113 protein-coding genes (1 of these 113 running past the window's edge) are annotated in these 111,338 nt (G+C 69.1%); 45 read left to right on the top strand and 68 right to left on the bottom strand.

The window, feature by feature from the left end:
* The 3 genes from KME78_RS36585 to iscB all read right to left on the bottom strand — a co-directional run.
* Positions 1 to 1,048 carry the 5' portion of an ABC-F family ATP-binding cassette domain-containing protein gene (locus KME78_RS36585; protein ID WP_219534023.1) on the bottom strand. 749 nt of this gene lie to the left of the window's left edge, so the window shows 1,048 of its 1,797 coding nt (coding positions 1-1,048); it begins with the start codon at positions 1,046 to 1,048; its stop codon lies off the left edge, out of view.
* A gap of 443 nt (positions 1,049 to 1,491) precedes the next feature.
* Positions 1,492 to 2,394, bottom strand: a complete 903-nt coding sequence (locus KME78_RS36580) for a 4-(cytidine 5'-diphospho)-2-C-methyl-D-erythritol kinase (protein WP_219534022.1) — start codon at positions 2,392 to 2,394, stop codon at positions 1,492 to 1,494.
* Between the two features lie 87 nt (positions 2,395 to 2,481).
* Positions 2,482 to 3,951, bottom strand: a complete 1,470-nt coding sequence (iscB, locus tag KME78_RS36575) for an RNA-guided endonuclease IscB (protein ID WP_219534021.1) — start codon at positions 3,949 to 3,951, stop codon at positions 2,482 to 2,484.
* A gap of 586 nt (positions 3,952 to 4,537) precedes the next feature.
* Here iscB and KME78_RS36570 point away from each other — a divergent pair.
* Positions 4,538 to 5,578, top strand: coding sequence for an arginase family protein (locus KME78_RS36570; RefSeq protein ID WP_219534020.1), 1,041 nt, complete (start codon positions 4,538 to 4,540; stop codon positions 5,576 to 5,578).
* Positions 5,579 to 5,657: 79 nt separating this feature from the next.
* Here KME78_RS36570 and KME78_RS36565 read toward each other — a convergent pair whose 3' ends face one another.
* A complete protein-coding gene (locus tag KME78_RS36565) occupies positions 5,658 to 6,584 on the bottom strand; it encodes a C40 family peptidase (RefSeq protein ID WP_219534019.1) in 927 nt (308 codons plus the stop codon).
* A 364-nt stretch (positions 6,585 to 6,948) separates the two neighbouring features.
* Positions 6,949 to 7,809 (bottom strand): 16S rRNA (adenine(1518)-N(6)/adenine(1519)-N(6))-dimethyltransferase RsmA, encoded by an 861-nt coding sequence (gene rsmA, locus KME78_RS36560; protein WP_372455016.1) that lies wholly within the window; start codon positions 7,807 to 7,809, stop codon positions 6,949 to 6,951.
* Between the two features lie 70 nt (positions 7,810 to 7,879).
* Between rsmA and KME78_RS36555 the strand changes: the two genes are divergently transcribed.
* Entirely contained in the window at positions 7,880 to 9,658 is a 1,779-nt protein-coding gene (locus KME78_RS36555) for a serine/threonine-protein kinase (RefSeq protein ID WP_219534018.1), read from the top strand.
* Positions 9,655 to 10,863 carry an FG-GAP repeat protein gene (locus tag KME78_RS66490; protein WP_219534017.1) on the top strand — a complete coding sequence of 403 codons (1,209 nt, stop codon included), beginning with the start codon at positions 9,655 to 9,657 and terminating at the stop codon, positions 10,861 to 10,863. Before KME78_RS36555 ends, KME78_RS66490 begins: the two co-directional genes overlap by 4 nt.
* Before the next feature lie 53 nt (positions 10,864 to 10,916).
* Here KME78_RS66490 and dnaE read toward each other — a convergent pair whose 3' ends face one another.
* The 3 genes from dnaE to KME78_RS36535 all read right to left on the bottom strand — a co-directional run bounded on the left by dnaE (position 10,917) and on the right by KME78_RS36535 (position 16,473).
* Positions 10,917 to 14,471, bottom strand: coding sequence for a DNA polymerase III subunit alpha (gene dnaE / locus KME78_RS36545; RefSeq protein ID WP_219534015.1), 3,555 nt, complete (start codon positions 14,469 to 14,471; stop codon positions 10,917 to 10,919).
* Positions 14,472 to 14,597: 126 nt separating this feature from the next.
* A complete protein-coding gene (locus KME78_RS36540) occupies positions 14,598 to 15,455 on the bottom strand; it encodes a resuscitation-promoting factor (RefSeq protein ID WP_219534013.1) in 858 nt (285 codons plus the stop codon).
* Positions 15,456 to 15,597: 142 nt separating this feature from the next.
* Positions 15,598 to 16,473 (bottom strand): TatD family hydrolase, encoded by an 876-nt coding sequence (locus KME78_RS36535; protein WP_219534012.1) that lies wholly within the window; start codon positions 16,471 to 16,473, stop codon positions 15,598 to 15,600.
* Between KME78_RS36535 and KME78_RS36530 the strand changes: the two genes are divergently transcribed.
* Together KME78_RS36530 and KME78_RS36525 are read left to right on the top strand one after the other, a co-directional pair.
* Complete coding sequence (locus tag KME78_RS36530; protein ID WP_219534011.1) at positions 16,472 to 19,786, top strand: AfsR/SARP family transcriptional regulator; 3,315 nt, start codon at positions 16,472 to 16,474, stop codon at positions 19,784 to 19,786. The two genes, KME78_RS36535 and KME78_RS36530, sit on opposite strands and share 2 nt — an antisense overlap.
* A gap of 24 nt (positions 19,787 to 19,810) precedes the next feature.
* Entirely contained in the window at positions 19,811 to 21,049 is a 1,239-nt protein-coding gene (locus tag KME78_RS36525; protein WP_219534010.1) for an FAD-dependent monooxygenase, read from the top strand.
* On the opposite strand, the gene metG is transcribed toward KME78_RS36525, so the two are convergent.
* The gene (metG, locus tag KME78_RS36520; protein WP_219534009.1) at positions 20,994 to 22,775 is read right to left on the bottom strand and encodes a methionine--tRNA ligase; all 1,782 of its coding nucleotides are present in this window, start codon (positions 22,773 to 22,775) and stop codon (positions 20,994 to 20,996) included. The two genes, KME78_RS36525 and metG, sit on opposite strands and share 56 nt — an antisense overlap.
* Before the next feature lie 61 nt (positions 22,776 to 22,836).
* Positions 22,837 to 24,060: a glycosyltransferase family 2 protein gene (locus KME78_RS36515; RefSeq protein ID WP_219534008.1), complete on the bottom strand. Its 1,224-nt coding sequence runs from the start codon at positions 24,058 to 24,060 to the stop codon at positions 22,837 to 22,839.
* A gap of 99 nt (positions 24,061 to 24,159) precedes the next feature.
* On the opposite strand from KME78_RS36515, the gene KME78_RS36510 reads away from it, so the two are divergent.
* Complete coding sequence (locus KME78_RS36510) at positions 24,160 to 25,704, top strand: hypothetical protein (RefSeq protein ID WP_246652696.1); 1,545 nt, start codon at positions 24,160 to 24,162, stop codon at positions 25,702 to 25,704.
* Here the strand turns inward: KME78_RS36510 and KME78_RS36505 are convergent.
* Both KME78_RS36505 and rsmI read right to left on the bottom strand, forming a co-directional pair.
* A complete protein-coding gene (locus tag KME78_RS36505; RefSeq protein WP_308127270.1) occupies positions 25,640 to 27,226 on the bottom strand; it encodes a dolichyl-phosphate-mannose--protein mannosyltransferase in 1,587 nt (528 codons plus the stop codon). The genes KME78_RS36510 and KME78_RS36505 overlap by 65 nt on opposite strands.
* Before the next feature lie 10 nt (positions 27,227 to 27,236).
* Positions 27,237 to 28,085, bottom strand: coding sequence for a 16S rRNA (cytidine(1402)-2'-O)-methyltransferase (gene rsmI / locus KME78_RS36500; protein ID WP_308127269.1), 849 nt, complete (start codon positions 28,083 to 28,085; stop codon positions 27,237 to 27,239).
* A 189-nt stretch (positions 28,086 to 28,274) separates the two neighbouring features.
* Here rsmI and KME78_RS36495 point away from each other — a divergent pair, with 189 nt between their 5' ends.
* Positions 28,275 to 29,807, top strand: coding sequence for a dolichyl-phosphate-mannose--protein mannosyltransferase (locus tag KME78_RS36495; protein ID WP_246652695.1), 1,533 nt, complete (start codon positions 28,275 to 28,277; stop codon positions 29,805 to 29,807).
* Between the two features lie 113 nt (positions 29,808 to 29,920).
* A complete protein-coding gene (locus KME78_RS36490; RefSeq protein WP_219534005.1) occupies positions 29,921 to 31,105 on the top strand; it encodes a hypothetical protein in 1,185 nt (394 codons plus the stop codon).
* Positions 31,106 to 31,155: 50 nt separating this feature from the next.
* On the opposite strand, the gene KME78_RS36485 is transcribed toward KME78_RS36490, so the two are convergent.
* The gene (locus KME78_RS36485) at positions 31,156 to 31,566 is read right to left on the bottom strand and encodes a MerR family transcriptional regulator (RefSeq protein ID WP_219534004.1); all 411 of its coding nucleotides are present in this window, start codon (positions 31,564 to 31,566) and stop codon (positions 31,156 to 31,158) included.
* 47 nt (positions 31,567 to 31,613) lie between these two features.
* On the opposite strand from KME78_RS36485, the gene KME78_RS36480 reads away from it, so the two are divergent.
* Positions 31,614 to 32,402 carry an MBL fold metallo-hydrolase gene (locus KME78_RS36480; protein ID WP_219534002.1) on the top strand — a complete coding sequence of 263 codons (789 nt, stop codon included), beginning with the start codon at positions 31,614 to 31,616 and terminating at the stop codon, positions 32,400 to 32,402.
* Between the two features lie 118 nt (positions 32,403 to 32,520).
* On the opposite strand, the gene KME78_RS36475 is transcribed toward KME78_RS36480, so the two are convergent.
* Complete coding sequence (locus tag KME78_RS36475) at positions 32,521 to 33,099, bottom strand: calcium-binding protein (RefSeq protein ID WP_219534141.1); 579 nt, start codon at positions 33,097 to 33,099, stop codon at positions 32,521 to 32,523.
* A gap of 319 nt (positions 33,100 to 33,418) precedes the next feature.
* Between KME78_RS36475 and KME78_RS36470 the strand changes: the two genes are divergently transcribed.
* A complete protein-coding gene (locus KME78_RS36470; RefSeq protein WP_219534001.1) occupies positions 33,419 to 34,300 on the top strand; it encodes a helix-turn-helix domain-containing protein in 882 nt (293 codons plus the stop codon).
* 39 nt (positions 34,301 to 34,339) lie between these two features.
* On the opposite strand, the gene KME78_RS36465 is transcribed toward KME78_RS36470, so the two are convergent.
* Positions 34,340 to 34,555, bottom strand: a complete 216-nt coding sequence (locus tag KME78_RS36465; protein ID WP_219534000.1) for a DUF397 domain-containing protein — start codon at positions 34,553 to 34,555, stop codon at positions 34,340 to 34,342.
* Positions 34,556 to 34,746: 191 nt separating this feature from the next.
* On the opposite strand from KME78_RS36465, the gene KME78_RS36460 reads away from it, so the two are divergent.
* The 4 genes from KME78_RS36460 (at position 34,747) to KME78_RS36445 (ending at position 37,868) form a co-directional block, all read left to right on the top strand.
* Positions 34,747 to 35,556 (top strand): AfsR/SARP family transcriptional regulator, encoded by an 810-nt coding sequence (locus tag KME78_RS36460; RefSeq protein WP_219533999.1) that lies wholly within the window; start codon positions 34,747 to 34,749, stop codon positions 35,554 to 35,556.
* A gap of 99 nt (positions 35,557 to 35,655) precedes the next feature.
* The gene (locus KME78_RS36455; RefSeq protein ID WP_219533998.1) at positions 35,656 to 36,141 is read left to right on the top strand and encodes a MarR family winged helix-turn-helix transcriptional regulator; all 486 of its coding nucleotides are present in this window, start codon (positions 35,656 to 35,658) and stop codon (positions 36,139 to 36,141) included.
* 68 nt (positions 36,142 to 36,209) lie between these two features.
* A complete protein-coding gene (locus KME78_RS36450; RefSeq protein ID WP_219533997.1) occupies positions 36,210 to 37,646 on the top strand; it encodes a DHA2 family efflux MFS transporter permease subunit in 1,437 nt (478 codons plus the stop codon).
* A gap of 48 nt (positions 37,647 to 37,694) precedes the next feature.
* Positions 37,695 to 37,868 (top strand): CsbD family protein, encoded by a 174-nt coding sequence (locus KME78_RS36445; protein WP_219533996.1) that lies wholly within the window; start codon positions 37,695 to 37,697, stop codon positions 37,866 to 37,868.
* Between the two features lie 35 nt (positions 37,869 to 37,903).
* On the opposite strand, the gene KME78_RS36440 is transcribed toward KME78_RS36445, so the two are convergent.
* The 10 genes from KME78_RS36440 to KME78_RS36395 all read right to left on the bottom strand — a co-directional run bounded on the left by KME78_RS36440 (position 37,904) and on the right by KME78_RS36395 (position 43,178).
* Positions 37,904 to 38,221 (bottom strand): gas vesicle protein K, encoded by a 318-nt coding sequence (locus KME78_RS36440; RefSeq protein ID WP_219533995.1) that lies wholly within the window; start codon positions 38,219 to 38,221, stop codon positions 37,904 to 37,906.
* Complete coding sequence (locus KME78_RS36435) at positions 38,211 to 38,420, bottom strand: gas vesicle protein (protein ID WP_219533994.1); 210 nt, start codon at positions 38,418 to 38,420, stop codon at positions 38,211 to 38,213. Before KME78_RS36435 ends, KME78_RS36440 begins: the two co-directional genes overlap by 11 nt.
* Positions 38,410 to 39,219: a GvpL/GvpF family gas vesicle protein gene (locus KME78_RS36430; protein ID WP_219533993.1), complete on the bottom strand. Its 810-nt coding sequence runs from the start codon at positions 39,217 to 39,219 to the stop codon at positions 38,410 to 38,412. The genes KME78_RS36435 and KME78_RS36430 overlap by 11 nt, the downstream gene beginning before the upstream one ends.
* On the bottom strand, positions 39,212 to 39,610 hold the full coding sequence (locus KME78_RS36425; RefSeq protein ID WP_219533992.1) for a gas vesicle protein: 399 nt from the start codon (positions 39,608 to 39,610) through the stop codon (positions 39,212 to 39,214). Before KME78_RS36425 ends, KME78_RS36430 begins: the two co-directional genes overlap by 8 nt.
* Positions 39,607 to 40,008: a gas vesicle protein GvpO gene (gene gvpO / locus KME78_RS36420; RefSeq protein ID WP_219533991.1), complete on the bottom strand. Its 402-nt coding sequence runs from the start codon at positions 40,006 to 40,008 to the stop codon at positions 39,607 to 39,609. Before gvpO ends, KME78_RS36425 begins: the two co-directional genes overlap by 4 nt.
* A gap of 47 nt (positions 40,009 to 40,055) precedes the next feature.
* Entirely contained in the window at positions 40,056 to 40,310 is a 255-nt protein-coding gene (locus tag KME78_RS36415) for a gas vesicle protein GvpG (RefSeq protein WP_219533990.1), read from the bottom strand.
* A gap of 6 nt (positions 40,311 to 40,316) precedes the next feature.
* Complete coding sequence (locus tag KME78_RS36410; protein WP_219533989.1) at positions 40,317 to 41,117, bottom strand: GvpL/GvpF family gas vesicle protein; 801 nt, start codon at positions 41,115 to 41,117, stop codon at positions 40,317 to 40,319.
* 1 nt (position 41,118) lies between these two features.
* Positions 41,119 to 41,475 carry a gas vesicle protein GvpJ gene (gene gvpJ, locus KME78_RS36405; RefSeq protein WP_443687875.1) on the bottom strand — a complete coding sequence of 119 codons (357 nt, stop codon included), beginning with the start codon at positions 41,473 to 41,475 and terminating at the stop codon, positions 41,119 to 41,121.
* A 90-nt stretch (positions 41,476 to 41,565) separates the two neighbouring features.
* The gene (locus tag KME78_RS36400; RefSeq protein WP_219533987.1) at positions 41,566 to 42,705 is read right to left on the bottom strand and encodes an SRPBCC family protein; all 1,140 of its coding nucleotides are present in this window, start codon (positions 42,703 to 42,705) and stop codon (positions 41,566 to 41,568) included.
* Between the two features lie 5 nt (positions 42,706 to 42,710).
* The gene (locus KME78_RS36395) at positions 42,711 to 43,178 is read right to left on the bottom strand and encodes a hypothetical protein (RefSeq protein ID WP_219533986.1); all 468 of its coding nucleotides are present in this window, start codon (positions 43,176 to 43,178) and stop codon (positions 42,711 to 42,713) included.
* Between the two features lie 203 nt (positions 43,179 to 43,381).
* Between KME78_RS36395 and KME78_RS36390 the strand changes: the two genes are divergently transcribed.
* Both KME78_RS36390 and KME78_RS36385 read left to right on the top strand, forming a co-directional pair.
* A complete protein-coding gene (locus tag KME78_RS36390) occupies positions 43,382 to 44,122 on the top strand; it encodes an ABC transporter ATP-binding protein (protein ID WP_219533985.1) in 741 nt (246 codons plus the stop codon).
* A 5-nt stretch (positions 44,123 to 44,127) separates the two neighbouring features.
* Complete coding sequence (locus KME78_RS36385; protein WP_219533984.1) at positions 44,128 to 45,888, top strand: ABC transporter permease; 1,761 nt, start codon at positions 44,128 to 44,130, stop codon at positions 45,886 to 45,888.
* 9 nt (positions 45,889 to 45,897) lie between these two features.
* Here KME78_RS36385 and KME78_RS36380 read toward each other — a convergent pair whose 3' ends face one another.
* The gene (locus KME78_RS36380) at positions 45,898 to 46,737 is read right to left on the bottom strand and encodes an NAD(P)H-binding protein (protein WP_308127268.1); all 840 of its coding nucleotides are present in this window, start codon (positions 46,735 to 46,737) and stop codon (positions 45,898 to 45,900) included.
* A 146-nt stretch (positions 46,738 to 46,883) separates the two neighbouring features.
* On the opposite strand from KME78_RS36380, the gene KME78_RS36375 reads away from it, so the two are divergent.
* The 3 genes from KME78_RS36375 to KME78_RS36365 are packed head-to-tail and all read left to right on the top strand — an operon-like array spanning position 46,884 to position 48,944.
* Positions 46,884 to 47,693 carry an NAD(P)H-binding protein gene (locus KME78_RS36375; protein WP_219533983.1) on the top strand — a complete coding sequence of 270 codons (810 nt, stop codon included), beginning with the start codon at positions 46,884 to 46,886 and terminating at the stop codon, positions 47,691 to 47,693.
* Positions 47,690 to 48,073 (top strand): pyridoxamine 5'-phosphate oxidase family protein, encoded by a 384-nt coding sequence (locus KME78_RS36370; RefSeq protein ID WP_219533982.1) that lies wholly within the window; start codon positions 47,690 to 47,692, stop codon positions 48,071 to 48,073. Before KME78_RS36375 ends, KME78_RS36370 begins: the two co-directional genes overlap by 4 nt.
* 10 nt (positions 48,074 to 48,083) lie before the next feature.
* On the top strand, positions 48,084 to 48,944 hold the full coding sequence (locus KME78_RS36365) for a haloalkane dehalogenase (RefSeq protein ID WP_219533981.1): 861 nt from the start codon (positions 48,084 to 48,086) through the stop codon (positions 48,942 to 48,944).
* A gap of 2 nt (positions 48,945 to 48,946) precedes the next feature.
* On the opposite strand, the gene KME78_RS36360 is transcribed toward KME78_RS36365, so the two are convergent.
* Entirely contained in the window at positions 48,947 to 49,174 is a 228-nt protein-coding gene (locus KME78_RS36360) for a hypothetical protein (RefSeq protein ID WP_219533980.1), read from the bottom strand.
* Positions 49,175 to 49,345: 171 nt separating this feature from the next.
* Between KME78_RS36360 and KME78_RS36355 the strand changes: the two genes are divergently transcribed.
* On the top strand, positions 49,346 to 49,876 hold the full coding sequence (locus KME78_RS36355; protein ID WP_219533979.1) for a PadR family transcriptional regulator: 531 nt from the start codon (positions 49,346 to 49,348) through the stop codon (positions 49,874 to 49,876).
* Positions 49,877 to 49,965: 89 nt separating this feature from the next.
* On the top strand, positions 49,966 to 50,397 hold the full coding sequence (locus KME78_RS36350; protein WP_219533978.1) for a nitroreductase family deazaflavin-dependent oxidoreductase: 432 nt from the start codon (positions 49,966 to 49,968) through the stop codon (positions 50,395 to 50,397).
* A 6-nt stretch (positions 50,398 to 50,403) separates the two neighbouring features.
* On the opposite strand, the gene KME78_RS36345 is transcribed toward KME78_RS36350, so the two are convergent.
* Together KME78_RS36345 and KME78_RS36340 are read right to left on the bottom strand one after the other, a co-directional pair.
* The gene (locus KME78_RS36345) at positions 50,404 to 51,552 is read right to left on the bottom strand and encodes a hypothetical protein (protein WP_219533977.1); all 1,149 of its coding nucleotides are present in this window, start codon (positions 51,550 to 51,552) and stop codon (positions 50,404 to 50,406) included.
* A 65-nt stretch (positions 51,553 to 51,617) separates the two neighbouring features.
* The gene (locus KME78_RS36340; protein ID WP_219533976.1) at positions 51,618 to 52,538 is read right to left on the bottom strand and encodes an RNA polymerase sigma-70 factor; all 921 of its coding nucleotides are present in this window, start codon (positions 52,536 to 52,538) and stop codon (positions 51,618 to 51,620) included.
* A gap of 83 nt (positions 52,539 to 52,621) precedes the next feature.
* Between KME78_RS36340 and KME78_RS36335 the strand changes: the two genes are divergently transcribed.
* On the top strand, positions 52,622 to 53,365 hold the full coding sequence (locus KME78_RS36335; protein ID WP_246652694.1) for an SDR family NAD(P)-dependent oxidoreductase: 744 nt from the start codon (positions 52,622 to 52,624) through the stop codon (positions 53,363 to 53,365).
* Positions 53,366 to 53,396: 31 nt separating this feature from the next.
* Here KME78_RS36335 and KME78_RS36330 read toward each other — a convergent pair whose 3' ends face one another.
* On the bottom strand, positions 53,397 to 54,383 hold the full coding sequence (locus KME78_RS36330) for an NAD-dependent epimerase/dehydratase family protein (protein WP_219533975.1): 987 nt from the start codon (positions 54,381 to 54,383) through the stop codon (positions 53,397 to 53,399).
* A gap of 136 nt (positions 54,384 to 54,519) precedes the next feature.
* On the opposite strand from KME78_RS36330, the gene KME78_RS36325 reads away from it, so the two are divergent.
* Positions 54,520 to 55,950 (top strand): serine/threonine-protein kinase, encoded by a 1,431-nt coding sequence (locus KME78_RS36325; RefSeq protein ID WP_219533974.1) that lies wholly within the window; start codon positions 54,520 to 54,522, stop codon positions 55,948 to 55,950.
* Between the two features lie 6 nt (positions 55,951 to 55,956).
* Here KME78_RS36325 and KME78_RS36320 read toward each other — a convergent pair whose 3' ends face one another.
* On the bottom strand, positions 55,957 to 56,442 hold the full coding sequence (locus tag KME78_RS36320; protein WP_219533973.1) for a MarR family winged helix-turn-helix transcriptional regulator: 486 nt from the start codon (positions 56,440 to 56,442) through the stop codon (positions 55,957 to 55,959).
* Between the two features lie 57 nt (positions 56,443 to 56,499).
* Complete coding sequence (locus KME78_RS36315; RefSeq protein ID WP_219533972.1) at positions 56,500 to 57,330, bottom strand: helix-turn-helix domain-containing protein; 831 nt, start codon at positions 57,328 to 57,330, stop codon at positions 56,500 to 56,502.
* Positions 57,331 to 57,493: 163 nt separating this feature from the next.
* Here KME78_RS36315 and KME78_RS36310 point away from each other — a divergent pair, with 163 nt between their 5' ends.
* Positions 57,494 to 58,240, top strand: coding sequence for an NADPH-dependent F420 reductase (locus KME78_RS36310; protein WP_219533971.1), 747 nt, complete (start codon positions 57,494 to 57,496; stop codon positions 58,238 to 58,240).
* Between the two features lie 6 nt (positions 58,241 to 58,246).
* Here the strand turns inward: KME78_RS36310 and KME78_RS36305 are convergent, their stop codons facing one another.
* A complete protein-coding gene (locus KME78_RS36305; protein WP_219533970.1) occupies positions 58,247 to 59,113 on the bottom strand; it encodes a hypothetical protein in 867 nt (288 codons plus the stop codon).
* On the bottom strand, positions 59,110 to 59,454 hold the full coding sequence (locus tag KME78_RS36300; RefSeq protein ID WP_219533969.1) for a PadR family transcriptional regulator: 345 nt from the start codon (positions 59,452 to 59,454) through the stop codon (positions 59,110 to 59,112). The genes KME78_RS36305 and KME78_RS36300 overlap by 4 nt, the downstream gene beginning before the upstream one ends.
* A 129-nt stretch (positions 59,455 to 59,583) precedes the next feature.
* Here KME78_RS36300 and KME78_RS36295 point away from each other — a divergent pair, with 129 nt between their 5' ends.
* Together KME78_RS36295 and KME78_RS36290 are read left to right on the top strand one after the other, a co-directional pair.
* On the top strand, positions 59,584 to 60,174 hold the full coding sequence (locus KME78_RS36295) for an RNA polymerase sigma factor (protein WP_219533968.1): 591 nt from the start codon (positions 59,584 to 59,586) through the stop codon (positions 60,172 to 60,174).
* Positions 60,171 to 61,262 carry a CU044_5270 family protein gene (locus KME78_RS36290; RefSeq protein ID WP_219533967.1) on the top strand — a complete coding sequence of 364 codons (1,092 nt, stop codon included), beginning with the start codon at positions 60,171 to 60,173 and terminating at the stop codon, positions 61,260 to 61,262. The genes KME78_RS36295 and KME78_RS36290 overlap by 4 nt, the downstream gene beginning before the upstream one ends.
* A 5-nt stretch (positions 61,263 to 61,267) precedes the next feature.
* Here the strand turns inward: KME78_RS36290 and KME78_RS36285 are convergent, their stop codons facing one another.
* Both KME78_RS36285 and KME78_RS36280 read right to left on the bottom strand, forming a co-directional pair.
* Entirely contained in the window at positions 61,268 to 62,398 is a 1,131-nt protein-coding gene (locus KME78_RS36285) for an NAD(P)/FAD-dependent oxidoreductase (RefSeq protein ID WP_219533966.1), read from the bottom strand.
* A gap of 106 nt (positions 62,399 to 62,504) precedes the next feature.
* On the bottom strand, positions 62,505 to 63,164 hold the full coding sequence (locus KME78_RS36280) for an SDR family NAD(P)-dependent oxidoreductase (RefSeq protein WP_219533965.1): 660 nt from the start codon (positions 63,162 to 63,164) through the stop codon (positions 62,505 to 62,507).
* An 83-nt stretch (positions 63,165 to 63,247) separates the two neighbouring features.
* On the opposite strand from KME78_RS36280, the gene KME78_RS36275 reads away from it, so the two are divergent.
* Positions 63,248 to 63,610 carry a MerR family transcriptional regulator gene (locus KME78_RS36275; protein WP_219533964.1) on the top strand — a complete coding sequence of 121 codons (363 nt, stop codon included), beginning with the start codon at positions 63,248 to 63,250 and terminating at the stop codon, positions 63,608 to 63,610.
* A gap of 7 nt (positions 63,611 to 63,617) precedes the next feature.
* Here the strand turns inward: KME78_RS36275 and KME78_RS36270 are convergent, their stop codons facing one another.
* Positions 63,618 to 64,802 carry an ROK family transcriptional regulator gene (locus KME78_RS36270; RefSeq protein WP_219533963.1) on the bottom strand — a complete coding sequence of 395 codons (1,185 nt, stop codon included), beginning with the start codon at positions 64,800 to 64,802 and terminating at the stop codon, positions 63,618 to 63,620.
* A 158-nt stretch (positions 64,803 to 64,960) separates the two neighbouring features.
* On the opposite strand from KME78_RS36270, the gene KME78_RS36265 reads away from it, so the two are divergent.
* Entirely contained in the window at positions 64,961 to 68,443 is a 3,483-nt protein-coding gene (locus tag KME78_RS36265; protein ID WP_219533962.1) for an alpha-N-acetylglucosaminidase TIM-barrel domain-containing protein, read from the top strand.
* 64 nt (positions 68,444 to 68,507) lie between these two features.
* Here the strand turns inward: KME78_RS36265 and KME78_RS36260 are convergent, their stop codons facing one another.
* Positions 68,508 to 69,392, bottom strand: a complete 885-nt coding sequence (locus KME78_RS36260) for an NAD(P)-dependent oxidoreductase (protein ID WP_219533961.1) — start codon at positions 69,390 to 69,392, stop codon at positions 68,508 to 68,510.
* Between the two features lie 49 nt (positions 69,393 to 69,441).
* Here KME78_RS36260 and KME78_RS36255 point away from each other — a divergent pair, with 49 nt between their 5' ends.
* Complete coding sequence (locus KME78_RS36255; RefSeq protein WP_219533960.1) at positions 69,442 to 69,843, top strand: MerR family transcriptional regulator; 402 nt, start codon at positions 69,442 to 69,444, stop codon at positions 69,841 to 69,843.
* Here the strand turns inward: KME78_RS36255 and KME78_RS36250 are convergent.
* Complete coding sequence (locus KME78_RS36250; protein WP_219533959.1) at positions 69,831 to 70,532, bottom strand: GntR family transcriptional regulator; 702 nt, start codon at positions 70,530 to 70,532, stop codon at positions 69,831 to 69,833. The genes KME78_RS36255 and KME78_RS36250 overlap by 13 nt on opposite strands.
* A 143-nt stretch (positions 70,533 to 70,675) precedes the next feature.
* Between KME78_RS36250 and KME78_RS36245 the strand changes: the two genes are divergently transcribed.
* The 3 genes from KME78_RS36245 to KME78_RS36235 are packed head-to-tail and all read left to right on the top strand — an operon-like array spanning position 70,676 to position 73,805.
* Positions 70,676 to 72,028 carry an ABC transporter substrate-binding protein gene (locus KME78_RS36245; RefSeq protein WP_219533958.1) on the top strand — a complete coding sequence of 451 codons (1,353 nt, stop codon included), beginning with the start codon at positions 70,676 to 70,678 and terminating at the stop codon, positions 72,026 to 72,028.
* A complete protein-coding gene (locus KME78_RS36240; RefSeq protein WP_219533957.1) occupies positions 72,028 to 72,936 on the top strand; it encodes a carbohydrate ABC transporter permease in 909 nt (302 codons plus the stop codon). Before KME78_RS36245 ends, KME78_RS36240 begins: the two co-directional genes overlap by 1 nt.
* Positions 72,933 to 73,805, top strand: a complete 873-nt coding sequence (locus KME78_RS36235; protein WP_219533956.1) for a carbohydrate ABC transporter permease — start codon at positions 72,933 to 72,935, stop codon at positions 73,803 to 73,805. Before KME78_RS36240 ends, KME78_RS36235 begins: the two co-directional genes overlap by 4 nt.
* Here KME78_RS36235 and KME78_RS36230 read toward each other — a convergent pair.
* Genes KME78_RS36230 through KME78_RS36210 form a run of 5 tightly spaced genes read right to left on the bottom strand, consistent with a single transcriptional unit; the run spans position 73,798 to position 79,100 of the window.
* The gene (locus KME78_RS36230) at positions 73,798 to 74,964 is read right to left on the bottom strand and encodes a hypothetical protein (RefSeq protein ID WP_219533955.1); all 1,167 of its coding nucleotides are present in this window, start codon (positions 74,962 to 74,964) and stop codon (positions 73,798 to 73,800) included. The two genes, KME78_RS36235 and KME78_RS36230, sit on opposite strands and share 8 nt — an antisense overlap.
* Before the next feature lie 27 nt (positions 74,965 to 74,991).
* The gene (locus KME78_RS36225) at positions 74,992 to 76,077 is read right to left on the bottom strand and encodes an enolase C-terminal domain-like protein (protein WP_219533954.1); all 1,086 of its coding nucleotides are present in this window, start codon (positions 76,075 to 76,077) and stop codon (positions 74,992 to 74,994) included.
* A gap of 17 nt (positions 76,078 to 76,094) precedes the next feature.
* Positions 76,095 to 76,979, bottom strand: a complete 885-nt coding sequence (locus KME78_RS36220) for a carbohydrate ABC transporter permease (RefSeq protein WP_219533953.1) — start codon at positions 76,977 to 76,979, stop codon at positions 76,095 to 76,097.
* Positions 76,976 to 77,821 carry a carbohydrate ABC transporter permease gene (locus KME78_RS36215; protein ID WP_219533952.1) on the bottom strand — a complete coding sequence of 282 codons (846 nt, stop codon included), beginning with the start codon at positions 77,819 to 77,821 and terminating at the stop codon, positions 76,976 to 76,978. Before KME78_RS36215 ends, KME78_RS36220 begins: the two co-directional genes overlap by 4 nt.
* Positions 77,808 to 79,100, bottom strand: coding sequence for an ABC transporter substrate-binding protein (locus KME78_RS36210; RefSeq protein WP_219533951.1), 1,293 nt, complete (start codon positions 79,098 to 79,100; stop codon positions 77,808 to 77,810). Before KME78_RS36210 ends, KME78_RS36215 begins: the two co-directional genes overlap by 14 nt.
* 108 nt (positions 79,101 to 79,208) lie before the next feature.
* On the opposite strand from KME78_RS36210, the gene KME78_RS36205 reads away from it, so the two are divergent.
* From KME78_RS36205 to KME78_RS36200, 3 genes are read left to right on the top strand one after another with little or no spacing between them, the layout of a single operon-like run.
* Complete coding sequence (locus KME78_RS36205) at positions 79,209 to 79,865, top strand: GntR family transcriptional regulator (RefSeq protein WP_219533950.1); 657 nt, start codon at positions 79,209 to 79,211, stop codon at positions 79,863 to 79,865.
* A 52-nt stretch (positions 79,866 to 79,917) separates the two neighbouring features.
* A complete protein-coding gene (locus KME78_RS66485) occupies positions 79,918 to 80,049 on the top strand; it encodes a hypothetical protein (protein WP_281428948.1) in 132 nt (43 codons plus the stop codon).
* Positions 80,046 to 81,020 (top strand): formylglycine-generating enzyme family protein, encoded by a 975-nt coding sequence (locus KME78_RS36200; protein WP_219533949.1) that lies wholly within the window; start codon positions 80,046 to 80,048, stop codon positions 81,018 to 81,020. The genes KME78_RS66485 and KME78_RS36200 overlap by 4 nt, the downstream gene beginning before the upstream one ends.
* Positions 81,021 to 81,041: 21 nt before the next feature.
* Here the strand turns inward: KME78_RS36200 and KME78_RS36195 are convergent, their stop codons facing one another.
* Entirely contained in the window at positions 81,042 to 82,256 is a 1,215-nt protein-coding gene (locus KME78_RS36195) for an MFS transporter (protein WP_308127267.1), read from the bottom strand.
* Between the two features lie 38 nt (positions 82,257 to 82,294).
* Between KME78_RS36195 and KME78_RS36190 the strand changes: the two genes are divergently transcribed.
* Positions 82,295 to 82,882: a CGNR zinc finger domain-containing protein gene (locus KME78_RS36190; RefSeq protein WP_219533948.1), complete on the top strand. Its 588-nt coding sequence runs from the start codon at positions 82,295 to 82,297 to the stop codon at positions 82,880 to 82,882.
* A 52-nt stretch (positions 82,883 to 82,934) separates the two neighbouring features.
* Here the strand turns inward: KME78_RS36190 and KME78_RS36185 are convergent, their stop codons facing one another.
* From KME78_RS36185 to KME78_RS36170, 4 genes are all read right to left on the bottom strand, one after another.
* Entirely contained in the window at positions 82,935 to 83,756 is an 822-nt protein-coding gene (locus KME78_RS36185) for a nitroreductase/quinone reductase family protein (protein ID WP_219533947.1), read from the bottom strand.
* A gap of 189 nt (positions 83,757 to 83,945) precedes the next feature.
* Positions 83,946 to 84,548: a dihydrofolate reductase family protein gene (locus tag KME78_RS36180; protein WP_219533946.1), complete on the bottom strand. Its 603-nt coding sequence runs from the start codon at positions 84,546 to 84,548 to the stop codon at positions 83,946 to 83,948.
* Positions 84,549 to 84,563: 15 nt separating this feature from the next.
* Complete coding sequence (locus KME78_RS36175) at positions 84,564 to 84,983, bottom strand: DoxX family protein (RefSeq protein ID WP_219533945.1); 420 nt, start codon at positions 84,981 to 84,983, stop codon at positions 84,564 to 84,566.
* A 29-nt stretch (positions 84,984 to 85,012) separates the two neighbouring features.
* A complete protein-coding gene (locus KME78_RS36170; protein ID WP_219533944.1) occupies positions 85,013 to 85,618 on the bottom strand; it encodes a dihydrofolate reductase family protein in 606 nt (201 codons plus the stop codon).
* 114 nt (positions 85,619 to 85,732) lie between these two features.
* Between KME78_RS36170 and KME78_RS66480 the strand changes: the two genes are divergently transcribed.
* Positions 85,733 to 88,597 carry an ATP-binding protein gene (locus tag KME78_RS66480; RefSeq protein WP_281428951.1) on the top strand — a complete coding sequence of 955 codons (2,865 nt, stop codon included), beginning with the start codon at positions 85,733 to 85,735 and terminating at the stop codon, positions 88,595 to 88,597.
* Positions 88,598 to 88,618: 21 nt separating this feature from the next.
* Here the strand turns inward: KME78_RS66480 and KME78_RS36160 are convergent, their stop codons facing one another.
* The 8 genes from KME78_RS36160 to KME78_RS36125 all read right to left on the bottom strand — a co-directional run bounded on the left by KME78_RS36160 (position 88,619) and on the right by KME78_RS36125 (position 95,559).
* The gene (locus tag KME78_RS36160) at positions 88,619 to 89,128 is read right to left on the bottom strand and encodes an NUDIX domain-containing protein (RefSeq protein WP_219533942.1); all 510 of its coding nucleotides are present in this window, start codon (positions 89,126 to 89,128) and stop codon (positions 88,619 to 88,621) included.
* 151 nt (positions 89,129 to 89,279) lie between these two features.
* Entirely contained in the window at positions 89,280 to 90,635 is a 1,356-nt protein-coding gene (locus KME78_RS36155) for a YcaO-like family protein (RefSeq protein WP_219533941.1), read from the bottom strand.
* Positions 90,628 to 91,659, bottom strand: a complete 1,032-nt coding sequence (locus KME78_RS67420) for a TOMM precursor leader peptide-binding protein (RefSeq protein WP_219533940.1) — start codon at positions 91,657 to 91,659, stop codon at positions 90,628 to 90,630. Before KME78_RS67420 ends, KME78_RS36155 begins: the two co-directional genes overlap by 8 nt.
* Positions 91,656 to 92,588, bottom strand: coding sequence for a SagB/ThcOx family dehydrogenase (locus KME78_RS36145; RefSeq protein WP_219533939.1), 933 nt, complete (start codon positions 92,586 to 92,588; stop codon positions 91,656 to 91,658). The genes KME78_RS67420 and KME78_RS36145 overlap by 4 nt, the downstream gene beginning before the upstream one ends.
* Positions 92,589 to 92,835: 247 nt before the next feature.
* Positions 92,836 to 93,705, bottom strand: coding sequence for an SAM-dependent methyltransferase (locus KME78_RS36140; protein WP_219533938.1), 870 nt, complete (start codon positions 93,703 to 93,705; stop codon positions 92,836 to 92,838).
* Between the two features lie 112 nt (positions 93,706 to 93,817).
* A complete protein-coding gene (locus KME78_RS36135) occupies positions 93,818 to 94,030 on the bottom strand; it encodes a hypothetical protein (protein ID WP_219533937.1) in 213 nt (70 codons plus the stop codon).
* A gap of 201 nt (positions 94,031 to 94,231) precedes the next feature.
* A complete protein-coding gene (locus KME78_RS36130) occupies positions 94,232 to 94,849 on the bottom strand; it encodes a response regulator (RefSeq protein WP_219533936.1) in 618 nt (205 codons plus the stop codon).
* Positions 94,846 to 95,559 (bottom strand): sensor histidine kinase, encoded by a 714-nt coding sequence (locus KME78_RS36125; protein WP_219533935.1) that lies wholly within the window; start codon positions 95,557 to 95,559, stop codon positions 94,846 to 94,848. Before KME78_RS36125 ends, KME78_RS36130 begins: the two co-directional genes overlap by 4 nt.
* Here KME78_RS36125 and KME78_RS36120 point away from each other — a divergent pair.
* Positions 95,549 to 95,947, top strand: a complete 399-nt coding sequence (locus KME78_RS36120) for a hypothetical protein (RefSeq protein ID WP_219533934.1) — start codon at positions 95,549 to 95,551, stop codon at positions 95,945 to 95,947. The genes KME78_RS36125 and KME78_RS36120 overlap by 11 nt on opposite strands.
* 29 nt (positions 95,948 to 95,976) lie before the next feature.
* Here KME78_RS36120 and KME78_RS36115 read toward each other — a convergent pair whose 3' ends face one another.
* The 4 genes from KME78_RS36115 to KME78_RS36100 all read right to left on the bottom strand — a co-directional run bounded on the left by KME78_RS36115 (position 95,977) and on the right by KME78_RS36100 (position 100,144).
* The gene (locus tag KME78_RS36115) at positions 95,977 to 96,816 is read right to left on the bottom strand and encodes an ABC transporter permease (RefSeq protein WP_219533933.1); all 840 of its coding nucleotides are present in this window, start codon (positions 96,814 to 96,816) and stop codon (positions 95,977 to 95,979) included.
* Positions 96,813 to 97,640 (bottom strand): ABC transporter ATP-binding protein, encoded by an 828-nt coding sequence (locus KME78_RS36110; RefSeq protein WP_219533932.1) that lies wholly within the window; start codon positions 97,638 to 97,640, stop codon positions 96,813 to 96,815. Before KME78_RS36110 ends, KME78_RS36115 begins: the two co-directional genes overlap by 4 nt.
* A 332-nt stretch (positions 97,641 to 97,972) precedes the next feature.
* On the bottom strand, positions 97,973 to 99,469 hold the full coding sequence (locus tag KME78_RS36105; protein ID WP_219533931.1) for an FAD-dependent monooxygenase: 1,497 nt from the start codon (positions 99,467 to 99,469) through the stop codon (positions 97,973 to 97,975).
* 72 nt (positions 99,470 to 99,541) lie between these two features.
* Positions 99,542 to 100,144: an acyl-CoA-like ligand-binding transcription factor gene (locus tag KME78_RS36100; protein WP_246652691.1), complete on the bottom strand. Its 603-nt coding sequence runs from the start codon at positions 100,142 to 100,144 to the stop codon at positions 99,542 to 99,544.
* Positions 100,145 to 100,201: 57 nt separating this feature from the next.
* Between KME78_RS36100 and KME78_RS36095 the strand changes: the two genes are divergently transcribed.
* A complete protein-coding gene (locus KME78_RS36095) occupies positions 100,202 to 100,339 on the top strand; it encodes a hypothetical protein (protein ID WP_219533930.1) in 138 nt (45 codons plus the stop codon).
* Positions 100,340 to 100,528: 189 nt separating this feature from the next.
* Positions 100,529 to 101,053 (top strand): NUDIX hydrolase, encoded by a 525-nt coding sequence (locus KME78_RS36090; RefSeq protein WP_219533929.1) that lies wholly within the window; start codon positions 100,529 to 100,531, stop codon positions 101,051 to 101,053.
* A 160-nt stretch (positions 101,054 to 101,213) separates the two neighbouring features.
* On the opposite strand, the gene KME78_RS36085 is transcribed toward KME78_RS36090, so the two are convergent.
* A complete protein-coding gene (locus KME78_RS36085; RefSeq protein WP_308127266.1) occupies positions 101,214 to 103,997 on the bottom strand; it encodes an ATP-binding protein in 2,784 nt (927 codons plus the stop codon).
* 179 nt (positions 103,998 to 104,176) lie between these two features.
* Here KME78_RS36085 and KME78_RS36080 point away from each other — a divergent pair, with 179 nt between their 5' ends.
* Positions 104,177 to 104,533: a VOC family protein gene (locus KME78_RS36080; RefSeq protein WP_219533927.1), complete on the top strand. Its 357-nt coding sequence runs from the start codon at positions 104,177 to 104,179 to the stop codon at positions 104,531 to 104,533.
* 80 nt (positions 104,534 to 104,613) lie between these two features.
* Entirely contained in the window at positions 104,614 to 105,273 is a 660-nt protein-coding gene (locus tag KME78_RS36075; RefSeq protein ID WP_219533926.1) for a VOC family protein, read from the top strand.
* 12 nt (positions 105,274 to 105,285) lie between these two features.
* Here KME78_RS36075 and KME78_RS36070 read toward each other — a convergent pair whose 3' ends face one another.
* Both KME78_RS36070 and KME78_RS36065 read right to left on the bottom strand, forming a co-directional pair.
* Positions 105,286 to 105,858 carry a DUF6506 family protein gene (locus KME78_RS36070; RefSeq protein ID WP_219533925.1) on the bottom strand — a complete coding sequence of 191 codons (573 nt, stop codon included), beginning with the start codon at positions 105,856 to 105,858 and terminating at the stop codon, positions 105,286 to 105,288.
* Positions 105,859 to 106,250: 392 nt separating this feature from the next.
* Positions 106,251 to 106,892, bottom strand: a complete 642-nt coding sequence (locus KME78_RS36065; RefSeq protein ID WP_219533924.1) for an FMN-dependent NADH-azoreductase — start codon at positions 106,890 to 106,892, stop codon at positions 106,251 to 106,253.
* 94 nt (positions 106,893 to 106,986) lie between these two features.
* Between KME78_RS36065 and KME78_RS36060 the strand changes: the two genes are divergently transcribed.
* Positions 106,987 to 107,514, top strand: a complete 528-nt coding sequence (locus KME78_RS36060; protein ID WP_219533923.1) for a MarR family winged helix-turn-helix transcriptional regulator — start codon at positions 106,987 to 106,989, stop codon at positions 107,512 to 107,514.
* Between the two features lie 60 nt (positions 107,515 to 107,574).
* On the top strand, positions 107,575 to 107,778 hold the full coding sequence (locus tag KME78_RS36055) for a hypothetical protein (protein WP_219533922.1): 204 nt from the start codon (positions 107,575 to 107,577) through the stop codon (positions 107,776 to 107,778).
* A 271-nt stretch (positions 107,779 to 108,049) separates the two neighbouring features.
* Here KME78_RS36055 and KME78_RS36050 read toward each other — a convergent pair whose 3' ends face one another.
* Positions 108,050 to 108,238: a hypothetical protein gene (locus KME78_RS36050; protein ID WP_219533921.1), complete on the bottom strand. Its 189-nt coding sequence runs from the start codon at positions 108,236 to 108,238 to the stop codon at positions 108,050 to 108,052.
* 176 nt (positions 108,239 to 108,414) lie between these two features.
* On the opposite strand from KME78_RS36050, the gene KME78_RS66475 reads away from it, so the two are divergent.
* Positions 108,415 to 108,537, top strand: coding sequence for a hypothetical protein (locus KME78_RS66475; protein WP_281428947.1), 123 nt, complete (start codon positions 108,415 to 108,417; stop codon positions 108,535 to 108,537).
* Between the two features lie 117 nt (positions 108,538 to 108,654).
* On the opposite strand, the gene KME78_RS36045 is transcribed toward KME78_RS66475, so the two are convergent.
* From KME78_RS36045 to KME78_RS36035, 3 genes are all read right to left on the bottom strand, one after another.
* Positions 108,655 to 109,515: an SDR family NAD(P)-dependent oxidoreductase gene (locus KME78_RS36045; RefSeq protein WP_246652690.1), complete on the bottom strand. Its 861-nt coding sequence runs from the start codon at positions 109,513 to 109,515 to the stop codon at positions 108,655 to 108,657.
* A 558-nt stretch (positions 109,516 to 110,073) separates the two neighbouring features.
* Positions 110,074 to 110,391, bottom strand: a complete 318-nt coding sequence (locus tag KME78_RS36040) for a winged helix-turn-helix domain-containing protein (RefSeq protein ID WP_219533920.1) — start codon at positions 110,389 to 110,391, stop codon at positions 110,074 to 110,076.
* Positions 110,391 to 110,969 (bottom strand): hypothetical protein, encoded by a 579-nt coding sequence (locus tag KME78_RS36035; protein WP_219533919.1) that lies wholly within the window; start codon positions 110,967 to 110,969, stop codon positions 110,391 to 110,393. Before KME78_RS36035 ends, KME78_RS36040 begins: the two co-directional genes overlap by 1 nt.
* Between the last annotated feature and the right edge of the window lie 369 nt (positions 110,970 to 111,338).

The raw sequence follows: 111,338 nt of genomic DNA, 5'->3' as shown, positions 1-111,338 counted from the left end.
GACGTACCGTCTTGCCCCTGGTCATCCGGCCCGAGTCGAGCTGGACCGTGTCGGCGAGCAACCGGAGCACGGACGACTTGCCGGAACCGTTGACGCCGATCAGCCCGACCCGGTCGCCCGGCCCGAACTGCCAGGTGCAGTCGTCGAGCACCAGCGGCCCACTGCCGGGGCCTCCGGCGTGCAGGGTGACGTCTTCGAGGTCGTACACCGTCTTGCCGAGCCGGACCGCCGCGAACCGCAGCAGCTCCACGCTCTCGCGAGCCGGCGGCTCGTCGGCGATCAGCGCCTGGGCGGCCTCCACCCGGAACTTGGGCTTCGACGTACGCGCGGGCGGGCCGCGCCGCAGCCAGGCGATCTCCTTGCGCATGAGGTTTTGACGGCGTTCTTCGGCGGCCTGGGCGATGCGTGCGCGCTCTGCCTTCGCGAGCACGTATGCGGCGTAACCGCCCTCATACCGCTCGACTCGCCCGTCCACGACCTCCCACGTCCTGGTGGAGACCGCGTCGAGGAACCACCGGTCGTGCGTCACGACCACCAGCGCGCTCTTACGTCCGGACAGATGACCGGCGAGCCAGGCGATGGCCTCGATGTCGAGATGGTTGGTCGGCTCGTCGAGCATGATCAGGTCGTGCTCTTCGATGAGCAACTGGGCCAGCGCGGTGCGCCGCCGCTCACCACCGGACAGGTCACCCGCCTTGGCCTCGAGATCGAGATCGCCGATGAGATTGCTGAGAATCTCGCGGACGCCCTGATCCCCCGCCCACTCGTGCTCGGCCTTCTCACCCAGCACGATCTCCCGGATGGGCATCGCCGGATCGAGCGCGTCATGCTGCGTCAGCATGCCCACCCGTAGCCCCCGGGTATGGGTAACCCGGCCGCTGTCCGGCCGGACATCCGCCGAGATCACCGACAGAAGTGTGGTCTTACCGCCGCCGTTACGTCCGACGACACCTATGCGCTCGCCGACCTCGACGCCGAGGGAGACGTCGCTGAGCAGCGGCTTGGGCCCGTAGGCATGGGAAACAGACTCGAGATTTACCAGATTCATGGCCTTACCAGGGTATCGGCCCGCGCGACGCTGTGGTGACGGCACCAAGCCGCCACCATCCCCCAAACCCAGTCGCAACGCATCACTGCACTCAAGCCCTCACGGCCCAGGACCCAAGCCCTCACGACTCAAGCCGGCGGACCGCCGCCATACGCCCCGCCACTCCAAATCGCCACCGCTTCCACCGCTTCCACCACGGCCACCACGCCGGGAGTGTCCCCCAATCAGCGAACGGGCGGCCAGACGAGCGGAGAAGCAACCGGGCGGACGGGCGAGCAGCCGGAGAGGCGCACGAACGGCCGGGAAGCAGGACGTGGCGAGCGGCCGGGCGGGCGGAAGGGCCATTCATGCGGCCCCGCGCTGCCCTCTACCCCCTCTGGCAGCGCTTCCATCCTTCCGAACAGTCCCATCGCACCCTAGAGGGGCGTAAAGCGCTGACGGTGTTAGACCACTACCGCACCAGGGACAGGGCCGTGGGCGGGGATGGCGGTGCGGGTGACGTTGGTGGTGGAGAGGGCGGTGGCCAGTTGGTCGGCGTGGGCGGCGTCGGTCGCGAGGAAGGCGCAGGTGGGACCTGAGCCGGAGACGATCGCGCCGAGTGCGCCGTGCTCGCGGCCGGCTTCGAGGGTGTGGGCCAGTTGCGGGCGGAGCTTCAGGGCGGCGGGCTGGAGGTCGTTCGTCAGGTAGGCGCCCAGTTTGCGGGCGTCGCCGGAGCCGAGCGCCTCCAGCAGGGGGTCGCTCAACTGTGGCCAGGGGATTTCGGCGCTGGTCGCGGCGCGGAGCCGATCGCATTCGGCGTAGACAGTGGCAGTGGACAGCCCACCCTCCGCCACCGCGAACACCCAGTGGAACTGACCACCGGTCGGCAACTCGCTGAGCTGTTCGCCCCGGCCGATCCCAACCGCCGTGCCCCCGAGCATCGAAAAGGGCACGTCACTACCCAGATCACCGGCGATCTCCATGAGATCTTCGAACGGCAGGCCAAGCCCCCACAACTCGTTGCAGGCCACCAGAGCCCCCGCCGCGTCGGCGCTCCCGCCGGCCATGCCACCGGCCACGGGAATGGCCTTTTTGATGACCAGCGCCACGCCATAAGTGCGGCCTGCGTGCTTGGCCAGGGCTCTCGCGGCCTGGATCGCGAGGTTCTCGTCATCGAGCGGGACCCGGTCCGCCCAGTTTCCCTCCACCGTGACGGTGATCGACTCGGACTCCTTGGCGACCACTTCGTCGAAGATCGATACCGCGTGGAACACGTTGACCAGGTCGTGATAGCCGTCTTCGCGGAGCGGTCCGACGGATAGCTGCACGTTGACCTTCGCGGGCACCCGTACGGTAACCGAACTCATCAGAACCTTCCGTGGATACCCCGGCGTTCACGCCGGGGAGGAATCGGGAGCGGGAAGGCCCCAAAGGGCCTTTGTGTGCCCTGAGGTTCACCGTTCAATGGTGGCCTCCTCGCTCGTGGTGTAGGCGTAGCCGTCGGCTCTTTGGAGCAGGCGGATGTGTTTGTGGTTGATGCCTTGGCGGGTGCCGGTCGCGGTGGTGATGTTGAAGGATCCTGTGGTGCGGACGGCGACGCGTCCGGTGTGGACTCCGGTGTTCTTGCCTTTGGCGAGGGTGGCGCGAACGAGGTCGCCGGTGGCGAACCCGTGGACGTGCTTGACTCGGGGAAGTCGCAGGCGGGGGAATCCGTACCGGTCAGTGCGGGTCCGGCAGTAGCTGCCGCGTCCGGTGGCCCTGACCACCAGGACGCGGCCCGGCCATCCGGTCACCTGCCAGAGCTCGCCGACGTGCAGCGCGTCCAGGGTGTGGGACTTCGACGCATCCGTACGGGAACGGTTCCATTTGGTACGCCCACCCGAACCGGTGGCCACGGGCAGAGTCGTCGCGGTGAGCGCCTGCCACAGCGCCCAGCGGGTGGCGTTGAGGGCCGCGGCGTCCCGTAGCGGGGCCTTGGCCTGCTTGAGGATGCGCGCCAGCAGTGCGGGCTTACTTCGCAGGAACTCTTCGACGGGCGTAGTGTTCTTGGCCTGGTTGCACGGCCGGCACGCCAGCGTCAGGTTGAAGATCCGGCCGGAGCCGCCGCGCGCCTTGGGGTGGATGTGCTCGACCTGCAACGGTGCACCGGCCGCGCCGCAGTACACACAGGTCCGGCCCCATTTCTCCAGCAGGTACTGGCGGACCTCATATCCGGCCAGCGTCCCCTGCTGGTACTCGACGCCTTCCAACGGCCTGCCCGCCGACATGGCGTGCGTGTCGAAGGAGACGCGCTCGACGTGGACGGCGCGCACGGGCGCCCACCGCCTCAACCGGGCCACCCACGACAGAGTGGTGTCCACCCGGTGCCGTAGAGACGGCGCGAGCCACCCCTTGGGTCTGGTGCGATTGAGGAATCGAGGAGCGCGGTAGCGCAGGTTCCGCGACCTCCTGGCGCGCCGGTAGTGCGAGCGGGCGGTCAGCTTGTCGCGGATCAACGCGCCCCGGTGGTCGAGTTGAACGCTGTACTTCCCGGCACGGCTCCCGCCGCGTACGGCGAAGACGGCGATGCCGGTGTGCCTGGAGCCGGGGTCGAGGCCGACCTCAACGCCGTGCACCGTGGAGACGGCCACCCGGCGGTCGGTCAGGCGGATGACGAACGGGGTGTGCCGGACCACCACCGCCCGCCCCGCTTTAAGGAAGTGCCGGGCCCGGCCCGGCCGGCAGGGCTGCAACGGTTTCCCATCGCGGCCGAGAACGAAAACGTGTGGGTCTGTAAGGACCCTTCCGCCCTTCCCGGACTGCTCCGGGTCGGGGTGACGCCCGCCGACCGGTGCGCTTCGGCGGATCTCCCCTCGCCCAGCTTCCACACCGGGTGCGCGGCCTGCCGCGCCTCCGTGAGCCGTTTCGTACCCACCCTCGGGCATGTCTGCTCCCACGGATTCCAGAGCAGCGAACTGAGGAAGCATTCGCTGGTGGGTCTGCGGTCCTGCGTGAAAGGTAGCCATCTGGATTGCACCTCCAATGGTGATGACTAGGGCTGGTCAACGCGGGGCTTCAAAGCACCTGAGGCACCTCAAGCCCCCTCCATCAGGAGGGGGTCGTTGACTTTCGTCGCTGGCGGGGGCGAGGACTCACGAGCTTGTCGAGGAGTCATGAGCTTATAGCGGCTCGCTTGCTGGTCACGTGATTCTCGGCAGATGTGGTGAAGCATGTGCGGGACCGATCCAACGCACGTACCCGTGGAGGTCAGCGACGCACGAGTGTGAAGACGCTGGCCGGACCAAACGACGGGACTGCCAGGACAACGAGACCGCCCGACCCGCTGGAACCGCGGACCCCTGACCCACTGGGCTGTGAGGAGTATCCGGCGATGGGCGGTAGGTCGGCAGCGGAGGGGCCGTTCCTGTTGGTAACCGCAGTGCTCGCCACCTGCGTTCGACCACCTGGACGGCGGGCCGATGCATAGGGGTAAATATAGGTCTTTGAGCGAAAGGGAGTGTTTTGTCGGAAGTGACGGTTGTTGAGGTGCCGCAGTGGCGGGGGTCTGGGTCCGGTACGGCGGAGCGGCTGCGGGAGGGGGCTCGGCTGGTGGCCGGGATGGTGCCTGCGGGGCGGCGGCTGCGGGTTGATGTGGAGGATGATGATCTGATCGTCACGGCTTCTCGGGTGCGGGCGGTGATGTCGCAGTTGGGCGATGGGCTCGTGGTCACTGCCGGGGGTGATTGCGGAGTTGAGTTGGAGCCGGTGGCGGCGGCTCGGCGGAAGTACGGGGATCGGCTGGTGGTCCTCTGGTTCGATGCTCATGGGGATCTCAATACGCCGGCCAGCTCACCATCTGGGGCGTTTCACGGCATGGTGCTGCGGGCCCTCACCGGGGAAGGGCCGGAGGGGTTGGTGCCGGAGGAGGCGGTGCGTCCGTGGCAGATCGTGCTTGCCGGGGTGCGGGATCTTGATCAGGCTGAGGTCGCGTTCGTTGAGGCGAGCGGGGTGTGCCATCTGGGAGTGACGGACTCCGTGGCGCTGGTCGACGCTGTTGCTTCGGCAGGCCTCGATCGGGGGCAGGGTGCTGTCTCGGAAAAACCCGACCGTGAGTCGAGCCTTGAGGCTGAAGAGTCCGGTCGTGGGTCGAGCCTTGGGGCTCATGAGTCCGGTCGTGAGTCGGGGCTTGGGGCTCAAGAGTCCGGTCGTGGGTTGAGGCTTGGGACTGAAGAGGTCGGTCGTGAGTCGGGGCTTGGGACTCAAGAGGTCGATCGTGGGTCGGCGGTCGGGGTTGAGGAGTCCTGTCGTAGGCAGGGGGGCGGGGTCGAGGAGAAGGCGGTCTACATTCATATCGATCTTGATGTGCTGGATCCGGAGGTGTTCGCGAGTGTCGGGACGCCGGCGCCGGGTGGGTTGCGTCCTGATCAACTGCTTGAGTTGGTCGGTGCGCTGGCGGAGCGGTTCGAGGTGGCAGGGCTGGGGATCGTGGAGTATGAGCCGACCAGGCAGGAGGATCAGGAGCTGCTTGCGCCGCTTGTCGACGGGTTGGTCAGAGTTTGCGCCCGTATGTGAGTAGCCGGACCGCACCCAGCGAAATGGGGGCATCGGCGGATGCGGTCCGAGTGTGTGGAGCCCTGCTACGGGCTGTGGGTCAGCCTGGGCGTACGGCGCCTCGGTAGAGGGGGCGATAGTAGGTGGAGGTCAGGAACGGGGTTCTTCTGACTACGTCGCCGGTTTTGGGGGCGTGGATCATTACGCCTCCGCCCAGGTTGAGGCCGACGTGGGTGGGGTCGCCGGTGCCGCCGCCGAAGAAGACCAGGTCGCCCTTGCGTAGGTCGCCGAGCGTGACTCTGCGGCCCTGGCGGAACTGGGTGCCTGTGTAGTGGCCGAGTCTTATGCCGGCTTTGGACCAGGCGTAGAGGGTGAGGCCGCTGCAGTCGAAGCCCTTGGTGTGGGCTCCTCTGCCTATGCCTGTGGTGGGGCCGGTTGGTGCGCCGCCGCCCCATGAGAACGGGGTGCCCAGCTGGTCGATGGCGGCTGCCGTTGCCACATCGCCCTTGGCCAGGGGCTTGGTGGGAGTGTCCCGAGGGGTCTGGGCTGGGGGGTTGGGGGTGGGGCAGGACTCTGGGGGGAGGGGGATGAGGACGTAGATGGGCTGGTTGTTGTGGGCTACCGCATCAGGAGGTAGAGCGAAGAACGGCTCTGGTGGGATGGGGATGTCCTGAGAGTGCTTCGTCTCGCGGTCGTTGGCTGCTGCGGGTGGGTTGGCGGGGAGAGTGATCAGGCGGAAACACGGGGTGGTCGGCGGTGTGGGTGAGGTGACGGTTGCGGCGGCCACCGCGCTGGGGGGTGCGATGAGGGCCGCGAGGGTGCCGCCGCCGATCGCGAGCCAGGTGAGAGCAGAGCAAGTGGCCAAGGTAGAGCGAGCGGCCGGGGCGGGGTGGGTGTCCAGGGCGGGGGTGGCGTCCAGGACGGGGCCGACGTCCAGGACAGGGCGGGCGTCCAGGACAGGGCGGGCGTCCAGGACAGGGCGGGCGTCCAAAGCGGGGCAGGGAGTCAGGGCGGAGCGGGGGGTCATGGTGGGCCTCCTGCGACGTGCGGAATGGAGGCCCCAGGATCTTGCGATTGGTCAAGGCGGCGGGGAGCCGAACGGGGTTCTGTGGATAGCGGGGGATACGGGGGCAGGCCCTGTGGATATCCAGGGGCGCCGGACAACGCAGGCCTCGGTGGACAGCGGGCGCGCCGGGCGAAACGGATCGGCTGCCCCGAGAGCCAGGCAAGGCAGGTTTCGGTGGACAGCGGGCGTGCCGGGCGAAACGGATCGGCTGCCCCGGGGGCCGGGCAAGGCAGGTTTCGGTGGACAGCGGGCGTGCCGGGCGAAACGGATCGGCTGCCCCGGGGGCCGGGCAAGGCAGGTTTCAGGGGATAGCGGGGCGATACATCTAGGGCTTGGCTTCGGCGATCCGGGCGAAGGCCGTCACGTCCAGCTGCTCTCCCCTCTCCGAAGGATCCACCCCAGCGGCCCGCAGCGCCGCCTCAGCCTGGGCGGGGCTGCCGGCCCACGAGGCCAGCGCGGCCCGCAACGTCTTACGCCGCTGCGCGAACGCGGCGTCGATCACCGCGAACACCTCCTCCCGCGACGCGGACGTCTCAGGCGGGTCCCGCCGGACCATGGAGACGAGGCCGGAGTCCACGTTAGGGGCGGGCCAGAACACCGTCCGACCCACCGGCCCGGCCCGTCGTACGTCCGCGTACCAGGCGGCCTTCACCGACGGCACCCCGTACACCTTGGAGCCGGGCCCCGCCGCGAGGCGGTCGGCCACCTCCGACTGGACCATCACGAGGCCCTTGTGCAGTGACGGCAGCGTCTGCAGCAGGTGGAGGACCACCGGGACCGCGACGTTGTAGGGGAGGTTCGCGACCAGGGCGGTGGGGGTGTGGCCTCGCAGGTCGGCGGAGGCGATGCGCATGGCGTCGGCCTCCACGACCGTGAGCTTGTCGCCGAGGCCGCGGTCCGCGACGGTTACCGGGAGCTGGGCGGCAAGTACGGGGTCGATCTCGACGGCCACCACGTGCTGGGCCGCGCCGAGCAGCGCGAGGGTGAGCGAGCCGAGGCCGGGCCCGACCTCTATGACCACGTCTTCTGGCGCGACTCCGGCGACTCTGACGATGCGCCGGACGGTTCCCGCGTCGATCACGAAGTTTTGGCCTAGCTTTTTGGTCGGACGAAGATTTAGCTTATCCGCCAAAATACGTATTTCTGTAGGGCCCAACAGGTCCATCATCCAACCAGTCTCCCGCATCGAAGAACCTGCGATGGCGGATGGGGGCACCACAGGGGAGGATGGCGTGGAACAGGAAGGGACGTCCTTGATGGAGCCAACGGGCGCCGCGCCGCTCCGCCCGACGGATCTGCGAGAGATCGGGCCATACCGACTGCTCGGGCGGCTCGGCGAGGGTGGAATGGGTACGGTGTTCCTGGCCAGGGCACCGACGGGGCGGTTCGTCGCGGTCAAGGTGGTGAAGGCGGAGTTCGCCAACCAGCAGGGGTTCGCGGACCGCTTTCACGCCGAGGTGGAGAACGCGCGGCGGGTGGCGTCGTTCTGTACGGCGCAGGTGCTCGACAACGGCAACACCGGCGACGGCCGGCCGTACATGGTGACCGAGTACATCGGCGGCACCCCGCTGTCGGACCAGATCGCCAAGTACGGCGCGCTGGACCCGGGGCCGCTGCACGGCGTCGCGCTGGGAGTCGCGGCGGCGCTGGCGGCGATCCACGTCGCCGGGCTGGTGCACCGGGATCTCAAGCCGGCCAATGTCATCTTGTCGCTGTCCGGGCCGCGGGTGATCGACTTCGGCATCGCCAGGGCGCTCGACAGGGAGACCGGGTTCACGATGTCCGGCGAGCTGCTGGGCAGTCCCGGCTGGTGGGCGCCCGAGCAGGTGCGGGGGGAGACGGTCACTCCCGCCGCCGACATCTTCGCCTGGGGTTGCCTGATCGCGTACGCCGGTAATGGGCGCCACCCGTTCGGGCGCGGCGACCCCATCACGCTCGCGACGCGCGTCCTGAACACGCCGCCCGACCTGGGCGCGCTGCCCGCGCCGCTCGACGAGCTGGTACGGCGGGCGACCGACATGGAGCCCGCCCAGCGGCCCACGGCCCAGGACCTGCTGATCGCCCTGGTCGGAGGCGCCGCGCCCCAGCCGGCGGCGACGGCGACGGTGGAGAATCCGCCGACCCTGGTGGCGCCCGGGCTGCTCAACGACTGGGAGCCGCCGCAGAACGTGGTGAACGAACCCGACATCACTGCCACGTTCGCCACGCCACCGCCCAGTGACACGACGGCCAAGGGGCCGGCCGTGGCGACCGACGTGCCCCAACAGGAGCAGGCCGATCTGCAGGAGCTGGCCCGCCGCGAGGAGCAGGCGGCCCGCGAGGAGCTGGCGCGCTGGGAGGTTCCGACCCCCCAGCAACCGACTCCGAAGAAGCCCAAGAAGCCCAAAAAGGAGCGCTTAGCCGAGCAGGCCCCTCAGCCCGCCAACGACGAGTTGAGCGTGCAGGCCCGCAACACGGACCCGGGGCGCCAGGCCGAGGAACTGTCCACGGACGACACCCAGGCCCCCCTCCCCGGCCGCTCCCTCAGCACCCGCTGGCTCATCGCGGCCGCCGCGGCCGTGGCGGCCATCGCCGTCACCGTCGGCGTCCTCATCGTCACCTCCAGCCGCAACATCACACCGCCCGCCCGGACGCAGACCCAGTCGGCGACCGCCTCGGCGCGGCCCAACGACGTCGGTCACCGGTTCGCCCTCGGCAAGTCCTTCGACGACCCGCAGCTCATCGTCGTCACGGCCCCGCAGTGCGGCCTGAAGGAGTTCGAGGGCAAGACGCAGACCCAGGGCCAGCTGTGCGTGGTCCGCTGGACGATGCTGAACCCCGGAGGCGAACGCCAGGAGATCGGCGACCCGATCGTCTCGCTGCTCGACGACAGAGGCGGGCGCCACGACCCGGTGGAGGCCACGTTCCCGGCGGTGATCACCGCGGGTAGCCGGATCGACAACGCGTTCGTGTTCGACATGCCGCTGTATCGCAAACCCCTGGAGCTGACCGCCACCAGACTCAAGAACGGCAACCAGATCGAGGTCCGGCTGTGAAGACGATCGGTGCGGCGCTCCTGGCGCTCGCGCTCGCCGTGGGCGGCACGCTCGCGACCGGCACCGCCGCGGCAGCCGCCAAGAAGGCCGCCTGCTCGGGTACGAGTGACTTCGACGGCGACGGCCTGGAGGACGTGGCGGTCGGCGACCCGTTCGCCGACGGCGGCAAGGGCGCCGTGCACATCCTCTCCGGGGACAAGGTGATCCCGATCGCGGTGCCCGGCCTTCAGCAGGGCGACGCGCTCGGCTGGTCGGTGACGCTGGCCAAGGTCGATCCCGGCAACCCCTGCGCCGACCTGGTGGTGGGGGCGCCGTACGCGGACGTCGACGGCGTCAAGGACGCTGGTGCGGTCTATGTCGTGTACGGCGGGGGCAGCCCGGCACCGCAACAACTGGTGGCGCCCGAGCCGCAGCGCGATGCCCACTTCGGCTGGTCCCTGGCGTCCCGGGGCAGCCTGGTGGCGATCGGCGCGCCGTACGAGGACCAAGCCCAGATCGCCGACGCGGGCTCCGTCTATGTGCGCGAGGGCACCGGTCGGCTGATCAGGATAAATCAGGACTCGGCGGAGGTGCCGGGCAACGGCGAGGTCGGCGACCAGTTCGGCTGGTCACTCGCCGTCGGGCCGGGCAACAGCCTGCTCGTCGGCGTCCCGTACGAGAACGACGACGGCGCCGGCCGCCAGGTCGACGCGGGCAAGTCCGACTCGGGGGCCGCGGTCCGCATCGACAATGTGCTGGCGCCGACGCTCCAGGGGGTCAAGCTCGACTCGCCCACCAAGGCCGCCGGAGACAGGTACGGCTACGCGGTGGCGTACGCCGAGGGGGCCGGGTTCGCGGTGACCGCGCCGGGCCACGGCTATGTCCAGCTCTACGACCCGTCTATGCGCCCGACGCGGCGGGTGGGGCAGGGGGCGGGGTTCGGGTTCTCGATGGCCGCCTCGGTCGACGGCAAGGTGGCCGTCGGCGCGCCCTATGAGGGAGAGGTACGGGTGCTGTCGTTCAAGAACGCGGCCGAGGACAAGAGGCTCCCGGCGTCGGACGGCCTGTTCGGCTGGTCGCTGGCGTACGGCGGCAACAAGCTCTACATCGGCCAGCCCGACGCCGTGCCGACCGGCAAGGTCCTGGTGCTGGCCCGCAACTCCGACGAGTTGCGGCCGCTCCAACCACCCGCCGGCGCCGACTTCGGCACCTCGATCGCCGGTTGACGTGGTGTGTGGCCGGTTGACTCAGCCGGCCACACACCGCCGGGGCCGCGGACTTACATCATGATCGCTTCCGGGCCGAACAACTGCTTGACGTCCGCGGCGAAGCTGGGTTCGGCATTGACGGAGAACTCCGGCACAGCACACACCATGATCTTCCCGGTCAGCCGCTGCACATTGATCCGCAGCGGCACGTTGCCCTGGTGCAGCTTCAGCACGTTACGGAGCTCTTCCACGGCTTGCTGCGTGAGACGTTCCTCGCGCACCTGGATGGTGATGGGATGCCCGGAATCGCTGGTGATGCCGGACACGTCGAGTGGAGTGAGGTCTTCCGCGAAGATGCTGATGGCGCCGTCACGGTTGTTGACCTTGCCGCCGACCGACACCACGGCATCTCCGCGCAGCTCCGGCGCGTACAGCTCATAGCTCCTGGGGAAGAACAGGCACTCGATGGCCGCGTCCATGTCCTCGACGGTGACGATCGCCCACACGTTGCCGGCCTTGTTGACCCGCTTGTCGACCTTGGTGATCAGGCCGCACACCCGGACGTCCCCGCGGTCGTCACGGCCGCTTTCGAGGAGTTCGGCGATGGTGGTGTCCCGGTGGCGGGCCAGGAGCCGCTCCGTGCCCGCCAAGGGGTGATCCGACACGTACAGGCCGAGCATCTCCCGCTCGAAGTCCAGTCGCGTCTTCTTGTCCCACTCCATGTCGGGAATCTGTACGGAGAACGCCGCCGTGCCCGCATCGTCGCTCGGCCCACCGAACAGCGAGTCCTGGCCGTGGGCCTCGTTCTTCTTGATGTCGATGACCGAATCGACCGCCGGCTCGTGCACCATGAGCAGCGCCTTGCGCTGGTGGTCGAGCGAGTCGAAGGCGCCCGCCTTGATCAGTGATTCGATGACCCGCTTGTTGCAGACCGTCAACGGCACCTTGCCGAGGAAGTCGTTGAAGTTGTCGTAGAGGCCCTTCTCGGTGCGGGCTTTCACGATGCCTTCGACGACGTTCTCACCGACGTTGCGGACCGCGCCCAGACCGAATCTGACCTTGTCGTCGCCGACCGCGACGAAGTCGAGCTGGGAGTCGTTCACGTCCGGGGCGAGCACCTGGATGCCCATCTTGCGGCACTCGGCCAGATAGACGGCGGCCTTGTCCTTGTCGTCGCCCACGGAGGTCAGCAGGGCGGCCATGTACTCGGCGGGGTAGTTGGCCTTGAGGTAGGCGGTCCAGTAGGCGACGAGGCCGTAGCCGGCGGTGTGGGACTTGTTGAAGGCGTATCCGGAGAACGGCAGCATGACGTCCCACAGCGCCTGGGTGGCCTCGGCGCTGTAGCCGTTGCCGTGCATGCCCTTCTGGAAGTTGGCGAACTCGGCGTCCAGGATCTCTTTCTTCTTCTTGCCCATGGCGCGGCGCAGCAGGTCGGCGCCGCCCAGGGTGTAGCCGGCCAGCTCGCGGGCGACGGCCATGATCTGCTCTTGGTAGACGAGCAGGTGGAAGGTCGGACCGAGGATCGGTTCGAGCGCTTCCTTCAGCTCGGGGTGGATGGGGTCGATGTCCTGGCGGGCGTTCTTGCGGTGGGCGTAGTTGGTGTGCGCGTTGGCCGCCATCGGGCCCGGCCGGTAGAGGGCGAGCACGGCGGCGATGTCCTCGAATCGGCTCGGCTCCATCAGCTTCAGTAGCTGCCGCATCGGGCCGCCGTCGAGCTGGAACACGCCCAGGGTGTCGCCGCGGGCCAGCAGCTTGTACGTCTGCACATCGTCGAGCGGAAGGGTCAGGGTGTCGAGTTTGACGCCCCGGTTCTGCTCGATGATCTTGATGGCGTGGTCGATGATGCCCAGGTTCCGCAGCCCCAGGAAGTCCATCTTGACCAGGCCCATGTCTTCACAGGACGGGTAGTCGAACCCGGTGATGATCACGCCGTCCTTGTCCCGCATGTGCATGGGGATCAGGTCCAGCAGGGGCTCCGAGGACAGGATGACCGCCGCGGCGTGCACACCGGTGCCGCGGATCAGGCCCTCGATGCCGCGGCCGGTGTCGATGACCTTGCGTACGTCCGCGTCGTTCTCGTACAGAGCGCGGAGCTCGCCGCCCTCGTTGTAGCGGGGGTGGTCCTCGTTGAAGATGTCGGCGAGCGGGACGCCCTTGCCCATGACGTCCGGCGGCATCGCCTTGGTGATCTTGTCGCCCATGGCGAACGGGTAGCCGAGAATCCGGCTCGCGTCCTTGACGGCGGCCTTGGCCTTGATCGTGCCGAACGTGTTGACCTGGGCGGTCGCTTCGCTGCCGTACTTCTGCGTCACATAGTGGACCATCCGGTCCCGCTGGCGGTCGTCGAAGTCGAGGTCGACGTCCGGCGGGTTGATGCGCTCGGGGTTGAGGAAGCGCTCGAACAGCAGGCCGTGCTCCAGCGGGTCGAGCTCGGTGATGCGGGTGGCGTAGGCGACGATCGAGCCGGTGGCGCTGCCTCGGCCCGGGCCCACGGCGATGCCGTTGTCCCTGGCGTACTTGCAGATGTCGGCGACCACGAGGAAGTAGGAGGAGAACCCCATGGGACCGATGACCTTCATCTCGGTCTCATACCGCTCCATCACCTCGGCGGGGATGGGTGTGCCGTAGCGCAGCTCCAGGCCGCGCTCGACTTCCTGGCGCAGCCAGGATTCCTGCGTCTCCCCCTCGGGCACGTCGGGGAACTGCGGCATCCGGTCGATGTGCTGGAACACGTCGCCGTAGTCGCCCACCATCTCGGCCACGAGCAGCGTGTTGTCACACGCTTCCGGCAGGTCGGTGAACAGCTTGCGCATCTCGTCAGCGGTCTTGAGGTAGTAGCCCGAGCCGTTGAACCGGAAACGGTTGGGGTCGTCCTTGTTCTTGCCCACGCCGACGCACAGGAGGCTGTCGTGCGCGTCGGCCTGGTCCTCCGTCACGTAGTGGGAGTCGTTGGTGACCAGGAGCGGGATGTTGAGCTGCTTGGCCAGCCGGAGCAGGTCGGCGCGGACTTCCCGCTCGATGCTGATGCCGTGGTCCATCAGCTCCAGGAAGTAGTTTTCCTTGCCGAAGATCTCTTGGTACTCGCCGGCGACTCTGACCGCCTCGTCGTACTGGCCGAGCCGGATCCGGGTCTGCACCGCGCCGGACGGGCAGCCGGTGGTGGCGATGATCCCGTTCGCGTGCTTGGAGATCAGGTCCTGGTCCATGCGGGGCTTGGAGTAGTAGCCCTCGAACGACGCCAAGGAGGACAGCCGGAACAGGTTGCGCAGCCCGTCCGCGTTCTTGGCCCACATGGTCATATGGGTGAACCGGCCGCCGCCGGAGACGTCCTTGCCGCCCTCACCGTCCGCCACGCCGGTCTCGGCGCGCTGTCCCCAGAAGACCGGCTTCTTCACGAACCGGTTCTCGGGGGCCACGTACGCCTCGATGCCGACGATCGGCTTGACCGGGCTGCCCTTCGCCACCTTCTGGAACTCGTACGCACCGAACATGTTGCCGTGGTCGGACATCGCGATGGCGGGCATCTGGAGCCGCTCGGCTTCCTTGAACAGCGGCTTCATCTTGGCCGCGCCGTCAAGCATGCTGTATTCGGTGTGCACGTGCAGATGCACGAAAGACTCGCTCACCCGTTCCCCTTACCTCGGCGCCGGCCCGACCTCTCGAACGAGCTTATTCCGTCTCATGAGGCTGTTGGGGCATCGGGCGCGAGGGGCCGACACCTTGTTGTGAGCCTGTTGCAGGCTGGCAGGCGGCTAGCCGAAAAGCCGTGATCCGCACTCCCGCCACTGGCCCTGCCACCGGCCGTCGACCAGCTGGTAGAGGAGCTGCGCCCGGTAGGTCTGCTCCTCCGCCGGCCAGGTGTGCGGCAGGCCGGTGCCGCCGACGGCCGCCCACATGGGCAGGCTGAATCCGTACATTCCGTAGTAGGGCCCGGCGGGATTGACCGCCAGCGGATTACCGTTCGACATGCACAGGGCCAGCGCCGTCCAGTTGAGCCCCGCCACGGCCGCCGGGACGACCACGGTGTGCGGCGGCGGGGGCGGGCTGACCCTGATGACGGCCCCCTGAGCCGGGAAGCTGTCGAGCGGCGGGCGTACCCGGTAGCCGCGGTGCAGCGGGACGCGGCGCTGCCTGAGCACCTCGCGGACGGTACGGGCGGTGGTCGTGGTCGCCGTCCGGACGCCGCCCGTCTCGACGTACACCTCACGCCGCGTGTACATCGACAGCGAGATGCCGGACAGCGGCACGTTCCGGCCCGGCGGGAGCGACAGTCTGCCGCCGGCGGGGCTGATGTCGAGCTCGGCCAGCGCGTCGCCGACGTTCGTGGCGGTCACCAGGTGCTGGGTGGTGCGCCCGTCGACGGTCAGGGTGATGGGACGGGCGTGGCGTACCTCGATCCACGTCCCGTCGACGAGCCGCTCCTGCCCGGCCGGTCGTACGGAGTCGCCGGACCCCACCGGCACCCCGGCCTCGCCGAGGACTTCCCGCACCGAGCCGGCGAAGCTGCGCAGCGCGATCTGCTTGCCGTCGACGACCAGCACCACGCTCTTGACCAGCCTCGCGACGGTCATGATCCCGCCCACGGCCACGACCGCGAGCAGGCAGAACACCGGTGTCCACGGCGAGCGCCAGGCAATCCGAGGGCGTGGGGCGCGCCTCTTTCCTCGCACGGTCGACCTCCGGTAGCGGCTTCGGGCGGCACGACGCTAGTGGCGCCCGCGCCGTGGCCTCCACCGGTTCACGGAAAGATGGTCACCACTCTCCGAAGACCGTGACTCCGTTGACGCTGATGGCCTCGCACAGCTCGTCCGGATGGACTCCCTTGACCTCCGCCAGGCAGCGCAGGGTGAGCGGGATGAGGTAGGGCGCGTTGGGCTTGCCCCGGTACGGCACGGGCGGCAGGTAGGGAGCGTCGGTCTCGACCAGCATGAGCTCCATCGGCGCGACCTGGGCCGCCTCCCGCAGGTAGGAGGCGTTCTTGTAGGTCACCGGCCCAGAAAAAGACATGAAATATCCGGCTTCGGCGCACTTTTTCGCCATTTCGGAGTCGCCTGAGTAGCTGTGGAACACCACCACCGGCGGCGCGCCCTCGGCGGCCAGCACCTTCAGCACGTCGTCGTGCGCGTCACGGTCGTGGATGACCAGTGCCTTGCCGGTACGCTTGGCGATCTCGATGTGCGCCCGGAAGCTCGCGTGCTGGTCGTCCTTGGTCGCCCAGTCGCGGTAGTAGTCCAGCCCGGTCTCCCCCACCGCCCGCACCTCCTCGCGCCCGGCCAGCGCCTCGATCTCGGCGAGCGTCTCGGGCGTGGCCGCGTGCGCCTCGTTGGGATGGATCGCGACGCCGGCGTAGATCCCCTCGTGCTCCGCCGCCGCCTCGGCGTTCCACCGGGAGGACGGCAGGTCGTAGCCGATCGTGACGAGCCGGGTCACACCGACGGCACGCGAGTCGTCGAGGATGCTCCGTACGCTCGCCGACGCCGCCTGTGCCGCCTGCGCCACCGGATCGCCTGAGGACGCCTGCCGGTTTCCGACCATGATGTCGAGATGGCAGTGGCTGTCGAACACCGGCGCGGACAGCGGCTCCGGCGGGCTGGGAATCTTGCTCACGCCCTCTAAAGTAACCTCCATGCGCTTCGGCATCCTCGGCAGCACCCGTGCCTGGCGCGCGGACGGCGGCGAGGTGCCACTCGGCGGCCGGGCCCGGCGAGCTCTGCTGGCGCTCCTGCTCATCCGGCCCGGCGAGGTCGTCACCTACGACCGGCTCATCGATGTCCTGTACGGCGAGCAGCCGCCCAAGAACGCCCAGCACGCCCTGCACTCCCAGGTGTCGAGGCTGCGCGGTGACGGCATCATGGTCGAGCGGGCGGCCACGGGCTACCGGCTGGCCGTCGATCCCGGTGATGTCGACGCGCACCGGTTCCTGCGGCTGGCCGAGGCCGGGCGGCAGGCTCTCGACGCCGACCCGGACCGGGCCGCCGCGTTGCTGGGCGAGGCTCTGTCCCTGTGGCGTGGCACCGCGCTCGCCGATCTCGACCCGGCTCATGCCGTACCCCTCGAAGAGCGGCATGTGGCCGCCCAGGAGGACCGGATCGAGGCCGACCTGCGGCGCGGCGCCCACCGGGTGACGATCCCGGAGCTCGGCGAGCTGATCGAACGCCACCCGCTGCGCGAGCGGCTGCGCGGCCAGCTCATGCGGGCCCTGAGCGCGGACGGCCGCCAGGCCGAGGCGCTGGTCGTCTACGAGCAGACCAGGCGGCTCCTGGCCGACGAGCTGGGCACCGACCCCTCACCTGACCTGTCCGACCTGCACCAGACCCTGCTACGCGGCGAACTGGCCCGCCTGACACCACGGCCCACCATCGCGCCCGGGCCCGCCCCTGTCGGACCCACCGCGCGGACCCCGCCCGCGGCGACCACCCCTGGACCTGCCGGACCGACCGCAACGGTCTTGGCCACCGCCGAACCAACCCCAGCCACCCCAGCCACCACCGGACAGATCGCAGTCGCGTCCGGTGGGTCGGGGATGCCGGTCCGGCTCACCACCCTGGTCGGCCGGGACTACGATCTGGCCGCGGTCGGCGCGCTGCTCGACTCGGCCCGGCTGGTGACGCTGCTGGGCCCGGGTGGCGCGGGTAAGACGCGGCTGGCGGTCGAGGTCGCAGGGCAGCGTCCCGACGCCTGTATGGCGGAGCTGGCCTCTCTGAACGAGGGCGCCGGGCTGCCGCAGGCGGTGCTCGGCGCGCTGGGCGTGCGTGAGGGCGGCCTGCTGGGCGGTCCGACCGAGCCCTTGGTCGGCCAGGACGCGGGCTCGGCCGACCCTGCGGCCCTCTCGCGGTTGATCGCCGCGCTGGCCGAGCGCTCGCTGCTGCTCGTGCTCGACAACTGCGAGCACCTGATCGAGGACGTCGCCGCCTTCGCGGAGCGGTTGCTCGCCGCCTGCCCTCAGCTGCGCATCCTGGCGACCAGCCGCGAGCCGCTCGGCATCACGGCCGAGCACCTCTGGCCGGTACGCCCGCTCGCCACCCCCGACGCCGTCCGTCTCTTCACCGACCGGGCAGCGGCGGTCCGCCCGGGTTTCACGCCGGACGAGACGGTCGAGCGGATCTGTTCCGCGCTGGACGGCCTGCCGCTGGCGATCGAGCTGGCCGCCGCCCGCATGCGTACGCACGAGGCCCCCGAGCTGGCCGAACGCCTCGCCGGCACCGACCGCTTCCGGCTGCTGTCCCGCGGCAGCCGTACCGCCGACGCACGGCACCAGACGCTCCGCGCGGTCGTCGCGTGGAGCTGGGAGTTGCTGACCGAGCCCGAACGCGCGATGGCCGCCCGCCTCACGGTGTTCTCCGGCGGCGCCACCGCGACGGCCGCCGCCGAGGTGTGCGGCCTGCCCGACGCCGAGGAGCTACTCGACTCGCTGGCCGACAAGTCGCTGCTGAACGTGGCCGCCGGCCGCTACCGCATGCTGGAGACCATCCGCGCCTTCTGCGCCGAGCAGCTCCCCGACGAGACCTCCGTACGGCGGGCGCATGCGACGTACTTCCTCGGCCTGGCGCAGAAGGCCGACCCACACCTGCGCGCGGCCGAGCAGCTCGACTGGCTGGAGTCGCTGTCCGCCGAGCACGACAACCTCCGTACGGCCCTGCGCTGGGCGGCCGAGGCGGGCGAGGTGCGGCTCGGCATGCGGCTGCTGGCGGCGCAGTCCGCCTACCTGTGGATGCGCGGGATGCGCGGCAGCACCAGGGCCTCGGCCGTCGCCCTGCTGGCGGCGGCCGGGCCGGCGCCGGATCCGGAGCTCGGCGACGCGTACGTGCTCTGCCTGCTGACCGTCGCCGGCGGCGAGGCGACCGGCGAGCTGTGGGCCCGCCACTCCGCCGTGGCCGACGCGATCGTGTCGGCCGGCGAGGGGACGCGGGAATACCCGGTTCTCACGTTCCTGTGGCCGATGATCACGGCGGCCATGCACGCCCCCGAGCCGACTCTCGCGGTACTGGCCAGGGCCACGACGAGTCCCGACCTGTGGGAACGCGCCATGGCCCGGATGATGTGGGCCTATTCGCTGATGGCTCGCGGTGAGTACGCCCAGGCACAGGCCGACCTGGTCTCGGCGCTCGACGCCCTGCGCGCGCTCGGCGACCGGTGGGGGTCGATGATCTCGCTCGACGCGCTGGCCTGGCTGGCCGGCATCCATGGCGACCGGGCCACCGCGCTGGCCCGCACCGACGAGGCGATCGTGCTGGCCGAGGAGCTGGACGCGACCGAGGACCTGGCCGATCTGCTGTGCAACCGGGGCGATCACCACCTGCGTGCCGACCCAGCCGCCGCCAGGGCCGACTACGAGCGGGCCGCCGAACTGGCCCGGCGTGTGGGCGTGCCGACGAACGTGGCGTCGGCGCTGCGCGGGCTCGGCGACGTGGCCCTGGAGGAGGGCGACCTGGTCAGGGCGCGGGAGCTGTACGAGGAGGCGCTGCGGCGGTCGGATCCCCGATGGCTCAGGACCACGGGCAGCAGGATCCGGCTCCTGGTCGGCCTGGGACGGCTCGCGGCGGCCGACGGCGATCTCCTCGCGGCCGCGGCCTGGCACCGGCGGGCGATCGAGGCCGCGCTGGCGACGGGCGCGATGCCGGAGTGCGCCCGGGCGTTCGAGTCACTCGCCCGGCTCGCGCTCCTCGAAGAGGGCGGTGCTCTGCTTTCCGCCAAGCTGCTGGGGGCCGCCACCGCGGTGCTCAGCGGGATCCGGCTCGATACGCCCGTAGCCGCGGACGTCTCCGCCCAGGTGCGGGCCGTCCTGGGCGATGAGGCGTACGAACGGGCCTGGAACGAAGGCTCGGCGCTCACCCACTTCCAGGCGGCCCACCTGGCCGGTGTGTCCGATGCGGCGATCGCCTCCTCACCGCTGCGCCTGATCGCCATCCTGCCCGGTGAGCTCGGGGTGAGACCGCGGTGAGCGCGCCCCGCGAAGCTCGGCCACATGGACATTCTGCTCTCCGGCGCCAGCGTCGCCGGTCCCGCCCTGGCCTACTGGCTCAACCGCTCCGGACACTCCACCACGATCGTCGAACGGGCGCCCGCCCTGCGTGACGGCGGCTACTCGGTCGACTTCCGCGGCGACGTCCACCTCAATGTGCTCCGCAAGATGGGCATATTCCAGGAAATTCAGCGACGGCAGACCCACATGGGCGCCATGTGGAACGTCAACGAGGCAGGCAAGAAGCTGAGCGCCCTGCCGGCCGACCTGTTCGCCGGTGACGTCGAGATCCTGCGCGGCGACCTCGCCGAGATCCTCTACGACCTCACCAGGGACCACACCGAGTACATCTTCGACGACTCCATCGCCGCGCTCGACGAGGACGCCGACGGGGTCACGGTCACGTTCGAGCGGGGGCCGAGCAGGCGCTTCGACCTGGTGGTCGGTGCCGACGGCCTGCACTCGAAGGTGCGTGAGCTGGCCTTCGGCCCGGAACGGCAGTTCCTGTCGTACCTGGGCCTGTACTGCGCGATCTTCACGACGGAGAACTACCTCGGCCTCGACTACAGCGGCCAGGCCTACGGCACACCGGGCAGGATGGTCGCCCTCTACAGCGCCAGGCAGAACACCGAGGCCAAGGCCATGTTCTGGTTCGGCTCGCCGGAGCTGACCTATGACCGCCGCGACACCCGCCGCCAGCAGGACCTGCTGGAGCAGGCGATGGCGGGCGTCGGCTGGGAGGCTCCCCGGCTGCTGCGCGACAGCCGGCGGGCCGGCGACTTCTACTTCGACGCCATCGCCCAGGTGCGGATGGACCGCTGGTCACACGGCCGGGTCGTGCTGCTCGGCGATGCCGCCTGGTGCCCCTCGCCGCTGTCGGGCATGGGCACCGGGCTGGCCATCGTGGGCGCGTACGTGCTGGCGGGCGAGCTGGCGGCAACCGGCGACCACCGGACCGCCTTCGCCGGGTACGAGGCGGCCATGCGTGACTACGTGCTCGCCTGCCAGAAGATGGGCGAGGGCGTCAGCAAGTTCATGGTGCCGGAGAACAAGTTCATGCTCTGGTTCATGAACCAGAACTACAAGCTGATGCCGTACCTGCCGTGGAAAGGCCTGATGGCGCGGTCCGCGCGGAAGACGGCCGCCGCCATCAGGCTCAAGGACTATGAGCCTCAACGAAATGAGCTCAGTCGGCCAGCCGGGCCAGCTCCTCGTCCACGACCTTCGGGTCGAGCTTCTTGAACAGCGGCACGGGCGGCGCGAGCGGGGTGCCGGGCTTGATCTGCCGGTGCTCCCACTGGGCCGCACCCTGGTAGTCGCCGGTGATCACCGGGTAGGGGGTGCCACCGTCCTCGTCGACGTCGTGCATCTCCGGCATGCCGGACCAGACGCCCTCGCCGCCGAGCATCGCGTGCACCTTGTTGGACGAGCCGGGCAGGAACGGCGTGAGCATCGTCTTGGCGTCGTCGACCACCTGGAGGGCGACGTGCAGGATCGACTTCTGCCGCTCCGTGTCGTCCTTGAGCTTCCACGGCTCCTGCTCGGCCAGGTAGCGGTTGGCGTCGCGGACCACGTCGAACGCCTCGGTGATGGCGTTCTTGAACCGTGACCGGTTGAGCTCGGCGCCCACCGGCCCGAAGGCGTTGCGCGAGCGCTCCAGCAGCGCCCGGTCGGCGTCGGTCAGCTCACCGGCCTCGGGAATCGCGCCGAAGTTCTTGGCCGCCATGGAGATCGACCGGTTGACCAGGTTGCCCCAGGCCGCGACGAGCTCGCCGTTGTTGCGGTTGACGAACTCCTGCCAGGTGAAGTCGGTGTCCTGGTTTTCCGGACCGGCCACGGAGATGTAGTAGCGCAGCGCGTCGGCGTCGTAGCGGGCCAGGAAGTCGCGGACGTAGATGACGACCTGCCGGGAGGAGGAGAACTTCTTGCCCTCCATGGTCAGGAACTCGCTGGAGACCACCTCGGACGGCACGTTGAGCGCGCCCAGCGACCCCGGGGAGCCGCCCCTGCCGCCCTGGCCGCTGTAGCCGAGCAGCATCGCGGGCCAGATCTCGGCGTGGAAGACGATGTTGTCCTTGCCCATGAAGTAGTAGCCACGGGCGTCGGGATTCTGCCACCACTGGCGCCACGCGTCGGGGTCGCCGGAGCGTCTGGCCCACTCGATGGAGGCGGAGAGGTAGCCGATGACGGCGTCGAACCAGACGTAGAGCCGCTTGTTGGGCTGGTCGCGCCAGCCGTCGAGCGGGATCGGCACGCCCCAGTCGAGGTCGCGGCTGATCGCCCTCGGCTGCAGGTCGCCGAGCAGGTTGAGGGCGAACTTGAGCACGTTGGGCCGCCACTCGCCCTGCTTGGACTGCAGGTAGGAGCCGAGCACCTCGGCGAAGGCCGGAAGGTCGAGCATGAAGTGCTCGGTCTCGACGAAGATCGGCGTCTCGCCGTTGATGCGGCTCTTGGGGTGGATCAGCTGGATCGGGTCGAGCTGGTTGCCGCAGTTGTCGCACTGGTCGCCGCGGGCACCGTCGTAGCCGCAGATGGGGCAGGTGCCCTCGATGTAGCGGTCGGGCAGGGTGCGCCCGGTGGACGGGGAGATCGCGCCCATCGTGGTCTTGGGGAAGATGTAGCCGTTGTCGTAGAGACCCTTGAAGATCTCCTGCGTGACGGCGTAGTGGTTCTTGGTCGTCGTGCGGGTGAACAGGTCGTAGGACAGCCCCAGGCCGGTCAGGTCCTCGGCGATCACCCGGTTGTAGCGGTCGGCGAGCTCGCGGGCGGTGACGCCCTCCTTGTCGGCCTGCACCTGAATGGGCGTGCCGTGCTCGTCGGTGCCGGACACCATCAGCACCTTGTTGCCCGCCATCCGCTGGTAGCGGCTGAAGACGTCGGACGGCACGCCGAATCCGGAAACGTGCCCGATATGGCGAGGGCCGTTAGCGTAAGGCCACGCTACGGCGGTCAAGATGTGCTGGGACATAGGCCAAGCCTACGGTGCGACCGCGGTCGCCTCGTACCGAATCCCGGCACGAGGCGAATGATCAACGCGTCGTGGACTCCTCGCGGGACACGGCCTCGGCCGCCTCCTCGGCCACCTTGGCGGCGACGTCTATCGAGCTCTCGCGGGTGCGGCGGATGCCCAGGATGCTGATGAACAGCGCCGCGAAGATGGTCTGGAAACTCATGATGAGTGCCGTGGCCGACGGCACGACGATGCGCAGCGACTCACGCGGGTCGAGCGAGCCGAAGCTGCGGACCTGCCAGTGCGACAGCGACATCACCAGGCCGACGAGACCGGCCACGGCCAGCAACCCGCCGACCACCAGGCCCTTCTCCAGCGTGACGATGTCGATGAGCTTGCGTACGCGGGTCGACTCGGGCAGGAAGCCCTCCTCGGCCGCGTAGACCTTGGTGAACAGCGCGAACAGCGCGGCCTGGAAGCCGATCACCACCGCCGCCGACGCCCCGACCAGGGTGTCGACGTCGAAGGCCAGCTCGCCGATCTCGACGGGGCCGAACGTCAGCGCCGTGCCCGCGACCAGGCCGATGATCATCAGCAGGATGCCGGGATAGAAGAACAGCCACTTGGGGCTGTACAGCATGAGGAAGCGCAGGTGGCGCCAGCCGTCACGCCAGGAGCGCAGGTGCGGCGGCCGGGAGCGGCCGTCGGGCGACAGCGTCGTGGGCACCTCGCGCACGTCGAGGCCCGACAGCGTGGAGCGGACCACCATCTCGGAGGCGAACTCCATGCCGCCGGTCTGCAGCTGGAGCCGCAGGATCGAGTCGCGCCTGAAGCCGCGCAGGCCGCAGTGGAAGTCGCCGATGGCCGACGGGAAGAACAGCCGGCCGATGAACGACAGCACCGGGTTGCCCAGGTAGCGGTGGAGCGGCGGCATGGCGCCAGGCGCGATGCCCCCCTTGAACCGGTTGCCCATCACGAGATCGGCACCGTCGCGCAGTTGCTCGACGAACGGGAGCAACGAGGTGAAGTCGTAGGAGTCGTCAGCGTCGCCCATGATGACGTATTTGCCACGTGCGGCACGGATGCCGCCCATGAGCGCGTTGCCGTAGCCCTTCTCATCGACGTGGACGACGCGAGCGCCGGCGTCGCGGGCGAGCTGCTGCGAGCCGTCCGTGCTGCCGTTGTCGGCGATCAGGACTTCGCCCTCGATGCCGTGCTCTTCCATGCACGCCAGTGCCTTGCGTACACAGACTTCCACGGTCTCCGCCTCGTTGAGGCAGGGCATGACCACCGTCAGTTCCACGTCTCAACCCTTCAGTTAAGGCTCTTCCAGCCCACCATCATGCCCTGTGCCCGAGGATGGTCGGGTCAAGTCCTAAAAACGACTGGCATTCTTTACAGCATGGTGAGCGCTGCGGAGAAGACCCCTGTGGACCCCTCCGCTCCTGGTCGGCTGACACGCGCGCTGGCGTTCCTCGACCGTCATCGGGTGTTCGCCGCCGCATTCGCCTTGGGCGGGGTGCTGCGGCTCGTGACCATGCTCGGGTACGGCCCGGCGATGTGGTTCAACGACTCCTACGAGTACGTCTCCGTCGCGCTGCACCCCAGGCCACACCCCATCAGGCCCGACGGTTACGGGTTCTGGCTACTGCTGCTCAAGCCGTTCCACAGTTTCTCTTTGGTAACCCTTTCTCAGCATTTGATGGGCTTGGCCACAGGCGCGCTCATCTACGCGTTGCTGCGCCGGAAATTCGGCCTGCCGAAATGGGGGGCGACGCTCGCGGCCGTCCCGGTGCTGTTCGACGCCTACCAGATCCAACTCGAACAGCTCGTCATGTCCGACACGCTGTTCACGCTGCTGGTCGTGGGCGTGGTCACGATGGTGCTGTGGAACAGGCGGATGTCGTGGAAGCTTGGTGTGGTCGTCGGGCTGCTGCTCGCGCTGACCGCCTTGACCCGTTCGATCGGCCTGCCGATCCTCGTCCTGGTCGTCGCCTACCTGCTGATCAAGCGGACCGGGTGGAAGGCGATCGTGTCCGTGATCATGGCCTGCGCGGTTCCGGTCCTGGCCTACATGGGTTGGTTCTCCACAAACTTCGGCAAATTCGCGATGACCAACAGCGACGGGCTCATCCTCTACATGCGCACGGCGATCTTCGCCGACTGCAACAAGATGCACATCGACAAATACCGGGAGCTCCAGATGCTCCTGCTGTGCATCAACGACCCGGTGAGCCAGCGCAAGGACTACGCGCAGTGGTACCTGTGGGGCCAGGGCAACGGCGACGGCCAGGGCACCGGCGAGGTGCTGCACCGCTGGGGCGCGGGCAAGAAGTTCACCGACATCACCAACGAGGCCGCCAGCGCGTTCGCCACGCGGGCGATCGTCTCGCAGCCCGGCGACTATCTGAAGGTGGTCGCGCGCGACTTCTTCCGCGCCTTCAACTGGGGCCGGCCGCGCTTCCCGGACGAGAAGACGTACAACATGTATCGCTTCATCCCGTTCTACGAGCTGGATGACAGCGGCAATCCCAAGCGCCTGCCCCAGTGGCCCTCCTTCCAGGGCCGGACCGACACCGACGCCTACACCTACGAGCAGGGCCCGCCCGAGACGAGGATCGTCGCGCCCTGGGCGCAGATCATGAGCGGCTATCAGCAGGTGGTCTACCTGCCCGGCATCGTGCTGGGCGGCGTGATGCTGATCGGCCTGTACGGCACGGTGGTCCGCTGGCGCAAGTTCGGCGGGCCGGTGATCCTGCCCTGGCTCGGCGCGTTCGGGCTGCTGCTCGCGCCCGCCGCGACGGCGGAGTTCGACTACCGCTACGTTCTGCCGGCCGTCCCTCTGGCCTGCATCGCGGCGGCGATCACCCTGCGCCGCGGCGTCACTTGGGTGCGCGCTCGACCCAAGCCCGCGTCAGCATCCGAGCCCACCACTGTGCCTGCGTGAGCGTCTCGGCCACCAGCACCGGATAGAGCCACCAGAAGTTGATCAGCACGATCAGCGTGAACGCCCCCACGGCCGCGGCCCCCACCGCCCGCCGTGCGGGTGCGGCGCTCTCCTTCCCGATCACCAGCCCCGCGACCAGGACGAGCGCCAGCACCATGAACGGCACCACGGGGATCATGTAGAAGAGGTACATCGTCCGCTTGTCGGCGATGGCGTAGTAGAACCACGGCAGCCAGCCGGCGGCGTAGGCCAGCAGCACCGCCCCGGCCCGCCAGTCGCGCGTGGCGACGTACCAGGCGACGAGGACCAGCAGGGCCAGCGCGGCGGCGTACCAGAGCACGGGCGTGCCCGCCCCCACCACGGCCTGCGAGCACTTGTCGGCCCCGCACGCCGAGCCCGGCAGGTCCGTCGGGTAGAAGAAGGAGACCGGCCGCAGCAGGATCGGCCAGGTCCACGGATCCGACATGTACGGGTGGTAGTCGTGCAGGCCTGTGTGGTAGCCGAGCACCTGCACCTGATACTTCAGCCACGACCGCACCGAGTCGACGACGAAGAACAACGGCCCCGACGACGTCGCCTGGTCCCAGTCGCGCCCGTAGCCGCCCGCGGTGACGAACCACCCCGTCCACGAGGCCACGAAGGTCAGCGCGGGCACCAGCCCGAGCGCGGCCAGCCACGACGGCGCGTCCAGCGAGAAGACCCCCTGGTACGGCCGGCGCAACCCGACGGCCCGCCTGGCCCCCATGTCCCACAGCAGGCTCATGACCGCGAACGCGACGAGGAAGAACAGCCCCGACCACTTCACCGCGCAGGCCGCCCCCAGGCAGAGCCCGGCGGCCAGCCGCCACGGCCGCAGGCCCAGCCGCGGCCCGGTCGGGGTGAGCGGCGAGCTTTCGTACCAGTCGGCCAGCCGCCGCCGTGACCAGTCGCGGTCGGCCACCAGGCAGGCGAACCCGGCCAGCACCCAGAACATCAGGAAGATGTCCAGCAGCGCCGTACGCGACAGCACCAGGTGCAGCCCGTCCAGCGAGAGCAGCAGCCCGCCCAGGCAGCCGAGCAGCGTCGAGCGGGTCATGCGGCGGGCCACCCGGGCCAGGATCAGGATCGACAGCGTCCCGACGAGCGCCGCGGCGAACCGCCAGCCGAACGGGTTCACCCCGAACAGCCACTCCCCCAGCCCGATCATCCACTTGCCCAGCGGCGGATGGGCGACGAACGAGGCGCAGTCCGTCGTGTTGGGGCAGTGCTTGAAGATGTCCAGGTTGCCGGTCATCAGCCGGCGGTCGGCTATCGGGTTGTTGTTGTCGCCGACCGTGACCCGCTCCACCCCGAACCTGAGCAGCGAGTAGGCGTCCTTGAGGTAGTACGTCTCGTCGAAGACGACGGCCCGCGGCTCGCTCAGCCTGACGAACCGGAGTATCCCGCCGAAGAGGGCGACCGCGATCGGGCCCAGCCATCCCCACAGGGCGGTGCCCTGCATCGGCGGGACCAGCCTGTGCGCGGAAGACCCCCAATTCTTCACGATGTGCACCCTATGGCGTGGATGATCTCCTGTGAACCGCGTCGTACAGCTCCCGCTTGGGCAGGCCGGCCTCCTTGGCCACGTCGGCGACGGCCGCCTTGCGCTGCTCCCCGCCGGCCACCCGGCGATCGACCTCCGCGACCAGCGACTCGATGTCGGGCTCGGTGTCGGCCATGACGTGTCCGGCGACGACCACGGTGATCTCGCCCTTGACGCCCGCCGCCGCCCAGGCGGCCAGCTCGCCCAGGCCGCCGCGCCGTACCTCCTCGTAGGTCTTGGTGAGCTCGCGGCAGACGGCGGCCCTGCGCTCCTGACCGAACGCCTCCGCCATCGCCTCCAGCGAGCTCTGGAGCCGGTGGGGCGCCTCGAAGAACACCATCGTGCGCTCCTCCGCGGCCAGCGCCGCCAGGCGGCGGCCACGCTCGCCCGGTTTGCGCGGTGGGAAGCCCTCGAAGCAGAACCGGTCGCTCGCCAGGCCGGAGACGGCCAGCGCGGTGGTGACGGCGCTCGGGCCGGGCAGCGCGGTGACCGTGATGCCCTCCTCGACCGCCAGGTGCGTGAGGCGGTATCCGGGGTCCGACACGCCCGGCATGCCGGCGTCGGTGATGACCACCACCGTCTGCCCCTGCTTGAGGATCTCGACGAGCTCCGCCGCGCGTCCGGCCTCGTTGGCGTCGTAGTAGGAGACCACCCGCCCGCCGATCTCCACGCCGAGCTCGTTGGCCAGCCTCCGCAGCCGTCTGGTGTCCTCCGCCGCCACCACGTCCGCCTTCTCGAGCACCTCGCGCAGCCGCGGCGAAACGTCACCCGCCTGTCCGATGGGGGCCCCTGCCAGCACCAACTTGCCCTCTACTGTCACCCGGCCATTGTGGCAGGGCATGCCGATAAGACCCTGTTTCCTGGGTAAGCACTGGCTTGAGGCCCGTACGATGTCCGAATGGCGGTGACCGATTTCCCGTACCAAACCTTTGGCCAGTCGGATGGCCAACCGGCAGCGGACGAGAGCAGTCCCGGGACGCGATCCATCCGAGATCGCCTGGTCCCGCCGATGCGCGGCAGCGTGTTGTGGGGCTGGCTGGGGCCGCTGCTCGTCACCCTCTTCGGCGGGGTGCTGCGCTTCATGGGGCTCGGCCACCCCAACGCCGTGGTCTTCGACGAGACCTATTACGCCAAGGACGGCTATTCGCTGATCACGTGGCTCGTGGAACGAGTCACGATCAAGGACGCCGACAAGGCGCTCATCGCCGGCAACACCGACATCTGGCAGAAGTGCACCGAGGCGACGCTCGACAAGTGCGCCTCCTACGTCGTCCACCCGCCGCTGGGCAAGTGGATGATCGGCGCGGGCGAGTGGCTGTTCGGCATGAACCCCTACGGCTGGCGGTTCGCCGCCGCGGTCATCGGGACGCTGTCGATCCTGGTCCTGGCCCGGGTGGCCCGCCGGATGACCCGCTCGACCCTGCTCGGCTGCTTCGCCGGGCTCCTGCTCGCCCTCGACGGGCTGCACTTCGTGCTGTCGCGTACGGCGCTGCTGGACATCTTCCTGATGTTCTGGGTGCTGGCCGGGTTCGCCTGCCTGGTGGTCGACCGCGACCGGGCGCGCGAGCGGCTGGTCGACTGGTACGAGACGTCGCCGCTGTCGCCGCAGGGGCCCTGGCTGGGGCTGCGGCCGTGGCGGATCGCCGCGGGCGTCTGCCTCGGGGCCGCCATGGCGGTCAAGTGGTCGGGCCTGTTCTTCGCGGTGGCCTTCGCCGTCATGTCGCTGCTGTGGGACTTCGGCGCGCGGCGGGCCGTCGGCCTGCGTCAGCCCTATGCCGGTGCCTTCGCCAAGGACGTGCCGACCGGTCTGGCCGCCTTCGCGCTGGTCCCGTTCGTGACGTACATGGCCACCTGGTTCGGCTGGTTCGCCACCGCGACCGGCTACGGCCGCAACTGGGACCAGGCCACCTCGTCGGGCCCGATCTACTTCGTCTTCGACTCGATGCGGTCGTGGGTCCAGTACCAGTGGCAGGTCTTCTCCTTCCACAGCGGGCTGGCGACCTCGCATCCGTACATGTCGGATCCGTGGCAGTGGCCGCTGCTGCTGCGCCCGGTCGCCTTCTTCTACGAGGGCAAACAGACCTCCTGTGGCGCCAAGGACTGCTCCGAGGCCGTGCTCGGCGTGGGCACCCCGGTGATCTGGTTCGGCGCGCTGGCCGCGCTGATCGGCCTGATCGCCTGGTACGTCGCCACGCGTGACTGGCGGGCCGGCGCGGTGCTGCTGGCCTACGCGATGGGCTGGCTGCCCTGGTTCTACTTCGCCATCACCGAGAACCGCACGATGTTCCTGTTCTACGCGGTGCCGATGGTGCCGTTCATGGTGCTGGCGATCACGCTGTGCGCGGGTTTGCTGATAGGCCCCTCAGCGAAGACTGCGGGCGGGGCTGTACCGTTGAGGCGAACGCTCGGGGCTGCGGCCGTCGGCGCGTTCGCACTTCTCGCACTGATCAACTTCTGGTGGCTGCATCCGGTTTTGACCGCCGAGCTGATCCCCTACACCGAGTGGAAGGCAAGGATGCTCTTCGACAAGCGGTGGATATGACCCGGTTACAGTTCCATATTTACTAATTTCATAGGGTAGTCGCAGTGCAAGACCCAATACGCACCGGTTTCGGTCATCGTCAGGCCCGGGGTCGATACGGCAAACTTCGAGGCATGAGTGCACCAGACGTCACCGCCCTGCTCGCCGAGTTGGAGCGCTCCGAGCCGGATCTGGCCGAAGAGGCCAGGACCGCTGTGGAGTGGTTGACCGGCGGGGAGCCGCTGGAGACGGTTACTCAGCTCGACGTCTGCGAGTTCCTCTGGTACACGTTGCCGCTCAAGGTCGGCGGTGACCACGTGCGGCTGGCCCATTCCCTCGGCCGGCTGCTGCAGCTCGGCGGGCTCGAACGCTATGCCGCGCTCTGTGAGTCGACGACCACGGCGCAGATCCTGCGCACCTACGCCCGCGAGGGTGAGGACGCGGGCACCAGCGCTTATCAGGTGGCGCTCGAAGCCACAGGCGTGCTCCCACCCGACGTGCCCGATCTGCAGTGGAGCATGATCATGGGCCCCGAGGAGCTGGGCGCGCACGTCGCCTGCTCCGCGGCGCTGGAGCTGGCGATCGTCTCGGGCGACAGCGTCGATCCCGGCGCGCTCACCAAGCGCTGGCTGACCGAGCCACGGGCCGAGCTCGGTGGCGACAGCTGGCTGCACCGCGTGCATGGCGAGCGGCTCAACCGCTGGGTGCTCGGCCGCGGTCCGGCCCGGCGTGAGCTGGCCCAGCCGTTCGAGGTGCGACTGCACGCTCCGGTGTCGGTCCAGCCGCTGCCCGGGCTCCACGGCCTGCTGTCGCTGGCCGCCTCCGAAGGCAGCCTGCCCATGCGGCTGGCCCCGTCGGCGGAGGCGCTCCGGCTGCGCGAGCTGGCCGAACACGAGCTGGGCGCGATCAGCCGCAACGGCGCCCGGCTGTCGATCACCGAACACGGCAGGCGGCTGCTCGACTCGCCCGAGGCCATGTGGGACGCGGTCACCCGGCTGCTGCTGGCCAGGGGCGAGCACGAGTTCGAGGTCTCGGCGCGTGAGGCCGCGCTCATGCTGCTCGCCGACGGCGCGCTCATGTCACCCACCGAGCTGCGCGAGCGCGTGGCGGAGGTGGTCGGCGGCGAGGGCTGGCATCCGGCGACGAACCTTGAGGACATCGCCACGCCGGTCATCGAGCTGGTCGGGCAGCTGACCGCGCTCGGCCTGGCGTTCGCCGACGATCTCGCCGTACGGGTGACGCGGCCCGGTCAGCTCGCGGCCCTGGCCGCGCTCCGCGCCCACGCGCTGCGGCCGAGGCAGTATGTGAGCGCGGCCTGACGCCCGGCCTTTCCCAGGGGCGCTGACGCCTTTCTAGGGGGCGCTGATTTCTAGGGGGCGCTGACGCGGCGGATGGCCTGCTTGAAGTCGGGGCATTCGACGAGCGGGTCGTGGTCGCAGACCGCCGCGTGGCGCAGGCTGTCACGCAGCCGGGTGAGCTGCGCGATCCGCTCGTCCACCGCGCGCTCCTTGGCGGCCATCCCCTCGCGCAGCACGGCGTCGGACGGCCCGGCGCGTAGGAAGGCGGCGATCTCGGCGAGCGTGAACCCGGCGTCGCGCGCGCAGGTGACCAGCGCCAGCCGTTCGAGCGTCGCGGGCAGGTATGTACGGCGCAGGCCGTTGCGTCCGACGGCCGTGATGAGCCCCTTGCGCTCGTAGAAGCGCAGGGCCGACGGCGCCAGGCCGGACCGCCGCGCCACCTCACCGATGTCGAGCAACGTCTCGTCCGGCGTCTCGTCCACACTCGCTCCTTGACTTGAACCGCGCTTCAAGTAGGAGTCTAGGTCACATGAAAATTCACCACCTCAACCTCGGCTCGATGCGCGAGATCGATTCGACCGAGTCCCTGCCCTCCGCGCCCGCCGTCTGCCACGCCCTGCTCGTCGAGACCCCCGACTCGGGGCTCGTCCTGGTGGAGGCGGGGCTGGGGCTGGACGACGTGACACGGCCCGGCGAGACGCTCGAAAGCGAGTGGGTCGAGCTGGTCGGCCCCGCGCTCCTGCCGGCGGAGACCGCGGTCCGGCAGATCGCCGCGCTCGGCCACGACCCGGCGGACGTACGCCACATCCTGCTGACCCACCTGGACGTCGACCACAGCGGCGGGCTGCCCGACTTCCCGCAGGCCGAGGTGCACGTCATGGCGGCCGAGCTGCAGGCGGCGCTCACGGAGGCGCCGAACCGCCGCTATCGCCCCAGTCACTGGGCGCACGGCCCGCGCTGGGTCACCTATCCCGGCACCGGCGACACCTGGAACGGGGTCGAGGGCGTACGGCCGTCGACGTTCTCCACGGACTTCCTGATGGTGCCGCTCGGCGGGCACACCCTGGGCCACGCGGGGGTGGCGGTCAGGGACGGCGACCGGTGGCTGCTGCACGCCGGTGACGCCTACTTCTACCACCGCGAGCTGTCGCCCGACGAGCCGCTCTCGCATCCGCTGATGGACATCGTGCAGCTCGGCTCGCAGGTGGACGAGGAGTCGCGGCTGACCAGCCAGGCCCGGCTGCGGGACCTGGCGAACGTGCACGGAGTGGCGGTGTTCTCCGCGCACGACCCGTGGGAGCTAAGCCGTATGGCTTGAGGTCTGGTCAGTTTCCGTTGGGCGCGTTCTACTGGGCATGAACCGGATATCGCCCGCGCACGTATCTCTGGCTGCCCGGCCACCGCGGCGCGCAGAACGCGGTGGCCGGGCCCGGAGCCTACAGCTCGCAGTTGATCTCGCTTTCACCGTTGCAGCTGTCGGTGTCGCCACCGCCGTCGATCCGGTCGATCCCGGCGCCACCGCTCAGCCGGTCGTTGCCGGCCAGACCACGGATCTGGTCGTCGCCCGCACCCCCGTTGATCACGTCGTCGCCGAAGCCCCCCGCGAGCAGGTCGGCCTTGGAGCCGCCGTTGACGGTGTCGGTGCCGGTGTCGCCGGACAGCGTGCTCGGCAGGGTGGTGTTGTTGCGGATCGCGTCGTTACCGGCCCCCGCGAACACGTCTACGCGGGTGATCCCGGTCACCGGGCAGCGCACGCCGGCCCCCAGCTGCTGGCAGCCGGGGCCGGCGGCGACCGATCCCAGCGTGTTGCCGACGGTGATGAAGCCGCCGAGCGAGCTGACGTCGATCCCGTCGGCCACGGCGCTCCCGTTGACGAGGATCCTGGTCCCGTCCACCTGCGCGTTGACCGTCGCCGCCGACGCCGGACCGGCGAGCGCTGTGGCGCCGGCGAACAGCACGGTGACGAACCCCAGGGCCATGCCCGTGTTGCGGAGCAGAGTGTTTCTGCTGAACATCTGTGTTTCCCCTCGATGTGTGTTCCGGGCCCCGCATCACTGTGAGCCACCCGCCCGTGGTGCTCCGCGCAGAACGACGCAGTGGCGTCGTGTACTCGTTCGTTGACTGCCCCTCCCGCCGCCCGGCCGTGAATCATTCTGAATCACCCGGCATGCGGCGGCGGCGCCTGGACCAGGGATCCCCGCTACGAACAGGGCAGCGAGTCGGTACGCCCTGGTTTGACGTATGCGACATTAGCTGATTTAGTGCATCATCAATTGGCATCAAACTGGTTCGTAGGGAATGGGTGCGCCGGATGCTGTCGAGGGTGCAGGGCGGATGAACACAGTCGCGAGTGACGGCGCCGAACACCGCACCAAGCGCGAACGGCTCGCGACGGAGCTGCGGCGCCTGCGCGACCAGGCCGGGATCTCCGGGCGAGACCTGGCGCACCGGGTCGGCATCAGCCAGTCCAAGGTGTCACGCATCGAGTCCGGGACCGTGATCCCGTCACTGCCGGAGGTGACGGCATGGGGTGCGGCGGTGGAGGCCTCGACGCAGACCCGGGAATGGCTGACCGACCTCACCGAAGCGGCGTTCACCGAGATGCACACCTGGCGGGCCGCGCTCCAGCGGCAGGCGCACCTGCAGGACGAGATCCGGGAGCAGGAAGACCAGGCGCAGCTGATCCGTGGGTTCCAGCCCACCCTCGTCCCGGGGCTGTTGCAGACCGCCGAGTACGCCCGGCGCGTCTTCTCGCTGTTCGACCCGCCGTACTCCGAGAGCGCCCTGTCCATGGCCGTCTCGGCTCGCTTGCAACGGCAGCTCGCGCTCTATGAGGAAAGCCGGAGTTTCGCATTCCTCATTACCGAGGCGGCCCTCAGGTGCCGCCCGGGACCGCCCAAACTCCTGCTGGCCCAATTGGACCGGATAGCCTCTCTCAGCACCCTGGAGAACGTCAGCATCGGGTTGATACCGCACAACACAGAAGCACTTGTCTGCCCACCGCATGGTTTCACCGTCTACGAGAGCGACGGCAGCACGGCGGATACTTTTGTGGAGATAGAGACGGCGCACGTGAGATTGACCGCCGGTCACGCCGACGACATCGCGGTCTATCAGCGCCAGTGGTCACTGCTGAGCGAGATGGCCATCTTCGACGACGAGGCGCGGGAGTTCCTCGCCACGGTCAGCGCCGACATCCGCACCACGGCCCGGTGACCCGTGCCTCGCCGCGTCCGCCGCGGAGAACGGCCCCGCTCACCTCAGGTCGAACTCGCCGGCGTGCACCCCGGCGAGAAACGCGCCCCACTCCGCGCCACTGAAGTAGAGAACGGGCCCATCGGGGTCCTTGGAATCGCGGACCGCGACCTCGTCCTCACCCAACGCGATCTCGACGCAGCCACCGCCGTTGTCACTGAAGGTCGCCTTGAACCATGCGGCGCGCGGCGACCGGCTTTCCTTGGCAGAACCCATTATTTCTCCCCTGTTCGTTTCGGGGTGCCTTGGGCCCCCCGTGGCTGCCAGAGGAATTCTATGAATGCTTTTAGTCATATCCAATACGCGCGGTACGAAGGAGTTGGGCGATGCAGTTTCGATTGTTGAACGGCGTGGAGGCGTACCGGGACGGTGTGCGGGTTTATGTCGGTGACCGAAAACAACGTTTGATGCTGGCTTTACTCCTGCTGGCGGGGACCCGGCCGGTCACCATGGAGGAGCTGATCGACAAGATCTGGGGCGCGGAGCCGATAAGCAGCGCGCGCAAGGTCATCCAGCACTATGCGAGTGACCTGCGCGCTCATCTGGGCCATTCCAGCGGGCCGGGGTTGGGTGACATGCTGCCCAAGTACCAGGGCGGCTATCGGTTGCTGACCGACCGGAACCAGGTCGACGTGTACCGGTTCCGCGATCTAGTGAACGACGCCCGGCCGCTGCTCTGCCGGGACGACGCGCAGGCCGTACTGATCCTGCGTGACGCCCTTCGGCAGTGGGGCACCCGCGGCCTGCGGCCCGGCGAACCGCTCAGCGGCCTGACCGGTCAGTCCGCGGCGAACGCCCGGGCCAAGCTGCAGGCGGAACACCGCGCCGCGGTGATCGACTGCCTGGAGGCCGAGCTACGGCTCGGGCACCACGCGCAGCTCGTCCCCGAGATCCTGGAACTCGCCAGCGCCGGGCCGCCCGACGAGCAGCTGACCGGCCTGTTCATGCTGGCCTGCCACCACGCCGGCCGGTCGGCCGAAGCCCTCGGCGCGTTCTCCGCCTTGCGGAAACGGCTGGCCGACGAGCTCGGGGCCGACCCGGGCGCGGACATCGAGCACCTCCACCAGCGCATCCTCCAGCAGGACCCGGACCTCAGCGATGCGCACCGATTCACCCCTTCCGGAGCGGAGGCGCGATCCCCTCGTGAGAGCGCGAAGAGCGCCGTCCTCCGGGTGGCCGAGGCCGCCAGGAAGGGCGAGGCGAAGCCGAGCGAGTAGCCGGACCGCCGCTCACCCGATCCCCCGGCGGCACGTGGGGCACGCCGGGCTCGGGGCTTGTAGATAATCCAAAACAAAACTAATTGGTAGACTAGGGGCATGACTGCCATGGCCCCTGCCCGCTCCGCGCCGGACCTGTCGTACCTGCTGGACCACACCAGCCACGTCCTGAGAACCCGGATGGCGGCGGCGCTGGCCGAGATCGGGCTGACGGCGCGGATGCACTGCGTGCTCGTGCACGCCCTGGAGGAAGAGCGCACGCAGATCCAGCTCGCGGAGCTCGGCGACATGGACAAGACCACGATGGTGGTCACCGTCGACGCCCTGGAGAAGGCGGGCCTCGCCGAGCGCCGCCCCTCCAGTACGGACCGGCGCGCCCGGATCATCGCGATCACCGAGAAGGGCGCCGAGGTCGCCAAGCAGAGCCAGGCGATCGTCGACGGCGTGCACCAGGCGGCTCTGGACGCACTGCCCAAGGACGAGGCCGAGGTGCTCCTGCGAGCCATGAACCGCCTGGTGACGGAGCATCTGGCCACCCCCGCCGAGGCCCCCCAAGGGGTCAGGCGGGCCCGACAGAAGTCCTGAAATAGATCGTCTCTAACAAAACTATCTGCTATGGTCTCTCTTGTTGTCCCTTTGAGCAGGAGATGGCCATGTCATTCACCACACCTTCCCGCTGGCTGGCGCTCGCGGTGCTGTCCGCCGCGATGCTGATGACGGTCCTGGACGGCAGCATCGTGACCGTCGCGATGCCGGCCATCCAGCGGGACCTGGGTTTCTCGCCCGCCGGGCTGAGCTGGATCGTCAACGCGTACGGGATCGCCTTCGGCGGGTTGCTCCTCCTGGCCGGCCGGTTGGGCGACCTCATCGGCCGCAAAACCATGTTCCTGGCCGGAAACGCGGTCTTCACCGCCGCGTCGCTGCTGGCCGGCGCGGCGACCGGACCCGGCATGCTGATCGGCGCCCGGTTCCTGCAGGGCGTCGGCAGCGCCATGGCCTCCGCGGTCGTGCTGGGCATCCTGGTGACGTTGTTCACGGTGCCCAGGGAGCGGGCCAAGGCGATCGGCGTCTTCAGCTTCACCGGCGCCGCCGGCGCCGCGATCGGCCAGGTCCTGGGCGGGGTCATCACCGACGCGCTCAGCTGGCACTGGATCTTCTTCATCAACCTGCCGATCGGCCTGGCCACGATCGGGCTGGCGATCTGGGCGCTGCCGGGCGAGCGTGGGGCCGGACTGGCCGCCGGGGCCGACGTCCTCGGCGCCGCGCTGGTCACCGGCGGCCTGATGCTGGGCATCTACACGGTGGTCAAGATCGAGGAGTACGGCTGGCTCGCGGCACACACCCTCGGCCTCGGCGCGGTGTCACTCGCCCTGCTGGCCGCGTTCGTCGTCCGTCAGGCCACCGCCGGAACCCCGCTGATGCCGCTGCGGATCTTCCACTCGCGCAACGTCTCCGGTGCCAACCTGGTCCAGATGCTGGCGCTGTCGGCCATGTTCTCCTTCCAGATCATCGTCGCGCTCTTCATGCAGAAGGTCCTCGGCTACACCGCGCTCGAGACCGGGCTAGCGATGCTGCCCGCGGCGGTGGCCATCGGCGGCATCTCCCTGTTCGTCTCCGCCCGGCTCAACACCCGCTTCGGCGAACGCCCCGTCCTGCTCGTCGGCCTGGCGCTCCTGCTCGGCGCGATGGGCTGGCTCACCCGCGTACCGGTGACCGCGGACTACGTCACCGACCTGCTCCCGGTCATGCTGCTCATCGCGGGTGGCGGCCTGGTGCTCCCGGCGCTGACCACGCTCGGCATGTCCGGTGCCAAGGCCGACGACGCGGGCCTGGCCTCCGGGCTGTTCAACACCACCCAGCAGGTCGGCATGGCCATCGGTGTCGCGGTGCTGTCCACGCTGGCCGCCTCGCGTACCGAGGAACTGCTGTCCGCCGGGCAGAGCCAGGCGGTCGCGCTGACCGGCGGCTACACCGTGGCCTTCACCATCTCCGCCGCGCTGCTCGTGGCCGCCTTCATCGTGGCGCTCACCGTACTGCGGCAGCCCAACCCCAAGAAGAAGGAGAACGAGGCGCTGCTCACCCCCGCTTAACTTCTGCGGCCTGGGTAGCTGCTGCTTAGAACCTCAAGGGGGTTGAACATGAGCAAGACAAACAAGATCAAGGCCAAGGCGCAGGAAGTGAAGGGCGCGGCCAAAGAGCGTGTAGGAGAGGCCGCCGTCGACGAATCGCTGCAGGCCAAGGGGAGGGCCGAGAAGACCAAGGGCAATCTCAAGCAAGCGGGCGAGAAGGTGAAGGACGCCTTCAAGAAGTGAGCTGAACAGCGGAAGCCGGCACGGCTTCCGCTGTCTCATTCTGGGGGAAGCAGCGTTCCCAACGGCCCGAGGTCGATATTGAGATCGGATGGCGAAAGGCCGAAACGGTCGCACAGTTCGGTCATCGCTTCTTCCAGCCGCATCAAGGTCAGGCCCAGTGCCTCGACCTGTTCGTCCGACAGATCTCCTTGCTCCATCCGTCGTACGCATTGACGCTCGACGAGCTGGCGTACCAGCTCGACCAGGGTCAGCACGAGGCGCGACAGGTCGCGCTCCACCGCCTCGGCATCGGTGTCGATGCGTAGCCGTCTCGAGGGCGCCTTTTCCGTCGATGAAGAGGGCTTATTCTTCATCAGGCCCCCGCACTGACATGATCAGTGCGCGTACCGAGATGCGCACCAGGTCGATGTCCGCGATGGACAGGACGAGGTCACCGCTCACGACGACCCCGCCCGCCAGCAGCCGGTCCAGGAGGTCCACCAGCGCCACCCGCTCGGGCGGCAGCCGGCCCTCCTCGGCCAGCACGGCACCGCGGGGCTGCTCAAGGGTCATCGCCTGTCTCCCCTCTGGTCGGCTCCCCTCTGGTCGGCTCGGCGAAGGCGGCGAAGGAGTACGGCGCCCATGGGCCGGTGAGCTGCACGTCGATGCCCTCGCCGCGCAGTCCGGCGACGAGCCGGGCGAATTCCGCGCCGCGGTCGAGATCGACGAGGTAGGCGCCGTTGAGCACCATCCACTCCGCACGACCCGAAAGCTGAGGGTCCTGGGGGCGATGGCGCTGGCTCGCGACCGCCACGGACTTGAGGACGTCATGGATGTGTTCGCCGCGCACGGTGGCCTGGCGCCAGTTCTCCTCGCGGCTACGCAGACTCGCCTGACGTTTCTTGAGGTATGCCAGTCCCGGACTGGTCGTTCCCTCGTCTTTCTCGCCTCCTTCGCCGGAAGGCGGCGCGGTCGGATCGACGTACGCCTTCACTCCCCATTCCTGCCGGCCGGTGATCCGCGCGAGTGTCGCGGTGAAATCGTCATGGCGCCGGTCCAGGAGTTCCCGGATCTGGTCTTCGCCGCTGTAGACCGTGACCAGCCGTACCGGGGCCGTCGGAGTCGTCCGCGCGACCGCCTCGACCACGGAATGGTGCGCGCGGGCGGTCTCACTCAGCCAGTCCAGGTCTTCCATGGACCGCCGCAGCGGCTCTTCGCCGAACCGGTCCAGCGGAACCGTACTGACGTAGGCGACGAGACCGGCATGCGTGATCGCGCGGACCGCCTCGCCGGCCACACCCTTCAGGTCTTCAGCGGGTGCGGAGCCCTCGGCGCGCGTGACGGCGTACAGATAGGTGCCCGCATCATTCATCGTGCTCTTCCACTTCAGCGTCAATTGTTCGCCTGCGCGCGGGCTCGACCTCGGCGGTCCGCCCGCGGGGCAGGGCGGTGCCCTCCTCCACCTCGGCCAGGCGGGCTCGGAGCCTGCGGTTCTCCTCGACCAGCTCCCGGTCCTTGCCTGAGAGCCAGGGATCGTGCTCCCACCAGTCGATGCCCATCTCCCTGGCGGTGTCGACCGAGGCGATGATCAGTCGGAGCTTGATGGTCAGCAGCTCGATGTCCAGGAGGTTCACGCGGATGTCGCCCGCGATGATGATGCCTCGGTCGAGCACCCGTTCCAGGATGTCGCCGAGGTTGGCCGGCTCGTGGCCGGAGGACAGGGACGAGGTGGGCTGGCGTACCACGCCACCCGGCTCGGTCATCGCTGACTGCCCTCCTCAGTGGGGCCGCTGCCCCGCCTGTAGCGCTGGAGCCTCCGGTAGGACAGCAGCTTTCCCTCCGGATCCAACTCCGCCTCGTACAGCGCGAGGATGTCGCCAGAGGATGGAATGCGGTGATCTTCCAACACCTCGACATTCACCAGCCAGCCACCCTCGAACGGCTCCACCAGCGTGATGCCTTCCGGGTCCCCCGCGGCCAGGTCCGCGATGTGGCGCAGCCCCGCTTCGCCGGCCGCCGGCACCGACAGCCCGCGTGAACGGCGTTTGGGACGCGGCCCCGTCCGCCTCTCGTCGTTGACGTCGTCGCTTTCTTCTCGCGAGCCCTTCTCCGCCCGGAGGTCGGCCGCCCGCTCTTCGCGGGCAGTGCGCCTGACAGGCACGCGATCACCCCCCTTGTTTCGTCACCCGGCGGCGTGGCGGCCTCGACCTAGTCGGGTCCGCCGGTCATCGGCTCATCGGGTCCGCCGGTCAACGGCTCAAGAGCCTCCTGCATCTCCTGAGCCTCTTCCTCTTCGGAGATCAGGCCGGCGGCTCTGGACTGCTCGACCTCCTCCAACCGGCGGCGGACAGCCGCCGGATCCCGCAGTTCGTGCTCCGCCTGCTCCTGGATCAGCTCGCCGAGCCGGATCACCCCCTTGACCGGCGCGAGCGGCCAGCCGAAAACAAGGCCGATCAGTCCCATCGCTGATCACTCCTCGGTCCGCGCGGTGATGAAGTCGTACGGTGCCAGCGGACCGAGCAGGCGCATCTCGACCCGGTCGGCCCATCGATCGGCGAACCCGTTCACGGCCTCCTCCAGCTCGCCCTGCCGGTCCGTCTCCATGAGCACGGCCACATGAACGGCGTCCTGCTCATGAGACGGCTCCCTGATGACGGTGAAGACGGCGAGGGGAGCCACGGCCTCGACCAGAGTCTGCGTGTCGGCTTCGCGTTTGGCCGCGACCGCCTGGTTCACCAGCTCCCCGAGCCGGATCCGCGCATCCCGCGTCAGGTCCTCGGGTTGCCCCTGGATCTCCTCACGCAGCTTGGCCACTTCCGGAAGCTCACTCAGCACCTCACGGAACAGCGTCTGTTCGACGTAGCGCCCTTTGACGATGTATTCGGCCCGCCCTTCCAGTTCGTCCAGCGCGCTGCGGAACTCATCGTGGTGGGGCGTCAACAGCTCGTCGACGACGGCTTCCGTGTTCGTCATCACCGCACCGAAGCGGATGGGAAGCACCGGCACCTCGGCGGCGGCGGCGTCGAGCAGGGCCTCGTGCCGGAACAGGTCGTCGGGCGTGCCCAGCGGGCGATCGAGCGAGATCTCGCTGACCAGAGCAGCGATCTCGCCATGCCGGACCAGCTGGATCTCTCCGGATTCGTCCCCTATGCCGCGCGCGTCGCTGGACACCTCGACGTCCTCGGGTACGAGACCGTAGATGTAGACGCCGGTCTTCTGGGTGCGCTGCTCAGGCCCAGCGGGATCCGCGGCTTTCGCAGATTGCGCCATTTCAGCGCTCCTCTCGGTCATGCCGCCGGCCGCGCGTCTCTTCGCTCTTCTCGCTACGGCCGCCGACGAAGTCGCCCAGCTTCTCCCCCGCCGCTTCCAGCACTCCTTGGGCGACGTCCTTGCTCTTGCCGCTGATCTGGCCCTGTGACATGTCCTTCATGAGCTCGGGCAGGCCTTCCCCGCCGGACTCCGAAAGATCCGTCCGATTCACGGCCTCAGCGAAGCGCAAGTAGGTGTCCACACTGGCTATGACGATCCGGGCATCGATCGTCAAGAGCTCGATGCCGACGAGTGACACCCGGACGTACGCGTCGATGACAAGCCCCTTGTCGAGGATCGTGTCGATGACGTCGGCCAAGCCCGACGGAGATGGACCCGCTGCTACTCCGCCTGACGCGGGTTGGACGGTCATTGCTTTTCCCCTCGGTTTTCGTTGCGCGGCCGCGCGTCATGCGCTCCGGCCACCGGCCCTGCGGCGAACCGGGCGTTCCTTGGCGGGAGGCGCCTGTGGTGCTCTTCTCGGACGCCTCCGGGAGGACGCGGCACGCGGCTTCACTTCGGGCTCTTCCTCTTCCTCCGGCTCTTCCTCTTCCTCTTCTTCCTCCTCCTCTGGTTCCTCTTCTTCTTCCAACTCGTCCTCTTCTTCCTCTGGCGCCTCTTCCTCCTCTTCCGGCTCCTCCTCTTCCAGCTCCTCCGCTTCCGCGCGCTCGCCCTCTTCCGGTTCCTCTTCCTTTGCGGCCCGTTCCTCCTCGAGAACCGTCTCGTGGTCCTTGACGACCTCGCCGTCGTGGATCACGCCACGCCACCCGGCGTCCTCGATCTCCTCGGGATGCAGCATGGTCTGCGTCATGACATGCCGCCTGAAGTGCTTGAACTCCAGCCGTACCCGCCGGCCCTGCGCGCGCCAGAGATTGCCGACGTGCTCCACCACTCCCTTCGGGTGATACTCGAGGACGAGCAGGACCCGGGTCAGGCTGGGTGTGAGGGCGTGGAAGCTGACGGCGCCGTCGACGTAGCCCTTGGACCCCTTGGATCGCCAGATGATCCGTTCGTCGGGCACCTGCTCGACGATCTGCGACTCCCAGTTCCGATGGGACCAGAAGATCTGTGCCTTCCAGTCGACCTTCTCCTCGGACTCGCTCCCTACGTGCTCCACCTTCTTCATGAAGGTGGGAAACTCCTGGAACTGCGTCCATTGGTTGTAGACGACCCGCACAGGAGCGCCGATGTCAAGCGCTTCGCTGATGTTGACGAACCGCAGCTTCTTGTTCCCCTTGGTCAGGCCGCCCATCAGGCCCGAGAAGGCGCCCTTGACAGCGCCCAGGCCGGCGGAGCCCAGGATCGACCCTTTGCCGGACGAGTCATCCGACTTCTTCGATCCGGTGATCGCGCTGATCAGCCCGCCTCCACCGTCGCCCGCCGCATAATCGGTGAGCCGGCCGGTCATCCCTTCGACTTTGTCGGCCAGGGATTGCAGGCCTCGCTCGGCCAAGGCTTGTCCGAGGTTCTTGAGCTCCTGGGTGAGCTCGTTCGTCGGCAGTGCCTCCGTGACCTTCTTGAGGGGCTGAGTCTTCGGTGCTTGAGCCATCGAGCTCACCCCCGTACCTTGCGGACGGGGCGCGTGGCACGTACGGGCTCGGCCTTCGGCCTTCTTCTTCGCGGTGCCGGCTTCGGGGGCTCTTCCTCTTCAGGCTCCTCTTCCTCGTACTCGTCCTCCTCGTAGTCCTCTTCTTCGTCCGTGTCCTTGGGCGTGGCCGGCAGGCGCAACCCCTCCGCCCGCTCGTGCAGTCTCGTGGTCAGCGATTCGATCTGCCTGCTCGTCATGGCCACCGCCGCGGCCTTGCCGACTTCCATCAGCTCGCCGCGCAGGCGGCCGGTGATCTTCTCCAGCTCAGGCGACGTACCGAGCGCCTTGATTCCCTGCTGTAGCAGGCCTCCCTGACCCCGCAGCCGACTGGCCAGTCCAGCGGCCGCCAGCGTGGTCGCCCAACGTAGCTTGTGGCGTCGGCCGAGGTAGTACCCCGCGGCGATGGCCAGCCCTATCTGGATTTTGTCTTTCATGACCAGCGCTCCTTGCGCTCGAACAACCGGTCTCCACCTGCCCGGAAAACGACAAACAAACACACGATCGGAAAAAACCGACAGATTCGATGTATAGGTCGGTCCGAAATTGGGCGACCAGGTGTTCGCCTGGAGAGATGTGGCGTTTGACACCTCTTGTGGCTAACCGCTATCTATTGGCTAACCGTTAGGGGGGAGGGTGCATGACCGAGTCGAGTGCTGTGGTGGAGGTCCGCGGCCTGACAAAGGAGCATGGTCAGGGGCAGAGCCGGGTCCGCGCGGTTGACGAGGTCGACCTGGACGTGCCCGACGGGGAGATGCTGGCGGTGATGGGGCCCAGCGGCTGCGGGAAGTCCACCCTGCTGCACCTGCTGGGTGGCCTGGAGCGACCCAACGGCGGGGAGATCTGGCTGGCCGGTCGGCGCATCGACACCCTGAGCGAGCGGGCTCTGGCTCAACTGCGGCGCCGGTCGGTGGGATTCGTCTTCCAGGCCTTCCATCTGATGGAGGAGCTGTCGGCGGCGGAGAACGTGGAGCTTCCCGCGCTGCTGGCCGGGAGTTCGCCGCGCGAGGCCAGGCGGCGCGGGCGGCTCCTGCTGGAACGGGTCGGGCTCGCCGGCCGCGCCCGGCATCTGCCTTCGGAGCTGTCCGGCGGGCAGCGTCAGCGGGTCGCCATCGCCCGTGCCCTGATCAACCAGCCGCTGCTCATGCTGGCCGACGAGCCGACCGGCAACCTCGACAGCGCGGCAACCCGCGACATGCTGAGCATCTTCGACGAACTGCGTTCCGCAGGGCAGACCCTCATGATCGTCACGCACGACGAGCGGGTCGCGGCCATCGCGGATCGGCTGATCTCGATGCGCGACGGGATGTTCGTCGATGACACCCGGATGGCCGGCGGCTCCACTGGATGGCTCGGCGGCATGATCGGGCTGGAGGGCTGACCGCCATGGGCCGCGCCGTACTCGTCGCCCGCCTCGTCATCGCCGACATCCGCCGGCACGGGGTCCAGGCCGCGATGCTCCTGCTCTCGATAACCGCCGCCACCGCGGCTCTGGCTCTGGGGCTGTCGCTGAGCGCGGTGACCGAGACGATGTACCTCCAGACCCGGCAGGCCACGGGCGGCCCGGACCTGGTGGCGGTGTCCGCGGGCGCCGACCTCTCGGCTCTGGCGTCGTTGACGGACAACCCTGCGGTCTCCGCCCACAACGGGCCGTACCGCATCGTGTACGCGACCCTCACCGCAGGCGACACCAAGGCGCATGCGGTGGTGCACAGCGCCGGCGCGAAACCTGGACCGCTGAACCGCCCGTTGGTGACCTCGGGCGGTTGGGTACGCGGCGGAGCCGTGGTGGTCGAACGCGGTTTCGCCGCCGCTCTCGGCGTCCATGTCGGCGACCGCGTCACCATCGCCGGCCGGACGTTTCCCATCGCCGGGATCGCCGTCACCGCGGCCGTCCCCGTCTATCCGTGGGCGCAGTTGACCGGCCCGGGCGGCGGAACGAACGATTACAGCGGTCTGGTCTGGCTGGCCGAACGGGACGCCCGGGCACTGGCATCACGAGACCTCCCGGTGACCACCGCCCTGGACCTGAAGCTCCGCGACCCCGAGGCGACCGGGACCTTCGTGGACTCCTACCGGGACCCGGCTTTCCCGGTGAACTTCTTCACCTGGCAGTTCATGATCGAGCAGGATTCGCACATGCTCAGGACCAGCCAGCCGATCCTGGTCGTCGGCAGTTGGCTGCTCGGCTTCCTGGCCGTCACCGGTGTGGCCGCGCTGGCGGCCGGACGTGCCGCCAAACAGACGCGGCGGGTCGGACTGCTCAAAGCCGTCGGCGCCACGCCGGGACTGGTCGCCGTCGTCCTGCTCGCCGAATATCTGACCCTGGCGCTCCTGGCCGACGCCTTGGGACTCGTGGTCGCCCGCCTGGCCGCACCCGCCGTCTCCAACCCCACCGCCAGCCTGATCTCCGCCGCCTCCGGGCCGACCCGTGGCACGATCATCGCGACGACCGTCTTCGCCCTGCTGGTGGCGGCGCTGTCCACGCTCGGTCCCACCGTACGGGCCCTGCACACCGCGACCGTCCCCGCGCTGGCCGACAGCGCCCATCGTCCGCGCCGCCGGGCCCTGTCGACTCCGCTGTCCGCGTGGCTGCCCACCCCGCTCATGCTCGGGCTGCGCCTGATCGCCCGCCGGCCGGGCCGCGCCGTGCTGCACGCGTGCGGCACGGCCACCACCGTCACCATGCTCACATCGGGGCTGACCCTCTATGTCCAGCCCTCCAAGGGGTACGGCGCCCTGGACAACCTGCGAGACGATCAAGCACGCGAGCTGCTGCTGACGGTCACCACCGTCCTGGTCGCGCTCGCCGCCGTGAACATCATCACGCTCACCTGGACCCTGGCGGTGGAAGCCAGGGTGAACATGGCGATCACCCGTGCGCTCGGCGCCACTCCCGGGCAGGTCTCAGCCGGGCTGGCCGTCGCCCAGTTGCTGCCCGCCCTGCCCGGCGCAATCGCCGGAGCGCCCATGGGCATCGTCCTGTACTGGGCCTTGAGCGTCGGAGAACTGGTCCTGCCGTCCATGGGGTGGGTCATCGCGGCCGTACTCGCGACCCTCCTGGCGACGGTGGCCCTCGCCTCCGTACCCGCCCGTTTCGCGGCTCGCCGTCCCGTGGCACAGACCCTCAGCGCCGACGCGGCCTGACCGGCCCGCTCAGCGGAAGTCGTCGGCGTGGTCGGTGGCCCATTCGCGGAACGTACGCGCCGGCGTCCCGGTGATCTCCTCCACCGTGGCGGTGATCAATCCGGAGTGAGGTCGCGTTTCGGCGCTGGCCAGCAGGGCTTCCACCAGGGCGGGAGGCCTGCCGTCCGCGAGCAGTTGCTTGCGCGCGGCTTCCAGGGGCACCTCCTCGAAGCGCAACGGGCGGCCTATCGCCTCCCCGATCGCGTGTACCTGCTGGGCCCTGCTCACCACCTGCGGACCGGTCAGCACGTACGTCGCACGCTCATGCCCCTCGTCGATCAGCACGCGTACCGCCACCGTCGCGATGTCCCGCGGGTCGATCACCGCGGTGGCGGCGATGTCGGGGCCCCGGACGACACCCGCGCCGCGGATCTGCTCGGCCCAGCCGCGCGTGTTGGAGGCGATCGTGTTCGACCGCAGGATGGTCCACCGCAGGCCGGGCCGCTCGATCAGGTGCTCCATGTCGGCGTGGAGCTGGTTGATCGGGTCGGTCTGCCGTTCGGCATCGTCCTGCACGCCCGACGATGAGAGGTAGACGACGCGGCGGGCACGGCCGGCGATCGCGTCGAGGACGGCCGGGGCGCCTTCGGTGGTGAGGAAGGGCCAGATCAGGAACACCGTCTCGATCCCAGCCAGTGCGCGTTCCAGTGTGCCCGGCCTGGCCAGGTCTCCTTCGGCTGCCTCGGCCCCTTCTGGGAGCCGGGATCGGTCTCTTACCAGTGCCCGCACAGGGGTGCCGGTGGACACAAGCTGGACGACAACCTGTCGGCCGACATTGCCGGTCGCGCCGGTCACAAGGATCCCGTTCACGACCAGGCCAGCCCGATCATGTGCGGAAATATTCCGACCTCATCTGAGTCAGTCATCCAACTAACTGTCGACAAGCCTCGCGTGGACCCGCTATGGTTCTTCTCAGTCAGCCAACTAACTGACTAACTTTCCAAGGAGCAATCATCATGATCGTTGTCACGGGCGCCACGGGTAACGTCGGGCGCGAGCTCGTCAACACGCTCGCCGCCGCAGGGGAACAGGTCACGGCAGTGTCCCGCCGGCCGGCCGAGTTCCCCGAGGGAGTACGGCACAGCCAGGCCGACCTGAACGACCCCGCGAGCCTCCGCCCCTCACTGGACGGCGCCGACGCGCTCTTCCTGCTCGTGGCCGGGGACGACCCGCACGGGATCCTGAAGGAGGCCGCGAACGTCAAGCGGATCGTGCTGCTGTCCTCGCAGGGCGCGGGCACCCGTCCCGAGGTCTACCGGCACCCGGCCCTGTTCGAGCAGGTCGTACGCGAGTCGGGGCCGGACTTCACGATCCTGCGGCCGGGCGGCTTCGCCTCCAACGCCTACGCCTGGGCCGAGTCTGTCCGCACCCGGCGTACCGCCGCCGCGCCCTTCGGGGACGTCGGACTGCCGATCATCGACCCGGCCGACATCGCCGAGGTCGCGGCCGCGGTCCTGCGCGAGTCCGGGCACTCCGGGCGTACCTATGAACTGACCGGGCCCGCGCTCGTCACCCCGCGCGAGCGGGCGGCGGCGATCGGCCGGGCACTCGGCGAGCCCGTACGGTTCGTGGAGCAGACCCGCGACGAGGCACGCGCGCAGATGCTCCAGGTGATGCCCGAGCCCGTCGTCGAGGGCACGCTGGCCATCCTCGGCGCGCCGACCGCGGGTGAGCGGACCGTCAGCCCCGATGTCGAGCGCATCCTCGGGCGTGTGCCGCGCACCTTCGACGAGTGGGCCGCGCGCAACCTCCCCGCCTTCCGGTGAACCCGATCCTTGAGCGCTTCCTCGCCGAACCTCAGGTGGCCACCCTGACCACCTTGCGCCCCGACGGCTCGCCGCATGTGGTCGCGGTCCGTTTCACCTGGGACGGCGAGACGGGGCTGGCCCGGGTGCTGACCATCGGCACCACCAGAAAGGCCAGAAACCTCATCGCCGGGCCGGGCGGGCGCGTGGCGCTCTGCCAGGCGGTGGGGTTCCGGTGGGTGACGCTCGAGGGCGTCGCCACGGTGCACGACGAAACCAAGCGGGTGGCCGAGGGCGTACGTCGTTACGTCGCGCGTTATGGGACGCCGCCCCCGAATCCGCCCGGTCGCGTGGTCATCGAGATCGCGGTCGACCGCATCACCCAGCTCAATCTTCACTAAGGACCAGAACATGCCTGTTCAGCGCATTCTTGACTCGACCATGCACTACCGGGAGTCCGGCGCCGGGGCGCCGATCGTCTTCCTGCACGGCAACCCGACCTCGTCCCACCTGTGGCGTGACGTCATGCCGGCCGTGGGATCCGGACGGCTCCTGGCCCCCGACCTCATCGGCATGGGCGACTCGGGCAAACCGGATATCGCCTACACCTTCGCCGACCAGGCCCGTTACCTGGACGCCTGGTTCGACGCGCTGGACCTCCACGACGTGGTGCTGGTGGGACATGACTGGGGTGGCGCCCTGGCCTTCGACTGGGCCACGCGCCATCCGGATCGGGTGCGCGGCATCGCGTTCACCGAGACCATCGTCAAGCCGATGACCTGGGAGGAGTTCCCGGAGGGCGGCCGTGAGCTGTTCCGGGCGATCAAGACCGAGGGGGTCGGCGAGGGCATGATCCTCGATGACAACGCCTTCATCGAGCAGGGCCTGCCGGGCACCACGGCCACCCCGATCTCCCAGGGGGACCTCGACGTCTACCGCAAGCCGTATCCCACGCGCGAAAGCAGGCTGCCGCTCCTGCAGTGGCCGCGCGCCATGCCGCTGGGCGGCGAGCCCGCCGACGTCGTGGCCAGGATCGAGGCGTACGACCGGTGGCTGGCGGCCAGCGAGGACGTGCCCAAGCTGCTGCTCACGTTCGCGCCCGGTCCGGGGGCGATGATGCACGAAGAGATGGTCGCGTGGTGCGCGGCCAACATGGCCGGCCTGGAGATCGAACGCTCCGAGGCCGTCGCCGGGCACCACACGCCGGAGGACCACCCTGTCGCGATCGCCACGGCCATCTCGGCCTGGGCGGACAGACACCGCCTTCGTTGACGTCAGTCAGGCAGGAGTGCGGCGGCCAGCAGGTAGAACGCGAGAAGCGAGGCGACGGTCAGGGCAAGCATCGGCCGGGCGATACGGGTCCCGACCTCCCACGCCTGCACCAGCAGGCCGAGACACCCGGTGTACTCTGCGCAATACGGGGAGTCAGGGAAGAGCGCGATCACCAGCGCGGTCGATGCGATGAGACCGACAGTGAGGATGATCCCCACCGCCCAGGCCAAGACCGTCTGCCTACCAGGTCTCTCCAACTCCGGTTGTAATTCGATCATCTGCGAATGGTGGCACGCAGGAGGCCATCGGGCCAGCGCAGGCCTTCCGCGTGGGGAGCCCCTCTAGCCTAGGTCGGGCGGGCGGTCACGCAGTGGGGGCCGGTTCGGCGAATGAGGGAGACGATGTCGGCGACGCGACTGCTGGTCCTGGGCGTGGTACGACGGCTCAGCCAGGCACACGGCTATCTCGTCGGCGCCGAACTGGAGTCGTGGGAGGCCGGGCAATGGGCGGGGCTCAGGTCGGGATCGATCTACCACGCCCTCCGCCAACTGGCCAAGGACGGGCTGCTGGACGCCACCGAGGTGCACGAATGGCCGGGCCGTGTCGACTACGCCATCAACGACAAGGGTGAGGCGGAGTTCCTGCGGCTGCTCAGGACCGCTTTGAGGGTGCCCGACCGGCGTCCGGAGATGTTCGACGCGGCCCTCGCGCTGCTGCCGGCACTGCCGAAAGAGGAAGCGGTCGCGCTGCTCAAGGAGCGGTTGCGGGCCATGGAAGACGAGCGGGCGCGGATCGAGGCCGTGATGAGCGAGAGTCCGCGACCGGGGCACCTGACGGAGCTGTTCGACCTGCGCGCGAAGCAGGTCGCGGGCGACGCGGCATGGACCAGGGGCCTGATCGGACGGCTCGAACGGGGTGCGGAGCCGGCCTGACCGGTTTGACGGTGGGAGGGAGAGTGGGCCATAGTTCGATACCCAAATTTGGTTAACCAAATTTGGTTACCTCTTCGCGAAGGAGCACGATGAGCCAGGAGCCGATCGACAGCCCGACCAAGTGGGTCGCCGGCCACGTCAAGAAATACGTCGAGTCCGGCGGCGCCCGTGGCCACCTCTTTCATGGCGCGCCGACCCTGCTGATCACCACGACCGGCCGCCGTTCGGGACTCCCCCGCCGTACCGCGCTCATCTACGGCCGCGACGACGAGCGCTATCTCGTGGTCGCCTCCAACGGCGGCGCCGCCGACCATCCGCTCTGGTTCCACAACCTGCTCGCGGAGCCGCGGGTCCGGGTGCAGGTCGGCGCCGAGGTGTTCGACGCGGTGGCCCGCCCGGCGACCGCCGACGAGCGACCCCGCCTGTGGGAGACCATGACCGGGGTATGGCCGCAGTACGCGGGCTATCAGCGCAAGGCGCCGAGGGAGATCCCGGTCGTGGTCATCGAGTCCAGGGCGTGACGACCTTCACCAAGCGGCGCGTGGCGGATCGCCCTCACCCGGGCGCTCCTTCACCGTGATGGGCATCGAGGTGGTCGAGCCGTCGTTGAGATCTACTCGAAAGGCTCGCCATTGGTGGACGTACATCAGGTATCGGCCGGTTCCGTCGAGGCTGAAATGGAGGCTCAGCGACGCGTCGGAGGGCAGCGTCAATCGCGCGAGGACCTGCGGTTCCCGCCCGCCGTCGACCGGCACTCGCTCGATGGTGTGCGCGGCCGAGTAGATCAACGCGCTGCCATCGGGTGTGTACGCCACGGACTCCAGCAACGCCAGCGGGCCGCCCTCTTTCCGCTTGAGGAAGCCGGTGGCGGCCATCAGGTCGGATCCCGGCCTGGCGAGGTCGAGGATGCCGATGATCCTCATACCGCCCACCCAGGCGAGCCGTCGGCCATCCGGCGCCCAGGCCAGGCCGCCCACCATGGACTGCCGAGTGCTCCAGTCGCGGCGCTGCCCGGTGGCGAGATCGAGGATGGAGATCTTGGAGCCACCGCCGATGAGCGAAGTGGCATAGGCCAGCCTGGTGGCGTCCGCGCTCAGGGCGGCAGCGTCGATCGCGACCGCGTCCTCGATCTCAAGCTTCGGAACGGGCACCGGATCGCCCGGTTGCCCATCGTCGGCAAGGCGGACCCGAAAGAACCGGAAGGGCTCGTCGTCCTGCCCGGTCCAGCCGGCCAGCACGAACGTCCGGTTGTCCGGTGCCGCGGCCAGGACGTGCCAGGAGGAACGCACTCCCGGCGGAAGCGGGATGGCCGCCACGAACGCTCCGGTTGTGGCGTCGTGCACGGCGGGCCGTACCGGAGTCATGATCGCCGTCTTGGACCTGTCCGGGAAGTGCGCGAGCGGGGTTCTCGCGGTGACGAAGAAGCGCGGTGGGCCAGTCGCGGTCAGGGGCGCGGCGGTCGCCATGGGGGCGGCCAGGGAGGTCACCATCGGACGGGGCGAAGGAACGCCCACGGTGACCGGTGGCGGCGCGATCGGACCTGAAGGCAGGGAAGGGGAGGGTGCGGGTATCGTCTCGCCCTTGAGCGAGACCCGGTCTGCGGCCGGATTTCCGCAGGCGCCGACCAGGGCGAGCACAAGTAGGGCCGCCATGGCGACGCGCGGGCGTAAGTGCATGAAGTGATCTTCCTACCAATGGTGGACGCACGCCACCAGTGCCCACCATCGCCGATGGTCGCGGGTCATGTCGGTCGCCGGCGAGCCTGGTTCTTCTCGTGGATGACCGCGTGGGCGTCCGCGACGGGGCCCAGGTGCCCGAGCTTGTCGGGGTTGATCACCGAGCGGATGGTCTGGATGCGTCCGTCGAGGATGTCGAGCGTCCAGGCGTTGACGACCCTGCCGTCGCGGTCACGGAGGATCGCGCCCGGCTGGCCGTTCACCTCGTGTGCCTCCATCACGGCGCCGATCTGGGTGAGCGGAGGCACGTTGGCGGCCAGTACGCGGGCGACCCTCTCGACGCCGTAGACGGGACTCGTACCGCCGACCTTGCCGCCGCCGTCACTGACCAGCTGAGCGTCGGTGGCGAGGAGCTCGCGCAGCCCGTCGACATCCCCCTTCTTGAGCGCGTCCAAGAACCGCCCCGCGAGTTCCTCGCGCTTGCTTCGGTCGGTCTCGAACCGGGGCCGGTCATCCCGCATGTGGCGGCGGGCCCGTGACGCGAGCTGGCGGCATGCCGCCTCCGAACGGCCCACCGCCGACGCGACCTCGGGAAAGCCGAAGTCGAACACCTCCCGGAGCACGAAGACGGCGCGTTCGAGCGGGCTGAGTCGCTCCAGCAGCAGCAGTGCCGCCATCGACAGCGACTCGGTCAGCTCCGCGGCGCGTTCCGGGTCCTGGTAGGGGTCGGCGAGCAGCGGTTCGGGGAACCATGGGCCGATGTACTCCTCCCGGCGGACCCGGGCGGAGCGCAGCACGTCGATCGAGATCCTGGTGACCGTCGTCGAGAGGAACGGCTTGGCGGATCGCGGCTGCGTCGAGGCCGTCGCGTAGCGCAGCCAGGTCTCCTGGACGGCGTCCTCGGCCTCGGTCACGCTGCCCAGGATCCGGTAGGAGATCGAGAACAGCAGCGGTCGAAGTGCCTCGAATTCCGTCTCTCGCGTCATCCCCACCTGTCCTTGAAGCCCTGGCGGCAAGAGGGTAGCGCAGCCGGTGTCACAACCGAACGAGGCACCTCGTCTTAGAGGGCATGACAAACGCGGAACAGACCTCGGTGCTGATCACCGGAGGCAACAAGGGACTCGGCTTCGAGGCGGCCCGGCGGCTCGGGGAGCAGGGTTGGACGATCTTTCTCGGCTCGCGCGACGAAGGTCGAGGCCGGGCGGCCGCCGACAAACTGGCTGACGGTGGCGCGAACGTGATCATGGTCCCGCTGGACGTGACCTCGGACGAGTCGGTGAGCGAGGCCGTACGGCTCGTTCGGAAGCACACCGACCGGCTGGACGTGCTGATCAACAACGCCGGCGCGCCGGGGACGATTGTCGCGCCGGCCGAGGCGACGGTCGCCGACGTTCATTCCGTCTACGACACCAACGTGTACGGACCGATCAGGGTCACGCACGCGTTCCTCCCCTTGCTGCAGGCGGCGGACCATCCGCGGGTGGTGATGGTGTCCAGCGGTGGTGGTTCCTTCGCGGTCGTGACCGACCCGGAGCAGCCCGTCTCGAAAATGCACGAGCTCGCCTACAGCTCGTCGAAGGCGGCGCTGAACATGATCACCGTCCGGTACGCCCAGGCGCTCCCGAAGATCAAATTCAACGTCGCCACGCCCGGAGAGGTCGCCAACCGCAAGTTCGCCGCCACCGACATGAACCATCACACCGGCCAGCTGACCGTCACCGAGGGCACCGACTCGATCGTCGAACTCGCGACGCTCGACGCCGACGGCCCGACCGGGATCTTCATCGATCGCCTGGGCCCGGTCGCGTGGTGAGCGGCTGAGCACGGGCAGGAGACCAAGGCCGTCAGTCGATGGCGTCGAGCAACTCGCGCTCGCGCTCGGCGCTGAGGCCGGCCCGTCTTGGCCGGTCCAGACCCTGCTCTCGTTCCCAGAGCAGGGTGTCGGCCAGCAGCTCCGCCCGCGGCCGATGACGGAGCCCCGCCGCGCGCGCAGCGGCCCCGCTCCGGGCCGACCACCCTTCCCAACCCGGCTCGACCAACCACATCGGCAGCGACTCGGCACCCATGTACTCGGCCACACCGTTCGCGAGCAGCCAGGCCGAGTCTGCGGTGACCATCGAACCGGTGTGCCCGCCGACGGTCCGGGACAGCTCGATCCACTCCCCGAACGACACGACCGGGCCGACGGCGTCGTACGTGCCGATGGTCCCCGCCGCCGCGGCGTCGAGCAGCCAGGCGGCGAGATCCCGAACGTCGACCGCCTGCGTCGGCCTGGCCGGCGCGTCGGGAACCAGCATCGGCCCGTGCTGATCGCGTGCGGCACGGGCCACCCAGTAGCCGGAGCGTCCGCTGTGATCGCCCGGGCCGCCGATGAGACCCGCGCGTGCGATGAGGAGACGGTCGCCCACGACGGCCGCCGACGCCTGCTCGCAGGCGACCTTCGCCTCGCCGTACGCCTCCCGGTCGACCTCGCTCCGGTCGGTCGGAGCAAGGAGGGCCGTGGACTCATCCGCGTCCAGCACGGCATGGGAGGCGTAGGCGCTGACGGAGGAGACATAAGCCCAGTGCCTGGCCCTGCCGCCCAGTGCGTCAAGCGCCTCCCGGACGAAGCCCGGCTGCCACGACACCTCTATGACCGCGTCCCATTCGCGGTCGAGCAGCGGTCCGTACGCCGAAGGGTCGCGCCGGTCGGCGGCCACCAGCGTCGCTCCGTCCGCGACCTCCCCGCTTTCGCCGCGAGCCAGGCACGTCACCCGATGGCCACGCTCGATCGCCTGCCGCGACAACTCCCGGCCCAGCCAAGCCGTTCCACCCAGAATCAATATCTCCATCCCGACACCCAAGCACCACGAACCCCGATCACCCAGGCGGGTTCACCGACAGCGGACCCGGTTCACTGACAGCGGACCGGAGCACTCGTCAATAAGATCGTTGCTGTTTGTGATGATCTGGCGATCGGGAGCCTCGATGACCGACCCCGGCGGCTTCGGCCCCCTGACGATGGACGAGCGCGAGGCGATCGGTCCCTACCGGATCGTGGGCCGGATGGGCGCCGGGGGCATGGGGGTGGTCTACGCGGGGATCGCGGCCGACGGCGCCCGGGTCGCGGTCAAGGTCATCCATCCGGGGTTGGCCGCTGATCCGCACTTCCACGACCGCTTCGTCCGCGAGGTCGATCTCCTGTCCCGGGTACGCGGGCGCTGCACGGTCTCGGTACTGGCCGCCGACACCTCCGCGATGCCTCCCTGGTTGGCCACCGAGTTCGTCCCCGGCCCGACGCTCAGCACGTACGTGCGGGACAACGCCCCGCTGGGGCAGGACGAGCTGCTCTCGTTCGGCGTGGACATCGCCGAGGCGCTCACCGACATCCACCGGGCCGGCATCGTCCACCGCGACCTCAAGCCCGGGAACGTGATCTTCTCCGCCTCCGGCGCGAAGGTCCTGGACTTCGGCATCGCCCGAGCCCTCGACGAGAGCGGTCTCACCGGCACCGGCGCGCTGATCGGGACGCCCGGCTGGATCAGTCCCGAGCAGTACCGGGGCGACCAGGCGGACGCCGCCGCCGACGTCTTCGCCTGGGGCGCGCTGATGGTGTACGCCTCGACGGGCCGCCCGCCGTTCGGCACCGGAGCCCCCGACGTCCTCGCCTACCGCGTCATGAGCGTCGACCCCGACCTGTCCGGGGTGCCCGCGAAGATCCGCGACCTCGTACGGAGCACGCTCGCCAAGGATCGGGCGGCCCGGCCCACCACGAACGAGTTACTCGCCCACGTCACCGCGCTCAGGGCGGGCGGGACCATCCGGATGCCGCCGCCCGACAAGCGCCTGATGGCGCCGCTGTGGTCGGCCGCGGCCGTCATAGCGGCGGTCGTCACCGTCGGCGCGATCTTCGCGGCGAACTCGGCCGGAACGCCAGAGGCACTCCGGACCCCGAGCGACTCTCCCTCGTCCACGCAGACGGAAACCCAGACCTCGGACACGAGCGAGGACCCGGACGAGACGACGACGGCGAGCGATCCCCCCGAGGAAACCCCCACCCCAAGGGAGACCCCCAAGGAGACGCCCACCAAAAAGAAGAAGGCGAGCCCGCGCCCCTCTTCCACCGGCCTGCCATGCGCGTCCGATGCCTCGATCCTCCGGCAGGCCGCGACGCTGAACCAGGGCGGCCTGCCGGAGGACGCGATGGTCACGCGCAAACGGTGCGTGGGCTTCTGGGTCGCGGCCAAGCTCAACTCCCCGAGTGTCGGCGGCGTCGATCTGATCGCGAAGCGGAACGCGAGCCGATTCGTCAACGCCGAGATCGGCAGCAACTTCTGCTCACTGGAGAACGGCTCGGCCCTCCTCGCGAACGCGCCGGCCAGTATCAGGACCTTCCTCTGCCCCAACGGCTTCAGCTAGGCAGGATCATCGTCCTCGCCGCTGGATCAGGCGGTCACACTCCTCAGTGGCGTCTTCGTAGCTGCTCTGCAGGAACGTGTGGATCGTCGCCAGCTGATCATCGGAGAAGGTGGCCATCAATCGGCGGCTGCGGGCATCGAGCCCTTCGTAGAACGAGGCGATGCGTTCGAGCCCCGGAGCCGAAGCCTCGACGAGCACGCGGCGGCGGTCCCGTGGGTCAGGTTGACGCCGGACATATCCTGCCTTCTCCAGGCGGTCGATCATGTGCGTGACCGCGCCAGTGGTCCGCCCGAGCTGCGAACTGAGCGCGCCGGCCGTGGTGGTTCCCGCGCGGTTGAGTGCGTGCAGGCAGAGCAGGTCGGTCTGGGCGATGCCGAGCTGCTGGGCGATCAGGTCCTTCAGACGTCCGAGTGCGCCGGCGAGGTCCGTCATGGAGGCGACGATCCGGTCCGCGAGGTCGTCCGCGTGGTCGTCATGCGGTTTGACGGGCATGCGAGGCTCCATTTAACTTCGCGGATCAGATACTTAGCGATGCAGCTAGCGTAGCGGTTACGGGCTCCCGAGCTTCCGCAGCGCCTGTTCAGAGGCCGAGCCCGGCTCGGCGGCGAACAGGTCCAGCCCGCAGCACGCCGGCTCGTCGGGCAGCGCGATGAGCTCGCCGTGCAGGGTCAGCTCGCCCACGACCGGGTGGTGCAGCACGTACACCCGCGACCGGACCCGCGCGACCGGGTGCTCCGCCCATATCCGGGCGAAGTCCGCACTCAGCTCGCGCAGTTGGTCGATGTGCGCCGCGAGTCCGGAGTCCCCGCGATAGCGCCCGAGCAGTACGCGTAGATGCGCCACGTGCTCGCGTGCCGCCCGCTCCCAGCCGGTACGGAGCAGCTCACGCAGACCGGGCTCGGTGAACAGCAGGTGCGAGAACGTACGGCGGTCCGCCGGCAGCCGGGGGAAGTCACCGAACACCGCCACGGCGAGCTGGTTCCAGCCGACGATCTGGGTGTGCCGTCCGACCACCAGCGCCGGCGTCATCACGAACGACTCCAGCAGGTGGCGCAGGCCCGCGGGCACATCCGACGAGGTCGCGGCCCCCGCGCACGCCTGGGGACGTCGTGCGATCCGGTGCAGGTAGGCCAGTTCATCCGGGTCCAGGCGCAGCGCCACGCCGATGGCGTCCAAGACCTCGTCGGAGACGCTGTCGCCGTTGCCCTGTTCCAGCCGCGTGTAGTGGGCGATGCTCACGCCCGCCAGCCGGGCCAGCTCCTCACGCCTCAGGCCCGCGACCCGGCGCGTTCCGCCGTAGTCACGCAGCCCGACGTCCTCCGGGCGCAGGCGGGCACGGCGTGACTTGAGGAACCCGCTCAGCTCGACCCTGTCGTCCACGCGCCAACCCTAGGTGATCACGCCGTGAGTACGCAGAACAGGGGCCTGTCCGAGCGACCGCGACGGCTCCACGCTGTCAGGCGAGCCATCCACGCGCGACCGGCGCGACCTCGCCACCGCCGGCTCATGACGCGCCACCCACCCGAACGAACGGAGACCAGCCATGCCCCGAACACTCGGACTCATCGGCAGCGGAATGATCGGTTCTTCCGTTGCCCGCCTGGCCGTCGCGGCCGGCCTCGAAGTCGTCCTCAGCAATTCGCGCGGCCCTGAGACACTCGCTGATCTCGTCGCCGACCTGGGCGAGCAGGCCCGAGCGGCCACACCGGCGGAAGCAGCCCGCGCCGGAGACCTGGTGGTGGCGGCCATCCCGCTGAACGCCTGCGAACACCTCCCCGCCGAAGCGCTGGCCGGCAAGACGGTGCTGGACACGGCGAACTACTACCCCGAACGGGACGGCCACCTGGCCGAACTCGACGCGGGCGAACTGACCTCCAGCGCTCTGCTGCAACGCCACCTCGCGGCCTCCCAGGTGGTCAAGGCGTTCAACAACATCACCCCGCACCAGCTGTTCTCCCTCGCCCGGCCCACGGGCGGGCCGGACCGCAGCGCCCTGCCCATCGCCGGCGACGACCCGGAGGCCAAGGCGGCGGCCACCCGGCTGCTGGACGTCCTCGGCTATGACGCGGTGGACATCGGCCCGCTCGCCGACAGCTGGCGCAGCGAGCCGAACACCCCGGTATACGTCCAGCCTTATCTCGGCGAAATGCCCGCCATGAGGGTTGAGGCCTTCTTCGAGTGGACTCTTCGGACACCCGGCATCGTCGTTCCGGCGGCGCAGGTCGGCAAGCTCATCGAGACCGCGGTCCGCCGCCCGGCCGGCGAGGCCAGGATCCCGAACGACGACTGACCTTGGTCACGCTTGCCGACCGGCACGGGCATCCCACCGGCCGCGACCTCCCAGCCAGAGCGCCGCGATGACGGACAGAAGGAGGGCCGCGAGGACGATGTGGTAAGCCAGCTCCTGCGTACCCGTCCGTGTATAGACGACGGCGGTGACCTGGATCGGCAGCACGTACATCGCGGCGGCCGTGATCCAGCGCGGGCTGCGGGCGACGGCTGTGGCCCACACCGCCATGAGCAGGAGACCGGCCTCCAGTCCCGCCCGCACGAACGACCACAGCTCGCCGTACGGCACGTCGAGCGCGACGAATACGGCGGCGGCCGGAATCGCGGGCCAGAACCACGAGCGCCGCCGGAGTCCGCGTGGCCGTCGGACGGCGAGAAGGGCCGCACCGGCCGCCAGAAGCCCATACGGGATCAAGGACACCCAGTTCCCGTAGGACGGGCCGAGCAGGTCCGAGTCCCACGCGGTCACGTCCCCGCCGAACATCATGACGCGGCCCGTCGACACCGCGACGACCACGGCGAGCGGCAGCGAAACCCGTGCCCAGCCGCGCATCAGGGTCAGCATCAGCACGGTGGAGACGGCGATCCACGCCGGGCCGGCGCGGTCCATGAGGGCGTAGGTCAGGTTCGCCACGGCGATGACCGTGACGCCGAGGTGCACGCCATCGGCCCACCACGGCACGCGATCCATGGCCGCCAACCTCGCGCGCTCGGCCACGCCCTCCCGGATCAGGACGACCGTCTCCCTGATGGAGGGAAGCCGGCCGGCCTCCATGAGCGCCCCCATGATGTCGGCGCCGTACTCCGCGCGGTAGCCCTTGGGGTAGGTCAGCAGGACGAGCTCATACCAGCGCTCCGCGAGCGAGCGGCTCATGCCTGCACCGTCCTGGCCCAGTGCGCCGCGCGGTGGGTGACGACTCTGGCCGCCCGTTCCATCCGCGCCGCCTCCTCGGACAGGGCCTGGTGGCCCTCCTCGGTGAGGCGGTAGTAGCGGCGGGGTCGCCCCTGTACGGTCTCCTCCCGGTCCACGGCGACGAGCTGGTTGCCCGACATGCGATTGAGCGCGCCATAGAGGGTGCCGACGGCGAGCCGCACCCTCCCGTCGGACAGCTCATTGGTGCGTTTGATGATCCCGTAGCCATGCAGGGGGCCATCGAGCAGCGCGGCCAGCACGAAGTAGGCCGGCTCGCTCATCACGGGCGAGTCTTTAACCATACGCGGCACGATATATCGAGCGGCGAGCTATTGTCACACGCTTCCGTGAGGCAGGCTTCAATGAAGACGAATCAGGCTTACGCCGAACTAGTCATGTCCGGAAACGTAAGCCGCAAAGGACCTGCCTGCATGCCAGCTCCCCCACAAGATTCGGCACCGCCGATCGAGGTGACCGACGCCTGCCTGATAGAGCAGTCCTGGCGCCACCCCGAACGGTTCGGCGCCCTCTTCGACCGCTACTTCGACACCATCCACCGCTACGTCCACCTGCGCCTGGACGAGTCGGCCGCCGACGACGTCGCAGCGGAGACATTCCTGCGCGCCTTCCGCGCCCGCAAGCGGTACGACACCGCGCGTCCCAGCGCCCGCGCGTGGCTCTACGGCATCGCCGCCAACCTGGTCGCCGACCACACCCGCGCCCAGGCCCGCTGGTACCGGGCCCTCACCAGGAGCGTGCCGCCCACGCAGGTCGCCAGCCATGACGAGCGCGTCGTGCAACGGGTCTCGGCGGCCGTCATGCAGCCCCGCCTGGCCGCCGGCCTGGCGCTGCTGTCGCCGGGCGACCGCGACGTACTGCTGCTGATCGCCTGCGCGCAACTGAGCTACGAGGAGGTCTCCGAGGCCCTCGGCATCCCCGCCGGAACGGTCGGTTCCCGGCTCAACCGCGCCCGCACCAAGCTCCGCGAGAGCATCGGCCCCTATGAGGAGACGCTGCAGTGAACGAATTCGAAACGCTCAAGACGTACCACGACAGCCTCCCCGCCCCCACTTCCCAGGCGACCGCACGTGCCCGGACCCTGCTGGCCGCGGCGGTCGAGGCGGAGACATCCCCGCCCAGGACATCGCGGCGGTCCCGGAACGCCTTCAGGGGAGGCCTCGTGGTCGCCCTCGCCGCCGCGATGACCGCCGGTGTGATCACTCTGCGACAGGACGACGCCACGTACCCGCTCGGCACCCCGCCCGCGAGCGCCGCCGAACTGCTTCGGAACGCGGCCGCGGCGTCGGCCCGGACCGACGAACCGCGCCAGGGCCAGTTCACGTACGTCCGGCGCATCGATTACCTCTACTACTTCGGCGTCGGACGCGGCGGAAGCGAGTGGGTGAGCAGCCAGGAGGTCCGCCGCGAGGTGTGGATCCCCGCGGCCGATCCGGACAAGGCGCTGGCGCGCTCCACGTTCGCCAAGCTCGTCCCGGTCAGCGGGGACAGCGGAGAAATGAGCCTGCCGGCTGAGGGAACGGTGGAATACCAGCGTGCCGGGCAATGCCCTTCGTCGGCCGCACTACGTGTGCCCGCGCAGGACCTCGGCGCCCTCCCCACCGACCCCGATGGGCTCCTGAGAAAGGTCCGCGCGGACGCGGAGGCGGCCGTCCGAAGGAAAGGGCCGGGCGCTGGGGCCGCCCCGCCGAGCGACGACGAGATCAAGCGCATGATCGAGCGGACCGTCGTCACGCGGCTCTTCCTGCTGGCGGACACCCCGCTGATCGATGCCGACACGCGAGCCACGGTGTTCAACGCCCTGTCCAGGATGCCGACCGCGACCGTGGTGCCCGACCTCAGCGACCCGACCGGGCGGCGGGGCGTAGGCGCCTCGATCCGGTTTCAGGGGCCCGACGGCTGGGAGCACGAGGAGCTGATCTTCGAGCCGAAGACGTACGCGTTCCTCGGCTGGCGGAGCTGGATAGAGGACGAGCAGGCGGACGGGACCATGAAGAAGACCATGAGCAACGCCACGGCGGTGCTGGAGACCAAGGTCGTGGACTCCATGCCGGAGGTCCCGCAGGACGCGAAGAGGCCCACATCCTGCTGAGGCGTTCACTGGTCGATCACCGGGTCCGCGAGCCGCGCGCCGACGTCGGGAAACGAGCCGTCACCGAAGAGGACGCGCGCCACCAGAGCACGACCGGCCCGACCACGTAGCACGGCCACCGCCGCCTCCGCCGCGGCTGGGGATCGGATGCCGGCGAACACGCGGCGCAGCAACAGCCGTCCTCGGAACCGGCTCCGCAACGCCGTCCCGTCGTACTGGCTCAACATGCGTTGGTCGCCAGTACGCAGGTAGCCGGCGGCAAGCCTCGCGGCCAGGTCGGACATGCGTAAGCAGGGGTCCAACCCGCCGGCCGTCAGCGGCGACACCGCGCCCGCCGCGTCGCCGACGAGCAGCCCGGCGGGGCACGCCAACCGTCGCAGCACACCGCCGACCGGGATCGGACCACCTCGACGCTCGACCGGCCCGGTCGGCACCGCGCGACCGGGCGCGTCGGCGGCGAAGGCGTCCAGCAGATGGCGGATGCCGGTGCGCATCGCGCCCGGATATCCCGCGACGCCGACATGCGCGTGCCGGCCGTCGTCGACGACCCACCCCAGGTACCCCGGAGCGATCCGGGGGTCCAGCACGCAGTGGAACACCGGGGTGGCCGTGTGCGACGCGACCGGATGGACGATCTCGGCACCGACCAGGAAGCGCCGGTTGACGTCGAGGCCGAGGTCGCGGGCCACGTGGGAGCGGGCGCCATCCGCGCCGACGATGAACCGGGCCGTCACCGGGTCCGCACCCACGAACCGCACCAAACCCATCGACGCGCCGACATACCGCACGCCCAGGAGGACCCGTGCCCCGGCCGACTCGGCCGTGCGGTGCGCGTGCTCGTAGACGGCCGCCATGTCCGCGACGCGATACTCGTCCCGGTCACTGGTGAGCCGGATCGGCGCCCGCCGCGATGGCGGATACAGCAGCACGTCCCGAATGCCGGGCCCGAGCAGCTGGTCCGGCAGCTCGAAGTCGTCGAGCGTACGCCGCACGAAGATGCCCGTCGTCCGGATGCCCGCCGACAGCGACCTGCGGCGGTCGACGACCAGCACCTTCAGTCCCCGTTCTGCGAGCAGGCGGGCTGTGCGCAGGCCGGCCAGGCCAGCACCCACGACCAGTACATCCACGGTCCGCATACTCTCCGACGGTAGGAGCGGCACCCCATCCATGCGACCGTCTGCACGGTACCCGCCCCTTATCTCTACACCGCCGCCACACTCGGGACCTGTGGCTCCGCGCCGGTCATCCCGGGGAGCCCGCGTGCAGAGCCTCCCGGGTCCACTGGTCTCGTGGCTGCGTGTGCAGTTGCCAGTAGTGCTCGGCGATGTCGTCCGGGTCGAAGTCGGTGCCCGGGGCCACAGGGCCGGCCACGGTGACGCTCGCCACGTGCACCCCGGCGGGGCCGTACTCCTGGTCGAGCAGCGTGACCAGGGTACGGACACCTGCCTTGCCCAGGGAGAGGCTCACGTACTGCGGCTTGGGCTCGGGCATGCCGCCCGTGATGAGGATCGTTCCGTTCCCGCGGGCCGCCATGGCGGGCGCGACGTGCGCCGCGGCGTTGAGCGCGCCGACCACGTTCACCGCCCAGGCCTCCATGTGACCGCGTACCGACAGCTCGCCCGGCGCGTCCGCCTGGATGATCGCGGCGTTGTACACCACGACGTCCGGTACGCCGTGCTCGCGGACAACCGCGTCGAGCGCGGCGTTCAGCCCGGCCTGGTCTGTACTGTCGGCCTCCAACGTGACAACGGGGACGCCACTGGGAGCGACCGCCTCGGCCGCGGCACGCAACGTCCGGTCGCTCCGGGCGATCAGCCCGATCGGCAACCCCTCCCTGGCGAACCTGCGAGCTACCGCCTGCCCGATCCCAGGACCTGCACCAATGATCACGGCACCCGGCATCGACATGCTCCTTGCTTTCTGGATGGGCGATACTCGCGACGGTAAGGCATCACATCCATGTGAAGGTCAACGGAAGGAATCGGATGCGGATCGGCGACCTGGCTCACAAGACCGGGGTGAACAGGCGGCTGCTGCGCTACTACGAGGAGCAGGGTCTCCTCAGGCCGGTCCGCCTGGACAACGGCTACCGCGAGTACACCGAGGCGGACGTCGCGGCGGTGCGCCACATCCGCGCCCTGCTCGCCGCCGGGCTTTCCACCGCGGTCATCGCCCGGGTCCTGCACTGCGTACACGGAGATGACGAACTGATGGTGCCTGCCGGCTGCCCGACCTTCATCGACGACTTACGGCGCGAACGCGCGCACCTCGCCAAGATGATCAGCCAGCTCCAGAGTTCGCAGGGGGTCCTGGACTCGATCCTCGACGCGGCACTCCACACGAACTAGCAGCCGATCAGCAGGCAGCCAGGGTGTCGCGCCACACCTCGTCCAGGGCCAGCTGGATCGCGCCGGTGAGCACGGTGTTCTCGGCCAGCGCCGACAGTTCCACGCTTGGCGGGGTGAGGGTCAGGTCTTCGAGGTGCCGTGCGATCGCGTCCAGCAGGACCGAGCCGGCTCGGGCGATGCCGCCACCGATCACTATCGCGTGCGGCGACAGTACGAGGACGACGGGCGCGATCGCTTCGGCGAAGGTGGCGGCGACCTGGTCGACGACCTCGGCGGCGATCGGGTCGTCCCCGGCGGCCGCGAAGACGGCAGCCGGGGATGTCACGCCGGCGAGCCTGGACCCCGGCTGCGCTGCGGCGCTGCGGCGGGCGAGCTCGACGATCGCCTCGGCCCCGATCGCGCGCTCCAACGGCCCACGACCGTCCCCGGTCGCGTCGGGAAGGCCGCCGGCCGCACGGATGAAGCCGATCTCCCCGGCCTGTCCCGCGCCCCGATGCAACCGCCCGTCGATCACGACACCGGCTCCCAGCCGCTCCCCCCACTGAACCGCGAGCAGGGTGACCGGGCCGGTGCGCTGGTGGGCCGCCGCCAGGGCGGCCAGGTTCGCATCGTTCTCCACCGTGACCGGGCACCTGAAACGGGCCCGCAGGTGGCCGACCAGATCGATCTCCGACCAGCCCGGCATGCTCGGGGCGAACAGCACCCGGCCGGTGGTCGCCTCGACGATGCCCGGAGTCCCCGCGGTGACGGCCGAGATCCGCTCAGCGGCCAGGCCGGCCGCCGCCAGCGCCTCACCCGCTGTCTCATCCACGGCGTCGAGCAGGTGCTGGGCATCGCGACGACGGACCGCCCGGCGAATCACCGCGAGGTGCTCACCGGCGAGGTCGGCGACCCCCGCCGTCACGGTGTGCGGCCCCACGTCCAGGGCGAGCACGGGTGCCGCCCGGCCGTTCAGTGAGAACCGCGTCGCCGGTCTGCCCACCGTGGCCGGCTCGGGTGCGTGCTGCCGCAGCCAGTCGGCGGCCAGCAGATCTTCTACGGCTTGGGTGACCGTCGGGCGGGTGAGCTCGGTCAGCCGGGCGAGCTCGGCCAGCCGCACCGGCTCGGGCGCGCACTGCCGGACGGCGTCGAGCACCGCGGCCCGGTTCATCCTGCGCAGCACCGGCGTGCCCGCCGGCCGTTCCTCGTTCATCTGATCTTGACCTCCTGGCACCTGTGGCTGAGTATATTTCGCAGCGAGCTTACGAAAGGTCGCTACATAAATGGTCCGGAGGTGGCCGCCCGATGACCCGTTCCCGCGAACCGCATAGCTCCGCCGCGCACTTATCGCGACGATGGCGACCCCACCTGATGGCGCTCGCCGTCCTACTCACGACGCTCGCCGCGCCGCTCGTTTCCCAGCCCGGGGCGGTGGCCGAGGTATCCGCACAGCCGGCGCCCGCCCGGCTCGACAGCCCAGCGGCGCAGGCTCTGGAACGACTGATCGGGACATCCCGCGCCAAGCAGGTCACCCTGCGCACGATCGACAAGGGCACCGGCCGGGACCGGTACCTGGTGCAGGCCGAAAACGGTCGCCTTGTCGTCGCCGGTACGACCCCCGCGGCCCAACTGACCGGCTTCGGCTACTACCTGCGCCAGGTGGCCCACGCCGACATCTCGATCAACGGCTCCCAGGTCGACCTGCCCCTGCGCCTCCCCCTGCCCGCGGCCCCCATCGCCAAGACCTCCTCGGTGGATCACCGCTTCGCCCTCAACGACACCAACCAGGGGTACGCGGGCGCGTACCTGAGCTGGCAGGAGTGGCAGCGGCGGATCGACGTCCTGGCGCTGCACGGCATCAACGAGGTGCTCGTCTACGAGGGCCAGGAGGCGGTCTACCAGCGCGCCCTCAAGGAGTTCGGCTACTCCGACCAGGAGACGCGCCAGTGGATCCCGCAGCCGGGCCACCAGTCCTGGTGGCTGCTGCAGAACATGTGCTGCACCGACAGCCCGATCTCCCAGCGACTCATCGATCAACGGATCGAGCTCGGCCGCAAGATGGCCGACCGCCTCCGGTCATTGGGCATGGTCCCCGTGCTGCCCGGCTATTTCGGCACCGTGCCGACGGACTTCAAGGTCCGCAATCCGGGGGCCAACACGGTCCCGCAGGGCACCTGGAACCAGCTCGAACGCCCGCACTGGCTCGACCCGACGAATCCCATCTTCGACCGCGTCGCGGCCACGTTCTATCGGGTGCAGACCGAACTGTTCGGGGCCAGCACGATGTACAAGATGGACCTGCTGCACGAGGGTGGCACGGCCGGAACGGTCAACGTCGCGCAGGCGTCCCAAGCGGTGCAGCGGGCGTTGAACACCGCCCATCCCAACGCGCTGTGGACGATCCTGGGCTGGCAGAGCAACCCGCTGCCGGCGACGCTCCAGGCCATCGACCGCACCAAGATGTTCATCGTCGACGGCATCAGCGAGGAGTCCGGCATCACCGACCGGGACAAGGACTTCCTGGGCACCGGATACGCGTTCGGCACCATCTGGAACTTCGGCGGTCATTTCAACCTCGGCGCCAGGTTGACACTGTGGAACGAGAAGTTCCACGCATGGCGCAACAAGGCCGGCACGGCGATGAACGGCATCGCGCTGATGCCCGAGGCCATCGACAACAACCCGGCCGCGGTCGCGTTCTTCACCGACCTGCCGTGGCAGGACGGCCCGGTCGACATGCGGCAGTGGTTCAGCGACTACGCCACCGCCCGATACGGCGGCGAGGATCCGCACGCCAAGGCGGCCTGGCAGATCCTGCTCGACACCGTCTACAGCTGGCCCGCCGGCGCCGACTCCCGGCACGTCACCGGCCTGTACGACGACGAGCCCGGCCTGGCGAACACCGGCTACCCCCTGCAGTACGACATCGCCACCTTCGACAAGGCACTCGACGAGCTGCTCCAGATCGACCGGCGCCTACGCGGTTCCGGCGCCTACCGCTACGACCTCGTCGACGTCGCCCGGCAGGTGCTTGCCAACCACAGCCGGCTGCAGTTGCCCAAGATCCGCGCCGCCTACCGCGCCAAGGATCTCGAACGCTTCGAGCGCCTCACCGGCCAGTGGCTGGACCAGATGCGGCTGATGGACCGGCTGCTCGGCACCGATGAGAACTTCCTGCTCGGGGCATGGCAGAAGGAGGCCCGCCGCCAGGCCGCCACACCGGCCGAAGCGGCGACCCTGGACTACAACCTCAAGTCGCTGGTCACGCTCTGGGCCGGCGGCGCCCGGCTGCAGGACTACGCACGCAGGGAGATGAACGGCCTCGTCGGGCAGTACTACGTCAAGCGGTGGCAGCTGTTCTTCGACAGCCTGAAGACCGCGCTGCGCTCGGGCAAGGAGTACCCCGAGCCGATCGACTGGCTCGCCGTCGCCCAGGGCTGGGCCAAAGCCGGCACCAGGCTGGCCTCCGAACCGAGCGGCGACTTCTACCGCGAAGCGAGCCGGGTGGCCGCGGTGCCGGACGGCGCGGTGACCGTCGGGGTCGACCGCAAGGGCGTCAAGCCGGGTGAGACGGTGCAGGTCACCGCCGTGTTCACCAACGACAACGCGCTGCGGCCCACCGGCAAGGTGACGCTCGGGCTTGATGCCCCACGCGGATACCAGGTCCGGGCGACCTCCCCGACCCGCGCCGACCACGTCGCCCCGCGCGAGAAGCTCACCACGACGTGGACGGTGACCGTTCCCGCCGACAGCGCCCCAGGCGGTACGCCGGCACTGGACGTCACCGCCTCCTGGCGATCCGACGACGTCGCCCGGCAGGACCGGGCCTCGACCCGCCTGCTGATCGCCGGAGCCGTGCCCACGTCGTACCAGACGATGAGCAACACACAGGCCGAATTCGCCCCCGTCGACGGCGGGATCGCGATCGCGGCGAGTGGCGCGGACCTGTGGCGGGAGACCAACGAGCTGGCCACCGCCTACCGCAAGGGCGCCCTGGCCGACGGGCAGCAGCTCGCGAGCACGGTGCTGCGGCAGGACGGCTCGTCGGACTACACCCGCGCTGGGCTGGTGGTGAGCAACGACCTGGCCACCCCCGGTTCCACCGGCTACGCGAACATCGCCATCACCCCTGGTCACGGCTGCCTGTTCAGCTGGGATTCCGACGGCAACGGGCAGTTCGACTCGTACACGGAAGTGGGCGGGTTCACACCGCCCGTGCAGGTGCGCATCGGCAAGTCCGGCGACCGGCTGACCGGCTCGTGCAGCAGCGACGGCAAGAACTGGTCGCTGATCGGATCGGCCCCCGTCCCGGGCACCGGCGCCACGCTCGACGCCGGCCTGTTCGTCAGCGCGGCCAACCGGTACACCGGCCAGCAGGCGGTCGCCATGCTGACCGATCCGGCATCGACCCCGTCGACCGCCCGCGACGGCGCGCAGGACACGCTGCAGAGCCTCCGCAAACCGGTCACCGCGCTGAGCTGGGAGCCGAACCGGGGCCCGGAACACGCGAACGACGGCAACCGCGCCAACTCACCGTACTTCGCCAGCCAGCTGACCTGGGACACCACCTGGTGGCAGGTCGACCTGGGCACGGTCAACGACATCTCACGCGTCAATGTACGCAACTATGTCGGGGGCGGGCGCTACTACGAGTACCGGCTGGAGGGGAGCCTCGACGGCACCACCTGGTACACCCTCGGCGGCCGCCGCGGCCCCCGGGCCACGACCGACGCCGGAGACACCATGACCACCGAGGCGAGGGCCCGCTACGTCCGGGTGGTCGGCACCCACAACACCGCCAACCTGTCATTCCACCTCACGGAGGTCAGCGTGTACGGCACTCCGGGACAATAGCCCGCGGACGAGAGGCTCTTCTCCCGGCGCCGCCCGGTTACGGGCGAAGAGCCTCTTGCCAGGGTCAGTCGTTGCGGGGTTTGCCGAATTCCTCGATCAGCACGGGATACTGCTCCCCACCGTGTCCGGCGGCGATCGAGCGGTCGGCCATCGCCTTGATCAACTTCGGCAGTTCGGCGTTGACGCCCACCGCCTCGCTCTCCTCGATCAGGTGGGCCATCGCCCGCGCGTCGGTCTCCAGGGCCGACACCTCGGCCGGGAAGGAGCCGCTGTCGATCTGCTCGGCATAACCAGGCAGCCATCCGGCCACCTCGGCGGCGATCTGCCGCGCAAAAGGCGCGTACGTCGCGGCGTCCACACCGGCCGTCCTGAGCAGGGCGGTGCCCTGGAGCCAGGCGTTCAGGACGCTCCACATCATGGCGAGGCCGGCCACGTCGTACAGCGACGCCAGCCCATGGTCCGCACCCAGGTAGGTGACCGTGCCGAGCGCGTCGAGCGTCGGCTTGTGCGCCTCGAAGTCCGGCCGCGGCCCGCTGTGCAGGATCACCGCCTCCGCGGTCCCGATCGCCGACGGGATGGCCATGATGGCGCCGTCCAGGTAATGGGCGCCGCGCTGCTCGGCCCATTGGGCGGTTTCCCGGGCCTGGGCCGAGTCGCCCGAGGTCAGGTTGATCAACATCTTGCCGTCCAGCTCGCCGTCGCTCGCGCCGAGCAGCTCGCGCATGGCCGGGTAGTCGGTGACGCAGATGATCGTCAGAGGGCTTGCCTTGAGCGCGTCGCCAACCGTCGGCGCCAAGCGTGCGCCCTCGGCCACCAGGTGGTCGGCCCTGGAGGTCGTACGGTTCCACACGGTTGTGGGATGCCCGGCCTTCAGGAACGCGCCGGCGAGTGCCCGGCCCATCAGGCCGAGTCCGATGACTGTCACGGGTGTGTCGGTTTTGCGGTTCATGGCAGCATCGTCAACGTTGATACCGGTGTGAAGGTCAAGTGAGGTTTCGATGCTGATCGGGGAACTGAGTCGTCGGACGGGCGTGCACGCCCATCAGCTGCGCTACTACGAAGCCCAGGGCCTGCTGGAGGCGGAGCGCGGCGCGAACGGTTATCGCGAGTACGACGAGAACGCCGTACTGCGGGTGAAGCAGATCCGGCACCTGCTTGGCGCGGGTCTGTCCTCTGAGGACATCGCGTACCTGCTGCCCTGTGCGGTCGGAGAAGCCCCGGAGCTGCTCGGCTGTCCCGAGTTGCTGGCCGCGATGCGGTCACGGCTGCGGCGGCTGGACGATCAGATGGACCGGCTCGCCCGATCCCGCGCCGCTCTCGCCGACTACATCGACGCGGCCGATCGAATGTCCGACGAGAGCTATCCGCCCTTTGACACGGCTCTGGGTCAAGCTTCGTAGGCGCTCGTCAGGCGTGACCGCGACGCCTCGAGGTGGGCGGTCATGGCGCTCGCCGCCGTCTCGGGGTCCTTGCGGCAGATGGCGTCGAGCACCGCGCGGTGCTCATCGGCGGCCTGAGTGGCGATCCCGTGGCGGAAGTAGAGGCGATAACCATGGGTGTGCGCGCGGAACCTGCGTAGCGTGTCGGCGATGAGCGGGCTGCGGCTGGCCTCGGCGATCGCGTTGTGAAACAGGGCGTCCAGCTCCGCGAAGCCGCGGTACGCCTCGTAGGTGTCGCCCAGCAGCGGTGACATCATCTGCTCCAGCGACTCCCGCATGGCGGTCACCTCGGCGGCCGTGGCGTAGCGTGCGGCACGCGCGGCGGCGGACGGTTCGAGGAGCAGCCGAACGTCGTACAGGTCATCGAGGGCAGCCCGGTCGAGCAGCGGAGCCACCAGATAGCCGGTGTTGGGCCGGCGGACGACGAGCCCCTCCGACTCGCAGCGGGCGAGCGCTTCGCGGACCGGCGTCTGCGACACGTCGAGCTCGCGGGCGAGTCCGTCGATCGACAGCTTCGTCCCGGGCTCCAGGTCGTGATCCATGAGCCGGGCCTTCAGCGCCTGGAAGACCGATTCGCGGACGCTGATCTTGACCGGCTCGTCGGAACCCGAGCCGCCGGACGCGCCTGCCACCGGTGCCGAGTCACTCATCGCCCCTCCATCTGCGGCCACCGTACCCGGACATCTTCCCTATTCGTGGTTGACACACGACCAAAACGCCCTGCATCCTCATGCAAATCGTATCGTATCCGATTCGGGCATAGAGCTGTCAGCCCCCTGGAAGGACGTGTCCCGTGCGACTCTCTAGAACTCTCAGAGCGGCCAGGCCAGTCCTCGCCGGCGTCCTGCTCACCGCCGCCGTCGTCGCGTGCGGCACCGGCACAGGACCGGGCGGCGGCGACGGCAAGACGCTCCGGATCCAGATCCCCACCGGGCCGCTGGCCAGCGCCATGCAGCAGGTCGGCAAGGACTTCGAGCAGGCCAACCCGGGCACGGTGGTCACCTTCGAGGGCGTCGACTCCGGCAGCTCCCGCGGCCCCAATGTGGCACTGCTCAGCTCGACCGGCACGCCGGACATCGGCTACCTCCAGCGCAGCACGGGTGTCTGGTCGGCACTGCTGAAGAACAAGCAGCTGACCCCGCTGGACGACGTCTGGAAGGCCGCCGGCCTGGCGGACAAGTACTCCAAGAGCCAGGTCGACTACTACACGACCAACGGGCAGCACTACGGCGTCCTCTACGAGCAACTGCTGATCAACCCCGTCTACTACAACAAGGCGGCCTTCGCGAAGGCCGGCGTCACCGACCCGCCCGACCACCAGGTCGCCTCCGTCGCCGACTTCGAGTCCATGGTGGGCAAGGTCAAGGCCGCCGGTTACCAGGGATTCGGCGTGGGCGGTTCGAGCCCGTACGACCTGGGGCACACGCTGGACGCGCTGCTGCCCACCGCGGTGTCGGCCGATGACTACGCCGCCCTGCTCACCAACTTCAAGCCCGGCTCCCCCACGAACGTCAAGTACACCGACCCCGGATTCGTGAAGGTGCTCCAGACGATCCAGGACTGGCAGAACAAGGGCATCTACCAGAACGGGATGCTCGGCATGGACACCGACCAGGCCCAGGGGCTGTTCACCAGCGGAAAGCTCGCGATGCTGCAGGGCGGCAACTACAGCTACGCGAGCCTGAAGGAGGCCAAGCCGTCGTTCGAGATGGGTTGGTTCCTGCTGCCCCCGCTCACCCCGGGCCGGAAGACGCCGTTCGACGCCTTCAACGGTGACACCCTCGTGGTCCCGGTCAAGGCGGCGAACCCGGAGCTGGCCAAGAAGTTCCTTCAGTTCTTCATGACCGACAAGTACCAGGTCAGCGTCGTGGCCGCCACCGGCTCGCTCCCGGTGTTCAGCACGATCCCCGCATCGAGCCTGTCGAACCTCGGCGACCTGGTCCAGGAGCAGTTCGAGCTGTCGCAGTCCGTCGGATTGGTCAACATCTGGGACTCCACCGTGCCGTCCACCCTCGGGCAGGCGTTCTCGGTGCCGGTGCTGCAGAAGCTGGTGGCCGGCAAGCTGACCCCGCAGCAGGCGGCGCAGCAGTTCCAGTCCGCGCTGGAGGACCTGCAGTCCGGCAAGGTGTCGGGAGCGTCGGACTGATGACAGCCGACAAAGCCATCGTGGTGCGGCCACCTCGCCAGAGGGCACGGATCTTCCCGATCGCGATGATGCTCCCGGCCTTGGTGCTGCTGCTCGTGCTCGTCGCCTACCCGATCGCCGGATCCGTGCGCATCAGCCTCGGTGCCTGGGACGGCGTCGGCGCGGTCGTCTACCACGGCCTGGACAACTACCGGCGGCTGCTGCACGATGCGCTGGTCTGGGAGTCCATCGGGACCAGCCTGCAGTTCTTCATCGGGACCGTGGTGTTCACGGTGACCCTCGGCATTCTCCTGGCCAACGCGATCAGCCGGAAGGTCCCCGGCGCCCGGATCTTCAAGGTCGTCTGGTTCCTGCCGGTGATCATCCCGGTCAGCATCGCGGGCATCTTCTGGTCGAACGCGTTCCAGCCCACGACCGGCGTGGTCAACTCACTGCTCGGCCTGATCGGGCTCGGGGACGATCACGCCTGGCTGGCGTCGTCCTCGACGGCCCTGTACGCGGCCATCTTCGTGGCGGTGTGGACGCAGACCGGGTACGCGATGCTGATCCTGCTCGGCGCGATGGAGGCCATCCCCGAGGAGGTGCACGAGGCGGCCACGCTCGACGGCGTCGGCGCGGCCGGCCGGCTGTTCCGGATCACCTTGCCGAACATCGTGCCGATGCTGGGCACGATCACCACGTTGACCTCGGTGTTCTCGTTCAACGCCTTCGGCGTCATCTACGCGATGACCCGAGGCGGCCCGGGCAACTCCACGAGCATCCTCCCGGTGCTGGTCTACAAACAGTCCTTCGTCGACCAGGACTACGGCTACGGCTCGGCCACCGCGGTCATCACCACGCTGATCGTCGCCGTCATCGGGATCACGGTCATGCGGATCTTCCGCCAGCAGACCCTGGACGCGCGATGAAGGCGCGGCGGACGGCCGTACGGCGACGATCGGTCTGGCGGCACGGCCCGCTCTGGTACGTCGGCTACACCCTCCTGCTGGTCTGGACGGCGATCACGGTCGTGCCGTTCGTGTCGATGCTGCTGCTGTCGCTCCACTCGACCAGCGACATCTACGCCCACCCGCTGGGGCTGGGCGGCCAGTGGGTGCTGTCGAACTACGCCGACGCCTGGCGCGGCGTGGTCGGTGGCGCGCCGCTGTCGACGTACATCATCAACAGCCTGCTGGTGGCGCTCTGCAGCCTGGCCATCGGCGTGACCTGCGGCAGCCTCGCCGGCTACGGCCTGGCCCGGGCGACCAGGGGCCTGTCGAACACCGTCAGCCGCGTCATGGTCCTCGCCCTGAGCGTCCCGCTGGTCGTCGCGCTGATCCCGACGTTCGAGCTGCTGGGCAGGTATCAGCTGCTCAACAGCGTGGTGGGCGTCTCACTCGTCTACGCGGCGTTCATGACGCCCACCATCGCCCTCATCATGCGGTCGGTGTTCGCCGCCGTACCGAGGGAACTCCTCGAAGCCGCCAAGATCGACGGCTACGGGGAGTTGGCCGCGCTGCTCCGCGTGGTCCTGCCGATCAGCAAGGGCGGTTTCGTCTCGGTCACGCTGCTCGGCCTCATCTTCGTGTGGAGCGAGGTCCAGTTCGGCGTCGTCCTGCTGACCCGGCCGCAGAACCGCACGCTGTCGGTCGGCCTGCTCTCCTTTCAGGGCCAGTTCGTCAGCGACCAGGGGGCGTTCTTCGCCGGGCTCGTCATCGCGACGTTCCCGATCGTCATCCTTTTCCTGATCTTCCAGCGCTACGTCACCAGCGGCATCACCCTGGGTGCGCTCAAGTGAGGAGCGGGGCGAGGTGGTTGGTCCGCGTTCCCTCGGCGGAGGTCAGGTAGCCGCGTAGTCGCGCCGCGATGGTGCCCAGTTCGCCGGACAGCGGGTGAGCCGGGCCGTACAGAGCGGGTGGCCGGATCGCGGCGACCTGCGCGTCGAGGTTGGTGACCAGGCCGGCGCTGGTACCGCCGTTGGGCACGATGCGGATCGTGTAGTCCAGGATGCTGTTCGCCTCCCCACCGGTGATGTGGGCGCCGGGCAGGATGCCGATGCCGGTGTCCCAGTCCATCGAGTTGCGCACGTTCTCGAAGACGGCCGAGGTGGCGTACTTCGTGCCCGGGTTCTTGGAGAAGACCACGGCCACGTTGGGCGTGGTCCTGTGCGCGCCCTCCTTGTAGACCATGGCGTAGCCGCTGGTGCCGCCGGTCGGCGTCCACGGGTAATAGGGGATGTTCTCGCCTGCCCGATACCACTCGCTCGGGTCGCCATTGGCGTCCAGCCGCAGGGCCAGGGCGGTGAAGGCGTCGGCGGAGCGCAGGAACGGCAGCCAGTTCTCCAGGTAGAACTCGACGTTGGCGACCGTCGCCCCGGCGTTGACAACCTTGGGCAGCCGGATGACGCGGCGGATCTCCAGCGCACCGCTGGACAGCCTCGTGTAACGGGTGAGCTGCGGGACGGCGTCCGATCCCGCGAAGTCGGCGACGAGTTCGGCGTACCACTGCCTGTCGGCGATGGTCCACACGTCGGTGGTGGTGGAGTTGGTCCGCTCGACGCGCACCGTGCGCTGGTAGGCGCCGGGACGGGTGCCCGCCTGGTTGACGTTCCAGCGCCGGTCGAGGACGTTGGTCGCGGCCTCGACGTTCAGGCCCCACAAGACGGCCTGCATGACCCGGTCGGTCTCTTCGCCCTCGTAGGTGGGTGAGAGCAGCGGCCGGTAGCCGGTCGGGCAGTGCCGCATCTGCGGGACAGAGCCGCCACCGCCGAGCCGGAAGTCGAACTGTTCCGCGCCCTTCCAGTAGCTGCGCTGCCACACGTCGGCGCCGTCGGTCAGCAGTTTCCACGACCAGCCCTTGGCCTTCGCCTGGGCGGGCGTCGCCGCGATCAGGGGTAGCGCGGCGGCGGTCGCCAGGACAGCACGTCTGCTCGGGCCGGTGCTCCGCTTGTCGCTCATGTCGATGATCTCCTCTTTTGGGGGGTTTCAGGAGGTGTAGGGTTCCAGCCCAGCCGGTACGGACGTGCGCTCCCATTCGGCCTCGTATCCGATACCGGGCGCGGTTCCCGCGTGGACGAGCCCGTTGGCATCGACCGCTTCCTCCCTGGTGACGGGGTTGGCGGGGACGAACGACTCGTAGTAGGTGGTGTTCGGGATGGCCATGCACAGGTGGGTGTGCACGATGCCGCCGCCGTGGACCTCGGCGCGCATCCGGTAGGCGTCGGCCAGATGCGCGATGCGCATGGCCCCGGTGATGCCGCCACGCAGGCCCGCGCTGGTGCGTACCGCGGTGGCGGAGCCGTTGGCGATGAAGTCGGCGGTGTTCATGTGGGCGCCGTCGCTGGTCTCGGCGACGATCAGCGGCACGTCCACCTTCTCGGCCAGGCGCTGGTAGGCGGTCGCGCTGAACTCGCGCATCGGCTCCTCGTACCAGAGGTATCCCGCCTCGGACAGGACCCTGCCCAGCTTGATCGAGTCGAGCAGGTCGAACCCGGCGGATCCGTCGTACATCAGCGGCACCGAGTCCCCGACGTGCTCACGCAGGGCCGCGCACAGGGCGATGTCGCGGTCGACGTCCCCCCAGGCGTGCAGCTTGATGGCCGGATAGCCCAGTTCCAGGCACTGGTCGGCGACATCCAGGTACTCGCTGATGGTGGCGAAGGTCGCGGTGGAGGCGTACGCGGGGATGGCGGAGCGGTACCCGCCGAGCAGTTCGTGCACCGGCAGCCCGGCCGCCTTGCCCGCGATGTCCCACAGCGCCACATCCACCAGGCCGTGGATGTAGAGCGGCATCTCCTCGATGCGGTCCAGTTCCCAGACGCGGTGCCACAGCCATTCGCGCCGCAGCGGGTCGGCGCCCAGCAGTTCGGAGCGCAGCCGCCGGTCGACGATGTCGGCCAGGATGGCGCCGCGCTGGCTGTAGGCGTAGCCGGTGTACCCGTCGTCGGTGGACAGCACGAGCCAGCCGCCGGTGTGCGCGGGCTCGGACCCCGGCAGGCCGTCGCGCCAGCGGAAGACGGGCGTGACGGCGGGCTGCGCGCACAGGACGACGTCGACAGCAGTGATCTTCACATTCACTCCGTTGCGGTTCAGTTCTTGACGGCGCCGTCGAGCAGCCCGCGCACCAGGTAGCGCTGGGCGAACAGGAAGACGAGCGCCACGGGCACCACGGTGAGCACACCTGTGATCGCTGCTTCCGGCCGATGGATGGGCAGATCGCTGCCTCCCAGTGCCGGATTGAGTGCCGGTGAGCCGGAGATGAGCACGCCGAGCCCGACCGGAAGGTTGAAGGTCTCGTCGTCGCCGAGCATCACGAACGGCAGGAAGTAGTTGTTCCAGTTGCCGATGAAGGCGAAGAAGGTCAGCAGCGCGATCAGCGGCTTGCCCAGCGGCAGGGCGACCCTGCCGAACAGCGCGGCCTCCGAGCAGCCGTCGATCCTGGCCGCCTCCAGCACCTCGCGCGGCAGCATGGTGGAGAAGTAGATGAAGGCGAGGTAGACCCCGAACGGGTACAGGCCGGCGGGCAGGACCACTGACCAGACGGTGCCGGTGAGCTGGACCGCGTTCACCTCCAGGAAGAGCGGGAGCACGAGCGCGGCCGGTGGCACGATCATCGCCAGCAGCGTGGCGATGAGGATGACTCGCCGCCCGGCGATCCTCGTCGCCGCCAGCGCGTACCCGGCCAGCAGGGAGGTGGTCACCGACAGCAGCACCGCGCCGCCGGTGTAGAGCGCCGAGTTGACGATCCACTGGTAGATGACACCGTCGTTGAAGGTGGTCAGGTTCCGCCAGGCGGTCAGGTAGCCGCCGAGCGAGCCGAAGGACAACGGATGCCCGCCGGTGAGCTGAGCGTCGGACTTGGTCGGCGCCAGCACCAGCCACACCAGCGGCAGCGCGCAGGCCAGGGCCACCAGGCCGAGGACGACGGACACGGACATCCGCCAGACCCACGCCCCGCCGAGCCGCGCGGTCATCGGTCGATCTCCGTCTCGAAGAACCTGGCCTTGAACACCAGGAAGCAGGCGGCAACGGTGCAGACGGCCAGCAGCATCAGGCACAGCGCGGCAGCCGCGGCGAAGTCTCCGTTGTCGAAGGCGAACAGCAGGCCGAGCTGGTTCAGCGACCACGACTTGGAGCCGGTGAAGGCGACGCCGTACAGCAGTTGCGGCTCGATGAAGATCTGCAGGCCGGCGGTGAAGGCCAGGATGACCATGTAGACCACGTACTTGGAGATCAGCGGCAGCTTGACCCGCAGCGTCGTCTGCCACCAGGAGGAGCCGTCCACCCTGGCCGCCTCCAGCACCTCGCGCGGCACCCCCTGCAGGGCGCCGTACATGATGACCACCCACTGGCCGAACCCGGTGGCGAAGGCCATCAACGCGAAGATCACCACCAGGTACGACGGTTTCAGCACGTCGTTGCCGGTCCGCATGCCCAGGCCGTGCAGCAGTGGGGCGAAGGGGCTGAGCGCGGGCTGGAGCATGACATACCAGAGCAGCACGCTGGCCGAGCCGGTGACCGCGCCCGGCAGCATGTAGACCAGGCGCAGCGCCGTGCCGTACAGGGGACGCTGCTCCTGGACGAACAGCGCCAGCAGCAGCACGCCGATCACCATGACCGGCAGGTACATCGCCATGAACAGCGACACGTTGCCGACCGCGGGCAGGAAGCGGAAGTCGGCGACCGCGTGTACGTAGGCACGGGGGTCGCTCAAGGACTCGTAGAGGGCGTACAGAACGGGGCCGATCCCGAAGGCCGCGAGCAGGACCAGATACGGGGCCACGCACAGCCAGCCGAACAACTTACCCGACGTCATAGCCCTGGGCCTTCGCCAGGTTCACCAGTTCGGTCTGCAGCGCGTCCAGACTGGCCGCGACGGTGCCGCCGGAGCGGATCGCCGGGACCACCGTCTGGGTGAACGCCCCCTCGACGTCGTAGCGGGTGGGCTGCTGTACCGGGTTGACCTTGGCCGCCTGCTCCCGCATCACCGGGAACGGGTCGGCGGCGTAGAACGGGTCACCGGCCAGCCGCTTGGCCCACGCGTCGGCCGAGGGACCGTAGGCAGGGTAGGTCGGCGCGTCCTTCTGGTAGCCGACGTCGGTGGTCATCCACTGGATGATCTCGGCGGCGCCCTTCATGTTCTTGGAGTGGCGCGAGACCAGGTAAACGCCGCCGCCCGCGCTGCCGGACCAGTTGGTCGTCTCGCCATCCCACGACGGGTACGCCCCTGCGGCGATCTGCCCATTGGGCGTGGCGAACAGGTTCTTGGGCTTGAACAGGTAATCGCCGAGCCAGGAGGCGCCGGGCAGCATGAGGACCTTGCCCTCTTTGCCGAGCTTGGCCATCTCCGGGTCGAAGAGCCCCGCCTTGGTGACCGAGCCGTTCTTGATCAGGGGGTCGAGTACGTCCGCGACCCGGGTGCACCTGGCATCCTTCAGGTCGATGTGCGCCTTGTCCGGCCCGGTCACCTGCTGGATCGGGCAGCCGCTGGACCAGAAGTAGTCGTAGTAGGTGAAGAAGCTGCCCGCGCTGCCGATGACGTATCCGGGGTGCTCCTTGGCCACTCGCTCACCCAACGCCCGGTAGTCGCTCCAGGTCTTGGGGAGCTGGTAGCCGAAGCGCTCCATGAGCGGCTTGTTGTACCACAGCACGGTCTGGGCCAGGTCGTTGCGCAGGCAGTACAGCTTGCCGCCGACCTCACAGGGCGCGTTGGCCGTACCGAAACCCTGCCGGATCTGCTGTGACACCAGCGAGTCGAGGGGCTGCGCGTAGTTGAGCTTCCCGGCGAACTGCGAGACCACGTTGGGCTGCCCCGCGAAGATGACGTCCGGCCAGCCCTTGCCGGTGCGGTTGAACAGCTGAATCTTCGTCAGCAGGCTTTGCCCGTCGTAGGTCTCGACCTTCGTCTTCAGGTTCGGGTGCGTCTTCTTGAACTGCTCGAACCCGGCCAGCCGGGTGGGGTCACTCCACACCAGCAACGTCGCGTCGCGGTCCTCGGTGATGGCCCCGCTGACGGCTGTGGGCGCGTTGGACGAACATGCGACGAGCAGGGCGCCTGCGAGGCACGCCGTTAAAGGGATGCGAAATCTGATCACAGCTGCCTCGGAAAAATCGTGTACGATGTCTTCAGTCAGATGTTGCATGCACGTTACGAGGACGTCAACCCCCCATTTGCCGCTATGTTGTGAACACAGGAGGCTTGGATGACCGACACCCCCGCGCCGGCACCGGCGCTCCCCCGGCGGCAGGTGCTGGCCGACGACGTGTACGACGTGCTGCGGGAAATGCTGCTCAGCGGCCACATCCCGCACGGCAGCCGGGTCAAGATCGACGCTCTGGCGGCACAGCTGAAGATCTCCAACACACCGATCCGCCAGGCCCTGGGGCGACTGGAGGCCGACGGCCTGGTCAGCAAGCATCCCTATCGCGGCTTCGTCGCCGCTGACCTGCCCAACGGCAAGACGATCTCCGACCTGTACGAGTGCAGGCTGCTGCTCGAACCGCCCACGGCCGCCCGCGCCGCCCAGGAGTTCCGCGCGGAGGACAGGTCGTTCCTGCGCCAGCAGGTCGACGTGCCCGGCGGCGATCTCACCCTGCTGGCCAAGGCCGACGAGCTACTGCACGGCAAACTCGCCGAGATGTCCGGGAACCTGATCGTGGCCGAAACGCTGGAGCGGTTGTTCGTCCGTTCGCGCGCTTTCCGGATCTTCTACGCCCGGGAAGGCGCCGCCGAGCTCACCCGGGACGAGCACGAAGCCATCGTGCGGGCCGTCGTAGCGGGCGACGCCCCGGCCGCGGCGGACGCGATGACCGCTCACCTGCGGGCGGCGGGGGAGCGAATGCTCGCGGCACTTCCCTAGGACTGGCTGAGCTGAGAGAACCCGGCTAACATCCGCCTCTATTTCCCCAGCGGTGACGGACACGTGGCCCGTGACCGTCCGGCCGACCGCGTCGGGGATATCCTCCATGGCCTACGACGCGAAGCGCGACGTCTTCCTCGCCAGCTCCTATGACGGCGCCGTCTACGAGGTGCCCACGCCATGACGGCGGATCTGGTGCGCAATCCCAACGACATGACCGATCGCGACGCCATGGGCCTACCGAAAGGGTTCGTCGACGGACTGCCCGCCGACCTGTTCACGGCCAATGCCGACCTGGTCGGCGCGGCACCGGCGGCGCTCGTCGACCTCGCGCACGACCGTGAGGTTCCGTTGCCGCGGCGCGTCGCCGCGGCGACGATCCTCGGGCTGGTCGGCGACCCCAGGATCAGCACGTTCGAGCCGCTCATGATCGACATTCCGGGCGGCCGGGTGCGCCTCGGGTTGCCACCGGAGCGGGTCAGCGCCGTCGTGGACACGTGGGGGCGGGTCGGGGTCCGTGCCGAGTGGATCGAGAAGGAGTGCCCGGACCACGAGACGTACGTCGCCGCGTTCCGGCTGGCCCGGTTTCCCGTCACCAACCAGGACTACCGGGAATTCCTGGTGGACACCGGAGCCCGCTGGCTGCCGACGTCCTGGCGTTTCGGGACGTACCCACACCACCACGCCAACCATCCGGTGTGGACGGTGCCACCGGCGGCCGCTGACGCGTACGCGGCGTGGCTCGCGCAGCGGACCGGCCGCGCGTTCCGCCTGCCCACCGAGGCCGAATGGGAGTACGCCGCCGCCGGGTACGACGGGCGGGAGTTCCCGTGGGGCGACGACTTCGACCCGGCCCGGCTCAACACGATCGAAGGCGGCGTGCTCGACACCACGCCGGTCGGCGTCTTCCCCCATGGCAGGTCACCGTTCGGCGTGGACGACATGGGGGGCAATGTCGAGGAGTACGTGGCAGACCTGTACCGCCCGTACCCCGGCGGCCACGTGGTCCGGGACGACCTGACGACAGCGGCCCCGCAATACCGCGTCGCCCGCGGCGGAAGCTTCACGAGATACGGAGACCTGGCCAGGACCCGGCGCCGCCACGGCTGGTTCGAAAGACCGATCTACGCGATCGGCTTCCGCTTGGCGTGTTGACCCAGCAGGGCCGGCCACTGGTCACCGCCACCGCACGAGTCTTGGCCGAGGCCGGTGTTGCCCAAGGACGCCCTCTGAAACGCGGGTTCTCGGCGGGACGATCCAGAAGGCGAGTGCCGCGAAGACCGCCAGAGTGGCCGCCAACACCAGGGCACCGGTAAGTGACCAGGTGGCGATCGGCCCCGCAGCGGCTGCCCCCAGCGCGAAGCCGGTGATCTTCAGGCTGGCGCCCGTGGTGAAGATCTGGCCACGCAGGTGCTCCGGAGCCTCCCGGTGGCGCACCGCGAACAAGGCGGTGAGCTGGGGCCCTTGCCCGATTCCGACAATGAGCATGGCGACGATGAGTACGGCTGGTTGACCCATCGCGGCCAGGGCCAACGCGGCAGCCTGGATCAGGGCACCGACCCAGATGAGCGTGTCAGGGGTGACGGAACGAGGCAACCGAGCGAGCACCGCATTGGCCGCCAAAGCTGAGATCGCCGCACAAGAGAGCAGCAGCGCACCGCGACCGGCTCCCCCGAGAACACGTTCGCCGAGCAGCGGGATGCAGGCCGTCAGCATTCCTTGGGCAATGCAGGAGATGACCGAGGTAAGTGTCGCTCGGGCCAGACACGCACGTCTGACGATGATCCGCGCTCCGGCAGCGAGGTCGCCGATCATCGAGTTCGTGTCTCGCGCGGAACCGGAACGTGCGGGCAGCGTCCACGCGCCGGCCACTGCCATGCCGATGAGCACCACGGAGACCGTCACAGCCATCGGCGCCCCCAGTAGCTCGGCGACGCCGCCGGCGAGAGCCGGTCCGGCCAGGCTCGCGATGCTGAAGGTCATCGCATCGAGCGCGTTCGCCCGGGGCAGTTCGGCGCGCGACACCACCCGGGGCAGTTGAGCCGTCCAGCCACCCGACAGCGCAGGTCCCAGCAGCCCGGTGAACACCGCGATCAGCACGTTGACGGCGATCGGAAGGCGGCCGAGCCCCACCAGGATCATCCCCAGGCCCGCAGCGTAGAGCACGAGCGCGCCGGCCAGCAGCCGACCCGGTCGCGCCGCTCTGTCGAGGAGCGCACCCAGCACAGGGCCACCGACTGCCGCGGCGACGGTGATACCCGCGAGCAGCGACGAGGCTTCCGTGGTCGATCCGGAAAGGGCGAATCCCGCCAGCATCAGCGCCGGTCCCGACATTTCATCCCCGGCACGAGCTGCCACAGCGCCGGCGAGATAGGGCCTCAGTCTTTTCACCAGGGAGACGCTACGAAAGTAACGCAAAACATCGCAATATGCGTTACATTCCGTGGGTGCCCTACACCACCGACGACTGGTCCACCCGGCACTCCGTGCTGACCACGGCACGACGCACCGCAGCCCTCATCAACGCCGTCGCCGACGACCGCGCCGACCCCAGCACCGTCGCCGAGGTACTCCGCGCGTACGGCGAGCTGGACCCCATCGACCTGACCTCCCGTGATGTCGCCGCGATGCGCACGGCCGCCGCTCAGCTGCGGGAGGTCTTCGCCGCCGACAGCGCCGCCGACGCCGCGGCCACCCTCAACCACCTCCTGCGGGAGCACACCGGACCGCTCCGCCTCACCTCGCACGGCGGCAGCACCCCCTGGCACCCGCACCTCGATCACGAGGACGACGCACCCTGGGAAGAATGGCTCCTGGCCTCGTCCTGCATGGCGCTGACGGTCCTCGTCTGGGACCACCAACGCCCGCCCGGCAGGATCTGCGCATCATCCGCCTGCCAGAACGTCTTCATCGCCCACGGCAGCGGCCCGGAACGCCACTACTGCTCACGCCGCTGCGCAACCCGCGAACGGGTCAAAGCGCATCGACGCTCCCCTAGAGCGCTTGAGCATGCCTGAGCTGGGTGGATCGGACTTGTCCAGAGTCCGATCCTCCCCCTGGGCACCGCCGTCAGGCGAGGTCGAGAACCGGTATCAGTTGCTCCTCCTCATACGTCAGGTGCGCTTCGAGCTCATCGACGAGCCGTTCGACCTCGGCCCGTACCTTCAGCGGATCCCCACCAGAAAGGGCCTGCTTCAGCTCTTCCAGGAGTACGGTGATGCGCTCGTGCTCCTCGGCCAGCCGCTCCAAGGCCGGAGCGAGCGAGGGATGCCGCTCGGCCAGGCCGGGGAACATCATGGTGTCCTCGCCCGTGTGGTGATGTTGCAGGCCCTGGCAGACCGTCAAGCAGTTGATCCTGAGCTGTACGCCCAGGCCTGGCCGTCCTGATTCGGACAGCTCCTTGCGGATCAGCGCGAGCTCGCGGCGGAAACCGTCGTGCACCAGCTTGAGGTACGCACCGACGGACGGTGCGCTGTCCCGAGGCGGACCGGTCACGCGTAGTGCGACGACCGGGATGGTGCGCGTCGTCTTGGCCTGGTAGTCGGCCCAGCCAGGGTCGCCTTCCGCCGCCCGGGCGAACGCCGCGTCACGCTCGGCGCCCTCCAGAACCTCCGCCTCGACATCGAAGATGAGGACACCGGTCTCGACGGTGGCTCGCGGGTCGGCCTTCAGATTGTGGTACCAGGCCGGGTTGTTCGGCGCTCCCCCGGCGGAGGCGATGACCAGCATGCCCTCGGCGCCGTCGGGCAGGTAGGCGAGCGGGGTCGTGTGTGGCTTGCCCGAGCGGGCGCCGGTGGTGGTGAGCAGGAGCAGCCTCGCTCCCTCGAAATAGCCACCGACTTGGCCGTTGTTGGCGCGGAACTCGTCGATGACCTGCTTGTTGAAATCCATTCTTCTCCATTGGTGGTTCCTGCTGTGCCGTACTGAATGGAGAAGAAGACGGCGGGCCACGGGCCCGCCCGGCGATCAAGCGTCAGCCGGGCTGCTCTCTGGTGCGTGGCCCAAGGCCGACCCGGCAGTCACCCAGGTCACGCTACTTCATCACGATATTCTCCGCGAAGTGGCGCACCCCTGGACTGCTCACCTCTTCGCGACGTCGTACACGAGATGCGTGACGCGGTCCCCGCGGACGACCTGCGAAGGATTGTCGAGCAGGATCGGAGCGGCCAGTGGACCCGTCGCGAAGAACGGGCGGCCCGAGCCGAGCACCACGGGCACGACGTTGACGACGATCTGGTCGATGAGGCCGAGCCGCAGTGCCTGGGCGCCGATCTGGCCGGCGGCCACGTCGACGATCCGATCGCCGGCGTAGTCCCGAGCGGCGCTGATGGCCGCCTCGACGCCGTTGACGAACGTGAACGGCGCCGTGCCGGCATGCTCCCAGTTCTTCGGTGGTTCGTGGGTGACCACGAAGACGTGTTCGCCCGCGGCGGGTCTGCCGTTCCAGCCGTTCGTCAGGTCGAACAGCCGTCGCCCCATGACGACGACGGCGATGTCCGGATATTGGGCGCGCATGAAATCGGCCGTCGCCTGCGTGGTCCGGAACTCGTCGTCAGCGTCAGGGAAGGACCAGCTGACGTCTCCGTTGCTGTAGCAGTCGAAGAGCGGCCCGACCGCGTCATGGTCGTCGGCGATGTAACCGTCCAGCGAGACCGCCGCGCAGCCCATGATTGTCTTGCTCATGTCGAATCTCCTTTGTCAGTGGACCGGCCGCAGAAGGGCCTTGATCTGGATTCGGCGTGCCCAGGCGATCAGCGCGCTCACCACCAGCAAACCGATGGGCAGCCATGGCGGGGCAGCGAGAAGGAAGATGTTGGTGATGGTCGCGCCGGCCATCAGGGCGGCCACGCCGAGTGCGGCCGCCCCGCAGAGCCTGGGAATCAGGAGGCCGAGTGTAGCGGCGATCTCCAGGACGCCCACGGCGTATCGGAGCCACTGTCCGGCCCCGATCGCGGTGAACATCTCCACCATCGCCGGATCGCTCGTGACCTTGAGGATGCCGGCGGGGCCGAGCTGGACGGCCAGGACGGCCTGCGCCACCCATAGAGCGGCCGTTCCAACGTGTTCGCGGATCCGGGTCCGGGCAGGCGAGGCGGCTACGGGCTGCGTGTGACTCATGGAGTTCTCCTGTCAAAGGGATGTCGTGGCTAACGGTCCGCGCGGATCCGGTCGTACAGGAGACAGATCGCGCCGGTGGCGGTCGTGCTGGTGGCGGTGAGCGACCAGGAGGACCCGGCCGGGCCATCGGTGAACAGGTGAGCCCCGCCGCCGACGAGCTCCGGGCACAGGGTGATGCTGAGCCGATCCACTTCGCCCGCGTCGAGCAGCTGTCGAATGACGCTGCTGCTGGCCAGGACGATGATGTCGCCTCCTGGCCGCTCCCGCAGTTGCTTGACGACGGTGGCCGGGTCAGCGGTGGCAAGGCGCGCGTTGTCCCAGTCCACCCGCTCCAGGCTGCCGGAGAAAACTATCTTCTCGACGTCGTTGAGCCAGCGGGCGAACGCGCGGTCGTTCGGGTCGGCGCTGTCGTCCTCGGCCACGGCGGGCCAGAAGCCGGCGAAGCCCTGGTAGTTCTTGCGGCCGAGCAGCGCCGTGGTGGCCGGGCGGGTGACGTCCACCATGTGCGCGCGGGCGCCGTCGCTGACGGCGTGGGGGACGATCCAGCTCATGTCGTACTCGCCGCCTGGGCCGGCGACGCGTCCGTCGAGGGAGAGGGCGATGTTGGCCACGACGGTACGCTGCTGAGTGGTCATTTCTGCTTCCTTCCGGGGTGTTCGGGGCACACGACCCAGGGTGTCGTCCAGGGCGGGAGGCTGTCGTCGTCAGACTTGGTGAGATCGGGTCCGGGTTTGGAGGGCGGGTAGGTGATGGTGGGGTCGGCCGTCAGCCCGGTGATGGTCGGCCGGGCGGACGAGATCGCCGCGCTGCGGGCGGCCTACGCCCAAGCCCGGTCGGCGCGGCCCGTCACGGCGTTGGTCTCCGGTGAGGCGGGCATCGGCAAATCCCGGCTGGTCACCACCGTGGTGCGGGCGCTTCCCGGTGACCCGCTGGTCCTGTCGGGCGGTTGCCTCGAACTCGGCTCGGAGGGCGCCCCGTACGTGCCGTTTGTCGCCGTCGTACGCGACCTCGTACGCCGGCTCGGCCGCGACCAGGTGGCGGCACTCCTGCCGGCGGCCGGATCCACGCTCGGCGACTGGCTGCCGGACCTCGGCCCCGCCCCCGCCCGGTACGCGCGGACCAGGCTGCTCGAGGAGATGCTGGCCCTGATCAGCCAGGTCGCGCAGGCACAGCCGGTCGTCCTGGTCGTGGAGGATCTGCACTGGGCCGACGCGTCCAGCCGCGAACTGTTCGCCTACCTGGTCCGCAACCTGGCCGATGCCACCGTCCTGCTGATCGGCACCGTCCGCACCGGAGAGCTCGCCACCGGCCACCCGAACCGGCGACTGCTCGCCGAGCTGGGGCGCGGCCGAGACCTGGTACGCCTCAGTCTCGGCCCACTGGAGCACCAGGACGTGGCCGAGCTCCTGGAGGCCATCGACGGCCGGCCGCCGGACCGCTCCCGCACCGGCGCCATTCACCGGCGCAGCGGCGGCAATCCGCTGTTCGTCGAGGCACTGAGCACCACGGACGAGGCATCGGCGGCCGACCTGCGGACCCTGCTGCTCGACCGGATCACCGACCTGCCCGATCTGGCTCACCAGGTGCTGTCGGCCCTGGCCGTCTCCGGCATCAGGCTGACCGACGAGGTCCTGGGCGAGGTCACCGGCCTGCCGGAGACGCAGCTCCTGCTCGCCCTCAAGGATCTGGCCGGGCGGGACCTCGTGGTGGCCGGCGACGAAGGGTACGCGATCCGGCACGACCTGATCCGCGAAGCCGTCTACGCCTCGCTGCCGCCGGCACTGCGGCGCCGCACCCACGCTCGATACGCCGCCGGGCTCGCCGCCCGCACCCCTGACAGCACGGCCCTGGCCGACCACTGGACGGCCGCCGGCGAGTTCGAGCAGGCGCTGCCAGCGGCGTGGCGCGCAGCCGACCGCGCCGGCCGGCAGAACGCCTACGACGAGCAACTCCACCTGCTCGAACTGGTCCTGGCCCGCTGGACGCAGGTCGCCGCCCCCTCCCTCCTCATCGACGCCGACCGCACCACCGTTCTGGAACAGGCCGCGGCGGCAGCCTTCGCAGCCGGCAAATCCGCCGCGGGCGTCGCGCACGCCACCGCTGCCCTGGCCGAGCTCGACCCGGAGAGCCAACCACTGCGTACGGCCCGGCTGCTCGGCCTGCGCGGCCAGTCGCAGAGCCGCGTCGACGGCAACGGATGGGACGACCTGGAACACGCGGTCGCGCTGGTGCCGCCCGGCTCGTCGGACGCGCTGCGCAGCCGCCTGCTGTCCGCGCTGGGCTTCGTCGGCGTCGCCACGCACCGCCTGGAGCAGAGCCGGCAGTACGCGGCCGAGGCACTGACCCTGGCCGAACGGCTCGGCGACGACGGCCTGCGAGCTCCCGCGCTGCTGGTGCTGGCCGCGCTCGACGGCATGGACGGCGTCTTCGAGCCGGCTATGCGTACCTACGCCGAGGCCCGGCGGGCCGCGGAGTCGGCCGGGGACGAGCACACGTTCCTGACCACGTTCCAGTGGGAGGCCGGACTCATGGAGGCCATGGGCCTCTACGAGCAGGGCGCCGAACTCGCCCACGTCGGACAGCGGGCCGCCGAACGGCTCGGCCGGACCCGCTCACGAGGCAGCATGCTCGCCAACGCCCGCGCCATCCACCTGCGCTTTCTCGGCCGGTGGGACGAGGCCGTAGGGGTCGTCGACGAGGCCCTGGCCGACGGGCCGCCGCCGCTGTACGCCGCGTTCCTGCGTCTGGCGGCCGCCGACATCGCCCGCTGCCGGGGCGAGACCGACCGGTTGGAGCTGCTGTTCCGCCAGGTGAGCGAGTTCGCGCGGCATGCCGCCGGGGCCGCCGAGGCGAAGGCCGAGTTCGCCGTCCAGCGCGTCGCCTGGGCCTTGGAGCAGGGCGAGGCAGACCTGGCCGACCGGATCCTCGGCGAGCTCCTGTCGGTAGCACCGGCCACCTGGCCGACACACGAGGTATTACGGCTGGCGGTGCTCGGAGCCCGGGTCCAGCGCGTCCGGCGGGCCGCCGCCCCGCGGAACCGGCGAGTCGCCGCCGAAAGCGCCGACCGACTCGCGGAGCTGGCCCGCGTGACCGACACGGTGCGCGCCGCCACCCCCGCGCTCACCGCCTACCGGCTCACTTTCCAGGCCGAGGCCGGCTCCGGCGACCTGCCCTCCTGGGACGCGGCCGTGACGGCCTGGCGCGACCTCGGCAACCGGTACGAGACCGCACTCGCCCTGACCGGCGCCGCCCGCGTCGCGCTCGCCTCGAACAACCGGCCCGGCGCCCGCTCCCGGCTACGCGAGGCCCGCGCCCTCGCCGCCGAGTTGGGCGCCGCGCCGCTGCTGGCCCGCATCGACGACATCACCGCCCACGGCCGACTCGGCGACGCCGCGCAGGTCCCGGTGCGCAACGACTTCGGCCTGACCCGCCGCGAGCTCGAGGTGCTGCGGGTGCTCGCCCGCGGCCGGTCGAACCCGCAGATCGCCACGGAGCTGTTCATCACGACCAACACCGTGGCCACCCACGTGGCGCGGATCCTCGTCAAACTAGGCGTCGCCACCCGAACCGAGGCCGTCGCCCGCGCCCACGACACCGGACTCCTTGACGGTTGACGGCTTCAGGGGACAGGACCCCTATATGCGCAGGGCACGCGGCTCACCCGACGGATGTCCCCTTACAGCCAGCACATCGGCCAACAGCTCCGGAAGTCCCACCGGCCGCAGAGTCTCTGTGGCCTCGGCAGCGACAAGCTCCGCCAAGGACCACCATCGATGATCAATGATCCCCTGCTGCTCACCCGGCTCCAGGTAGGCGCGGGTGATGGCCGGCATGCCGCGCACCCGCGCGAGGAAGTGCCGCTCGTGCATGTGCAGGGGTTCGCCGCCCCACCGGACGTCCGCATCGAGGGTCCACAGGCACGGCCCCCACTCGACCTCCGTCAGCCCGGTCTCCTCCAGCAACTCCCTACGAGCGGCCTGAAGGAAGTCCTCGCCCTCCTTCAATCCTCCGCCCGGGGGCACCCAGAACAACTCCCGGACCGGAAACCCGGGAACGACGATGACGCCGTCATCCCTGCACCGGATCAGCAGAAGCCGATCATCCTGATCCAGCAGCACAATCCGGGCACTTCGTCGAGTCCGCATCGCTTGCTCCATCCGGAGTAGTCAATCACCCAGCAACGCGGAAGGCCGCCTCCCATAACCGGGAAGCGGCCCTTGACCTGGGTGGGGTGTTCACGAGTGGCGTTACCGTACCACCGCCGGTCTGCCCCGAGCCGGCGCTACTCCACTGTGGTCACGGATAGGGGTGCGGTTCGAGGTTGGTCACGCCGCCGTACGCGGCGAAGCGAGGATGCAGCAGCGTGGCTGCGCTGGGCAGGCTCAGGCTGAGGGTGTCGGGCGACCAGACGCGGCAGACGGTGAGGCCGAGGCGGCGGATGTCGGGTGTGGTGAGGTCGAGGTAGCTGAGTTGTTTCCCGGTGTCGGCGAACGCCTTGACCAGGTGCGCCGCGCCGGAGCGGGTGTCGGTGGCAGGGTCCGGCGGAAGATCGCTGGCCATGGCCTCCACATGGACGGCGAAACGTTTGTCGATGATCGCGGCATTGACCGGGTCGGCGTAGTGGACGACGTTGTCCTCCAGGTCGAAGAAGCGGTCCTTGTCGAGGGCGCGCCCGTTCGTGGCGGAGGTGGTGGCCTTCCAGATCGCGTAGCGGGCGATGGCGGTGGCCTCCAGCAGCGCCTTGTACATCGCGTGGGTCAGGCGGCGGTCGCTGCCCAGGCCGGCGACGACCGGCGCGCATGCGGCGTCGCCGTTGCGGTACAGGCAGGCGATGGTGAAGCCGGGCAGGTCGGGGTTGGGCAGGAGGTGAAACTCCGGCGGGACGGCATCGCGTGGCCAGTAACGCCCGATCAGCCGGTGGAGGGGGCGCAACCGGGCGTCGGCCAGGATTTTCACGGAGGGCTGGCCGCCGTACCAGTGCCCCATCACGGAGTCGAGCTGGATGAGCTCCTCGATGGCGCTGAGCAGGGCCTTGCCGGGATCGCTATGCGTGGCGGTGCCGGTGGTGACAGCCGCGTTGAGCCAGACTTCACCGTCCCCGAGCCGGGGCCGGTAGCCCACCATGGTGAGCTGGGCGGGCGCCCAGAAGAGGTCATCCCCGGTGAGGGAGCAGGTGGGCAGCCAGCTCATCGGGGCGTCGGCGTCGAACCGGCGGAACAGGAATCCGTCGCGCGCCAGTTGCTCATCGGAGAAGAAGGAGAGGTGCCGTTCCGCCGGAAGGCCGGCGTGGCCGCGGCTCATTTCCCGGTAACTGGCGAAGCGGACCTGGCCGGAATGGTGGGCGAGGTAGGAGTGGTGGCAGTACCGTTCGGCCGATTCGCCGAGTGTTTTGATGAGCGGCTCGTCGAGGAGCACACCGGCGCCCCCGAGGTGATGCATTTCCGCCGGTATCGGTTTGCCGTCGTAGAGCAGGTGCACGCCGGTGAGCTCGGCGCCGGCGATGGCGATGCGGGGTTCGCCGCGGGTCCGTACGCTGAACTTCAGCCGCGGCACCAGGCCGCACACGGGATTCAGCATGCGCCGGGACAGTGAGCGGGTGACGGCGTCGAAGGGCGTGGTACGCCGGATCAGGTGATCGGCGGCCTCAGCCATGGAGCCACTCCTTGGCCTGGAAGTACAGCTCTGGTTCGTCGCGCTGGGCGATGGGGGAACAGGCGTGGCAACCGGGGATCTGCAGGATCTCGTTGACCGTCGTCTCCCAGGTCGGCAGGTGAAAGCCGAGCATCTTCCCGTTGGTGAAGGAGGCACCGGTGCGCGCCAGATTGATCGCCTCCAGGGCCAGGTAGGAGCAGAGCAGGGAGGACAGCGCCGGCAGGACGGGCGAGCGCCCGCCGGAGGCTTCGGCGCTGGCGAGCGCGTTCTTGTAACGCCGGTAACCGTCGCCGTCGGTGAGGTTCATGGTGACGCGCTTCTCCAGGCAGGCGTAACACGGACCGCGGCCAGGATGGAAGGTCGGGCCCACGAACAGGAACGGCCCGTCTATGGCGCCGTGCAGCCACGACATCCCGGCCTCGAGCGCTATCCGGTTGAACAGGCCGGCGGCCACCGGGTCGACTCGCAGGCCCGCCCACACGACGATGGCCTGTTCCCAGGAGGAGAACGTGTCGGCGACCTCGTGCAGCCGCAGCCCGTGGACGGTCCAGCCGGTGTCGGGGTCGTCGAGCACGCGCAGGGCCGTGTCTCCGGAGGCGTCGGCAACGTCGAGCTCCGGATCGCTGATCGCGATCAGCTCACTGACCTGCGCGGCCAGCGCGCTGTCGCCGATGACCCGTACCGGCCGGGCGACCGGCGGCGGACCGGTCAGCAGATCCGCGTAGCGGTCGAGGTAGTGGTCGAGGGCCGACGAGGCACCGTCCTCGATCGCGCCGAGCCCGCGCAGATGGTCGATGAGCGAGGACAGCTCCGCCATGCCGATGTTGGTTTTCTCGGCGACCGCGGCCAGGCTCCGGGACCCGTCCAGCGCGTCGACCGCGGAGAACAACCAGCCACGCCGGGACTCGTCGGTGATGGTGTGCGAGGTGGAGCTCCATACGCCGTGGCGCAGTTCTACGGTGTCGGGGTCATGGCCGATGATGGAGAACGAACGCTTGACGCGGGGCGACACGGGCTCGGTCACGCCTGCCTCCCAGCGGTCTCAAGAGCCGGCTCCTCGCGCCTCGGCCGGCCCAGCACGATCAGGTGCAGCAGCGCGGTCCGCAACCCGTCGATGTCGAGGACCTCATGGGCCTCCTCGTCGTAGTAGGTCGACCAGTCGGTGCCGGCCAGGCCGAGGGCGGCGGCGCCAAGATGGACGTGCTGCGACATCGCCCCCACTTCGTGCAGCACGAACCGCAGCCCGCGCGGGCCGTACTTACGCATGGACCGCCATGGGCGGGCGACGAGCAGCACCAGCACCGCGGCCCGATCGACCGGCAGCACGTCGGGCATCTCGTTGATGCCGCAGTTCAGCAATGCGAGCACCTGCTGGGCGCCGCCATAGTGATCAAGGGCGTCCAGGCGAGGGGCGTAGCGGTACAGGCCGGGTTCCAGGCCGGTCACGTCGCGTACGGCCAGGTGAAGTTCGACCGGATAGAGGCCGCCACCGCTGGCCACCGCGCGGTGCGGCCGGCCGGGCTGGTGGTCGTGGTGCGCTCCGGCCGCCCGCAGCAGGGCGGCCACCTCGGCCAGCGTCGCCGGCTCTCCGCTGAAGGAGCGGATGCTGCGCCGGTGCGCGAGCGCCTCCTCGAAGGTCATGGACGTGGCGGCCGACTCGGGTAGCTCGATCCGGCGCGCGTCGGGGATGTGCTCCTCGTCGGTGTGCGCGAGCATGCCCTGGCATTCAGCGGTCAGATAGTCACCCACCGAGCACTGCAGTTCCCGGTCGTGGCGTCTCACCCGGGTCGCGTACAGGAACTCCTCCGCCGGTGAGGCCGACCGGCTGAAGCCGAGATAGGCGTGGCGGAGCTGATTCGTGCGGAAGGCCGTGCTGTCCAGCCACGGGCCGGCCGCACGGAAGAAGTTGGCGCCGAGCGCCGAGCTCAGCACCGCGGAGTTGTTCGCGGTCAATTGTCCCGTCCTCCTGGCGGTCTGTTCCTGCGATGGGGCCGTGCCCCGGCCGGAACCGGGGCACGGCTTCTGCTGTCAGGCCGTTGCCGCGCTGCTGGAACTAGACGTAATAGGTGCGACCAGCACCCTGTCGTCACTCAGCGTCGTCGGGCAGGCGCTGAGGCTTTCGACCGAAGTCTTCGTCGAGAACATGCTTCTCCTCCTTTCAGGGTCCGATCTGGTTGTCGCCGTCGAGGCAGCCCATGCCTCACCGGCTTCCCGCCGCAGGCGAGCGGGGGAACCTTGCGCCGGAGCAGTCGATCCGGCGGAGCCCGAGGTGCGCGACCGACAGGGCACCATGCCGGAAGAGCACCGCACCATTCGTGGTGAACTCCAGCCAGTCAGCCAAGGTGGAGTCCTGAACCGTCCGCGGAAGAGCACGCAACCTTCTCGCCCAGTCCGAGAACGTGCGGGCGTAGTCGTCGCGATGGGTGCGTACGTGGATGGGCTCCCACCACTGCCCGCAGGTGGCCAGCAACCGGTCGAGCGACAGGAGCGCACCACTCAGGCCCAGGCGCCGCATCGCCTCGAGATATCGGGACGCCTCCGGCGGCCAGTCGCTCTGATGCCCTGAGATCGTGGTCTCCAGGACAAGCCGGGCCCCGGGTGCGGTCCACGCGTGGGCGAGGGCGAAGAACTCCGCGCAGATGTCGGGCTGACGCGCCGCCTCCAGCGGACCGGCCACGTTCTCGAGCAGACCGATGCTGACGACCACGTCGTACGGCCGGTCGGGCGCGAAGCCGCGATAATCACCGTGATAGGTACGGACGCCCGGCAGCCCCAGCCGCATGACGGCCTGACACGCTTCGCCGGAGGAATCGATCCCGCAGGCGGAGGTCACCCCGCACTCGTCACTCACATGCCGCAACATGCCGCCGTGGCCCGAGCCGACATCGAGGACCCGTACGTGGGCGGTGATTCTCGCCCAGTCTGCCAGGAGCCGGTATTTGCCAAGCTGAGCGGCATCGAGATCGGCCGCACCGTGCCACAGGCCACAGCTCAGCGCGAGGGTACGGCCCAGCCAGGCGCTGCTGTCAGGAGGGAGGAGAGGAGAAGCGTCGACCGATGAATCGATCATGGTCGTTCCGGGAGGCGCGACGGCTGCCTTTCCGTGCACATAGCGTTACCGTACGCTGGCTATAACTCTGTGTAAACAGATAAACGCACAGAGTAGTTGATCTCAGATAGGCCTACCCGCGACGAGCCCTTGCCGCGACCGCCGCATGAGCCCGCACCGGCCTATCCAGCGGCCCGGCGGTGATGCGAATGGCCCTGATCTGGAGCGGTTCTCCGTCGTCGAGGTAGTAGGCGCGCGGTTCGTCGATCTTGACGAAGACCGCCTTGATGGCCTCGGCGCCACGGACATGCGCGGTACCGAAGAACAAGTCGGTGTCCTCGGTCATCGGTATTGACGCCGTCCGCGTTCTCACGCACGGCCAAGTGCTCGATGGCCGAGACGACCAGCTCGCGGGCGGCCTGGTACCAAGGATTGTCGAAACGACCGACGCGCCTGGACAGCAGGCCCAGCTCCAGCCGCGACGTGAGAATGTTCGCCGAAAATGCCAAGGGCGCACAACATCCGCAAGTTGTGACCGTCAAGCTCCTTAGAGGAGACCCCGCTCCATGGCCGTGGTCACGGCCGCCGTCCGGTCGGATACTCCAAGCTTGCCGAAGACGCGCAGCAGATGGGTCTTGACCGTGGTCTCGCTGATCGACAATGACCGGCCGATCTCGGCGTTGGTCATGCCTTTGGCGGTCAAGGCCAGTACCTGGCCCTCGCGAGGCGTCAGCGACTCCGCGGCGGGGGCACGCATCCTCGTGACGAGCTTGGTCGCGACCGAGGGCGACAGCACGGTCTCGCCGCGCATGGCCGACCCGATGGCGGCCAGCAGGTCCGCCCGGCTGACGTCCTTGAGCAGGTAGCCCGCCGCGCCGACCTCCACCGCGCGGACGATGTCACTGTCCGTCTCGTAGGTGGTCAGCACGATGACCCGGGTTTCCGGACGTTCGGTGAGGATGCCGGGGATCGCGCTCACCCCGTCGCCTCCGGGCATCCGCAGGTCCATGAGGATGACGTCCGGTGCCAGCCGGCGCGCCCTGATCACGGCTTCCGCTCCTGAGGCCGCCTCGCCGACCACCTCGATGCCCGGATCCGAGTCCAGCATGCCGCGCAGTCCTTCACGGACCACCGGGTGATCGTCCACGATGAGCAGCCTGATCACGTCGGTACCTCCACGGTCAGCTCGGTCCCCCGGCCTGGAGCAGCGGAGACCTCGACGGATCCACCTGCCTGTTCGACCCGGCTGCGCATGTTGCGCAGCCCATAGCCTTCGGTGACGCGGGGGTCGAACCCTTTGCCGTCGTCGGTCACCCGCAGGCTCACCTCGCGCGTGCCGTATCCGACCGTGACCCGCACCTCGCGTGCGTCAGCGTGCTTGCGCACGTTGGCCAGCCCTTCCTGCAGTGCTCTGATCAGCGCCACCTCCGCGTGCGGCGGCAACGGCCTGGTCTCGCCGTCCGTGGCGAAGGCCGTGGTGACGCCGGTCTCCTCACCCATCCGTCTGGTGATGCGCCGCATCGACTCCAGGAGTGAGGAGGAGTCGAGCGGTGCGGGGGTCAGGGCCGCGACCAGCGCGCGGGCCTCGGCCAGGTTCTCCCGCGCGGTCTTCACGGCGAGCGGCACGTTCTTGGTCGGGTCGGGTGCCTGAAGGAGCATGATGATGCTGCTGAACCCCTGGGCGAGGGTGTCGTGGATCTCCCCCGCCAGGCGTTCGCGCTCGTCCTGGGCGCCCCGCTCGGCCGACAGTCTGGCCACCTCGGCGCGACTTCTCTCCAACTGCTCGATCAGGTCGGCCCGCTCCCTGCTCTGCGTGGTGACCCGGTCGGCCCAGCCGCCGAAGACGCCCGAGAAGAAGACGGCGATGGTGATCACCACGATGACGGTGGAGAACTGCCCGGGGTTCGACGCGACCACGATGATCCTGACCACCGGCGGCACACTCAAGGCCATGACGGCGGCGATCGCCCGCCTCGACGGCAGCACGATGAAGCACTGCGCGTTGAGCCCGAAGCGTGAAGAGGCTTTCCGACGAGATCAGCGCCACGGGGACATAGAGGGCGATCATCAGGACCACGTAGACCGTGCCGCGGCCCGTATCGCCGCGGACGACCGCTGGGCGTCCCAGGAAAACGTAGAGCGGCGCGTAGGCCGCCAGGCAGGCGGTGGCCACCGCCTTCTGCCACCCGAGGTGGTCGCCGAGAATGAGGAAGACGCCCGGGATGACGACGGATACGGCCAGCAGGAGCTCCCAGCCCCATAACTGCCGCCACGCGTCGCGCTCTCCACGCGTCACCGGTCGCGGCGGCTCTTCCACCGGAACGTCAGCACACACAGCACCATGCCTCCGATCACCCAGCCTCCCAGAGCCAGCGCCACCCGGTCGAGCTCGTACGAGCCCATCGGCTCGAGAGCCACGCCGCCCTCGCCCAGGAAGACCGACCTGAACCCTTGGCACATCCATCTCAGCGGGAAGACGGAAGCGACGCCGACCAGCCAGCCGGGCAGCTCGGTGAAGGGGATGAACACCCCTGAGATGAACTGCAGGACGATGAAGGGCAGCGTGATGACGGCCGTCGCGCTCTTGGCCGACCTGGGCAGGCTGCTGGCCGCGATGCCGAGCAGGCAGCCCGCCGCCAGGCCAAGGATGCCGACCCAGCCGAAGGTGAGCCAGGTCGTGGCGTCGTTCGGCAGCTCGAGGCCGTACAGGACGACGCCAACCGTCAGCAGCAACGTCACCTCGATGACCGACATCACCATCACGCTGAGGATCTTGCCGAGGAAGTAGGCGGACCTGGGCATGGGGGTCCCGGCCAGCCGTTTGAGCGCGCCCTGCTCCCGTTCGACCGCGATGCTGACGCCCAGGTTCTGCAGGCTCACGGAGAGCACGCCCGCCCCGATCAACGCGGCTGTGTACACCTGGGCAACGGTGACGCCAGTGCCCTCGAACCGGCCGCGGAAGATCGAGCCGAACAGCACCAGGAGGACGATCGGCAGGGAGAAGGTGAAAATCACCTGGTCTCGCTCCCTGAAGAACTGTTTCAGCTCGAAGAGGGCTCTGGCCAGCCCTATCTCAAGGACGGAAGGCAGCCTACGGGCCCTGGCGGTCCCGGTCGCGGCGGTGGCCGTCATGATCCGTTCTCCTCGATCAGCCGCAGGTAGGTGTCCTCCAAGGATGGGCGGGTCACGGTGAGCCGCGGGACCTCACCGCCGTACCGCCGGGCGAGCTCGACGACCGTCGTGGCCGGGGTGTCGGTCTCCACCTCGCCGTCGGCCCAGGCCACCGTGGCCTTGGCGCTCGCCCTGCCACCCAGGGTCCGCGGGTCTCCTTCGGCCACGATGCGGCCATGAACGATCACCGCTACCCGGTCGGCCAGGGCCTCGGCCTCCTCCAGGTAGTGCGTGGTGAGCAACACTGTCGTGCTTTCCAGGCTCCCGATGAGGTCCCAGAATCCCCTGCGTGCCTGCGGGTCGAACCCGGTGGTGGGTTCGTCGAGGAAGAGCAGCTCGGGATTGCCGATGATCCCCAGGGCGACGTCGAGCCTGCGCCGCTGGCCGCCTGAGAGCGCCGGGATCCTCGAACCCGCTTTCCCGGTCAGCCCGACCTGCTCGATGACCTCGTCGGGATCTCTGGGACACGGATAGTACTTCGCGAAATGCCGGACGACCTCCCTGACGGTGACCTCCGCGACGTCGTCGGCCGACTGCGAGACGATCCCCGTCCTCGCCCGCCATCGCCTGGTGGACCGCCTCGGATCCACTCCCAGCACGCTCACCGTGCCCGCGTCGCGATCACGGTGCCCCTCCAGGATTTCGACAGTGGTGGACTTACCCGCGCCGTTCGGGCCAAGGATCGCGAAGACCTCACCAGGCGGGATCTCCAGATCGATGCCCCGGAGTGCCGCCACATCGCCGTAGTGCTTGGTCAGCCCCCGCACACTCACCGCTGAGTTCATGAAACGAGCGTGCATCGCACCGGCTCACTGCGACACCACCGAGTGATGGACGCGGCCGTCCTCCGATCGGAGGACGTCGGCAGCGGGCCCCGCACAGCGACCATGACCGGTTGCGACCCGACCAACCGGTAGGTAGCCCGATCCTGACTGGCGCCGGCGCGTACGCGCGGCCCAAGCGTTCGCCGCTGCCACCGATCCCATCAGGCAACTCACGGACGTGCCGGTGGACGACCTACGTACGGAACTCCTTCGCGGCGCGAGCGCGATTCTCGATCCCGAACCGATCGCCGAGCCTTAGCCGGCGAAATGACCGCCCGTTCGCACCTAATCAGTCACCCCAGCCAGCGTTGGATCGCCGCCCTGAGCGATGCGCGGGACTCCGCGTCCGGCTGCGGTACGTCGGTGGCCCATGCCACGTATCCGTCGGGCCGCAGCAGCAGCGCCGTGCACGGTACGGCGGAGCCGGGCAGCCCCGCGGTTGCGGGGTATCCCCAGTCCCCGCCGGTGAAATCGATCAGGTGCGGGCGGCCGTCCCTGGTCAGCTCGGCGAGCCGGACACCGTCCTTGAGGTCCAGGTCGGGAGCCCACCGACCGGCCAGCGGATGGTCGCTGCCCACCTCGTAGCGGATGTCGGCGCCCGACATCAGGTCGGCGATACGGCGGACGTTGCCCGGGTCGCCGAGCAGTTCGGTGAACAGCGCGCGCAGGCCGGTGACCTCGCTGCCAGGGGCGATCAGTGCGGATTGGGCGCGCGAGGACATCACCACCCGCTCAGCGACCGGGCGTCGTTCGGACTCGTAGGTGTCGAGGAGACCGGCGGGGGCCGTGCCGCGCACGTCGGCCGCGAGTTTCCAGCCAAGGTTGACCGCGTCCTGGAGGCCGAGGTTGAGCCCGGGCCCGCCGATCGCCGAGTGCACGTGAGCGGCATCGCCGACCAGCACCACCCGGCCGTCTCGGAAACGCTCAGCCAGGCGGGTGTTGCCGCCGTTGAGCTTGCGCATCAGGTGCGGCCCTTGGCCGTCTGGCGGGCCGAAAGCGATGTTCGCACCGAGCACGCGGCGGGCGCTGGCCTGCAGTTCCGCGAGCGTGAGCGGCCCCTCGGCGTCCTGTTCGTTCCACTCCGTGGTGGAGATCAACGGTGCGGGGGTGCCCGGCAGGGGCGCGTACACGAACAACCCGCGCTCGGTCCGGTGGTGCAGGAACGGCGGGATGGGTCCGTACCCGGGAATGTCGAGGCCGCCGGTGGCCGGATCGACGAACTCGGCCGGCACGACGGCGTGCGCGGTGCGCGCGATCGTGCTGTCGGTCGTCACGCCGGGGAAGGCGATTCCGGCCAGTTTGCGTACGATGCTGTGCCCGCCGTCGGCACCGATCAGGTAGCGCGTTTCGATCGTGTACGGCCCGGCCGGCCCGCTGACCTGGAGGGTCACGCCGTCCGCGCCCTGGGTGAATCCGGTGAGCTCGTGGCCGCGCCGGATCTCGACGGCGAGTTCGACGGCCCGTTCCTCCAGCATCTGCTCGATCCTGCGCTGCGGAACCTGGAGGATGTAGAAGGGGTTGTCGTCCAGCACACTCAGGTCGATCGGCAGCGCGCCGAAGACGAATCCGGGAGTGGGCCGCGGTGGGTCCTGGTTACCAGCGAGCCGCCCGTACAGGCCTCGCCGGTCGAGCATCCGTACCACCTGGCCGACCAGGCCGTTGGCGCGGTTGTCCTGGGTGCGCTCCGGCAGGCGCTCCAGGACCAGGGGGCGGATTCCGGCCAGGCTGAGCTCGCAGGCCAGCATCAGGCCGTTGGGCCCTGCTCCGGCTATGACGATATCGGCGATCATGGTGAGACCTTCCGGGCATGACGGATCGACCGGCGGCAGGCCGGCTGATCTTCGATAGGGAAATGGGAGAGGTCAGGGCGCGGGCAGGCCGGCGGCGACCTGACCGAGGGCGTCGCGCAGCAGTTCCTCGAACGGTGCCGGCGCATCGCCGTGCAGCCACAGATGGATGACCGTGAGTATGGCGGCGCCGACCGCCCCGGCGACCAGGTGCGGATACAGATCTCGATCGACATCGGTGCCGGTGCGCTCGGCGATCGCCGCGGCCAGCGCATCCTGCGCGGCCATGTGAGCCTTGAGGAACTCGCCCCGGTGCTCCGGATGCTGGCTCATCAGCCTGACACCGGCGATCCAGCGCTCGTCGGCCGGACGCTCGGCCGCTTGCATGCCAAGCGCGAACCGGGCGAACACCGCGTTGGTGATGGCCTCCCACAGGGGTTCGCCGTCCGGCCTGGACCTCAGCTCGTCGGCGATCTGCACCGCTCGGTCGAAGTGCCTGGCCGCGATCGCCTCGCCCTTGCTGGAGAAATAGTTGTTGAACGTACGGTGCGAGACACCCGCCTCGGCGGCGATGTCCTCCACCTTGACGTTGTCGAAGCCACGCTCGACGGTCAGCTTGATCGCCGCCCAGCTGAGCGCGATCCGGGTCTCTTCCTTCTTGCGCTCTCTCAGCCCCATGCGAACACCTTACACAAATTTGCGAGCCACGCAAATATGCGAGCCACGTAAAGATGCGTGGCTCGCACGTATGCGGCGACCTTGCTCGCCGTGGCCATGCCGGTCATGAACGACCAGCCATTATGGGCGTCCAGGCTGATGGCACTCGACGTGGCGTCGGCCGCGATCCCGTTCCGCCGCCTGACGCCCGGGTAGAGAGTCCGAGTGAAATGGCTCCCCGATTGGCTCCCAGACAAGAGAAAGGGGCTCCGGATCAACTCCGAAGCCCCTTGTCACCTGCAACTAGCCTGGTGGGCTGTTCATGAGCGGGGTTGGCCAGGGGGTAGGTCGAGAAGATCGCTTCCCAATGCCCATGGTTGCTGGGACCGCCTTATGATCTCGTTCATGAGCGAAACGATCTTTCGGTCAACCGCTCGCGTGCTCCTGGTAGATGCCGTCGATCGGCTCCTGGTCTACCGCGGGCTGCTGCTTCAGGTTGAGGAGCCTTACTACGCCTGGTTCACGCCGGGGGGCGCGGTTGATCCTGGTGAAACCCTGCATCAGGCCGCCGCACGCGAGCTTCGAGAGGAACTGGGGTATGTCATCGCCCCCTCGGCTCTTGGGCCGGTCGTCGCGATCAGTTCGGGAACGTGGTCACTAGGCGGTGAGACGTTCAGCTCAGTGGATTCCTACTTCTTCCTTCGCGTCAGCGGACTGGAGGTGGATACCTCCGGCATGGACGAGGAGGAACGGCGGGTGACTGACCGTTTCGAGTGGTGGACAGTTTCGCAGCTGAGGTCGGCGGCCGAGCTTGTTGTTCCGGCGGGCCTGGCGGCGCTGATGGAGCTCCTGCTACCGGGGGATCTTCCAGCTCAGCCGATCGCGCTGCCGTGGCATTTGCCAGCGGCGGCAACGTCTGAACGAGCGTGACTTCCCGTCCCTTATCGACACCGGCCACCTCGACCAGTGGCGCCACACCCACCCAGACGAGCCCAGCAGAGCGCCCCGACACTACCCGCGCCTTCCCGGACACCTGCTCCGCGGCTCCCAAACCAGGACGAACCCATCGGCGACGATCACTCTGAGGTCATCATGGGTTGTCGAGCAGGGCCATCGGGGCGAGGCCGAGATCGGCCAGCGCGGCCGCGCCGCGGGCAGCGTGGTCGCCGCCGGCGAGCACCATGGTCCGTGCGTACTGGTAGCGGCAGCCGGCGGTGTCAAACGCGTCTGCCGCAGAGAGCATCCGCTCCTGGTCCTTGTCGAGCAGCGCTTGGGCCCGCTCCACCATGGCATTGGCGACCGGGTTGTCGGCCACGATGGTCCGGGCCTCGGCCAGACGGTCGCGGGCGTCGGGGCTCGCGGCGAGCACGGCGGCCTCGGCGCGCAGCGCGACGTACCAGTGGTGCCAGATCCAGCTGACCCACTTCCACATCTGCCTGGGTTCGGGGGCCATCCGCTCCAGCGCCTTCGGTGCCTGCCCGCGGTGCAGCAGGAGTATCACGTCGAAAACGGCCCCGTAGCCGTAAGTATGCTCCTTTGAGGTGCCGAGCTGATCCAGGACCTCCTGCCAATCGCGTCGGGCGGCGTGGTCGTCGCGGAGGCCGTGGATCATCGCCACAGCGGCCACCGCCGGGCGGAGAAGCGACCGGGCAGGGCTGCCTGCCCGCCGCCACGCATCGAGGAACCGGACGCTGCCGGTGAGCACCTCGTCGACGTTGCCCATCAGCGCGTCGACCATCAGCAGCCGGCACGTAGCGCGGTGACCGACCTCCGCCAGCGACGGATGGTCGGCCAGTTGGCGTGCCCATCGGCGGGCGCCTGACACATCCCCCGCGCCGAGGCTGGCCTCGGTGACTATGCCGAGCGCGTCGATCAGCTCGTGGGTGCCGGCCGGCGAGGTCGGCAGGGACGACAGGAGCGTGATCCGGCACCGGGCCGTGGCCGCAGTGGCGAACGTGTCGCCGCCCCAGGTCTGCGCGCCGGTGAGCGCGTCGAGTGCGGCCGACTCGGCGAGCGGGTCGCCGGTCCGGCGGGCAAGCTCGACCGCGCGCTCGGCGCGCGCGATCGTCTCCGGTACGGCGTTGCCGGGCGGGCCCTGGGCGGCGCCGAACGCGTCGGTGAGCACCGCAGCCTCGGCCAGTGCCACCGCGGCCTGCGCGGCCGGATCGTCGCCTGCCGGCTCTCGCGCCTCGGTGATCAGCGCGAGCGCCTCCTCGCGGGGCGGGAGCCGCACGAACGTGGTCGAGAACCGGAACGCGATAGTGGCGGCAGTAGCCAGGTCGGCGGCGGCGCCGGCGCTGTCGCCGGAGCTGCGGGCGGCATCCGCGGCCGCACGGCGGAGGCGGTACATGTCATCACCGACCGTCCGGCAGCCGGCCACAGCCGCGGCCTGCCGGAGCATCGACGCGCTGGCGGCGGGGTCGGTCGCGAGCGCGGCCGCCTGCTCATAGCGCCGCTGGGACTCGCCGGTCAGGTGACGGGTGAAGGTCAGCTCCGCCAGCTGCCGGGCAAGATCGTACGCTTCCTTGCGCTCCTCCGGGCGGTCGGCCGCCCACGCCAGCGCCGCCCGGAGGTCGTCGGCCACCAGATCGAACCGGGCCCGCCAGTCCGCTCGTACCACCGCCAGGCCGGCGGCCTTGGCCAGGCACCAGCGAAGGTGCCGGGATCGAGCGTCGACCAGCTCACCGGCCTCGACGAGTCGCTCCGTGCCGTACTGGCGGATGGTCTCCAACGCCCGGTACTCCGTCCCTCCCGGGGACGCGGTCACCACCAGCAGGCTCTGTTCGGCGAGGCTGGCCAGTCCGTCCGCGACGAGGCCTTCCTCGGACCCGGCTACCTCCGCGGCCGCCGCAGCGGTGAACGGCGCCACGAACACTGACACCCGGCGCAGCAGCGCCCGGTCGGCCGACTCCAGCAGGGCATGGCTCCAGTCCAGCGCCGCCCGCACCGAACGGTGCCGCTCATCGGCACGGGAGCCGCCGGTGAGCATCCGGAGCGGGTGGGACAGGGCGGCGGTGATGCCGTCCAGCCCAAGCGTGGGGTACCGGGCGGCGGCCAGCTCGATCGCCAGTGCAATCCCGTCCAGCCGCTCGCAGATCGCGGCGAGCTGGTCGCGCAGCGGAGGATCCAGCGGCCAGCCGACCGCCGCCGCCCGCTCCATGAACAACGCCACCGCATCGACGTCCAGGGACAGGGGCGGGACCGGATACACCCGTTCGAACGGCACCATCAGCCGTGCCCGGCTGGTCGCCAGCACCGTCACCCGAGGGCACGTCGCCAGCAACCGCTCCAGAAACAGCGCCACCCCGTCCGCCAGGTGCTCGCAGTTGTCCAGCACCAGCAGCGCATGACGGTCGGCCAGCGCGGCGACCGCGGACGCGGTCATGTCGCGGCCGGGCTGCTCACCGAGGCCGAGCGCCCCGGCGACCGCAATGGCGATCATGCCCGGATCGGTGACCGGGACCAGGTCGACGAACCACACCCCATCGGCGTACTCGCCGGCCGCCTCCGCGGCCACCGCCAACGCGAGCCGGGTCTTGCCCACTCCGCCGGGACCGACCGCGGTCACCTGACGGTGTGCCTTGATCATCTCGGTCAGCTCGGCCCGCTCGCTTTCCCGGCCGATGAACGAGGTCAGCGAGGCCGGCAGAACCGATGCCGGGTGAGACGGGCCTACACCGGCCGGCTCGGGGGCGCGCTGGGCGAGCGCCCGCCGACCCGGCACCTCCAGCTTGCGCAGCAGCGAGGAGACGTGACTTTCCACGGTACGCACCGAGATGCACAACCGCGCCCCGATCTCGGCGTTGCTGAGATGTGCCCCGACCAGTTCCAGCACCTCGGCCTCCCGAGGTGAGATGTCCGCTCCTGCCACCACCGTCCAAGTTTGCCGCATCCCCTCCGCGCTCCAATCCGCAATGACCACCGTGTTCGATCCGTGCCGTCGATCCGTGGTCCGGTTCCGTGGTCGCCACGGATGTGGACCGGCCAGGCCGGGAGGAAAGCTGTGGATACGCACACAGCGGGTCGATGTGACCCACGACTACAGGAGTGACCATGACCGGTTCTTCCACTCACGGGATCAAGACCGTGCTGCACCCCGTGTCCGACCTGGCCAAGGCCAAGGCGGTGTACGCCGCCCTGCTCGGCATGGAGCCGCAGTCCGACTCGTCCTACTACGTCGGCTTCGAGGCCGAGGGCCAGCACATCGGGCTGGTGCCGGGCGGTGGGCCGCAGAGCATGACCTCACCGGTGGCCTACTGGCACGTGACGGACATCGAGGCGAAGCTGGCCGAGGTGATCGCCGCGGGGGCCACCGTCAAGGAGGCCGCGCACGACGTCGGTGGCGGCCGTCTGGTGGCCACCGTCATCGACCCCGACGGCAATGTCCTCGGCCTCCTGCAGGACCAGTGAGTGCCGACCTGTCGTTGCCATATCCGCGGCGTAGCGGCCGCCGGCAAGACGACGAACCCACCTTGCTGAAAGGACCTGCCATGACCTCCTTCGAATCCGTCAACCTGGAAGTTCCCGACCCCACGGTCGCGGGCACCTTCTACGAAGCCTTCGGTCTGGGCGCTTACGTGAACGTACGCGCCTCCGACGCGGCGACGACCGGCTTCCGCGGGTTCGCGCTGTCCCTCGTGGCCTCCCAGCCGGGCAACGTCGATGCCCTTGTCAGTGCCGCCCTCGATGCCGGCGCCAGGACGCTGAAGCCTGCCACGAAGGGGTTCTGGGGCTACGGCGGCGTCGTACGCGCCCCGGATGGGACGATCTGCAAGATCGCGTCCTCGAAGAAGAAGGACACCGGACCTGCCGCCCGGCACATCGATCAGGTCGCGCTCCTGTTGGGCGTGGTGGACGTCAAGGCGAGCAGGCGGTTCTACGTCGAGCGCGGCCTGGCCGTGGCCAAGAGCTTCGGCGGCAAGTACGTCGAGTTCGACACCCCGTCGTCGGCCGTCACGCTGGCGCTCTACCCGCGCCGCGCCCTCGCCAAGGACACCGGCGTCTCCCAGGAGGGCACCGGATCGCACCGGATCGTGATCGGCGGCGATGCCGGGCCCTTCACCGACCCCGACGGGTTCGTCTGGGAGGCCGCATCCCGAGGCGTCGACCACGTCGGAGTCGACGGCGGACTTCCCGCTGGGACGGTGTGAGCGCCCCGTCCTCTACCGCCGGTATGCGGTGACGCCGACCGGCACCCGGCTGTCCACGGCGCGTATGACCGGTTCGGTGGCCTCGGGCCCGGATCCTCCGTACAGTTCGATCAGTTGCAGCTCGCTCGCCATCTTCCCGGCCACCTCGCCGGCGACGGTCTCGTCGGGGACCGCGACGAGAGTCGTCCTGCCGCCGTCACCCTTCTCGTGCACCACCACGTCGACCGCCGGATCGGCACCTTCGTGCACGATGATGAACGCCTCCGACAGTGTCTCCCCCGCCGCGAAACGCGCCTTGTAGGAGGCCACGCCCGTCAGCGACTCGAACCCGTAGTAGACGGCCCCCACCGGCACCTCACCGCCGACCGCCCGGCCGGCCTCAGCGTGCCGGACCGCGCCGAACCCGCCGCAGAGCTCGACCTGGTCCACCCCTTCGGTGACCAACCGGGATACGAGGTCTACCATCTGCCCTGGCTCGCCAATGGCCCGTACGCGCGTACGCCCACTGCCGTTCTGGACGGTCATGACGTCGATCGACGGGTCGGCGCCGGCCTCCTCATAAATGATCACCTTGTCTTCGCTCATATCCAGGAGCCTTTCCCCTCAACCAAACTTGAGGTCAAATCAACCGGCAACGAGGACACGGTCGCTGTCCGGACCGACCACCGCTGAAACGACAAGATCCCGCCTGATCTCGACGATCAGACGGGATCCCGTCAACTTCAGTCCAGCCGTCTCAAGAACGGCCCTGGGTGTGGTGTTCACGAGTGTGGTTGAGCAGTGACCATGACGCCCTGCCAAAGATCGCTTCCCAAGTTGCGCGTGATCGTTTCCCAGCGGAGCTTCCGGGGTTCAGCGTGCTGCGTCGGGCATGCGGACCGTTATGTATGGATGTGCCTGTTCCAGGTCAGCCTTGCTCTTGTCGTCTGATCAATGACCGCGGGCCAGGCGGTGGATGAAGGGGGCGAGGTGGTGGGTCAGGCGGCGCGCCGGGCAGCGAGTACCCTTCCGGCCTCGCCTGCTGCCTCCTCGGCGGCCTTGTGCATGGTCGCCGCCAACTCGGTGAACTCGTCGAGGGCCGGGTTCACGCCGACGAGCGTGAACTCGCGCTCGACGACCGTAAGGTCGGCGCCCCAGATGTCGACGAGGATCCGGCGCAAGAAGTCGGTGTTGTGGTCCCAGCCCTCGCGCGGGGTGCCGGGGCCGTAGGCGCCGCCGCGAGTGGTGACCAGGACGGTCGGCGTGCCCTCAAGCAGGCGGATGCCCTCGGGCGTGCCGGCGATCGCAAGGTCGATCCACGTCTTCGCGTGCTGCGAAACGCCGAAGTTGTAGAGCGGCAGCGCGAGCACGGCGCTCGTCGCCTGCTGCAACTCAGTGGCGATCCGCTCGGCTGTGGCGACCGCCTCGCGCTGCGCGGCGGTGCGGGCCGCCTCCGGAAGGTAAAGGCCGGAGATTGCGGCCTCCCAGACGTGCGCGGGCAGCGGGTCCTGACCAAGGTGACGCCGTACCACCGGCACCCCAGGGCGGGCGACCACGAGTTCGTCGAGGACGAGGTCGGCGAGTGCGCTGCTGGCGGAGCGGTCGCCCTGGATGGTGGCGTCGACACGGAGCACGGACATGGGGTTCCCCCTGATAGATGAGTGCCACTTGAATGTTCAAGTCGACAATATGCCGCAGCACTTGAATGTTCAAGTTGACCGGTAGAGTTGGTGTGTGAGCACCGATACCCCCAGCGAACCCACCCCCGAGCACGACGTGCCATGGCTGTCGCCCGACCAGCAGCGCGACTGGCGAGCGCTGGTCGCCTTGATCATGGCCCTGCCGCCCGCGCTGGACGCACAGCTCAAGCGCGATGCCGGCGTGAACGTTTTCGAGTACCACGTGCTCGCTGCTCTCTCCGACGCACCCAACCGCACGCTGGTGCTCAGCAACCTGGCCGCATTGGCGCAGGGGTCGCTCTCACGAATCTCCCACGCGATCACCCGGCTCGAGCGGTCTGGCTGCGTCGAGCGGCGTAGCTTGCCCAACCGCGGTGGCCGGCACACGGAGGCGCGGCTCACCGACGCCGGCTTCGCCAGGCTCGAAGAGATCGCCCCTGGTCACGTTCGAGAGGCCCGTCGTCTCGTGGTCGACGCACTGACGCCCGAGCAGCTCGCCGCACTCGGCGACGCCGCCCGGGCGATCACCGCCGTCACAATGGCGGAGGCGCCCGAAACGTGCCGGGAGATCAGCGACTGCTGACCCGGCAGACGCAGAGGGCCCATTCCTGACCCGCGTGGCGCAATCTGCAAGGTCTGTGTCGTGGACGCCATGGCGGGGATCGCCTCCACCGAGATCACCGCAGGATGGCACCACTCGGCCGGAAACGACCCACCCGCCTACGGCTACTCGGCAACGCTCACCGTCGCCGCCCGCACCCACCCGTTCGCCGTCGTCGACCGCGCCTACGGCAGGGCAGCGCCCACGGCGCGCTGCTCATCGATGGCAGCCTGGCCTGCCCGCTGATGCCCCCGACAGACTCGCCCACGCCGCCACCGGCCTGGACGACGCCGCCATCCGCACACCATCGCAAGAACTCACCGCGCTGATCACCGCGCTAGAACCGTACTTGCTGCGTCTCAAACAGAGCCCGACCCCAGACGGCGCCGTCCACTTCCAGTGCCCAGCAGCAGGCACCTCCCCATCCCGGACCTGCCCCGCTTCGACCGCCTCCCCCCAGCGCGAGCCCGGCCGCCCCACCCGCGGTCGAACTGACCGACGCCCGGCAGCGAGCCGCTCACTCGGCGGCAAAACCCCGCACTCTGCCACCGGCCCCCGACACCAAGACCAGCGAACTGCCGAAGATCTGCCGCCAGCACTCCATCACCCCGGCGATCTCGGCCGCCTCGGCAAGAACCGGCTCGCCCACGGCCGTGTCGCCCAGACAATCCTGACCACCCTGATGGTCGCCGTCGCCAACGACCACTTCCTCGACTCCTCGCGGCGCACCCACCAGCCGCCACAACCCGTCCCCGACGATGTCACCCTCAAGCCCAACACCAGCCAGCCGCCGAGGGCTTAGCCACGCCCGTCAAGCCGCTGCGGGCGCGGGATGTGGTGCGGGCGCTGGGTCAGCAGGATGTCCGGGGCCAGGTGGAGGGGATGCGCGCTCGGCTCAAGCGACTGGTGGACGATGGCTGGCCGGCCGAGCAGGAACAGGGCCTATTCACGATCGCGTCCGGGGTGAAGGGGTTCGCCGGCGAAGGGAGCACCGCCATGAGCTGAGTGCGGCGTGCCGGGCTGGTGACCGGGTCAAACAGCGCCTCGACCGACAGCGGACCGTCGTCCCCAAGCGCTTCGAGCGCCCTGGTCATCAGATCGCCGGCGGCCATGGCCACGAGCCTAGATGGGCCGTACCGATGCGGAGACACCCTCGAAGTCGGCGCTGCGGGCGGTCTCGGCCCACTGCTCGACCTCGTCCAGGCCGCGCCGGTAGGCACGCGAGATACGCTCGACCGCCTCGCGCCCGAGCGGCAGCCGCAGCGGCACCTCGTCGCCGTGCGCGAGGGACACGATGATCTCGGCCGCCCGAGCCGGGTCACCTTCCTGGCGGCCGTCGGTCCCGGCCATGTCCGCACGGACGTTGGCGAGCAAGTCACGGTAGGTCGCGGACGGCTCGACGAACTCGAGCACGTCGCCCCCGTTGAAACCAGTCCTGAACCGGCTGGGCTCGACGAGCATCACCCGGATCCCGAACGGCGCGACCTCCCCGGCCAGTGCCTCGGACCAGCCTTCGAGGGCGAACTTCGACGCGGAGTACGCCGACACGCCGGGGAACGACGTCCGCCCACCCTGACTGCTCATCTGCACGATCGTCCCGGTGCCCCGCTCACGCATCGTGGGCAGCGCCGCCCGGACGAGCGCGGCGGGGCCGAACAGGTGCAGATCCATCAACTCGCGCAACTGCGCGTCGCTGACCTCCTCGACCGCTCCGACCACGGCCCGGCCCGCGTTGTTGACCAGCACATCGAGCTGACCGAAGCGGTCGAGGGTGTCGCGCACGAGGTCCGCGGCCGCGGCGATGTCCCGGGCATCGAACTTCGCGATCAGGCAGTCGTCCGGGTACTTGGCCTCCAGATCGGCCACACTCTCGGGCCGGCGCACCGCCGCCACCACGTGGTCGCCCGCCGCGAGCGCCGACTCCGCCAGTGCGCGTCCGAACCCGCGGGACGCGCCAGTGATGATCCAGGTCTGTGTCGTCATAGCGGGGACGCTATGCCTTCGAGCGCGCTCGAACGCAAAACCGACGTGACCACCAAAACGGAAGATCGCGACCGAAAGCGCAAAGACCTCGACCCTCACGATCCAGAGGATGTGGCATCGCCCCTGCCCGCCTTGCGGGACTGGAGAGAACAGACGGTGGCGTTGCTGGCCACAGCCGACACCGGGCGTCTGATTTGCTGGGTTGACAACCGGACAGCGCTACTCCGATCGACCGGTCCCGCACGCCCGGCCGCCAGCCCTTCACGCGCTCCCAGCGGCTCAACACCACCAGCGCCCTTCGCCACGAACGCCAAACGAGCCAGAACCAGCCCGCCCAACGATCCGAAGACCTCGGAAAACACGAAATCCCGTCCGATTCAGATGATCGGACGGGATCCCGTCAACCTCAGTCCAGCCGTTTCAAGAACGGCCCTAGGCGGGGTGTTCACGAATAGGTTCTACCTGCGGCGGAGGGAGTACTTCCTTGATCGCTTCCCGTAGGAGAAGTGATCGTTTCTCGAACCTTGCCGGGGCAGTTCTGCATGGGGGCGACTGCTGCTACTCGGCGGCGGGCTGCTCATTGACCGCACGGGCGAGCGCGACGATCCGCTCCAGCGCCGCCGCGTGCCGCACGAAGGCCTCCCGGCCCTGCGGGGTGAGCCGCACGTACGTACGCCGCGCGCGCTTGTCCTGACTCTTGCGCACCATGACGTATCCGGCGCCGACCAGCGCGGAGACCTGCTTGGACAGGGCCGAGTCGCTGGTGCCGATCGAATCCCGGAGGAAGCCGAAGTCCACCCAGTCGGCCGGTGCCAGCACCGCCACGATCGACAGCCTGGCCGGTACGTGCAGGAACTCGTCGAACTGCGGATCCATCAGCCCTGCCCGCTACCCTTCTGGACGAGCGACCTCATGACTGAACGGTTGATGGGCGCGGCCGCGACATATGCGAGAGCCGCCAGGACAGCGCCGACCATGGCCTGCGACATCAGACCATGCGCGGGCGCGTCGAGGAGCGCGAAAGCGAGAATCCGCCCGGCACCGAAGATCATGCAGACGCCGATCAGCACCGTGCTGTGGTACAGCACCTCCCGGGTGCTGGGCTGCCTCCGGACCGAGGCCCGATATTCGTAAATGATGCCCACTGCTACGTACAGGCCGAATCCGAGCACGCAGCCGATGAGCTGCCACGGCGTTTCCAGATCGATCGAGGCGAAGCTGACAAAGAGGCCGAGTGCGACGATGATCACGCGGGGCATCGCGAAGCTACGGCGGACGATCTCGTTCCTGGTCGTGTCTTGGAGTCGGCGGATGTCATCAAGTGAGGACTGAGCGTCGTGCAGGCCGCCGTAGAGCGACTCGGCAGTTCCGCGTTTCATCCAGAGTGACGTCTCATGGGGAACGGATCTTCGGAATACTCGTAGAGACGGCATGGCCTGGTCGATCGGCGTCACCGCCCAGGCGTGGAGGGATCTTGGGCCACCACCCGCCCCATAACGCACATTTCAGATCACCTTGTCGCAGAACCCAGCCCGGAGCCGGCATCGCCATGCCCAGTGACGCCAACTCCGACCTCCACGAGCTCCAGCACCCGATTCGGCTCAGCGAGCCGCTTCACTTCGGCGAAACGTTCACCGTGTTCTGGCTGTCACGCTCGTACGTTGCCGGACATTTACTGTCATGTGACATTCCTGAACCAGAAGGAAGCAGTGGAGCCCCGGCAGCGCTTTGAAGAGCTCTACGCGGGGCACTACGCAGCCGTCTCCGGTTATGTCCGGCGTCGTACCGACCACCCGGACGACTGCGCCGATGTGATCGCCGAG

The sequence above is a fragment of the Nonomuraea guangzhouensis genome (assembly GCF_019396345.1).
Lineage (GTDB): Bacteria > Actinomycetota > Actinomycetes > Streptosporangiales > Streptosporangiaceae > Nonomuraea > Nonomuraea guangzhouensis.
Note: the sequence above shows the minus strand (reverse complement) of the source record. Positions and strands in the feature narration are given on the sequence as shown.

Bases quoted from the DNA above. Each gene is read 5' to 3' on its own strand.
- KME78_RS36455 (WP_219533998.1), top strand. From the start codon at position 35,656: ATGACTGCCATGGCCCCTGCCCGCTCCGCGCCGGACCTGTCGTACCTG.
- KME78_RS36510 (WP_246652696.1), top strand. From the start codon at position 24,160: ATGGTGAGCGCTGCGGAGAAGACCCCTGTGGACCCCTCCGCTCCTGGT.
- KME78_RS36350 (WP_219533978.1), top strand. From the start codon at position 49,966: ATGAGCCAGGAGCCGATCGACAGCCCGACCAAGTGGGTCGCCGGCCAC.
- KME78_RS36335 (WP_246652694.1), top strand. From the start codon at position 52,622: ATGACAAACGCGGAACAGACCTCGGTGCTGATCACCGGAGGCAACAAG.
- KME78_RS36530 (WP_219534011.1), top strand. From the start codon at position 16,472: ATGCGCTTCGGCATCCTCGGCAGCACCCGTGCCTGGCGCGCGGACGGC.
- KME78_RS36220 (WP_219533953.1), bottom strand. From the start codon at position 76,979: ATGACCGCGCGGCTCGGCGGGGCGTGGGTCTGGCGGATGTCCGTGTCC.
- KME78_RS36200 (WP_219533949.1), top strand. From the start codon at position 80,046: ATGACGGCGGATCTGGTGCGCAATCCCAACGACATGACCGATCGCGAC.
- KME78_RS36110 (WP_219533932.1), bottom strand. From the start codon at position 97,640: ATGAACTCAGCGGTGAGTGTGCGGGGGCTGACCAAGCACTACGGCGAT.
- KME78_RS36205 (WP_219533950.1), top strand. From the start codon at position 79,209: ATGACCGACACCCCCGCGCCGGCACCGGCGCTCCCCCGGCGGCAGGTG.
- KME78_RS36450 (WP_219533997.1), top strand. From the start codon at position 36,210: ATGTCATTCACCACACCTTCCCGCTGGCTGGCGCTCGCGGTGCTGTCC.
- KME78_RS36265 (WP_219533962.1), top strand. From the start codon at position 64,961: ATGGCGCTCGCCGTCCTACTCACGACGCTCGCCGCGCCGCTCGTTTCC.
- KME78_RS36140 (WP_219533938.1), bottom strand. From the start codon at position 93,705: ATGATCGATTCATCGGTCGACGCTTCTCCTCTCCTCCCTCCTGACAGC.
- KME78_RS36065 (WP_219533924.1), bottom strand. From the start codon at position 106,892: ATGTCCGTGCTCCGTGTCGACGCCACCATCCAGGGCGACCGCTCCGCC.
- KME78_RS36400 (WP_219533987.1), bottom strand. From the start codon at position 42,705: ATGGCTCAAGCACCGAAGACTCAGCCCCTCAAGAAGGTCACGGAGGCA.
- KME78_RS36565 (WP_219534019.1), bottom strand. From the start codon at position 6,584: ATGACCCCCCGCTCCGCCCTGACTCCCTGCCCCGCTTTGGACGCCCGC.
- KME78_RS36235 (WP_219533956.1), top strand. From the start codon at position 72,933: ATGAAGGCGCGGCGGACGGCCGTACGGCGACGATCGGTCTGGCGGCAC.
- KME78_RS36355 (WP_219533979.1), top strand. From the start codon at position 49,346: ATGTCGGCGACGCGACTGCTGGTCCTGGGCGTGGTACGACGGCTCAGC.
- KME78_RS36070 (WP_219533925.1), bottom strand. From the start codon at position 105,858: ATGAGCGAAGACAAGGTGATCATTTATGAGGAGGCCGGCGCCGACCCG.
- KME78_RS36090 (WP_219533929.1), top strand. From the start codon at position 100,529: ATGAGCGAAACGATCTTTCGGTCAACCGCTCGCGTGCTCCTGGTAGAT.
- KME78_RS36495 (WP_246652695.1), top strand. From the start codon at position 28,275: ATGCGCGGCAGCGTGTTGTGGGGCTGGCTGGGGCCGCTGCTCGTCACC.
- KME78_RS36480 (WP_219534002.1), top strand. From the start codon at position 31,614: ATGAAAATTCACCACCTCAACCTCGGCTCGATGCGCGAGATCGATTCG.
- KME78_RS36465 (WP_219534000.1), bottom strand. From the start codon at position 34,555: ATGGGTTCTGCCAAGGAAAGCCGGTCGCCGCGCGCCGCATGGTTCAAG.
- KME78_RS36115 (WP_219533933.1), bottom strand. From the start codon at position 96,816: ATGACGGCCACCGCCGCGACCGGGACCGCCAGGGCCCGTAGGCTGCCT.
- KME78_RS36040 (WP_219533920.1), bottom strand. From the start codon at position 110,391: ATGGATCCGCAGTTCGACGAGTTCCTGCACGTACCGGCCAGGCTGTCG.
- KME78_RS36275 (WP_219533964.1), top strand. From the start codon at position 63,248: ATGCGGATCGGCGACCTGGCTCACAAGACCGGGGTGAACAGGCGGCTG.
- KME78_RS36285 (WP_219533966.1), bottom strand. From the start codon at position 62,398: ATGCGGACCGTGGATGTACTGGTCGTGGGTGCTGGCCTGGCCGGCCTG.
- KME78_RS36375 (WP_219533983.1), top strand. From the start codon at position 46,884: ATGATCGTTGTCACGGGCGCCACGGGTAACGTCGGGCGCGAGCTCGTC.
- KME78_RS36415 (WP_219533990.1), bottom strand. From the start codon at position 40,310: ATGGGACTGATCGGCCTTGTTTTCGGCTGGCCGCTCGCGCCGGTCAAG.
- KME78_RS36580 (WP_219534022.1), bottom strand. From the start codon at position 2,394: ATGAGTTCGGTTACCGTACGGGTGCCCGCGAAGGTCAACGTGCAGCTA.
- KME78_RS36100 (WP_246652691.1), bottom strand. From the start codon at position 100,144: ATGGGGCTGAGAGAGCGCAAGAAGGAAGAGACCCGGATCGCGCTCAGC.
- KME78_RS36080 (WP_219533927.1), top strand. From the start codon at position 104,177: ATGACCGGTTCTTCCACTCACGGGATCAAGACCGTGCTGCACCCCGTG.
- KME78_RS36310 (WP_219533971.1), top strand. From the start codon at position 57,494: ATGCCCCGAACACTCGGACTCATCGGCAGCGGAATGATCGGTTCTTCC.
- KME78_RS36555 (WP_219534018.1), top strand. From the start codon at position 7,880: ATGGAGCCAACGGGCGCCGCGCCGCTCCGCCCGACGGATCTGCGAGAG.
- KME78_RS36250 (WP_219533959.1), bottom strand. From the start codon at position 70,532: ATGAGTGACTCGGCACCGGTGGCAGGCGCGTCCGGCGGCTCGGGTTCC.
- KME78_RS36445 (WP_219533996.1), top strand. From the start codon at position 37,695: ATGAGCAAGACAAACAAGATCAAGGCCAAGGCGCAGGAAGTGAAGGGC.
- KME78_RS36270 (WP_219533963.1), bottom strand. From the start codon at position 64,802: ATGAACGAGGAACGGCCGGCGGGCACGCCGGTGCTGCGCAGGATGAAC.
- KME78_RS36425 (WP_219533992.1), bottom strand. From the start codon at position 39,610: ATGACCGAGCCGGGTGGCGTGGTACGCCAGCCCACCTCGTCCCTGTCC.
- KME78_RS36175 (WP_219533945.1), bottom strand. From the start codon at position 84,983: ATGAGTCACACGCAGCCCGTAGCCGCCTCGCCTGCCCGGACCCGGATC.
- KME78_RS36490 (WP_219534005.1), top strand. From the start codon at position 29,921: ATGAGTGCACCAGACGTCACCGCCCTGCTCGCCGAGTTGGAGCGCTCC.
- KME78_RS36240 (WP_219533957.1), top strand. From the start codon at position 72,028: ATGACAGCCGACAAAGCCATCGTGGTGCGGCCACCTCGCCAGAGGGCA.
- KME78_RS36395 (WP_219533986.1), bottom strand. From the start codon at position 43,178: ATGAAAGACAAAATCCAGATAGGGCTGGCCATCGCCGCGGGGTACTAC.
- KME78_RS36075 (WP_219533926.1), top strand. From the start codon at position 104,614: ATGACCTCCTTCGAATCCGTCAACCTGGAAGTTCCCGACCCCACGGTC.
- KME78_RS36435 (WP_219533994.1), bottom strand. From the start codon at position 38,420: ATGACCCTTGAGCAGCCCCGCGGTGCCGTGCTGGCCGAGGAGGGCCGG.
- KME78_RS36255 (WP_219533960.1), top strand. From the start codon at position 69,442: ATGCTGATCGGGGAACTGAGTCGTCGGACGGGCGTGCACGCCCATCAG.
- KME78_RS36390 (WP_219533985.1), top strand. From the start codon at position 43,382: ATGACCGAGTCGAGTGCTGTGGTGGAGGTCCGCGGCCTGACAAAGGAG.
- KME78_RS36105 (WP_219533931.1), bottom strand. From the start codon at position 99,469: ATGATCGCCGATATCGTCATAGCCGGAGCAGGGCCCAACGGCCTGATG.
- KME78_RS36135 (WP_219533937.1), bottom strand. From the start codon at position 94,030: ATGACCGAGGACACCGACTTGTTCTTCGGTACCGCGCATGTCCGTGGC.
- KME78_RS36170 (WP_219533944.1), bottom strand. From the start codon at position 85,618: ATGACCACTCAGCAGCGTACCGTCGTGGCCAACATCGCCCTCTCCCTC.
- KME78_RS36215 (WP_219533952.1), bottom strand. From the start codon at position 77,821: ATGACGTCGGGTAAGTTGTTCGGCTGGCTGTGCGTGGCCCCGTATCTG.
- rsmA (WP_372455016.1), bottom strand. From the start codon at position 7,809: ATGCGGGAGACTGGTTGGATGATGGACCTGTTGGGCCCTACAGAAATA.
- KME78_RS66480 (WP_281428951.1), top strand. From the start codon at position 85,733: ATGGTGGGGTCGGCCGTCAGCCCGGTGATGGTCGGCCGGGCGGACGAG.
- KME78_RS36190 (WP_219533948.1), top strand. From the start codon at position 82,295: ATGCGTTACATTCCGTGGGTGCCCTACACCACCGACGACTGGTCCACC.
- KME78_RS66475 (WP_281428947.1), top strand. From the start codon at position 108,415: ATGCGCGCTCGGCTCAAGCGACTGGTGGACGATGGCTGGCCGGCCGAG.
- KME78_RS36300 (WP_219533969.1), bottom strand. From the start codon at position 59,454: ATGGTTAAAGACTCGCCCGTGATGAGCGAGCCGGCCTACTTCGTGCTG.
- KME78_RS36185 (WP_219533947.1), bottom strand. From the start codon at position 83,756: ATGGATTTCAACAAGCAGGTCATCGACGAGTTCCGCGCCAACAACGGC.
- iscB (WP_219534021.1), bottom strand. From the start codon at position 3,951: ATGCCCGAGGGTGGGTACGAAACGGCTCACGGAGGCGCGGCAGGCCGC.
- KME78_RS36325 (WP_219533974.1), top strand. From the start codon at position 54,520: ATGACCGACCCCGGCGGCTTCGGCCCCCTGACGATGGACGAGCGCGAG.
- KME78_RS36340 (WP_219533976.1), bottom strand. From the start codon at position 52,538: ATGACGCGAGAGACGGAATTCGAGGCACTTCGACCGCTGCTGTTCTCG.
- KME78_RS36470 (WP_219534001.1), top strand. From the start codon at position 33,419: ATGAACACAGTCGCGAGTGACGGCGCCGAACACCGCACCAAGCGCGAA.
- KME78_RS36525 (WP_219534010.1), top strand. From the start codon at position 19,811: ATGGACATTCTGCTCTCCGGCGCCAGCGTCGCCGGTCCCGCCCTGGCC.
- KME78_RS36430 (WP_219533993.1), bottom strand. From the start codon at position 39,219: ATGAATGATGCGGGCACCTATCTGTACGCCGTCACGCGCGCCGAGGGC.
- KME78_RS36440 (WP_219533995.1), bottom strand. From the start codon at position 38,221: ATGAAGAATAAGCCCTCTTCATCGACGGAAAAGGCGCCCTCGAGACGG.
- KME78_RS36280 (WP_219533965.1), bottom strand. From the start codon at position 63,164: ATGCCGGGTGCCGTGATCATTGGTGCAGGTCCTGGGATCGGGCAGGCG.
- KME78_RS36475 (WP_219534141.1), bottom strand. From the start codon at position 33,099: ATGTTCAGCAGAAACACTCTGCTCCGCAACACGGGCATGGCCCTGGGG.
- KME78_RS36120 (WP_219533934.1), top strand. From the start codon at position 95,549: ATGGTGATCACCACGATGACGGTGGAGAACTGCCCGGGGTTCGACGCG.
- KME78_RS36345 (WP_219533977.1), bottom strand. From the start codon at position 51,552: ATGCACTTACGCCCGCGCGTCGCCATGGCGGCCCTACTTGTGCTCGCC.
- KME78_RS36410 (WP_219533989.1), bottom strand. From the start codon at position 41,117: ATGGCGCAATCTGCGAAAGCCGCGGATCCCGCTGGGCCTGAGCAGCGC.
- KME78_RS36320 (WP_219533973.1), bottom strand. From the start codon at position 56,442: ATGCCCGTCAAACCGCATGACGACCACGCGGACGACCTCGCGGACCGG.
- KME78_RS36230 (WP_219533955.1), bottom strand. From the start codon at position 74,964: ATGAGCGACAAGCGGAGCACCGGCCCGAGCAGACGTGCTGTCCTGGCG.
- KME78_RS36535 (WP_219534012.1), bottom strand. From the start codon at position 16,473: ATGGAGGTTACTTTAGAGGGCGTGAGCAAGATTCCCAGCCCGCCGGAG.
- KME78_RS36155 (WP_219533941.1), bottom strand. From the start codon at position 90,635: ATGGCTGAGGCCGCCGATCACCTGATCCGGCGTACCACGCCCTTCGAC.
- KME78_RS36160 (WP_219533942.1), bottom strand. From the start codon at position 89,128: ATGCGGACTCGACGAAGTGCCCGGATTGTGCTGCTGGATCAGGATGAT.
- KME78_RS36260 (WP_219533961.1), bottom strand. From the start codon at position 69,392: ATGAACCGCAAAACCGACACACCCGTGACAGTCATCGGACTCGGCCTG.
- KME78_RS36295 (WP_219533968.1), top strand. From the start codon at position 59,584: ATGCCAGCTCCCCCACAAGATTCGGCACCGCCGATCGAGGTGACCGAC.
- KME78_RS36305 (WP_219533970.1), bottom strand. From the start codon at position 59,113: ATGAGCCGCTCGCTCGCGGAGCGCTGGTATGAGCTCGTCCTGCTGACC.
- KME78_RS36180 (WP_219533946.1), bottom strand. From the start codon at position 84,548: ATGAGCAAGACAATCATGGGCTGCGCGGCGGTCTCGCTGGACGGTTAC.
- metG (WP_219534009.1), bottom strand. From the start codon at position 22,775: ATGTCCCAGCACATCTTGACCGCCGTAGCGTGGCCTTACGCTAACGGC.
- KME78_RS36365 (WP_219533981.1), top strand. From the start codon at position 48,084: ATGCCTGTTCAGCGCATTCTTGACTCGACCATGCACTACCGGGAGTCC.
- KME78_RS36330 (WP_219533975.1), bottom strand. From the start codon at position 54,383: ATGGAGATATTGATTCTGGGTGGAACGGCTTGGCTGGGCCGGGAGTTG.
- KME78_RS36460 (WP_219533999.1), top strand. From the start codon at position 34,747: ATGCTGGCTTTACTCCTGCTGGCGGGGACCCGGCCGGTCACCATGGAG.
- KME78_RS36385 (WP_219533984.1), top strand. From the start codon at position 44,128: ATGGGCCGCGCCGTACTCGTCGCCCGCCTCGTCATCGCCGACATCCGC.
- KME78_RS36045 (WP_246652690.1), bottom strand. From the start codon at position 109,515: ATGACGACACAGACCTGGATCATCACTGGCGCGTCCCGCGGGTTCGGA.